This window comes from Pseudoalteromonas sp. HL-AS1, from assembly GCF_031198785.1.
In the GTDB taxonomy this organism is placed as follows: Bacteria; Pseudomonadota; Gammaproteobacteria; order Enterobacterales; family Alteromonadaceae; genus Pseudoalteromonas; species Pseudoalteromonas distincta.
In genome coordinates this window covers 634,387-749,729 of record NZ_CP133570.1, presented here as the reverse complement: position 1 = coordinate 749,729, position 115,343 = coordinate 634,387, and the positions used below count along the sequence as shown (strand labels likewise).

The window sequence follows — 115,343 nt, the reverse complement described above, 5'->3', positions numbered from 1 at the left end:
TTACGTTTTCTAAAAAAATAATTACAGTATGTATATTATTAGTATTAATTTTGGTTGTTACATTTTGGGTAGGCCGCGCTCACGATATTGAAAAAGCAACAGCTCAAGCGCAGCGTCAGGTTACTCAATTAAATAATTACATTGATACTGAACTCGCTCGTTTTTCGGCTATTCCCCAGCTACTTACTTATAATCAGTTAATGATTGAATTTGCAAACGGCGACCAAGCCCATTACAACGCTATAAATAACTACTTAGCTGATATACAACAAGCCAGTGGTGCATCAGATATATTTGTACTTAATGCCCAGGGCGCAGTTACGGCAAGTAGTAACTGGCAAGCCGATTACACATTTTTAGGCAGTAACTTTGCCTTTAGACCTTACTTTAAGCGTGCATTTGCAGGTGAAAAAGTGGCCTACTTTGCACTAGGTATGCGCTCAAAAGAGCGTGGTATTTATTTTTCGCAGGCTGTTTATCACGACAACAAAGCGGTTGGTGTTGTTGTATTAAAAGTGAATGTAAGCAAATTTGAAAACGACAGAGAGCTTTTAAATACATCTAAAGGTAGCCATTTTTATTTAGAGCTTAGTGATAATGTAATTGCGATGTCTGATATGCAAACATGGCGTTTAAATAGCTTCAGCGAGTTTGATATAACAAAGCGACGTAATATAAAGTTACGCCGCGCTTATTTAGATCATCAACCTGTATATATTAAGCAATTTCAATATAAGAGCCAGGGTATTTCGCATTTCAAAATTAATAAAAACCTTTATGTGAGTGCGACAAAACCACTGCGTTACTTTAGTGCACATATGAACGTACTTGTTGATATTACAAAAGTAAATTCAGCTCAATTAATACGCTTGTTTTGGGCATTTAGTATTTATGCTTTAGTTATGATTGTTGGTTATAGCTTACTTGCTCGTTTTGCGGGTTATAAAAAGCTCGTTTACTCTAGGCATAGTCTTGAGCAAAAAGTGATTGAGCGCACACAAGAGCTTGAGAAAACGCAAGTTGCATTAGTTCAATCAGCAAAACTTGCAACAATTGGGCAGTTAAGCGCAGGTATTAATCACGAAATAAACCAGCCCCTTAGCGCTATGAATACATACCTAGCAAGCGCCAAACGTTTACTCGCTAAGCAAAATTACACCGCACTTGGCGAAAGCATAACGGTGATTGAGGGGCTTGTAGGTCGCGTACACAAAATAGTGGGGCAGCTAAAACATTTTAGCAAACCATCACAAACTCAATTAAGGCCTTATCCGTTAGCTGGTTTATTAAATAACGCCTTGATGATTGCCAGCTCACAACTAAAGCAAGATAACGTACACGTAGAGCAGCCTAATTTAGATAGTGGGTTAATAGTGTGGGTTGATTCACTTAAATTTGAGCAAGTGTTGGTTAACTTAATAACTAACGCGAGCCAAGCTATGAATGGCGCAATAATACGTAAATTAAGTTTTAATGTTGAGTGCTTTGATAACCGAGTAAAACTCTCAATTTTAGATACAGGGCCTGGAATAGAGCAACATGCTTTTGGTAATATTTTCGAACCTTTTTATAGTACTAAAGAAAGTAACGGCTTAGGCCTTGGACTATCTATTTCAAAACAAATCATTGACTCGTTTAATGGCTCTTTAAGTGCGCACAATCGACTGCAAGGCGGGGCTGAGTTTATAATCAGTCTATCAAGCACGCAGGATAAAACAGATGATTGAAAACTCACCGTGTAAGCACATCATTGTAGTTGATGATGAAGCGATGATCAGAGATTCATTAAAACAATTACTTACTCTCGAAGGCTATACAGTTGAGTGCTTTAATGATGCAAGTACTGCTCTAACAAAGCTTAATCGACGTTTTATGGGCGTTGTACTGAGTGACATAAATATGCCTTCAATGGATGGGCTTACTTTACTTGAGCAAGTCACGGCATTTGATAGTGAACTGCCGGTTATATTTTTAACAGGGTACGCCGATGTAACTATTGCTGTTAAAGCAATGCAATTAGGCGCGTATGACTTATTTGAAAAACCAGTAAACGAAACATTGCTTGATTGCATAGCAAGAGCATGCGACAAGCGTAGCTTAGTGATTCAAAATCGTGCACTAAAACTTGCTGTACAAAAAACCTCAGCGCCGGGTGTACGTATACTGGGTGATACTCCTAAAATGCAAGATATGATGCATTTACTCAATACGGTTATTGATACCCCTGCTGATGTAATGATTGAAGGTGAAACTGGCACGGGTAAAGAGCTTGTAGCGCGTTACTTACACGATCAAAGTATTCGCTCAGCAAGTAATTTTGTGGCTATAAATTGCGGCGCGGTGCCTGAGCAGTTGATAGAAAGTGAGTTATTTGGTGCTGCAAGTGGTGCCTATACCGGAGCAACTCACACTCGTAAGGGAAAGTTTGAATTTGCACAAGGTGGTACAGTTTTTTTAGATGAAATAGAAAGTACCCCAATGTCGTTGCAGGTTAAATTATTACGCGTATTAGAGGAGCGAAAAGTAACTCCAGTAGGTGATAATAAAGCAATTGAATTAGATATACGCATTGTAGCTGCCACTAAAGTAGATTTACTTTCACTTGTTGAAAAAGGTGAATTTAGAGCAGATTTATATTATCGGCTAAGTTTGGTAAAAGTAGATATACCCCCACTTAGAGCTCGAAAAGCAGATATAGTATTACTGTTTAAGCACTTTAGCTCTATTGCAGCAACACGCTATCACAAGCCGCCAGCACCTCTTAATAGCGAAATACAACAGCGACTCTTAGCGTACGACTGGCCTGGTAATGTAAGGGAGCTTAGAAACCAAGCTGAGCGCGCGGTTTTATTAGGAGTAGAACTTGCTTTTAGTGTTAGCAAAACGCAGGCTAAAGGTGAGCTTTCTCCCGATTTAAGCTTATCTGAAAAAGTTGCTTTTTATGAGCAGTCATTAATAGAAGAGGCCCTAGAGCGTAACCATGGTAGTATTAAAAATACGATGGATACACTGCAAATCGCTCGTAAAACCCTTTACGATAAAATGAGTAAATACAATTTAAACCGTGATATGTTTATTGACTAAATTGTGTGGTTTATGTGACAACTTCGTTTTTGTGGTGTGTGGGAAACCGCACATTTATTCTCTTTTTTATACGCAATATCCATTAACCTTCTGAAATGTAATAGTATTTTACCATTGGCAGTAAAGTTGCCTTATTAGGTCTGACAACAAGTAGATTCTAATAATTAGGACACATAATGATAAAGTTTACACACTCTACTATTTTACTCACCTCAATAAGTAGCTTAGCTTTTTACTCGTACACGGCTTGTGCTACTGAATATGATGTTTATGGTAAAGCCGAAGTGCAAATTGCTAATACAGATACGGGTATTATGCGTTACGCAGAAGAAGGCACGCAGATTGAAGCGCCATTTTCGCGTATAGGTATTCAAGGGCAACACAAATTAAATGAATATTTAAACGTTGTTTTTAAATACGAAGTGCAAGTAAAAGGCTTTGAGCAAGATGACACCGAAGAGCCATTTAGTGCAAGGAATACTTATCTTGGTTTAAAAGGTCAATTTGGCGAGCTTGTAGTGGGAAGAAATGATACTCGCTTTAAATACTCTGAGGGCAAAGTTGATAACTTTAATGAAACCCAAGGTGACATAGCCCAAGTTATTGCAGGACAAGATAGACTTGGTGATACGCTAACATACACTTCTAATTATTGGCATAATACGCAATTTTCGTTTACTTATGCTCCAAAAGACGACAATAAAGATAACGAAGCTGGATTTGCAGCAACCTTTATTTATGGTGATCGTAGCTTAAAAAACACCTCATATTACTTATCATTAAGCCATGTTGATTCTCTCAATAATATTAATGCAAGCCGAATAGCAGCAGCCTATAAATTTGAACAATTACAGCTTGGTGCACTGTATCAGCATTCTGAATCAACAGATGGTATAAAATCAGGTAACGGTTATGTGTTAAGTGCAAGCTATACGCTTGATAAATGGGTACCTAAATTACAGTTTGCTAAAGATGACTCTTTACTTCGTCAAACTTCTGAGGCAACACAATGGACTACGGGCCTTGACTATGTATTTGATAAGCAAACAACTGCTTACCTTTTATACACCGACCTTAATTTAGAAGAACAAGACGACAGCAGTGTTGCGCTTGGTCTTAAATACAAATTTTAGAGGCCTGCCATGACAGATAATATACTCACGCAAAAACCAGATAAGAAAAGACATTTCCAATGGCTTTTTTTGATACTAGGCCCTGTAGTAATGCTAATGACATGTTTACTCGATCCACCAACGGGTATGTCTGTAGCGGCATTTAAAACCGCAGGTTTAGCATTTTGGATGGCATCGTGGTGGGTGAGCGAAGTAGTACCAATTCCAGCCACTGCTTTGCTCCCTTTGGTAATATCACCACTTGCTGATATAGCAGCAATTAAAAGCGTGGCTGCCCCGTATGCGCACCCGCTAATATTTTTATTTTTAGGTGGTTTTTTAATTTCTATTGCTATGGAGCGTTGGGGGTTACATAAACGTATTGCGCTAAGCACCATGTTATATGCGGGTAAAAGGCCAAGCTTGCAAATTTTAGCAATGATGCTGGTAACCGCATTTTTGTCGATGTGGATGTCAAATACCGCAACAGCTGTAATGATGTTGCCTATTGCGCTTTCAATTACCAATTTAGTAAAGCAATCAGACCCGAGTAATGAAGGTTTTGGTAAGGCTTTACTGTTATCAATCGCTTATGGTGCAAGTATTGGTGGTATTGCTACCTTAATCGGTACTCCGCCTAATGCTTTAATGGCTGCTTACTTGTCAGATAGTTACCAAATAGAAATTGGCTTTGCGCAATGGATGATTGTAGGCGTACCTCTGTCTTTAGGTATGCTAATTATTAGCTGGGTTTGGCTTACTAAATTTGCGTATAAAGTAGATGCTAATATTAAAAACGATCAAAAAATTGATACAAAAGCGGTGTTTTCAACGCAGTTAAAAAGCCTAGGTATAATGCAGCGCGCCGAAAAAGGCGTGTTATTTGTGTTTGTTTTAGCAGCACTGTGTTGGATATTTAGACCTTTATTAGGTGACATAACAGGTCTTAATATTTCAGATACTACTATTGCAATTGCAGCGGCATTGCTGTTGTTTGTAATGCCAGCGAATAAAGGCAAAGGTGAGCGTATCCTTGATTGGGAAAGCGCAGCTAAAGTGCCGTGGGGCGTTTTATTATTATTTGGTGGCGGGCTTACACTTGCATCTCAAATTAAGTCATCAGGGCTTGCTGAATTTATTGCTCACCTAATTGAAGGCGCTAGCACTATTCCACTTGTTATGAGTGTACTTGTTGTTGTGGCATTAATTACGTTTTTAACTGAGATCACAAGCAATACAGCAACTGCAGCTGGCTTTCTTCCTTTGTTAGGGCCCGTTGCAGAGTCTATAACAGGCTCACCATTGGTTTGGGTTATTCCTGCAGCTATAGCGTGTAGTTGTGCGTTTATGATGCCGGTAGCGACACCACCAAACGCTATTGTGTTTGGCTCAGGGCAAATTCAAATGCGCGACATGATAAGAGCCGGCTTTGTGCTAAACATTGTGGCTATTGTATTAATTACGCTGGTTACAATGACGATTGCAGCCCAAGTATTTGGTTTTTAAAGCTGTACTAAATTAGTTCCAACCAACCTATGTCAGAGTAGTTTTGTTTATACTTACAATTTTAAACAAAGCTACTCTTTATGCTTATATATATTACTTAAAAAGCTCTTTTTTAGATAATTAGTGTTATTGCTCGAAAAACAGAACAAGGTTATAGTCGTTAATAACTTTAAAAATTGAGTAACCTATTTTGAGCACTGAGACATCACAGGCAATGCCTTTAATTCCCCAGTTTGATGAATTGCAAAAAAGCTTTCTCGAAACGCCTTACTTGCCAATTGATAAACGTCTCGTTTTATTGAAAAAACTCCGTGTACGTATTGTTGAACTTGAGCAAGAGCTAGTAGATGCTGCTTCAAAAGACTTTGGTTACAGAACCGCTTTCGATACTTTACTTGGCGATATATTGCCTACAGTGCAAACACTCGCGCACATTATTAAAAAACTGCCAAAATGGGCAAAGCCAAGTAATCGCTCTGTGGGTTTAAGCTTATGGCCTTCAAAAGTAAGTGTTAATTATCAGCCCAAAGGTGTGGTTGGTATTATTGCACCGTGGAATTACCCGATTCAGTTAGCGTTAGTACCTGTGCTTACCGCCATAGCTGCCGGTAATAGAGTGATGCTTAAATTAAGCGAATTCACACCTCATACAAACGCCGTTATCGAAAAAATCTTTAAAGATGATCTGCAAGCTCATTGTAAAATAATACTAGGGGCGAGTGATGTTGCAGCACAGTTTTCATCACTGCCATTTGCTCATTTATTATTTACGGGTTCTACGAGCGTAGGTAAATTAGTAATGGCGTCAGCGAGTCGTAACTTAACGCCGGTAACGCTTGAGCTCGGTGGTAAATCGCCAGTTATTATTACGCAAAATGCCGATATTAAAAAAGCGGCACAAGCCTTACTGTTTGGCAAAATGGCCAACGCAGGGCAAATATGCGTTGCACCCGACTACGTATTTGTACCCAAAGAGCTTGAGCATCAGCTTATTCAGCAATTATGCGAGTTGTATAAAAAGCATTTTAAAGACGGTGTTGAAGGTAAAAACTTAACTTCTATCATTAGCGATGCGCATTATAAACGTTTGGCAACCTACTTAGAGCAAGCCCAAGAACTGGGTGCAAACATTATTAAGCCACTTGAGCAAAACCAGCAAGACGAAGAAAAGCACCGTATGGGGCTGCATTTAGTAACTCAAGTAACTGACGAAATGCAGCTTATGCAAGATGAGTTATTTGGTCCAATACTACCAATAATGAGTTATGAAAAGCTCGACAGCGCAATTGACTATATTAAAGCTCATCACCACCCATTAGCGCTTTATATTTTAGGCCAAGATAAGCACGCTCAAGAATACATTATGAAGCAAACAATCAGTGGCACTGTGGCAATAAACGACACCTTAGTGCAAGTAACTGCTGATGATGCTCCCTTTGGTGGTGTAGGGCATTCAGGAATGGGGCATTATCATGGTATAGAAGGGTTTTTAACGTTTAGCCATGCTAAAAATACGTTAGTATCGGGCTCGTTTAATCCTCGCATTGTTATGCTACTAAAACAAAGCAAACTTATTATTAAGCTTCTAAAGTGGCTTTACATAAAATAATAGGGTGCTGATTTGGTAAAGTTGAATAAGTGTTAACTTGCTAATCAAGATATATTAAAAAGGCTGAATTACATTATGTAATTCAGCCTTTTTTAGATTAGTTTAAAGCTACGGTCTTAAACTCTAAAATAAGACTTTAAAATAAGCGACCTTCGCCAGCATAGGTACCCACTTGTATTTTTGCATAAATGGCATCGGCTTTTTCTTTAGCTTCTTCAATTTCTTTAGGCAGCATTTTACGCTCATCAAGTTTACGGCTATGACTCGCTTGCATATTACCGTTGTACTCAGCGATAGTATTCCAAATATATGACTTTTCTAAATCTTTTGGCATACCTAGTCCTTCAAAATACATGAGGGCTAAATTAAATTGCGCTAAAGAGTAATTGTTTGCAGCTGCTTTTTCGTACCAGTTACGTGCCGCTTCATAGTCTCGTGTAACACCCACGCCATTAGCGTACATTACGCCCAAATTAAATTGAGCTGCAGGTAAATTCTTCTTAGCTGCTTTTTCAAATAAGGTAACTGCCATTTGATGATCAAGCTTTACGCCTTTACCTTCGTCGTATAAAACAGCTAACGCAAACATTGAATCCGGGTGGTTCTTTTTAACGCCTTGTTGATAAAGCGCAGCTGCTTTGCGGTAATCGCGTGTTACACCGTATCCACCTTCGTATAATTTGGCTAGTTCGTAAATTCCTGGCGCAAAACCTTTGTCTGCTAGGTATTGGAATTCTTTTAGGGCGACTGCAAATTCACCTTCGTTAGCTGCTCTTATGCCATCTTCTAATGTTGCATGAGCGAAAGGGCTGGCAAGTAAAACGCCAGCAAGAATGAGTGCTTTTAAATTAAACTGTGACATATTAATGTCTCCAATTAGTAATAGTTTCGATAGATTTTAGGGCCAGTACATTTTTTAGATTAAACATCCACTGCTATTTAGGCTCGCGCTTGAGGCGGTTTGCTCTTTGCTGCTCGGTTTTTTAATGAGCTTACTAAGTTACAAACTTCGCGCGGCGATTAAATAGCGCCTAGATAGAACAAATTTTAATCCTAAAAGGTCAACAGGCCATAGTTAAATGCTAATTTATTAAATTTTTGCACTATTTGCACATTATAAACGTTTAATACCCAATACATTTATGTAAAGACTAAATCGGTTACTATAAATAGATGCAAAAAAGGGTGTCTACTGTTATGTTTTACGCCAGCTTTAGTGTAAACGCAAGGCGGTACCTTATAAGATCGTGCGTATAAAATGTAAATAACAGCGCGGTGGACTTTCAAGGTAAGTAAATGAGTTTAAGAAGTGTAAGATACAGATTTTATAGAAAATTTAAAGATATAAAAAAAGCCCGTTAGGGCTTTTTTGAGTCATATTAACCGTCACTAATATGAGCAATGTAGCAAGTAAATGTGATATTTGGTGTTATTACTTGGGTCGAGTAAGTAATACCACGAAGCGGCACGTTCTTCTTTTAATGTGTCAGCATCCTTGCTGAATATCCTTCCATAGGCACTGAGGTCGGTACACTTTGTTTCTGATAATGATTATTAGTTAGATTAGTGCGCAAGTCAATATTTAAATGATAATTATTATCAAATAAGATTTTCATGATTATAAAATTTAAAATAAGGAAAGTGATGCTTAATAATCTTAAAGCTAAAAAAGTGATAAATGCATGCTTTGCTATCAGCATGGTATTTTTGTGTAGCTGTTCAGCCTCATTCACTTATAACAACTTGAGCTGGCTTTCGTCATTTTGGGTAGATGATTATATTGATTTAAATAAAACACAAAATAAGCAGCTCAAACAGATTATTAACACGACCCAAGCGTGGCATAGAAGTACGCAGTTACCCGCCTACAGACAAGACATACAAAATATAAAAGTATTGTTTAACCAAACATTGGAGGCTAAACAATTAAAAACACAGGTTGTGCTTGCAAAACAACATTGGCAGAACCTACTTGAATACGCGCACATGCCTATAGCTGAGCTTGGGGCAACCTTATCAAGTGAGCAAAGAGAAGAACTTTTAAACAATATTCAAATAAAAATTAACGACGAACGTGAAGAGTTTAACGAACAAACCCCGCTTGAGCGAAAAAGTGAGCGTTTGGAAGAGCAATTTGAATACTACGAGCAGTGGATAGGCAAACTTAATAAACAACAAAAAGCGCTGATTAAATCAACTAATGAGCAACATCAAGACTCAGGAGCGCTGTGGTTAGAGTACAAGCAAACCCGTTTGAATGCGGCCAAACAGGTATTTACAAATGCTGAAATTACAAAAAAAGAATTTATAAATCAGTTGAGTACAGTTATTAAAGAGCGCGAACTATATATGAGCGACGCACTATTGAAAACCAATGAAGCAAACTTAGATTTATATATAAATTTACTCTACGAATTAAACTCAACCTTAAATGATAAACAACGCCAAAGCGTTAATGATCAATTTGATGAGTTAATTGAGACCTTAAACGATATAATAGAAAACTAAATTGTGCGTGAATTATTAAGTTTTAAATTAGCTGTTTAGGCTGATTTGTTTTTAAACGCAAAAATGCTTTTTAAAGGGCAATATATGGTTACAGATTTGAAAAGTATCTTAAACACTTGGTATCCCAACAGGGACAACCAAGAATGGGTTTTAGCTACTTTGTACAAAATTGAAGGCTCTAGCTACAGAAAGCTAGGTGCTATGATGCTTATTTCGAGCCTAGGCGAGCGCTTAGGGATGCTTTCGGGTGGCTGTTTAGAAGCTGACATACAGCGCCATGCTAAACAAGTAATGAGTACTTTAAGCAGTAAAACCATTAGTTATGATGCCACCGATGAAGACGATTTAACATTTCAACTTGGCATTGGTTGTGGAGGTATAGTACATATTTTACTGCAGCCTATTCATAAGGCTAATGACTATTTACAGTTAGAGCTTGTATCTAAAGCACTTAATGAGAATAAACCAGGGCGATATCTTCAACAAGTAAGCCCCATTTTGCCAGCCGGTAGTGGTGTATTTACGCAAAATGATGAGTTGCATGGTTTATCAATGAACCGCAAAGCGCAATTGGTAGAATTACAAGGCGCTACGTGCTTGCAAACCTCTATTTATCCACCGCCTCACCTATTAATAGTAGGTGGTGGCGCAGATGCAGTTCCGGTTTATACATTTGCCAAACAACTTGGTTGGAGTGTAACTGTATGGGATACACGCGCGGCTAATGCAAAAAGACAATATTTTAAAAATGCAGATGCTATTTTGCGCATCACACCGAGTGAGTTAAAAGAATATTGCATAACCCATAAAGTTGATGCGGCTATTTTAATGGCTCACAGCGTTGAACTTGACGCCAGTACATTGGCTCAATTTAAAGATGTTCCGTTTAAATATATAGGGCTATTGGGTCCTAAGCACAGACGTAAACAAGTTTTAGAGCACGCAAATACGCATGTTTCACAAATTAAGTCTCCTGTTTTTGGGCCTGTCGGTTTAAATTTAGGCGGCGACTCGCCAGAGAGTATTGCACTATCGCTGATCAGCGAAATACATGCAGTGCTGTGTGATAAAGATGCCCAATCACTAAGTCATTGGGGGCAAGAGCCGTGCTAATTGCAAAAGTTGTTTTAGCCGCAGGGCAATCATCTCGCTTTAACGGCTGTAAATTAACAGCTGATATTGGCTTTGGCAAAACAATGATTGAGCATGCTGTAAATACACTGCAAGCACTTGATGACACGCCGGTGTATGTAGTTACCGGGGCATGGCATAAAGAAGTAGCGCAAGTACTGGCAGGCTATAAAAACATAGAGCTGATTGAGAACAAGCAATGGAGCCAAGGTTTAGGTCATTCAATCGCGACAGCTTCTCAAACTGTGTTTAAAAATAAGTCCTTTGATGGGATTTTATTTATGCTTGCGGATCAGGTTGAGCTAAAAGTAGCGCACTTAAGTGAGCTAGTTACTGGTTTTAAACGTAACCCATCGCGCTGGTGCGCAAACTATGGCGAGCGTTTAGGTGTACCCGCTATATTCCCAGCGGTTGATTTATCTCAGCTTGCAAGCTTAACTTCAGATAGAGGTGCGCAGCAATTACTGCGCTCCAGCAGTGAGGTCGTCAATACAATTAGTTTAAGTAGTGCGAGTGTAGACATAGATACTCAAAAGCAGCTAAGTAATTTTATAGCTAAAAATGAGTGATAAAGTAGTAATAGGGCAAAATAAGTTTTAGCTGCGCTAACGCTTTAGTGCAGTGGTTATGGTATTTAGCTGTTAATGTAGCTGATGCGGTAACTATATGTGTTATGGATTAGTAGTTACAACAATCTTAACTGTTATAACCTGCGTTTAAATTAAACAATTTAAACGCAGGTTATAAAGCTTAATCAAGGGGCAAGCTATGGTGACGTTTACAATTAATGGCAAGGTGGTTGAATCACACGCAAGTGAAGATACACCATTGTTATGGGTTATTCGCGATGAAATTGGATTAAAAGGTACGAAGTTTGGTTGCGGTATTGCAATGTGTGGTGCGTGTACGGTGCATTTAGATGGGCAAGCAACTCGCTCATGTGTTTTACCAATTGGCGCAATTGCAGGAAAAAACATTACCACAATTGAAGGACTTAATAACGAACATCCACTTCAAAAAGCATGGGTTGAAGAGCAAGTACCACAGTGCGGTTACTGTCAGTCGGGGCAAATAATGCAAGCTGCTACATTACTGGCAGCTAATCCAAGTCCTTCAGATGAAGAAATAGTAAGCCATATGAATGGTAACTACTGTCGCTGTATGGCTTATAAACGTATTAAAACTGCTATTCAACGCGCTGCAGATGAGTCACAAAGTGTAGTAAATATATTTGATCCAAATGCACAAGACGCTTAACTGGAGCCGATAATGAAAAAATTATTTCAAAAAAATAGCGAAACCGTTAATTTAAATCGTCGCTCGTTTATGATTGGCACTGCTAGCGCAGGCTTAGTCATGGCGTTTGCCCCTGCGTTATTTTCGGGTTCGCTCAGTGCAAAAGAATCAATTGCGCAACAGGCTTTTTCACCCACTATTTGGTGGACTATGAGCACCGACGGCGCCGTAGAAGTGAGTATTGCTAAAGCTGAAATGGGTCAACATATCGGTACTGCTCTTGCGCGTATTGTGGCTGATGAACTTGAATGTGATTGGGATAAAGTATCAATTACCTACGTAGATACTCATGAAAAATGGGGCTTTATGGTAACGGGTGGTTCATGGTCTGTATTTCAAAGCTTTAAGCCATTATCTCAAGCCGGCGCTGCGGGTCGAATTGCATTAATAGAAGCCGGAGCTAAAATGCTCGGCGTGCCTGCAGACAAATGTCGTGCTGAAAAGGGCTACATTATTGCAGGCGAAAAATCGGTTAGTTATGCTGACATAGTTAAAAAAGGCGAGTTTAATCGTACATTTACCAGTGATGAAGTTGCAAACCTTCCACTAAAACCTGCTAATAAACGTCATTTAACTGGGCTTAAACAAGACTTTAAAGCGCTTGATATACCAGCCAAAACAAATGGTACAGCAGTATATGGGATAGATGTAGAAGTTGAAGGCATGCTGTACGCGCGTCCAGTTATTCCACCAACTCGTTATGGCAGCACAGTAACAAACGTTGACGATAGTGCAGCAAAAGCAATTAAAGGTTACAAAGGCTATGAAATTTTAAATGACCCTAGTAACACAGTGCAAGGCTGGGTTGTTGTATTAGCTGATAGTTACCCAAGTGCCATTAAAGCAGTAGATGCTTTAAAGGTGAGTTACAAAAAGGGTGAGTCGGCAAATATATCTGAAGCTGATATTCAAAAAGAAGGTAAGCGATTATGCGAGCAACGCGACTCGGGTACTTTGTTTGTTGATGAAGGCGATATAAAGAAAACCCAAGCAGACGCTAGTGAGTCCTTAGAATCAATGTATACCACAGCGACAGCGAGCCATTATCAGCTAGAGCCATTAAACGCGGTTGCAGAGTTTAAAGACGGAAATTGGATTATTCATACAGGTAACCAATGGCAGTCACTTACGTTACCAGCGCTTGCTAAAGCACTCGATATAGAACAAAACAAAGTAATTATTCGTCCTTATTATTTAGGTGGTGGTTTTGGTCGTCGATTATTTGGTGATTGGACTGTACCTGCGGCTCTAACTGCAAAAGCAGTAGGTAAACCAGTAAAACTGGTATTTACACGGGCAGATGATAGTTTATTTGATCAGTCTCGCTCTGCATCTGCTGCAAAAATGACGGCGTCGTTTGATAAAAATGGTACCTTCACAGGAATGGAACATGCATTTGCCGCTGGTTGGCCTACTAAAGCTATGGCACCAGGGTTTTTATCACCGGGTGTTGATGGCAAAGGTAAATTTGATGCATTTTCGGCATCAGGCGCTGATCATTGGTACAGCATGAGCAGTCATCGTGCTCGCGCTATTAATAACGAAGTTGCACAAAGCACCTTTAATCCAGGTTGGTTACGCTCAGTAGGGCCAGGTTGGATTGCTTGGAGCCTTGAGTCGTTTATTGATGAAATTGCCCATAAGCAAGGTAAAGATCCAGTTCAATTTAGAATTGAAATGTTAGATGGTAAAGGCAAGCAAGCGGGTAAAGCACCTGAGAGCGTTGGCGGAGCACTGCGCTTACGTAATGTGCTTAAAACGGTGTCTGACAAAGTAGCTTCTGTAAAATTAGCGAAAGACGAAGGCATTGGTTTTTCTGTAAGCTCAGGGCAAGAACGTACCATGCCAGCATGGCTTGCAACCGCAGCGCATGTTCACGTTAACCGTGATAGTGGTAAAATAACGCTTAAAAAGCTTTATGTTGTTGTAGATGCGGGCTTAATAGTTCACCCAGATGGCGCACTGGCGCAAATTGAAGGGTCGTTACTATGGGGCAGCAGCCTTGCATTGCATGAATCAAATACGTATAAAGATGGGCAAGTATCTGCGACTAACTTTAATACTTATTTACCGCTAAGAATGCAAGATGTGCCAGATATGGACATCGAGTTTTTACAAAGCGATGAGTTTCCAGTTGGTTTAGGTGAGCCTGGCGTGATAGGAGTTGCTCCTGCTATTGGTAATGCAGTGTTTAATGCTGTAGGCGTGCGTTTACGTGACCTACCAATGAAGCCAAGCGAACTTAAAAAAGGCTTAGAAGCGTAAAACAAAAATAACTAAAGGGGTATGCTTTATGCTGCCCCTTTAAGTTATTAAATATATTTATGTAATTATTATTTATGTATCAATAGGTAGCGTTGTTTATAACAGTTTGCTTAATTAAACGATTAAGTATTATTGCAAATTGGAATTCGGTTGTTATTACGTGTTGATATTAGTTAAGGTTTATTTATGCTAATCGACCCAACAGGGCGAGAGTTTAGTTACTTACGTTTGTCTATTACGGATGTATGTAATTTTAAGTGTGTTTATTGTTTACCAGATGGTTATCAGGGCGGTTCCGACCGTGGCTTTCTCACAATTGATGAAATTAGCAATACGCTTAAAGCGTTTGCACACCATGGTATTGAAAAAGTAAGGATCACTGGCGGAGAGCCAACCCTTAGAAAAGACTTTATAGATGTTGTTCGCGCGGCAAAAGATGTTGCGGGCATAAAAAAAATTGCAATGACTACCAATGGTTTTTCTCTTCATAAGAATATTCATGACTGGGTAGATGCAGGCTTAAACGCCATTAATGTAAGCATTGATAGCTTAGATTCACGCATGTTTAACACCATTACTGGGCATGACAAATTTACCTCAGTAATGAAAGGTATTGATACTGCGCTTGAAACGGGTATTGATTCGGTAAAAATAAACAGCGTGCTGATGAAGCAATACAACGCAAAAGAGTTTGACACATTTTTAAATTGGGTTAAACACCGTCCCGTTACCATCCGCTTTATAGAATTGATGCAAACAAACGACAACAAAGCCTTTTTTGATGCTAACCATGTTTCTGGGCACGTTTTAAAAACTCAGTTATTACAAACGGGTTGGCAGCAAGTTGCGCGTACTGCATCAGCAGGTCCTGCTCAAGAGTTTGCTCATCCTGATTATCAAGGCAGAATTGGTTTAATAATGCCTTACAGTAACGACTTTTGTAGTACCTGTAATCGACTAAGGGTTACAGCAAAAGGGAATCTGCACTTGTGTTTGTTTTCTGAAGAGGGTATTTCGCTAAGAGAATATATGAACGACAGTTCGCATAGTGAATTAATGGCATTGTTATCTCGTTATATTAAAACTAAGAAGCCAACTCATCTTTTGCATCAAGGTAATACGGGCATCACCACTAATTTATCTATGTTAGGTGGTTAATTTTTAGAGCTAATTTGTAAACAAAAACATCAAACGTGTCCCTGAAATATCAATAAAAGGGTGTGTTTACATGGTTTTAGAGCAACAAAGCTTGTTAAATTGTATTTTCACGTTAAACTTACTTTTTATTTTTATTAAGTGATTAGAATGGATATCGCAGCCCTTAATAGCACTAAATCATTAAGAAAGGACGTTCTAAGAGGGATGTGCCTTTGCTTTGGTGTTTTATCGGTTGGATTTGCGGGATTTAATTTAACCGTAAATAACTTTCCATTGCTTGGCTATATCGAAATCTGTTTTTCCATTTATTGTATATTTACTTACATTACACTTATACGCCGCCCATTACAGTTTTGGCAATCCGTTGTAATGTGCGCACTTATCACATTCATCGTTATTTTGGGTACATCTTTGGCGTCGCCTCGTAACGGTGTGTATGTATGGTCGTTTGCATTACCTATTTTGTACTACCTACTATTGGGTAAACAATATGGTGTAATTTTCTCTGCAAATTTATTAGTGATCCAAGTGTTTATTTTAGGTAGTCAGTCTACTCTTGCCCCTTTTGAGACTTTTAACTTATCCCTTAATCTACTCTGTGCTTATTTAAGTATTTGGGCGATTTCTCACGTTTTTGAAGGGAGTCGTTCACACTTTTCAAGGCGACTTAAAAATTTAGCGTTACTTGACCCACTAACGGGGGCAGGCAATCGCCTTTCAATGAACCACTACTTTGAAGTAGAACTACAAGATAAATCACAGTTATATTTATTCTTACTTGATTTAGATTTTTTTAAACAAGTAAATGATGAGTATGGCCATGGTGTGGGTGACCAAGTGCTTATTGAAGTAGCAACTTTACTAAGAGTTATACTCGCTAGAGGGTATGTATTTAGAGTCGGCGGTGAGGAGTTTGCTTTATTTAGCTCTTTTGAAAATGATGAGGCCGCGCTGAAAGTCGCCGAACAAATAAGGGCACGTTTTGAAAGTACCACATTCGACATTGACGGCCTTGCAATCAATGTTACAACCAGTATTGGTGTCGCAAAATTTAAAAGTACCAATTCATTGGAAAGCTTTGTAAACCAAGCTGATAAACAGTTATACAAAGCAAAGCAATTTGGTCGCAATAAAGTGTATTGTAAATTTAAAAAAGAAAATGATTACCAGGCAGTCGTTGCGTAAGTCGTGCTACTTAGTACATTTGTTCAAAGTTAGGGATCCCGTTTTCCCAAATCGGTTTATCTTTTCCTAAATGCTCGCGTACAGCATCAAAAAATAATCGGGTTCTTACTGGTAAATCTCGATGCGGATATACGGCATACATCGCGCTAAATTCCATCAGTTTTACATCGGTCAATAAAGGCACTAACTTACCTTGTATTACTTCATCACCAATAATAAATGCAGGGGCGACAAAGTAAGTTGTACCCGACAATGTTTTCATTAACAATGACTCGGCATCATTAGCACGAAACACACTTTTTATTTTTTGCTCGCAGCGCTCACCTTTACTATCGTAATAATCAATTGCTTCTACTCGAATAGAATTACTGGCATAGCTTGCTGCTGGTAATTTCGCTAACTCTTCCATTGTTTTTGGCATACCATAAGTTTCAATAAACTGTGGCGCAGCTAAAATTAATAATCGATTACGCGCTATTTTACGTGCAATAAGTGACGAGTCTTTAGGCTCTCCTACACGAAAAGCCAAATCAAATCCTTCAGAGACTATGTCTACTAATCTATCGTCTAAACGCAGTTCAACTTCTACTTGCGGAAAGCGTTTTTGAAAATCATTAAGTACAGGTTGTAAATAACGACGACCAATAAGTGTTGATGAAGTAATTTTTAAAACGCCGCGCGGCTCTAAATGGTAGTTTTCAGCCATGCGCACGGTTTCGCCGAGCAGCTCTCTAAGCTCTGCGGCTTTTTTGATCATTTCGGCGCCTGCCGCAGTGAGCGAAAATGAACGGGTAGTACGGTTAAGTAACCTAACGCCTAACTCATCCTCTAAACGGCTAATTTGTTTAGATATAACAGAGCGATCTATGTTGCGTATTTCTGCAGCTTTAGCAAAAGAGCCTTGCTCAACTACTTCAAGTAACATTAAAAGTCGACTTGTTGTATCCATTATTACACCTTAACTAATCTATTGATGCCATTTTGGCATTAATGAATTTAAAAATCTATGGTTTTTACACACGGGTTTAATCCGTATTATGCGAGGCTAATCAACAATGGAGCGTCTTCATGAACAAACATCTAATTGCTGCTGCACTTACTGCGGCATCTTTAACACTTGCGGGTTGTGCTGATGAGAGCACAGCTCAATCAGCACCTGCACAGCAACTTCAACCAATTGATGTAGCACAGGTGCTTGTTAAGCCGGTACAGAGCTGGCACACATATACAACTCGTTTAGAGTCTCCACAAGAAGTTGCTTTAATGCCGCGTGTATCAGGAATCATCGATAGCATTGAATTTAAAGAAGGCGACGTGGTTAAGCAAGGCGATGTTTTATTTCAATTAGATGCTCGCCCATTTGCAGCGGTTGTTGCAAGCTTAAAAGCGCAAATTAAAAGTGCAGAAGCCGCACTTGAACAAGCTAAAAGTGAAGACAAACGTGCGGTACGCTTATTAGACCGTAAGGCAATCTCTACAGAGCAAGCACAAGCGCGCACTTCAACACTGCGCCAACGCGAAGCACAGCTTTCTGCACTGCAAGCACAACTTACCTCAGCAGAACTTGATTTAGAGTTTACGTCAGTAGTATCACCAATTGATGGCATTATTTCTCGCGCAAATATTACTAAAGGTAATAACGTACTTGCGGGTCAAAGCGTATTAACATCGATTGTTTCAAACCAAGCTATGTACGCTTATTTTGATGTTGATGAGCGCACATGGAATAGCTCTTTTAATGACGTTACTGCTGCGAGCCACCAAACTGTTGTAATGCAAAAAGTCGGTCAAAGTGATTTTGCATACAAAGGCTACATTAACTTTATTGATAACCAAATTAATTCATCAACGGGCACATTACGTGTACGTGCGGTATTTAATGAAGACAACAACCAATTACGCGCAGGCTCGTTTGCACGTATCAAGCTTGCAGCCAATTCTATTAGCGACGCTATTATTATCCCAGAACGTGCAATTGGTACTGACTTAAAAAATCGCTTTGTACTAACCGTTGGCGAAAACAACGTACTTGAATACAAACTAATTACTATTGGTGAACGTTACGGTGCATTACGTGCGGTTACTTCAGGCCTTAACGAAGGTGATGTAATTGCTGTAAATGGTCCTGCTCGCGTAGGTCCTGGTATGCCAATCTCTCCTCAAACAGTAACAATTGATACAAGCGGTGTGGCATTTACATTGTCAAATGACAACGCACAACTTGTGGCTAAGCAATAAGGTTTATTGATGAAATTTTCGCATTTCTTTATACAGCGCCCAATATTTGCGGCTATGCTGTCGTTGGTTATTTTAATTGCTGGTGGCATATCACTATTCCAATTACCAGTAAGTGAATACCCAGAAGTAGTTCCTCCAACAGTTGTTGTTACCGCCAACTACCCAGGTGCTAACCCTACCGTTATTGCGCAAACAGTGGCAACACCGCTGGAGCAAGAAATTAACGGTACTGAGAACATGTTATATATGTTTTCGCAAGGTACCAGTGATGGCCGTATGACACTAACGGTAACATTTGCGTTAGGTACCGATTTAGACCGTGCTCAAGTACAAGTACAAAACCGTGTAAACAGTGCACTTCCGCGTTTGCCAGAAGAAGTACAGCGTTTAGGTGTTGTGGCTGAAAAGTCATCACCCGATTTAACCATGGTAGTGCATTTGTATTCACCTGAAAAAACGCACGACACAGCTTACTTATCTAACTATGCTGATTTAAACATTAAAGATGAAATTGCGCGCTTACCAGGCGTAGGTGATATTCGCATGTTTGGTGCTGGCAAATACTCAATGCGAGTATGGCTAAACCCAGATGCACTTGCTGCACGCGAATTAACAGCAACAGATGTAGTAACAGCACTTCGTTCGCAAAACCAGCAAGTTGCTGCAGGTAGCTTAGGTGCGCAACCAATTTCAAACGACAGTCAATTTCAAATATTGTTAAACGTTAAAGGTCGTTTAAACAGTATTGAAGAATTTGAACAAGTTATTATTAAAGTAGGCGACGAAGGTCAGTTAACGCGTTTATCTGATATAGCCCGTGTTGATCTAGGTCAAGACACTTACGCACTGCGTGCAGAGCTTGATAATCAACCAGCACTTGCAATGCCAATATTCCAACGTCCAGGTTCAAACGCTATTGAGCTTTCTGATCAAGTACGCGAAACAATGGCGCGCTTATCTAAAGATTTCCCTACTGGTGTTGAATACGACATTGTGTACGACCCTACGGTATTCGTTCGCGGCTCAATTGACGCGGTAATTGCCACGTTGCTTGAAGCAATTGTACTGGTAGTTATTGTTGTTATTGTATTTTTACAAACGTGGCGAGCATCAATTATTCCGCTAATTGCTGTGCCTATTTCACTTATTGGTACATTTGCCGTAATGCAGTGGTTAGGTGTCTCAATTAATACCTTGTCGTTGTTTGGTTTAGTTTTGGCCATAGGTATTGTTGTAGATGATGCGATTGTAGTTGTTGAAAACGTAGAGCGTAATATCGAAAAAGGCTTATCGCCACTTGAAGCAACCCGCGTTGCAATGAGCGAAGTAACAGGCCCTATTATTGCCATTGCGCTAGTACTAAGTGCTGTATTTATTCCTACTGCGTTTATTACCGGTTTATCAGGTCAATTTTATAAGCAATTTGCACTTACAATTACAATTTCGACGATTATCTCAGCGTTTAACTCATTAACGTTATCGCCTGCGCTTGCTGCATTGTTATTAAAATCGCACGATGCAAAACCAGATGCCTTCACGCGTTTACTTAATAAATTGTTTGGTCGTTGGTTGTTTAAACCGTTTAACCGCGTATTTAATCGTGGTGCTAAAGGTTACGAAAAACTGGTACAAAAACTAATCCGTATGACCGTTGTTGTAATGGTGGCTTATATTGCACTTGTTGGCGGCACAATTAAGTTATTTGATACCGTACCAGGTGGCTTTATTCCACAGCAAGACAAACAGTATTTAGTGGCTATTGCGCAGTTACCTGACGCATCAAGCCTTGATCGTACTGAAGACGTACTTGCTCAAATGCAGCAAATTGCATTAGAAGTCCCAGGTGTTGCACATACTGTTGCTTTTCCTGGCTTATCAGTGAACGGTTTTACAAACAGCCCTAACAGCGGCATTGTATTTACACCACTTGAAAGCTTTGACAAACGTACCGATCCAAGCCAATCAGCGATGGCGATAGCGGCGCAGTTGAATAAACGTTTTGCTGCCATTGATGAGGCATTTGTAGCGGTATTTCCACCGCCGCCAATTCAAGGTTTGGGCACTACAGGTGGTTTTAAACTGCAAATAGAAGACAGAGCTAATAAAGGGTTTGAAGCACTATTTAATAGCCTGCAAGCCGTTATTGGTAAAGCGCAACAAGACCCTGCATTAATGGGTCTGTACTCAAGTTTCCGTATCCAAGTTCCACAAATGGATATTGATATTGACCGTGAGCAAGCGCTTATTCAAGGTATTCCACTTGATGAAGTATTTAATGCACTGCAAATTTACTTAGGCTCTGTGTACGTAAATGACTTTAATATGTTTGGCCGTACGTACCAAGTAAATGCACAGGCTGATGCTGACTACCGCTTAGACCCTGATCAAATACTTAATTTAAAAGTACGTAATCGCTCAGGTAATATGGTGCCATTAGGCTCTGTATTAACAGTAACACCAACAATTGGTCCTGACCGTGTTATGCATTACAACGGATACCCAAGTGCAGAACTAAATGGTAGCCCAGCGCCAGGTTATAGTTCTGATCAAGCACAAGTTGCTATTGAAAAAGTACTCGCAGACACACTACCAACAGGTATTGAATATGAGTGGACTGAAGTAACGTACCAACAAGTACTTGCTGGTAACACCATGGTTTATGTATTCCCGTTAGTTGTATTACTTGTATTTATGGTACTTGCAGCGCAGTACGAGAGCTTACGTTTACCACTGGCAATTATATTAATTGTACCAATGACTATTTTTTCAGCCTTGTTAGGTGTGTGGTTTGTTGGCTCTGACAACAACATATTCACCCAAATAGCGCTCATAGTTCTGGTCGCGTTGGCTTCTAAAAATGCGATATTGATGGTTGAGTTTGCAAAAGATAGACACGACTCAGGCTTATCGCACTTAGAGGCAATACTTGAGGCATGTCGTATGCGCTTGCGCCCAATATTAATGACGTCAATTGCATTTACAGCAGGTGTTGTACCGTTAGTACTTGCCACCGGTGCGGGCGCCGAAATGCGACACGCAATGGGTAACGCCGTATTCTCAGGCATGATAGGTGTAACCGTGTTTGGTCTATTATTCACGCCGGTATTTTATATGTTAGTGACTAACAAAAAAGAGAAAGCGCAGGAGAATACTCATGACTAAATTAATGCAAAAAAGACTTAAAACAAGTCTAACTGTCAGTGCGGTATTAGTCGCTGCGTTTTTAGCCGGGTGCGCGAGTAAAATAGACACCATGAGCGAGCAAAAAGCTGTTAACGAATTTGTTGCTAAAGCTAATATTGCTAGTAACGTTAGCGTTGCTGATGAAACAAACTGGTGGAAAAAGCTTAATTCTGATCAACTAAATGAGCTTGTTACTGGTGCGCTTGCAAATAACTATAATTTGCAAACAAGCCAGTTAACACTTAAAAGTGCATTAGCACGATTAGGAGAGCAAAAAGCCCAATACCTACCACAAGGTGGCGTAAATGTTGGCGCGGCTCGAAGCGATGCACCAAGCGTTTATGACCGTCAATCAAGTGCAAACGTTGCACTTGATTGGCAGCTAGATTTATTTGGTCGCATAACAGCGTTGGTTGATGCTGCAAATGCATCGGCCATGAGCCAAGCAGAGCAAGTACGCTTATTACAAATTGAAGTAGTATCGTCAGTTGTTAAAGGCTTTGTAAGTTATCAAGGCAATGTTGAAAAGCAACACATTGTTACACTTCAAATTGAAGCGCTTGAGCAAAGTATTGACGTTCTTCAAGCCCGTGTTGACGAAGGTGTTGCAAACGAGCTTGATTTAAACCGTACTATGGCGCAGCTTAGGCAGCAACAAGCACTAATGCCTGCCATTGAGTATGCAAAATACAGCGATTTATCTGCTCTTGCAGTACTAAGCGGTAAGCTAGCGCAAAATATTGCTATTGAAAACGAGCAAAGCGTGCTTGAACGTGACTTTAGCGTTGCACTAAAAAACGCTAATAATGCCATTGCCTTACGTCCTGATATTAGCCGTGCCCTGTTTGACTTTAGCCAAGCAAATAGTTTAAGTGTTGCAGCTAGCAAAGCGTTATTACCAGATATTAGCTTATCTGCATTTGCAGGGGTTGTGAGTATAGACAGCACAGGCTTAAAAAATACCGATCAGCAGTGGCAAGTAGCACCGCAGTTACAATGGTCGTTATTAAGCTACCCAGCATTATTAGCACAGCGCGACGCGCAGCAGTTTTTAAGTGAAGCCGCTTACAGCGATTATCAACAAGTGGTATTAACTGCACTAAGTGAAAGTGAACTTTCACTGCAATTGTTGGTCAATCAAGCACAGCAAAAACGCTTTGCCGATGAACGCTATGACTTTGCTAATAAAGCATTTTTACAAGCACAAGCAATGTATGAAGAAGGCCAAATTCCTTACCTTGAGTTGTTAGATGCGCGTCAGGATGTTTTAATAGCGCAAGAAAATGCTGTTGAAACAACAATTTCTTCACTGCTTGCCAAAGTAAATGCTTACCAGTCATTTAATGGCCAATGGAGTTATGCGTTAAACGACACTAATAAGTAGAGTTATATTGATGCCAAATACTGAAAATTTACATGAATACATTATCCCGCAAACGATGCGCGCTATTGTACTGCCAGAACCAAATGAAGCAATTAACTTAGCGGATGCTGAGCTGCCTGTTCCAGACTGTGCAGATAACGAGCTGCTTGTAAAAGTAGAGTACGTTGGTTTAAATCCAGTTGATGGTCAATTTGCTAAAACAGGCTTTTGTAAATGGCAGTATCCACACATTTTAGGCTTAGATGCTGTAGGTGTTGTGGTTAAAGCTAATAAAGGTGTGTTTCCAAATGTTGGCGAGCGGGTTATGTGGCATGCCAACATTGGTGAGCAAGGTGCTTTGAGCGAATACACCAAAGTACCTAACTTTGCAGTGTCGGTTGTGCCAAGCGGTTTAAATCCGGCCATTGCAGCAACACTTCCATGCGCCGGTATGGCAGCACTTATCAGCTTAGATAAAATAGGCATTAGTGAAGGCGATACTATTTTTATTGAAGGCGGAGCCGGAGCGGTAGGGCAGTTTGCTATTCAATATGCAAAACAGCGTGGTGCAGATGTATTTACCACTGCATCAAAGCGTAACCATAAATTGGTTAAGCAGCTAGGCGCTGATGTGGTTTTTGACTATAGCGATAAAAAGCTATGCGAAAAAATCCGCAGAGAACTTGGCCCGCAAGGCTTTGATGCGGTTATTGATACGATAGGTGGTGAGTGTACTCAGCGTAATATTGAGTTAATGCGTTTTTGCGGACGTATTGCCTGCTTAAATCCGCTACCTTGTTTTGATCAAGACTTAATGTATCACCGAGCGCCGAATATTAGCGTTGTATCGATTGGTGGTGCATGGCTTGCTAATAGTTTATGTGCACAACAACGCTTGAGCTTTATGGGCAACCTGTTACTTGAAGGAGCTGTTAGTGGCGACATTAAACACCCAGAAATAACGCCCGTAGATTTTAGTGCTGAGTCAGTATCGCAAGCGCTTAATAAACAACTTGCTGGTGGTTTTACCGGCAAGCAAATTGTTAAAGTTGCTAAGTGAAGCGCTTATACAATTTGATTTAAATTTAGGTAGTTTTAGTTAGATTAACTGATAATGTAGCCTCTACAAATTGAATAAAAACGTAGCCTATTTGTGCTGCGTTTTTTTATGCCCATCAAAAAATAGATACAGCGCTAGGGTCTGTTGATCTTTCAAGGTTGAATTTGCAGCAGTCTGTTTGGTATTTAGGCAAGGCAGAGCCTATGTAGTGTGGTTATTCCCCATAAATGGGCGATAACGTAGCATTAATGCCAAACAGGCGCTGCCCAAGGGGTTCTTCCTAGGGGCTATTTACTCTTTGTTGCTCGGTTTTTACTTAGCCCACTAGGTTACAAACCTCGCGCCGCGATTAAATAGCCCCTAGTTTGAACAAATTTTAATCCGCAAAGATCAACAGACCCTAGCGCTTTTGCTGTTTTATTCATCATTTTAGTCAAAATACTTTTTTTCAGCGTACAACTGTAAGCCTTTGTGTTTCAACAGTTTACGTTCAGGTAAAGAAAATAAATTGAAAAAACTGTTAATTAATTGAATAGAGTAATTGATCTAAACGATTTTTTATGACGTAATGTAGGTATTATTTAGCTGGTCGGATGAGTTCAATCATGAGTTTACGTACAAAACTAAAAAAAGTATTACCAAGTATTTCTATCACAGAACAAGAAGCGCTAGACGCGGGTGATGTATGGCTTGAAGGTTCTATCTACCAAGGTAAACCTGATTTCAGTGCACTTCGCGACGTACCTGCTGCTACATTAAGCGCAGACGAGCAAGCATTCTTAGACGGTCCAGTAAAAGAGTTATTGGGCATGATTGACGATTCAGTGATTCAAAACGGCATTCATTTACCAAATGACATCTTAGAATTTTTGAAAAAAGAGCGTTTTTTCTCGCTTATCATTCCTAAGTCGTTTGGTGGTTTAGAGTTTAGCCCTTATGCAAACTCTACCATTGTTGGCACAATTGCGACTAAAAGCTCAGCAGTTGCGGTAACCGTAATGGTTCCTAACTCGTTAGGCCCAGGTGAGTTATTACTTCACTTTGGTACGCAAGAACAACAAGCACATTACTTACCACGCCTAGCAAATGGTACAGACATTCCATGTTTTGCATTAACAAGCCCAGAAGCGGGTTCTGATGCAGGTGGTATTCCTGATGTTGGTAAAGTAACTAAAGGTATGTACAACGGCGAAGAAGTCCTTGGTTTAGAAATTACCTGGGACAAGCGCTACATTACGCTTGCACCTATTGCTACCGTACTTGGTTTAGCATTTAAAGTAGTTGACCCTGATGGTCTGCTAGGTGGTAAAGAAAACCTAGGCATTACCTGTGCACTTATTCCAAAAGAGCACCCAGGTGTAGAGCTTGGTAATCGCCACGACCCAATGGGTATTCGTTTTTACAACGGTACTACACGTGGTAACAAAGTATTTGTACCAATGGATTTTGTTATTGGTGGACAGAAAAACATCGGCCGTGGTTGGCAAATGCTGGTTAGCTGTTTAGGTGCTGGCCGTGGTATTTCATTACCTGCGCTAGGTGTTAGTACAGCACAAGTTGCATTTAAATCAGCATCTGAATACGCAGCAGTGCGTGAACAGTTTGGTTTAGCCATTGGTCAGTTTGAAGGTATTCAAGAAAAACTAGCCGACATTGCAGGTAAAACATACCTACAAGAAGCAATGCGCGTACTTACAACTGAAGGCTTAGGCATGGGTTTAAAACCATCAGTAGTAACCGCAATCGCTAAATACCATATGACAGAGCTTGGTCGCGACGTACTTGATTCAGCAATGGATATTCAAGCAGGTAAAGCGATTCAAAATGGTCCACAAAATACATTAGCAAGCGGTTATGTTGCACAGCCGATTGCCATTACGGTAGAAGGCGCGAACATTCTTACACGTAACCTAATGATCTTTGGTCAAGGTGTTATGCGTTGTCACCCATATTTACAATCTATGGTTGAGTCAATTCACAGTGAAGACAAAGGCGCAGATAAAGAATTTAACGGCATTTTGCGTAAAACAATCGGCTACAGCACAGCAAACAGCTTACGTGCTTTGCGCTTAGGTGTTTTACCATTTACAGCAAGTGCAAACTCTGATTTACCAGAAGTACGTGACTACGAAAAAGCAGTACATAAACTATCTGCAAAACTTGCAGTGTACGCAGACTTTTCGTTACTTGTACTTGGCGGTAAGTTAAAACAAGCAGAAATGCTATCGGCACGTTTAGGCGATGTAATGAGCTTCTTATATGCAGCTATGGCATCAATTAAATACTACGAGCAAAAAGTATCAAGTAGTGACCGTGAGCAAGCAGCGCCGTATTTCCATTACGCGACTCGTTTTGCACTACAAAGTGCTGAAGAAGCATTGCATAAGTTTTTAGATAACTTCCCTGCAAGCGGTACACGTAAGTTTATCCGTTTCATTACAATGAACTACTCAACTAAAATGCCAAAAATTAGCGACGATTTAATCCGCGAACTAGCTAAGCAAGCTCAGCTAGATACCGCATTTAAAGCGCAAATCACGCATTTAGTTAAACCAGTAGTGGGCGATGGCCATCATATTAATGAGCAAGCTTACAAAGCTAAAATGGCATCACTTGGCGAGCTGGCTAAAGTTAAAAAAGCATTACGTGCTAAAGTAATTAAGCCAGGTGCACGTTTTAACATTACACTTGATAACGCATTAGCGGCAAATGTAATCACGCAAGCTGAGCACGTTCAGTTAATTGATTACAACATCAAACGTGAAAAGGCGATTCGTGTAGATGAGTTCGATTTTGATATGAACATACTAGACGATAACGCACAGCCAATTAACCCGCTTAAAAGCGTAGTTAATCAGTAAGTTAAAGTAATTAAATTCAATGATGCAAAGCGCCCGCAGTATCGGCGCTTTTATTGTTGATTAAAAAATTAGTGTGGAGCCCCGTTTGTGTAAAAACAAGCGGGGCTTTTTTATGTTTTTTAAAAGTAGAAATAGATGGCGGTATTGGTCTTAAAGCGAATATGTATGCGTAGAGGATTAAAAAGAGACGCTTATAATCTTGAAAAAGGGCTAACAACCCCGTTAGCACCTTGCTGTAGTACATGGGTATAAATTTGTGTAGTTTTAACATCAGAATGGCCAAGCTGAGCTTGAACAGTTCTTATATCGGCGCCACTTTGCAGTAGATGAGTAGCAAAAGAGTGTCTCAATGTATGAGGTGTTATTATTTTTGTTAACCCTGATTTTTGGACGGCTTTTTTAATCTCTTTTCTAATACAAGAGTGATGAAAATGATGTCGCCTTATTTCACCACTTTGAGGATCTGAACTTAATATATGAGAAGGAAATAAATATTGCCACGCAAGCGATTTTGCGGCACTTGGATATTTTTTTGTTAAAGCATATGGCATCCATACGCCAGAATATTCCGTATTATTTAAATCCAGTTTTAAATAGTCATCAACGTTCAAAATTTGATTTCTCAGCATAGGAATTAGCTCTGTGGCCAGCGTAACAATGCGGTGTTTATTACCTTTTCCATTCCATACTTGAATGCATTTATAATCAAAATCAATATCTTTTACTCTTAATTGCACCGCTTCCATTACTCTTAAGCCACTTCCATACATAAGGGCTGCAATTAAATAATAGCGCTTATTTAAATGAGCCATCAACATTTTAACTTCCTCTGGGGTCATCACTACAGGGAGCTTTGCTTGTTTTTTACTACGGGCAAAATTTAAATTTAATGAGAGTTCTTTTTTTATTATGTGCTTGTATAAAAATGACAATGAATTGAGTGCGGTGGCTTGCGTACGTGGTGCAACGTTTTGCTTTAACACTAAATGTTCTAAGTAGCGTTCGACTTCATTGTCCCCCATTGAGGCGGGATGTCGTTTATTATGAAAATGGATATAAGATGCAATCCATCTTAGGTAGGTATCTACGGTGCGTAATGAATACTGACGTACCAACATATAATCGGCTATATAATTTAAAAATGGGGAACGTGTTTTCATACTATTACCAATAATGGCGCTGTTTTTATATACAGTATAGTTGTGATGCACACATATTCAAGAAAATGAGCGGCGAGCGCATTTTCTCTTTTATTGAGAGTTTGAATGCTAATAAAAATTATATATAGCAATGTGTTAAGTTATTTGGTAAAAATGATTTATAAAATACATGAGCGTATCGTTGGCAGAAATATGCGCGATGAGCGCACTATTAAATTGTTATATTTTCAGGAAAGTTTCGAGTATGCGTTTAGCTTTTATACTGTATTTCTTTTGTTTTTTCTCTCATGCAACAACTTGTATGATTTCAGAAAAACAAATGAGCGATTGGAATTTAGAATACTCAAACCTTTTTGAGGTGAATAAAAATCTAGACCAAGGCTCATACAGCATCATTGTTACGATACCAAAAGAAATCAAAAGTAAAGAATTTGATAATGTGGCTATTTTTAAAGGTAGCTTAGAAAATCCAAGTTTCTTTGCTACTTTAAAGTCTTTTGAAGATGAAGGTGATACCAAGGTTTGGTTTACAGCTAAATCGAGTGAAAATGAGATTTATTATTTAAATTTTGGCTATGGTGAGAGTTGCGGGATTTCAGTAACCTTAACAATTTCAGTGGATTGAAAATATAACAAGTCATTCAAGTAGGACAAAAAACAGTTGGTTTTTGCTCCTGCGTCGCTTATTTTAACCAACTGTTTTTTGCCTCTTAATGAAGCGTTATATTTTCAGGAAAGTTTCGAGTATGCGTTTAGCTTTTATACTGTATTTCTTTTGTTTTTTCTCTCATGCAACAACTTGTATGATTTCAGAAAAACAAATGAGCGATTGGAATTTAGAATACTCAAACCTTTTTGAGGTGAATAAAAATCTAGACCAAGGCTCATACAGCATCATTGTTACGATACCAAAAGAAATCAAAAGTAAAGAATTTGATAATGTGGCTATTTTTAAAGGTAGCTTAGAAAATCCAAGTTTCTTTGCTACTTTAAAGTCTTTTGAAGATGAAGGTGATACCAAGGTTTGGTTTACAGCTAAATCGAGTGAAAATGAGATTTATTATTTAAATTTTGGCTATGGTGAGAGTTGCGGGATTTCAGTAACCTTAACAATTTCAGTGGATTGAAAATATAACAACACGCCCTGAGGTGGACAGCAAGCGCTAAAGCTCACTTTCCACCGCAAATTTTAACAGCGGTGATCCCTTACTTTTCAATGCGGTTAAGTAAGTTGATTCATCGTAGGGCGTATGTGTTTTCCAGCACCTAAATAGGATTCGTATCCACTTAAATGCCAATGATCTGATGATGGTATTATGAGGTTTTCCTTTGGCTTCTTGCTGCCGATAATATGCTTTAGCCCAAAATGAATAACGCACAGATAATCCAGCCCATTCCACAAACGTTTGCCTTAAAAACTTAGTGCATGAGTACCGCCAGTGTATCCATTCTTTCTTGCCACTGCGTTCGGTTACTGGAGCAATGCCTGCGTATTTTTGTATGTCAGCGGCGCACTTATAGCGCTCACGATTTGACCCCATAGCGGCTAATAGTCGAGGTGCTAATTGTGGGCCTGCACCTGGTAAACTATCAAAAATAGCGCGATCTGCATGTTGCTTATAAAGTGTTTTAATTTCGTCATCAAATCGTGTTATTGCCAACATCAGCTGTTTAAGTTGCGGAACGAGGCATTCAATAAGCAATAAGTTTGGCGTGATCACCGCCATATCATCGGTGAGAATTTCAGCATCCTTTATTTCTTTTATCCGCTTTTCATTAACGAGTGGGTAGCGGGAATTATGTTGATTAAAGAAGTCGAGTAGTGTTTGTTTTCTCGCTTTTTTAGCGTGAGTAAGAGAGGGCCAACGCAGTAAAAAGTCACAGAATATTTGAGTGTCTTTTTCTTTAAACCAATCAATCACGTGGGGATAATAATTTTTTAGCGTTGTAGCTATTTTATTGGTTAAATTAACACGATCTTGTACTAATTTACGGCGATATTCGACAAGCTGCGCAAGACACCTAACGTCTTCTGAGTCAGGTCTAATAACCGTTAATTTATCCATATGAAGTTGTAAAATTTCAACTTGAATAATCGCATCAGTAGGATCATCTTTAGCCCCGCTGTGCGTAAATGCTGCACGGTATTTAGCAACACTTGATGGGTTAATCACAAATAATACAATGTGCTTAAATTTACTGAGTGCATATATAAGTGGGCCTTTTTTTAGCTCACACGCGACAGCAACAGGTCTGCCGTTGTAGCGTTGTTTTAACTCAAGCGCCCATGCATTGATTGACTTAGGTTCAGAGGAAATCACACTTAAAAGTTGTGTATTTGTGTCGCGATTTATTTCACAAATATCGTGTTTACGGTCGGCCCAATCGATCCCGATAAGGGCAGCAAAATCTGAGACGTTAAAGGCTTCCATTTTGGGCCTCCTAGAGGTAAAGTGAAAGAATAGATAGAGGCTAATAGTGTTTCTCGCAGGTCTTATAGATAGTCGGCATTACGACAATCCCTGAGTATGCGTATTGAAACAAATTACTCCTGTTGATCCGAAAGTCTTGTTACAAACATTAATTGTTTCCGCTCAAATATTCGTAATCAACAGAAGCATATTCCATGTATTAATGAGATAGGTAAATACATTAATTAATGGAACGGAGTAACTATAAGCTACCTAATTATGTATAGTGCCCCACGGCTTAACTTATTTCTTTTTCATTCCTTGTACTGCTTTAAAGCGTGGGTTGTTTTTACAAATTACAAATACACGACCTTTGCGTTTTACAATTTGACACCCCGGGCGTTGCTTCGCACTTTTTAGAGAACTTAATACTTTCATATCTTTTCCTTTTTAACAGTCGATAAATTTTTAAAACGACGGTTAAACTGCGCAACACGGCCATCTGTAGCAACAGTTTTTTGCTTGCCTGTATAAAATGGATGTGAGTCACTTGATACGTCAATAGGTACATATGGATAAGTATTACCGTCTATTTCTACTGTGCGGCTTGTTTTAATGGTTGAGCCAATAATAAAGTAAGAATCGGCAGCAGTATCGTGAAAAGCAACCACTTGGTAATCAGGATGAATATTTGGTTTCATAATACGCCTCAATAAGTGATATGTGATAATGTATCATTTTAATTTAACGTATTTATTCTCTCATTGCAAATTATTTAAATGCTCCCCAAAAGGGGCGTAATTGCTGGCTATTTGTGCAAACAAATCAAAAAATAAGCACTTGAATTAAAAATGCTGGCTATTGGCGTTTAGGCTGTTATAACTATATTTAAGAGTTAAAACGTTAACAAATACGGTTATAAAGTTATTACAGAGGTTATGTATGAGTGACGCAACACAAGAACAAGAACAAATTGACCAAGGGGTGATGGAAACCCTAAGAGAGCGCGACCACAGTACCTTGGCGCAACAAGTAAATCCGTTAACCTGCAACCACAATGATATTGTAGAGTTACTAGCAAGGTATATGGCACTTAGTGAGCAAGAAGATGATGAGCTGTTTGATACTTGGTTTGATAACCTAACTAAAGAGCAACATACTGTTTTAAAAGTATTTGAAGTTTACCGTGGACAATATGAGCACCAAAATTAAAGTGTTTATTTTTGTAAGTATGCCAAATCCAGTGGTTATTTAAATAAAACTAAATAGCCACTACTACTTTTTAACTAGAAAGTAGTAATGTTGTATCAACCACTACTCCCACCTGTTTTCATCATAATTTTTTGCGGATTTAATCTTATCTTTATTTAGGTACGACTTACTGATATTCATAAGTATTTATTGCTATTTTAAGGTAATGTCCTAGTTTTAATAGACAGACTGTTTATAATTTAAATAAGTTTATGGGTTATATACTCGAAAATATTCGCTCCCATTTCGTAATTCATAAAACACTTAAAATTAATTGAGCTTTAATGATTAAACCTGAGATCCCAAGTAACGAAGCAGAGCGATTACATGCGTTAAAAACATTAAAAATTCTAGATACGTCGCATGAAGAGCGCTTTGATCGTGTTACTCGTATTGCCAAGCGTATGTTTAATGTTTCTATTTCATTGGTTACTTTAATTGACGAAGACCGCCAATGGTTTAAATCTAGGCAGGGGCTTGATGCGCCTGAGCTTCCTCGCGAAACCTCATTTTGTGGCCATACCATAAATCAAGACGAGCTCTTAATAATCCCAGATACAGTCCAAGATAAAAGGTTTTTTGATAACCCTTTTGTTACAGGCGATCCTAAAGTACGCTTTTATGCTGGCTTTCCTTTAAAATTAAGGCAAGGGGTTATTATAGGCACTTTATGCCTTGCCGATAATAAACCTAGACACCTTAATGATGAAGAAAAAAAATTACTAAAAGATTTAGGCACGTTGGTTGAGCAAGAGATTCAATCAATTCAACTAGCCACAATTGACGAGTTAACAAGAATCTCTAACCGGCGTGGCTTTTTGAGCCTTGCTGAGCATACGCTAAATATATGTAGGCGAAACAAAGTATCAATGTCGTTTATCTTGTTTGATCTTAATAAGTTTAAACAAATTAATGATGTTTATGGACACCACGAAGGCGATTTTGTATTGAATAAATTTGCGCAAATTATGCTTAGTTCATTTTGTGATTGTGAAGTAATAGGCAGACTTGGCGGAGATGAGTTTGTAGTAATGCTAAGTGATTTAGATGAAACAAAAGCTGAGTTTGTTTTACAAAGGTTTGCGGATGCAATTGCGCATGCCAATAATACCTTAAATAGGCCTTATAAAATCGATTACAGTGTAGGGGTAACACACTTTAAATACGATACAGGTAAATCGGTTGAGGATATGATTCAAGATGCTGATGTTGCAATGTATCAGCAAAAAAAGCAGCAATCACTTTAGTTGTACTAGTGTGATTACCAAGGGATTGTGTCGGTCTAATTACCGAGCGACTTTGTCGTAAATAGCATATCAGCCAGTTGTTAAACTGGCTATGATTTATGCCTATTCTTACAACGCTTGCGACCTTGCAACTCTCAGTGCAGTGGTATTCAAATTGTTTCTTAACCACATGCTACGCACACCGCCTGCGCTAATATCAATACCGAGGGCTTCAGTCAGCTTGATGGCCACTTTCTGTTGACCAAGGTGGGGATGCTCAACGGAGAATTTTACGACTGCATCTTCGATGGCTTTATCTACACAGTTTTTATGTCTTATATCGGGAGTTTCTTGGCGTTTTAAGGCATCAGGACCGCCTTGCTTAACCAGTCTTAAGTGTCGGTGAATAGTGTCTCGTGAGACGCCACTTTGTCGTGAAGCTGCACTGATACTTCCAAGCTTTTCGATTAATGCCAACACCTCTAGTTTCTTTTGTACTGCTAAGTCTTCTGATTCAAGCTTACTTGGCTCATTTACTTCAGATACCTTGAGTTGCCGCCCTGCGAAGTGTGCGGTGAAGCCTTTCTTGCTGGTGTTTCGGATCTCAATTTTCTGATTAGCTATGGAATGTTTTAGCGGTGAATCAATCAAATAGAACTTGTTACCGTAGCTGAAGGTGTGGTCATTGCGGATCTTACGATGGTCTTTAATGACGCAGATATCATCAAGGTTGGTGTGTTTCGATAATGGTGTAAATTCAGGCGCTTGCTTTGATTTCACTTGAATTCTAGACTGCCAGAATTGTGGGATGAATACATGTTTCAGGTATGCATTAGCACTGGCTATATCTTTAATATTGTTAAGCCTTAGCTCAGGTACAAGACGGTCTTGAAATGTATCAAAGGCACGTTCAACACGGCCTTTACCTTGAGGCGAATTGGCGAAGATAATCTCAATACCCAATTCTTCACATGCACGCTGCATTTGTGAGAAGTTGCAACGCTTAGGGCCGCCGAAGATACCCGCTCTATCCACGTACAGCGTTTTAAACACGCCCTTAGTTTCGATGCAATCTCGCATGACTTTCATACAACCAGCGGTGGTTTCAGATGGGAAGAACTCTGCATGTACTTCACTGGTGGCATCATCAATCATCGCAATCAAACAATGCTTCTTATCGCCAAACCAACGATGGGGACTACCATCCATCTGCATCATTAAGCCCGGCGCTGCCATACGCTCTCTGCGTTTTCGAACATTGCTACGTCTTCGTTTGGCTCGTTTAACGTGATGAATATCATGTGCCCAACCGCGAAGGGTTTCACGCTTAATAACAATGTTCTCATTCGTAGCTAATTGTTCAGCCAAGTGCAACAGATTCAAATCGTAATATTTTTCCTGAATCAATTTTTGAACCGCTTTTTTTATTGATACCGGCGTTTTGTTGGGTGGGGCTTTGCCACTGTTACCATGCACAACAAACTGAATACCGACTTTCTGATATCTCTTCACATAGCGTTCTATTGAACGTCTAGACTTACTGAGTAACTTAGCAGCATTGGCAATTGTTATTCTGCCTTCAACCACTTTGGCAATTATATCAACGGTTAGTTGAGCTTTAGAATCCATCACAATCATCCTCAACATGCCTTCTAGTATTCAAAAACAAGAACACTAACAAACATGTAAAAAAGAGACCGACAGTTTCCCTTGGTAATTAGCAATTACGACAGAATTGCTTGGTAATTAAGATACGACAAAGTCGCTTGGTGTTAACAACTTTAGTTGTACTAGCTCAGACTTGATCTGACAGTTACCCGTTTTTTAATCGGTGACTGTCAGTCTAGATTTGAGCTAAATTTTTCTCAGCCCAGATCAATTTTCCATCTAATAAAGTTTCTAATGGCGTTCTGCCACAGCATATTTTTCCTTGATGAGTTCGGTCATTATTGTAATAAATCATCCATTCGTCCAGATCCTTTTGCAATTCCGCTAATGAGCTATATAGCTTTTTACGGAATGTAACTTGATAGAATTCATTGAGTATCGTTTTGTGGAAGCGTTCGCAGATACCATTTGTTTGCGGTGACATAGCTTTGGTTTTTGTATGATCGATATCATTAATAGCCAGATATAACTGGTAATCATGATGTTCGACTTTGCCACAATATTCAGTGCCTCTATCGGTTAGAATACGTAGCATGGGAAGCTCGTACTGTTCGAAGTACGGCAGTACTTTGTCGTTGAGTATGTCAGCCGCAGTAATTGGCGTTTTCGTGGTGTAGAGCTTAGCGAACGCTACTTTGCTGTATGTATCAACGAAGGTTTGTTGGTAGATACGCCCAACGCCTTTGAGATTACCCACGTAAAATGTATCTTGAGAGCCTAGATAACCTGGGTGAGCCGTTTCAATTTCACCACACGCTTCGTCATCATGTTTTTTCTTTTCAAGCGCAGCTACTTGAGCGTCGGTGAGAATGATACCTTCGTTAGCAACTTTATTTTCTAGTGCCTTGAGACGCTTTTTGAAGTTCTCTAGGTCATGACGTAGCCATATTGAACGAACACCGCTGCCAGAAACGAATACGCCTTGTTTTCTGAGTTCATTACTCGTTCTGTGTTGGCCATGAGCTGGATAATCGACAGCGTATTTAATGACGGCTTGTTCAGTTGCTTCATCAACTCTATTTTTTAAGTTTGGCGCTCTACGACTTTTATCAATTAACGCATCAAGTCCACCGTCTTCGACGAGTTCTTGATATCGATAAAATGTATCACGGGATACGCCCATCACTTTGCAGGCTCTTGATACGTTGCCAAGTTCTTCTGCAAGATTAAGTAAACCCGCTTTGTGTTTAATAATTGGATTGTTAGTATGTAGCATGAGAGTTACCTCTTATATGTTTTGATTTAAAGATTCGACACCTTTTATCAAAACGGGTAACTCTCACTTTTTCAAGTTGATGTGTCAGATCTTGTCTGAACTAATACACTTTAGTGATCTATTTAGTTTAATTGCTGCTTGAACTTCACTTAACTTCCTCATGCTAGTACGAATCTTATAATAGGTAGTTATTGGCTATTGCAGTCATTTTTTGCAGCGGGTGATGCTAAAGACACATTTGGTTGCCAAATCCTGTCCCATATTTTATGAAGATTGTTTAAGTTTGGTCTTTGACTTATTTTTTCAAAGTTACCAATGCTCACCTCTGAATCATTTTTTTGACCCACTACAAAATTAAACACATAGTTGCATTCCATGCCCATACGTAAATCAGAAAGTACAATACTGCTTTGCTGTTGGCGCACCGAATAAAACCCTTTAGTAAACCACTGCAAGCGTTTTATAGCCCATTCATCGCTAATATTATTTAACAATGAAGGCGTTGTTTGATAAGGCGTTAATGTAACATCGCTGGGCGCGTCAAATACTGATGCATAACCTTCGTAGTATTGTCCGTCAGACATCACAACAATACGCCACAGCAAAGTGGTTATCGGTGCAGGCGTACTAATATACGCATTTACTGGTATTTGCCTGTTGTTGAGTGCTGTTTTCACCTTGTCATCAATACTTACTTTTAAAATTAAAGCACAAAATAAATATAGACTACTTAAAACTAAGGCCGCTGAATTTATACGATAAGCCGTTGCTGCTTGTATTTTGGGTATTAGCGTACATATTACGCCAATTAATAAAGGAAGCGTGTAAGCGGGGTCAATAATAAACACACTAGAAACCGCAAAGGGGTACTCAGTAAAAGGCCAGAGTAGTTGTGTACCGTATACCGTTAGGCTGTCTAATATGGCATGTGTAGATAAACTTAAAAATACTAGCCAAAACCAGCGTACTTTATAAATTTGCATTCCCGCGTGTATTTTTAATATTAGCCATACAATGAGAGGGCTAATTAATAAATGTATTAATAACGAATGACTAAAGCTACGGTGATAAGTAAATGCTTCTACAGAGCCACCATATGGCAAAAATACATCTAAATCAGGGAGTGTGCCTAAAATTGCTCCCCATAAAACGGCTTTTCGACCTATTTTATTGCCTAATACCGCATAACCTACAGCACTGCCTAATACTATCTGCGTTAAAGAATCCATTTTGATTAATACCTTTAATTACTACTTTTATTATTTATACTTTTTGATTATTAAAAAGCGTCAAAAAATAATGTGGAATATTTGATAAGCACATCAATGCCTAAAATTTATAAACTAAGCCTAGGTTTTATAAAATCTAAAAATGCTGTAATGCGAGACGATACAGCACTATTTTTATAATACACGGCTTGTACAACCTCTCGGTTATTAGGTGAGCTAACTGCACTGGGTAACACTTCAACTAATTTACCTGTTTTTAGGTCATTGCCAATCATAAAGTGAGAAAGTAGCGCCACACCTTGGTTTGCAATACATAGTTGGCGCACTGTTTCGCCGCTGCTTGCGCTAAGCGAAAACGTAAATAAAGCGGGCTTTACTAACGGCCAATTGTTTAATTTAGGGAAGTCACTAAAACCAATTATCTTGTGATTTTGTAAGTCATCTATTTGTGTAATTGCTGCGTTGTTTTTTATATATTCTGGGCTGGCTACAATACGTAACTGGCTGCTGCCAAGTTTACGAACATGTAAATTTGAGTCTTTTAAATCACCAATACGTATGGCTAAATCGGTTTTATGTTCAAGTAAATCAATAATGCTGTCGTGTGAGGTTATATCAAGCGTTATGTGGGGGTATTGCTTGGCAAATTCGCCAATTAAAGGCGTAAGTTGGTGCAATACAAAAGGGCTTGCCGCATCTATTCGCAGCTTGCCACTTGGCGCTTGTTTTAAAAGCTTTATGGCTTCTTCACCGGTATAAAGCGTATTTAACCCTTCGCGCGCATATTTTATAAAAGTATGGCCTTCTTCGGTAAGCTCTAATCGGCGTGTTGTTCTGTTTAGCAAAGTGCATTGCAGTGTATTTTCAAGGCGTGATACAGCTCGCGACACTTTAGCCACCTGTTGATCGAGCAAATTAGCCGCCCCCGAAAAGCTTCCGCAATCTACTACCGTTATAAACGTTTCTAAATCTTCAGTTTTTGAATGAACAGCCATAAATATACCAACACCATCTTTGCATTATTAACAAAAGTATTTTGTCACTAATGCTATTTTTTGCAAACGATATTTTAGCCAAACTACATTCTTCAAATATTAATGAGGATATAACTATGCCATTGGCTTTGTGGGCGCTTACCTTAAGCGCATTTGCAATAGGAACAACTGAGTTTGTAATAGTGGGATTAGTACCCACCATTGCAAACGACTTAGGCGTAAGCCTACCTTCAGCAGGTTTGCTTGTAAGTTTATATGCGGTTGGCGTTGCCATCGGTGCGCCGGTGCTAACGGCTTTAACGGGTCGCTGGAATCGTAAAGTGGTACTAATAAGCTTAATGGGCTTATTTGTTTTAGGTAACTTACTTGCATGGCAAGCGCCAAGTTACGAAACATTAATACTTGCGCGCATTTTAACGGGGCTTGCCCACGGTGTGTTTTTTTCAATCGGATCGATGATTGCCACTAGCCTAGTAAGCAAAGACAAAGAAGCCAGTGCAATAGCCATTATGTTTACCGGGCTTACTGTAGCACTCGTAACTGGTGTGCCACTAGGTACATGGATTGGACAACACTTTGGTTGGCGTGCAACGTTTTTAGTTGTGTCGGTATTAGGTTTAATTGCATTAATCGGCAGCTCTATTTTAGTGCCAAAAAACTTAAAACAATCAATACCAGCCACGTTTAAAGAACAACTACAAGTAATCGTAAAACCGCGTTTATTACTCGTATATTTAATGACGATACTGGGCTACGGCGGCACGTTTACAGCGTTTACTTATTTAGCACCTATTTTAGAGCAACAAACAGGTTTTGCGCCTTCGGCTATTGCCTTAATAATGCTTGTTTACGGCGTATCGGTAGCGATAGGTAATATTTGGGGTGGAAAGTTGGCCGACAAACGCGGCCCAATTAGTGCCCTGAGCATTATATTCAGCGCTTTGAGTATTATTTTACTGATATTTACCTTTACGATGGAATCAAAAATTGCTGCTGTACTTACTATTTTAGTCTGGGGCGCATTTGCTTTTGGTAATGTGCCAGGCTTGCAACTTTATGTAGTAAAGCAAGCACAAAAGCACACGCCAAATGCGGTAGATGTTGCATCAGGTTTGAACATAGCCGCATTTAATATTGGTATTGCACTTGGCTCAATTATTGGCGGTAGCGTAGTAGAGAACATGACCCTGCAAGATACAGCATGGATAGGCGCCGTTATCTCTGTTTTAGCACTTGGTGTTACACGCTACAGCGGTATGCTTGATAAACGTGAAATTCAGCAAGCATAAAGTATCTTCTGTTAACCTTGAAACTAAAATTAATGACCTCATACCTGTTATGAGGTCATAGAATTTTAAGTGACAGTCTTAATAAGAAGTAAAAGGTGTATTTCGTAAAACTATAGGGCGTGTTGCTCTTTGGTTGTTGAATTTGCAGTAGTAAGTTTGGTTTTTAGGCAAGGCAGAGCCTATGTAGTGTGGTTGTTCCCCATAAATAGGCGATAACGCAGCATAAAAACCAAACATACACTGCCCGTTGGGTTCTTTCTAGGAGCGATTAACTCTTTGTTGCCTACATGGATGTAGGTAAGGGGCGTGAGCAGGACGCGGAAGCTTTGCTCGGTTTTTACTTATTCTTACATGGATGTAAGCCAGTAGGGTAACGCAGGAGCAGTTACCGAGCCCACTAGGTTACAAACCTCGCGCCGCGATTAAATCGCCCCTAGATTGAACAAATTTCAATCCACAAAGAACAACACGCCCTAGTGAAGTTTGTATTTCAAAACCGATTATTTTATAAGGATAAACCATGACAAAACGTGTAATAGAAATGCCAGAACTAGGTATGGGAACATTCCGTTTGGAGGGCGACACTGCCTATAACTCAGTAAAAATGGCGCTCGAAGTTGGGTTTCGCCATATTGATACTGCACAAATTTATGGCAACGAAGAGCAAGTAGGCCAAGCCATAAAAGATAGTAATATTCCGCGCAGTGAAATATTCTTAACTACCAAAGTGTGGAATAACAAATTAAATAAAAGCGACTTTATCCCAAGCGTTAAAAAGTCACTTGAAAAGCTACAGGTTGATTCGGTCGACTTACTGCTAATTCATTGGCCATCGCCTGCTAACGACGAGCCAATGAGTGAATACCTCACTGAATTACTAAAAGCGAAGCAGCTTGGTTTGACTAAGCACATTGGTGTATCAAACTTCACCATTGCAAACTTAAATGAAGCAATGCAAACACTCGACTCGCGTGAAATATTTACCAATCAGGTTGAGGTTCACCCATATTTAACTAATACTAGATTGCGTGCGTTTTGTGCTCAGCACGATATACACGTAACGGCGTACATGCCATTTGTAGTAGGCAAAGTACTTAAAGATCAAACCATTATCGACATTGCTAAAAAGCACGATGCAAGTCCAGCACAAGTTGTTTTAGCATGGGTTAACGCCAGCGGTATGACGACAATTCCATCATCAACTAAGCGCAAAAATTTAGAAGATAACTTTAACGACCACGTTAAATTAGATGATGAAGACATAGCCCGCATTGATGGCCTAGATTGTGGCGACCGCCAAGCAACACCAGACTTTGCGCCGCAGTGGGATTAGTAAACTTACCTCAAACGCAAAGTTAAACTAAATATTTTAAGGTGTAGATTATCTACACCTTAACTTTTAAAAAGGAATACACATGTTAACGGTTATAGCTGCACTGTCGTGCAAAAATATTGATGCAGATGTGATGCTTACAGCACTTGAAAACTTACAAAAGTCATCGCGCCAAGAAGTAGGGTGCTTACGTTATGAACTATCGGTAAAAAGTGATGATGAACATACCGATTACGTTGTTAGCGAACAGTGGGCGTCTGACGAACACTTTGAAGCGCATAAAAACGAGCCACACTTTAAAGCGTTTGGTATGCAAGTTACTGGGCTTTTAACCAATAGTAGTATCGATGTATATAAATCAATTGGTTAAATTATTTTTATAGTGCTTATTATGGTATGTATTAAAATACTTAGCTAAATTACATGTAATAAAGTAAATACTCAAATAGGTGCTGTTAACTTACATCACCTTTTTATTAAGTCCCCAATCGCTTTAATCCTAACTTTCTCCAAAATATCAATTAAATCTCGACGTTATTTAAATCAACTGATTAGCTCAGTTATACCCTAAGTAGCACGTAAAATTACTCTGCACTATTTTTACGTGCAAAACAGACTCTAATAAATAGCTTATTTAATTTATTGTTTACATTAAAGTTCTCTGGTGTAAATATAGAAACATGTAATATAAGTCATTTTGGTTTGTTATAAAAAACAAAATGGTTTTGAATAATCTGTTAGTAACGCAAGGTAATTCATGGCAATTGTACATTTCGAATCTGTACCTTTTAGGGATATATACGGTGATAAAAATGGAGTTATCGATGGAGACTTTAATGAGCAATCTCTTAGTGAACACTTAATCGAATACTGGGTTAGCTACGTGGAATGTCACCATTGCCCAAGGGGAAATACTTGTAAATTTGCCATACCTCATCATAAATGGGAGTGGAAGAAATTAGAAATACAATGTGGTGTTAAATCTGAGTTTATAAAAAATTTCGTAGCACTTACATTTGATGAGTATCTCGAAGCCGAAAATCATGTCCAAGAGAGGTTGTTATCAGCTACATTTTATCTTTCAGAATACACCATGATATCAGAGCAGCAAATCGGTTGGACTATAGATGATGAGTGGCTTAAAAATTTAGGTACATATGGTAAAGCTTTTCTCGGCAATATAGTTCACTTGAGAGAAAAGCTGACATATGCGGCACAAGATTTATCTTATATACCAAACCTATATAGTCGTAAGCCAATACTCTTGGTTGAGGGACAGTCAGAAAAAGCTTTTATAGATAAATTGCGAGAATCACACAATAGCTGGTTTACAGATCTTCGTACTGAAGTTTATGGTGGAAATGGTAACGCACATCCTAGGCGGATTCAGATGCGTCTAGATAAGTATGTAGAGGATGGTTACACCTGCTATATGCAAGGTGACAAAGATGGAAATGAAAAGGGAAGTTTTGAAAGGCTCATAAAACATAATACAGTCGAAGAGAAAAATACTTTTCTTTTCGACTTCGATTTTGAGTCAGCGATTCCAAGAAAGTTATTATTTTTAGCTCTACAGAATCTTGATTTGCTCTTAGATGTGGATATAAAAGCTTTTCTAATGCAGATTGATCATGAATCTTCAATTTGCACCCAAATTAAATCTGTCTTTGATGTCAATTTAGAACCTTATAAAGTGCAACTTGCAGATGAAATAGGCTGGATTTTTAATAATAGTGAATTTCATTGGTACCAAGATAAGGATGGTTTTATGGAGGAAACTGAACTGGGACGTTTTTTGGATTTTGTTATAAAAATGAAATAGCATTACTAATAATGCATTTAAATGAAAATATTTTATAAGCTCTTTCTTTACGCCGCATTACAACCTAAATGCTAGTCATTATTAATGTAGCGTTAGGTTATTTTTATAATATGGAGATTACGGTGACAAAGTTATTATCTTTATTTTTTTTGTTCATTTCTTTTAATCTCTTGGCTGATTTTATACATCCGATGGACTTTGATAATTCTAAAGCTCAGCAAAATAGAGTTATTGAGATTATCAAAAATCGTGTTAAATATGATTATTGTGACAGTGGGTTAGATATGTGCCAACCAATGATGCTGAGAATGATGGAAAGTGAAAACTTAAAAGCCTTTAAAAATGCATCTCAAGTAAATAATAGAGAAATAATGGATCGTGTAATTAAAGATTATTGTAGTAGTGGTCTTGATATGTGTAGCTATACAAATATTTTTATGATGTATCAAGAAAATCTTAAAGCGAGTAAAGAATCACTAAGTTGGTAAATTATCCATACATAATCTACAAGGACTAAAAGTAAAGCTCTTAGCATTTTACTCCGTCGCACTTAGACTCACATTTTAGCCACCTATTTTGGAGTGTTAGTCATTTTATCAGAGCTAAAACATAAGTTTTTTAATCATTAGTTGGTAAATTGCTAGCTGAAAAATCACAGCTAATAAAGCTTTAATAGCCTTTAGCTGTATCAATTTATATGGAGATAATAATGAAAAAATTAATCGGACTAGTAGCGTTGCTAGGCTTTGTCTCATTTGCACAAGCTAATGGTAGTTTTGTAGTGAATGCCAAATTTTATGATAATAAAAACCTAATTGGCTCGCCTACTTTAGTTGTAAATTCAAATGAAGAGGCATCAGTTTCAGTTGATAATTCGTATAGCTTTGCTCTTACAGTAGCGCCAATTGATGATTCTACTGTTAGTTTAGCAACTGACCTGAAGCTAGGTGGAAAACACATGGCTCCCTCTTTAGTTGTTGAACTAGGCAAAGAAGCAAGTATCAATATTGATGGTAAAGAGCTTTCAGTTTTAGTAAGCAAATCAAGCAGCTAACAAGTTAAAATTAGGAATATAATTAATGAAAAACTCAAGAAATGAGATAGTAAAATATGGAGTCTCTTTTGGTACAGCTCTAGCAATTGCTATTTCATGGAGTGCTAACGAGTCTGTGTTATGGGCAATTTTGCATGGTTTTTTATCTTGGTTTTATGTTATTTGGCATGTAATTACGCGATAAGTGCTTTCGCGTGTGCACTGATTGATTATGTTGATTGCGGTCAATGTGAATAGTCGAGTAATTACCATTTAAAACGATTAAGTTAAAAATATAAAAGGAATAATTAATAATGAAAGGTGCGGGTGGAAGCTCTGGTGGTATTGGGCATTTTTTTATTGGTTTGATTATGATGTGCGGTGGCTTTTATATGCTGCTAAACGCAATTTCGGTGACCTCTAATTTTGGACTAAGTTCTCGCATTTATAGTGTTAATGCTTTAGGTGGCTTTGGCGTTACAGGCGGCATGGTTATGATCCCATTTATTTTTGGTGTGGGTCTGATTTTTTACAATTCTAAAAATATTTTAGGCTGGGTGCTATCTCTAGGTTCGTTAACCGCACTCATATTTGGCGTTATATCGAGTGTGCGATTTAGTATGCGAACTATGACGTCGTTTGATTTGATTGTTATTATAATTTTAGCGTTTGGTGGCTTAGGGCTGTTTTTACGTTCGCTTAAATCTATTGATACTTAAATAATTACCACGCTTTGTTTTAAATACAATTTTAATTATAGGCATTTAACATGATGTTCTAATGCTTAAGCTAATACATTAATAATGTAATCCTTCCTATTTACTGCTTAACCAGTAACGTATTTTAAAGAGATTTATGTGAACAACTCAATACAGCTAAAACTAATTGCTACTCACTTATTAGCACAAAGAGAAGAAAATCCAGCACGTTCAAACTTTCCTAAAGAGTTAGTATGTAGTGGTCAACTAATTTTGGCCACAGTTTTAGAATCTTGGTATCTAACCTCAGATTCATTTGGTGCTAAACCTGCATTATAATGATGTGGTCTAACATTGTTGTAATATCCGTTGATATAATCACTCACACTATATTTAGCTTCTTCAAAGTTTTCATATCCAACTTTTGGCATCCACTCCGTTTTAAAGCTTCTAAAAAATCGTTCCATTGGCGCATTATCCCAACAATTTCCGCGCCGACTCATGCTTTGTGTGATTTTATAGCGCCATAAACGTTGGCGATACTTCAAGCTTGTATAGTGGCTTCCTTGGTCTGAGTGAAACATCAGTCCTGTCGGTTTTCCTCTGCTTTCATACGCGAGTTCAAGCGCTTTTAGCGTTAAGTTAGTATCTGGCGACAATGACATTGCCCAACCAACGACTTTGCGTGCAAATAAATCAACAACGACCGCTAAATAAGCCCAGCGATTACCTATCCAAAGTAGAGTAAGAGGCAGAACGTAGTCGAACTATTTTTCTGCCTCTCCTCTCCGAACCGTACGTGCACCTTTCAGCGCATACAGCTCTCCGCTTAATTGTGGCTTACAGCCATTACAACATCGCTGTAGCGAGATGTGACAGTATTTCTCATTTCATCTCTAAGATAAGGGTTTGATTCAGGTAATCGCCAACGGAAGGGCAACTTAGGACTGCTCACCAGTCGATATAGTGAAGCGCTACATAAATTACCTCGATTGCTTTTACCAAATAATACCCAAGTCTTGGCCTGATTTGGCGTCGGTCGTTTTATCCACTTCATCATTAATGACTTAACGGAGCAACGATATTTCCGCGCTAGCCATTTTGCTAATTTCCAGAAAACTATACGATCAATTTTACTGTAAACTTTAGCGGTATAATCAGTATGACGATAAAATTGCGCCCAGCCTTTAAGCTTGCGGCTGAGTTGTTCAACTTTGTCTATCTTGCTACAACTGTGATCACTGGATAAAGCTTGGCTCAAGGAATGAGAAAATGCTTTAGCCTTACCATGTGGAATACCAGACACCACACGCATATTCCCTTTAGGACCACGTTTCCTTATGATCCTATGACCAAGGAAGATAAATCCATCATTCACATGCGTAATATGGGTTTTCTCCATGTTAAGTGTGAGTTTAAGTTTACCTTCAAGAAAATTTCGACACTGATCACGAATGGCTTCTGCTTGTTGTTTGTTACCTTTGACAATCACAAGAAAGTCATCGGCATAACGACAATAAGCAACCCCAGGTTTCCATTGTCTATTTTCCTCTAGTGCAATGGTACGCTTATCTTGGATTGTACGATTCCAGTACCAGCGATCTTTACGTGCTTTCTTGCTCAAGTAGCATTTATCCAAATACTGATCAAATTCGTTGAGCATGATATTTGACAATAATGGAGAAATGACACCACCTTGTGGTACGCCTTCGCTTGTTGCACAGAATAGATTACGTTCAATATGTCCTGCTTTGATGAACCGCCAGAGCAATTCATTAAATCGTCGACAATTGATACGCTTACGCACACATGTCATCAGTAATTGATGGTGGACTGTATCAAAATAACTTGATAAATCCCCTTCAATTACCCAGCGCCCACGTGGTTCACTTGAGCCTGTCATTTGTAACTTAACAGTTCTAATGGCGTGATGGACACTGCGTTCAGGTCTAAAACCATAGGATAGTGAATGAAAATCATTTTCCCATATCGGCTCCATTGCCATGAGCATGGCACGTTGCACTATTCTGTCTCTTAAGGTGGGTATGCCTAAAGGGCGTTGCTTTCCATTCGCTTTAGGAATATAAATTCGTCTGGCAGGCATTGGTTGATAATTACCCGAGAGTAAATCATTTCTGATCCCATCTAAGTAATCAGTCAGCTTATCCTGTAAGTGAATTTTAGTTATTCCATCAACGCCAGGTGTTTTGGCACCTTTTGAAGAAAGCGTTACTTCAGCCGCTTGGCAAAGCCATTGTGGGTGACTGATAAGGCGCAGTAATCGATTAACGCGACGCGCTTTATCTGTTGCTGTCCATGTTGCTAATTTACGTTGCAGTTCGCTGATTATCACAGGTCTTCACCTCATTAAGGTCAGGTAATTTGCTTGCGCAAATCAATTAAACTGCGCCCCTTCGCCATGTAATGGGCTTTCCCCATCTCAGACTACTACGAACGCTCCGCCAGCTTGTTTGTCATCGGGGTCGTGCTCCCTTAGCATTCAAACAAACCTTCCCCGGTTTACCTATCTGAACTCGAACATATTGGGGTGGATGCCGATCGCAGTCTTTAACCTTATCGTGCTGTAAGGTGATAATACTTAAACGCTGAATTGTGATTTAGCGTTTATCCATTGATAAATACCTACGTGTGATTTATCAAGTCGGCAATAATACTCATACATTTAGTATTATTGCAGCATCATATTGCCTGTTAATTCGTGTAGGCAATGGCGACGTTTCAGCCCATAGATGCGGGTTAATCGGTTCATGTACTTCATCCGTCCAATACTTAGTCTAGAAGAGCATCTTGGCGTAACGAATTCGCCTCACTCCCCGTTGTCAGCGAGTTCCATCACCTTATCAGCATACGATAAGTCACTGCCGCTCAGACTCAACTATCTGCACAACCAGATAGTGCCATAAACAATTTGGCTCCTACCGTATTGCTCATGTATTTCAGATAGACTCGTGGTTCATTAAAGCATTCCTTGCTAGTGCTGAACTCCGGGCACACTATACGTCACATCACCGCACCACACCGTATCCGGCTCAACAACATCAAACTGCCTATCTAGAAAATTCGGGATTTCAAGGTGCTCATTACCACCGCGTTTATATTGATGTTGTGGTACTTGGCAGCTCTCTAGTTTTAGTTTAACCATCAGCTTAGCGGCGCGATAACGGCTTAATTCAAAACCGTTATTCGTTGCAATTGCTGCGATTGTCCGTGCCCCAGCCGAACCGCCACTCATTGCATGTATAACTTTAACTTCCGCTTCTAACCTTACTTGCTCTGGTGTCGATGTTGTATCCCGTATGGCCCAATATTTATAGCTGCTGCGATGCACATTGAATACGCTACACAACACGCTGATTGGGTAACGCTCTCGTTGATTTAATTTCTCAATTAACGAGAATTGCTCAGGGAGTCGGACATCAAGAGACCGGTAGCCTTTTTTAATATATCCTTTTCTAATTCAATGCGTTGGATTTGCTTTTTAAGTTCGCGGATTTCAATTTGTTCAGGCGTCATTGGTGAAGCCAATGGGGACTGGCCATTCCGTTCTTGCTTTAATTGAGTTACCCACTTACTTACAGTTGATTTACCAACCCCCATAGCTTTAGCTGCATCTTCTTGCGTATAGCCTTGATCAATTACAAGCTGAGCTGTTTCTAATTTGATTGCAGTAGAATACGTTGCCCGTTTTAATTTCGTCATTTTTTTCACCCAAATTTGTATGCTTATTAGCATAACATTTCTTTCTTAATGGGTGGCCAAATTAACTATGCCACTACAATACTAGACTCGACTGACGATGCAATAGAAGTACAAAAGTTGATGATTTACTTAAATGATCAAACGGTATATGGCTGGAAGTGTATGCTGCCTTTAGATAATGGCTCAATTATATTAGCGCCTCTTTTACATGCACCTATAAAACAAGCTGAAAATTGCCCACTGTATATAACAAACAATAAAGCGCTTATTGAACCAGAAATTGCATTTATTTTGCAAAGCGATTTACCAAGTAATAAAACCTATACAAATAAAGACGTAGATACTGCATTTGCCAGCGCCCATTTAGCACTTGAGCTTATTCAAAAAAGGTTTGATGAAGACACTCCAAGCACTCACATTGAAAAGCTGGCCGATGGCCTATCTAATCAAGGCGTGTATTTAGGCCCGCAAATAGATAAAGCCAAAGCGTATAACGCAAGTACTGTAAATATCAACGTTAAGCAAACTGAGCTGGAGTTAAACTTGGTAGGTGTGCACCCTGCAGAACTTGCGCAGCTTCCACTTTATTGGGCGGTTAATTACTTATCAGCAAAGGGAATTAACTTAAAAGCAGGGCAAGTGTTTATAACAGGTTCTTACTGTGGCGTGGTTGAGCTTAATACTAATGAGCAAACATGTATTACATATGAAGATTTAAATACATTTAATGTGACATTTTTATCCCATTAAGCGTAATACTCATTTTAACGGTCATAATAAAACAACCGTAAGCGTCTAGCGAACCACACCTAGCATCGATGTTCTGATTATCTAAAAATACCTGCTCAATGATAAATTCGGAGCAGGTGATGAAAACTTACAGAACAAGCGCACAGTGGCAGCAGCTTTTGCTGAAACGCAGTACGTTTAGTGGTACTAATATTGAATTCTGCCAACACCATAATGTCGCTATTACGACTTATTATAAACAACGTGCTTTACTGGCAAAAGACCAGCCTAATTCCACCTTGCCAGTGCACACGCAGTGCCTTACATCATCACGTTTTGTCCAGGTAAAACAAACTACTGAAGTCTGCGCGCAAACTCGTCAAAATACGCTGCAGTTTGATACGCTAACCGGCCAACTCACGTTTCCTATCGATTTAGCGACGGCCGATATCGTTGCCATTATTAAAGGGCTAACGGTATGAGGATGTTCGTTGATGTACCCACCGTCTATTTATGTGCCGATGCCGTTGATTTTCGAAAATCAATTAATGGTCTGGCGGCGTTGGTGGAAGCAGAGCTTGAACTACCCGTGCTCAGTGGTGCGCTATTTGTGTTTTGTAATAAAGGCCGTGACAAACTCAAACTGCTTTACTGGGATAACACCGGTTTTGCACTGTGGTATAAGCGATTAGATAAGCATAAGTTCAAATGGCCCAAACTCATGTCACCCACCATGACCTTAAGCGAGCAGCAATTACACTGGTTATTATCGGGTTATGATGTGATTGGACACAGTAAAATTGATGTCGCAGGTAAGCAAATGCTTTAATATTTGCGATCGATTGATGATCATCAAAGTGAGTTCAGTTAGCACTGCAAAGCCTTTGATGATGCCTTAAAATAGGCGTCATGAAAAATGAACTCGCCCTTAAACAGCGCATTGCTGAACTTGAAAAACTGTTAGCGCAGAAGGATGCCCAGATTGCGGCATTGGAAGAGCGCTGGAGCTTGGCCCAACAAAAACAATTCGGCAAAAGTGCTGAAGGCTTTGCCGGGCAAGGCGAGTTATTCAATGAAGTGGAAGAAATTGTTGAGGAAGTTGAGGCAGAGCAACAATCCATTAGCTATACCCGTAAAAAGCCGGTGCGTAAGCCACTGCCAAAAGACTTACCTCGTGAGCAGGTTATTCACGACATCATCGACAAAACCTGTGATTGCTGTGGCGGTGAGCTACATAAAATGGGTGAAGATAAGTCAGAAAAGCTTGAGTTCATACCCGCTAAAATCAAAGTGATTGAGCATATTAGGCCTAAATACGCCTGCCGTCACTGTGATAAATCCTTAACTCAGACACAGATTAAACAAGCCTCAATGCCTGCCATGCCCATCAACAAAGGCATTGCAACCAGCAGTTTGCTCAGTCAGCTTATCACCAGTAAATACCAATACGGGTTACCGCTGTATCGCCAGGAAGCGATGTTTAAGCAATACGGTATTGAACTCAGTCGACAGACCATGAGCAGCTGGATAGACAAATCAGCCACACTCTTCGCGCCATTAGTTGAACGGCTTAAAGCCGAGTTGTTAAGGCAACCCACGCTGTTTGCCGATGAAACGCCATTAAAGGTGGTGAAATCGGACAAAGTAAACAGTTACATGTGGGTGTATTGCTCGGGTCGAGATTCACCAGACCCGAATAATCCCATCCCTAATATCGTACTTTACGACTTCCACAATAGTCGCGCGGCCGCCTGCGTGGTCAATTATCTTGATGGATATCAAGGGTACTTGCACGTGGATGGCTATCAAGCCTATGCCAGAACAGAGGCAACCTTAATTGGCTGCTGGGCGCATGCTCGTCGTAAATTTATCGACGCGAAAAAGCTACAAGGTAAAAACAAAACCGGCAAAGCGGATGTGGTATTGAGCCTTATCCAAAAACTGTACGGCGTTGAGTCACGCATCAAAGATAAAAGTGTGGATGACAAATATACGGCAAGACAAGAGGTTAGCCTGCCTATTCTTAGCAAGCTAAAAATATGGCTTGAGCAGGATCAGCCAAATTTAGTGGGGAACAGCAAACTGATAGAGGCAGCTAATTACCTGGCAAATCAATGGCACAAGCTCATACGCTATGTTGATGATGGCCGACTTAGTATCGATAATAATAGAGCAGAACGCGCGGTAAAACCGTTTGTGATAGGCCGAAAGAATTGGTTATTTAGCCAAACGGCTAACGGTGCCCATGCTAGTGCCACCCTTTACAGCATTGTGGAAACCGCCAAGATAAATGGTCTAATCCCATTTAATTACATCTGTGCTTGCCTTGATGAACTGTGCCAGCCTGAGCCCGATATCGACAGCTTGTTACCCTGGAATTTTAAAACATAGGTGTAGTTCGCTAGACGCTCACAAACAACCCACTAATTAGCGGGTTGTTTTTATTTGGCTAAATTTTAATTATTTGATTTTAGAGAGTAGTGCGGGATTTATTACGAGATTTCGTACGCCGTGGGCATGATCTTCATTAAAGGCGTTACTTTCACACCATTTACCAACACTGTTTATATCAACCTTTGCCACTTTTGGTTTAACTGACCATGTTACTTGAAAAGGAGAGCCTGCTTCGTTGTAACTCGGGCCAGTAGTTGAACCGCTATAAACAACCGGTTTACCCGTATTTGTAGGTGTAGCAATAGCTTGATAGTAACCATTAACAGATGACACGGCGCTTATTTGAGCAAAATCAAGTGCGTTAGCATCGTTTACTAATACATATACTTGAGCTTCAACACGTAGTTGCGGATTTTTAATCGAATCACTTAAACAACTCCCCAAGGTAGGGCCAGGTTTTACAATTGCTGACGTATGAACGTTATGCACCTCAATGGTATCGCCAACTAATAGCACGCCGTGATCGCTTGGACAAATTTCAATTTTTGCTGGTTTACTTTCACCTTTAGTTAAAGAGCCTGAATATAAGTAGCCACTTTGAAAACCTTTTCCATTACCATTTCCTGCATATTTGCTAAATTCGCCACCGGCATGTTCAGCATTTTTATGAAAGTGTATATTGCATAAGTTCATATTTGATGAAGTTGGGGCATGAGAGAAAACTGCCGTGTTTTCGCCTTTATAATTATCAATATTGCGTGGAGATTGTGGCCCAAAACCTTTATTAGCGGTGTTTTTAGCAAGCGCTGCACGCTGTATTTTTATTATGTCGTCATTTACTATTTCGTGGTTAGCTTTAGCTAGTGTATTAAAAGATAGGATAGTGATTACAGCAGAAATTACACTTATTTGTGTTTTGATTGTCATTGACTCAGTGCCTTTAAATTATATTTTGCGTAACAATTAAGTTAACAGATCTTGTTTTTCGTCAAATAATCCTAAAATAATTAAACTAATGCAAAACTATTTAATAGATAAATCGTATTTTAAAATAAGTGCATCTATATAGCGGGTGCGTAATGTATGTTGTTTTTCATGATCGGCGCCATGCCCTAACGCTTTGTTTAAAAGCTTCATGGCGGGGTGTAGTAGCGCTCTTTCTTCTTGGTTTAAACTCGCTTTACTGCGCAGTTCTGTAATGTCGTCAACTAATAGCCTGCCAATGTCTACCGAGACTATTTCGTCTATTAATCCATTTTGAGTAAGTACGCCATATTTACTGCATAAAAACTGTTGCCAAACTTGCTGTAAGTGCTCGTCTATTTCACAGCCAAATAGCTCTTCGCTAAACATAAATCCTTGCTGAGCGAGTTTAGTTAGGCTTGCAGTATATTGCTGCGCAAAATAATTAAAAGCATGGCTTGATGATTCTATTTTTTGTTTTAAAAGACCTTGCCCCCAATTAACGCAGCCGCGCGGATAATAGTCGTCATATTCTTCGCATTCATACAAACCCGAATATGAGCTGCAGCTAAGTTGACTTTTAATACAGTAACTTGGTTTGGGGAACACACTTCGCTCTTGCCAAGCTAAAAGTGTATCTGCATCTATGTTTAATGCTTGGCACAGTTCATCGGTGTTATAAAAATGAGTTGCTAAGTAGTCAGATAAACGCATAAAGCCTCTGGTATCGTTAAAATAAAATACTGTTTATATATACAGTTGTTCATTTTGTATTACCAAACTCAATAACACAAGCGATTTTATAATTAAATGTGCGCTTATACCTCCAAAAATACCGGCAAGTATGTTACAAATAGCGCAAGTTTTATAAATAATGAATTTTTATGCGCACCCTAAACCAAATTAAACAAGCAAGCCTTATTACAGCTATTAAAACGCCATACTTAGCAAACGGTGAAATTGATCTCGCAAAGTACGATGAACTCGTTGAAATACAAATTGCAGCGGGCGTTGATGGCATTGTAGTTGGTGGCACAACAGGCGAAGGCCAGTTAATGAACTGGGAAGAGCATTTAATGCTTATAGCGCACAGTGCAAACAAGTATGGTGACAAACTGGTTATTGTTGGTAATACCGGTAGTAACAACACCCGTGAAGCGATTAAAGCAACTAAATATGGCTTTGCCAGCGGTATGGATGCAGCACTGCAAATTAACCCATATTACGGACGTACGTCAATCGCGGGTGTTAAAGAGCACTTTAAACGCGTACTTGATATTGGACCTGCCTTTATTTACAACGTAGCCGGTCGCACAGGCCAAGACCTAACACCTGATATTATTGAACCATTAGCACAGCACTCGAACCTAATTGGTATTAAAGAATGTGGCGGCAATGAGCGTATTGCACAGTATGAGCAGCAAGGCATTGCGTGTTGGTCTGGTAACGACGATGAATCACACGACGCTCGTCATGTACACAAAGCTCACGGTGTTATTTCGGTTACTTCTAACCTTATTCCTGGGTTATTTCGCCAATTAATGGATACTAAAAATGATGAGTTAAATACGTCATTACAACCATTAATGAGCTGGTTGTTCTGTGAGCCAAACCCTATTGCTATTAACACTGCGATGATGATGACAGGTGCAGTAAATCCAGTATTTAGATTACCGTATTTACCGCTTAGTGATGAACAACAAGCTCAAGGCGAAGTTTTAATTAATGAGTTAAATAACAACGATGTTGTTGGCGGTAAAGCTAAGTGCATAAAGCAGGACGATATAGCTCTACTTTCTTAGCAATATGAGCAAGCGCTGAACAGGGTGTTAGTTCAGTGCTTTTTATTAATGATTATTTACTTCTATTGCTAAAATCGGTAAAATTCCCTCCCTTATATCTTATAAAATATGCAGAGCTGTGGAATTTGTTGTTGAAGAACTCGCTATATGGATAAAGCCCGAACAGCGACAAATAAAAGAGAGTAATTGGTTTGATTCCTCCGTATTAAATCTTAGTTGGGTGCCTGCTATGCAGCGACGCCGAATGACTTCCTTTATTAAAATGGCACTCTTTAGTGCTCATCAAGTAAGCACACAAGGTAACTATGTTAACTTACCGAGTGTCTTTTCTTCTCGCCACGGCGATTTTCACAAAACGGCTAACTTACTTGTTGATGTAGTAAATGATCAGCCATTGTCGCCCACTGGTTTTGGGTTAAGTGTGCATAATGCCGCATCGGGGCTTTTCGGGATAATACAGGGTAATACAAGTGCTACAAATGCTATTGCTGCAGGAGCCGAAAGCTTTATTTATGCACTCGTAGATGGCTTTGTAAGACTTGCTGATAACGATCAGCCACACATGTTAATAGTTCATACCGATGAGACTCTCCCCGATATTTACGCTCAGTATGCCGATGAACAGCAAATAGCACACTCTATTGGCTTAATAATAAGAGCGCCGCAAAAAGGCGAACCTCATTTTAGTTTAAATAAAGTATTTAATACGGGCATGGAAAAAAGCGACTTACCAATGAGTATCCAATGCGCTAAAGCTTTGTATGAGCGAAGCAATACATTAATTGTTCATAACACGCTTGAGCACGATTGGCAGCTTACGTACCATGCTTAAAAATGCACAAAGACTATGTGGATTGATTTGGCGGATTATTGCGACTGCATTTTGCTTTTCAGTTTTTGGAATTGGTGGTTTAGTATTAGCCTTTATTGTTTTTCCTGCTCAGCGCCTATTCCAAAGTGACTCAGTTAAACAAAAGCTTAAGGCTCGAAAAACAGTACATTACAGCTTCAAATGGTTTGTTAGTTTAATGCATGTAACGGGCGTTATTCGATTTCATGTCAACGATAAAGCAAAAATTGCAGGCTTAAAAGGGCAATTGATATTAGCAAACCATCCTTCTTTAATTGATGTTGTTGTTTTAATTTCGGTAGTAAAAAATGCAGATTGCGTAGTAAAAGCACATTTATTTAAAAACCCTTTTATGCGTGGCGTTATTAAAAGCACCGGCTACATAAGTAATGAGAACCCACAGGAGCTATTACGAGAGTGTGAGCGCAGTTTGCAAAAGGGTAATAACTTAATTGTATTTCCAGAAGGGACACGGACAGAGCCTAACAAAGCATTAAAGTTTAAACGAGGCGCTGCAAATATTGCAATTAGGTGTCATGCGCCCATTACTACTTTTTTAATTAAAATGAAGCCAAACACTTTAACCAAAGGCGCACCTTGGTATAAGGTCGCGCCATATCAGGCGCATTTTACAATGGGGCTTGCGAGCCAGCAGTTTAATTGTGCAGCGTACCACAGCGATATGCCTGCGATGCAATCACGCCAATTGACTAAAGATTTACAACATTATTTTACACAAGAGCTAAAAAATATATGAGCGAATTAAAAGAACAAATAAAACAACTGATTATCTCAAGCCTTGACCTTGAAGACATGACCACTGCTGATATTCAAGATGATGACGCTTTATTTGTAGATGGCCTAGGGCTAGATAGCATAGATGCATTAGAACTTGGCCTTGCGATAAAGAAGCAATTTGATGTGAAAATTGATGCAAACTCTGAGCAAACTAAAGCGCACTTTGCCTCAGTTAATTCTTTAGCAAAATTTATTGAACAAGCACGTTCTTAATATATAAAAGTAGGAAGAAAGATGAAAACCGCTGCTGAAATTTATGATGTATTACACGGCATTTTAGAAAACGAATTTGAAATAGACCCAGAAGATATTAGCTTAGAGGCTAACCTGTACCAAGATCTTGATTTAGACAGTATTGATGCAGTTGACTTAGTTGTAAAATTAAGAGAAATCACAGGTAAAAAAATTGAGCCTGATGCCTTTAAGCTTGTGCGCACAGTGCAAGACATAGTCACCGAAATAGAAAAGTTAGTTAACTAATACTATGTTAAAAGCAGTTTTAACAACGTTAATTATGATTTGCTTGGCTTGCTACCCTATTATTGTGTACGTAGGCCTTACGCGTTTTAATAGTCAGATTATTACAGTATTACTGCTATTTTTACTCGGGCTTAGACTTTGGTTAAGCAGAACCTTGTTTGATAAAATGCCGTGGTTAAAGCCCGCTACATTTTTAGCAGCCATTACTATTTTGATTTCCAAGGTAATGGATAGCGACTTAGGGCTGCGTTTGTATCCCGTAATCATTAATTTAGTTATGTTAGTTGTGTTTGCGTATTCTTTGTATAAAGGGCCTTCTATTATTGAAACCTTTGCGCGAATTACTGAGCCCTCACTTGATGAAAGCGGTGTAATTTATACAAAAAAAGTAACGCTAGTGTGGTGTGTGTTTTTTGTATTAAACGGTGGTATTGCCCTGTACACCAGTATTTTCAGTAGCCTAGAAACTTGGGCTTTTTATAATGGTTTTATTGCTTACTTAGGCATGGGCGCATTGTTTGCGATAGAGTGGCTAGTCAGACAAAAAGTAAAAAGGAATGCCGGTGTTTAATTCTTTTCAAAGTAATGCGTTAAGAGCATGTTTTAATCATAACGACAATAATATTTTAGAGTATCAGTTTGTTAGTGATATAAACCAAGTTTTAGCAAAGCTATCAACGTTAAATACTAAATCATCGGTTGTTTTATACACCACAGACACCTATGAATTTGCCGTGTACCTATTTGCTTTAGCATTACACGGTAACGCAGTGATTTTGCCGTCGAATGGGCAACCTGCAACGTTAAACTCCTTACTTAAACAAACGCCTTTTTTTATTGGTGAATCTGAATTAGTAGCCGATGTAGAGGCTGATTTTTTAGATGTAGGTACGTTAGACAATCAACCTCATTTCGTATCTCTTGAAATAATTAAATGGCCTGAAGAAGGTACAATTGTTTTTTACACGTCGGGCTCGTCGGGTAAAGCAAAGCCAATTGTAAAAACGTGGCAGGTAATAAATAAAGAATTAAGTACATTAATTAATAGCTACGCACTGATTGATAATCCTATTTTTATAGCGAGTGTTTCGCATCAGCATATATACGGCTTATTGTTTAGATTATTGTGGCCATTACGCGCAGAAAAGGTTGTAAATACAGAACTATTGCATTACCCAGAACATATAGCTACAAAGCTCAAGTTATTTAAAAAAGTAGTGTTTGTTTCAAGCCCAGCGCAGTTAAAACGGTTATGTATTGATAATGTTTTAGTGGATGATAAGTCTCATTTACAATGGATTTTTTCATCAGGCGGACCGCTATTAAACGAAGATGCTGTATCGTTGTTTACGCAATTAAATAAACCAGTTACACAAGTTTTTGGTAGTACCGAAACAGGTGGTATTGCATATCGACAAGTTACTTCACTTGAAAAGGTTAGCCTTTGGCAGCCATTTTCGGGTATTAAAGTACGGGCTTTGGACGATCAGCGTTTAATTTTAAACTCACCGCTCGTTCGCGACAAGAATTACCCTTTAGATGATAGAGGCGAAGTACTTAAAAATGGTCAATTTAGATTATTAGGCCGATTCGATCGAATTATAAAATTAGAAGAAAAACGATTAAGTTTAGATGAGCTAGAACAACATTTGTGTACTAGTGAGTGGGTAAGTGAAGCTAAAGTAATCGCCTTGCCTGGTGAGCGATTAATTGTAGGCGCTATTGTTGTGCTTACGCATAAAGGGCAGATGTTTTTTAATGGTGACGGTAAGTTAGCTACAAATGATTTATTAAAAGCGCATGCATTAGCGCGCTTTGAGCGAATTTGTATCCCTAAAAAGTGGCGTTTTGTAGAGCAATTACCATACAACTCACAGGCAAAGTTAAATTTAAAAGCATTGGAGAGTCTTTTTGCAAAAGTTGACTAAAACACAGCCTGATTTACTGTCTTGTGAAAAAGCAGAGCAAAAGTATAAATTAAGCTTACTAGTTCCTCATGATTTAGATTATTTCAAAGGACATTTTACGGATGGCCCAATACTCGCAGGTGTTGTGCAATTAGACTGGGCTGTGGCTGCAATTTGTAAATATTATAATGTTCAGCAACCTGTTAAAAATGTTGAAGTATTAAAATTTCAGGTAGTGATTACCCCAGGTATAACAATCGAATTATTGCTTGAGCAAAAAGCAGAGAATAAATATACCTTTTCGTATAATTCAAATAAAGGACAGCATGCATCTGGTCGTGTTGTTTTTGAAAGCCTAATAAATGAATAACTTTTGTATTGTTATCCCAAATTATAATCACATTACGGTTATTGATGATGTACTGAGCCAATTATCGTCATTTAATCTTCCTATTATTATGGTTGATGACGCAAGCAACGCCGAAGCTAAAAGTGTGTTCAGTAAGCTTGATGCAAAATACACGCAGTTGAGTGTAGTTACCCACGACGATAATCAAGGTAAAGGCGGCGCGGTACAAACAGGCTTAAAGCAAGCATATAAGCTAGGTTTTTCGCATGCGATACAGGTTGATGCTGATGGTCAGCATGACTTATCTGATATTAAAAAACTAATAGCGCTTTCAAACGCTCAGCCTAAAGCGCTTATAAGCTGTTGCCCAATATATGACGATTCAGTGCCTAAACACCGTTATTTAGCACGTTATTTAACGCATGTTTGGGTATGGATTGAAACGTTAAGTTTTACAATTGTAGATTCGATGTGTGGCTTTAGAGTATATCCGCTTGAGCAAAGTACAAAGCTAATTGATGAGGTATCGCTTGGAAAACGCATGGATTTTGACCCCGAAATTTTAGTGCGTTTATATTGGCGCAATGTGCCTTTTGTATTTTTACCTAGCCAAGTAATTTACCCCGAAAATGGGCTTTCTCATTTTCAGCCTTTACACGATAACGTGCGTATTTCTTGGTTACACACTCGCTTGTTTTTTGGAATGTTGATTCGCTCTCCTGTGTTAATTTGGCATAAATTAAAGAGGCGTTATGGCCGCTAAACACTGGTCTAAAATGCAAGAGCGCGGTAATTTCTTAGGTATTCAAATACTGTTATTTGCTCATAAATTACTGGGTAGAAAAGGGCTGTGGATTGTTTTGTTTCCTGTGGTTTTTTATCTTTTTTTAACAGGAAAAGTAGCGCGTGTAGCATCTAAAGCGTTTTTAGCGCAGGTTAATGTTTACCAAGGCTGCAAACAACCTGTTACGTTTAAAATGCAATTAACGCACTTTTGCAGTTTTGCAGATAGCGCATTAGATAAAATTGATGCTTGGCTTGGGCGAATAACCCAACGTGATATTAAATACACGAATGAGCATTTATTTGCTGAGCTAGATGAGCAAAACCAAGGGGCTATTTTTATAGGTTCCCACTTGGGTAATTTAGAGGTGTGCAGGGCACTTAGCCAGCACCGCAGCAGTAAAAAAATAAATGTACTGGTGTTTACCCATCACGCTGTTGAATTTAATAAAATGCTTAAAAAGATTAACCCAGATGTGTCGGTTAATTTAATACAAGTGACTGATATGGGGCCTGACTTAGCTATTTTACTAAAAGAAAAAGTAGAGCAGGGAGAAATAATCGTTATTGTTGGTGACAGAACAAGCACAACAACGGCTTCTCGGTCGGTACAGGTACCTTTTTTAGGCAAAAATGCCCCATTTTCACAGGGGCCTTTTATATTAGCCGCACTGCTTGATTGCCCTGTTTACTTTTTGTTTTGTTTAAAAGATAAAAAAAGCAAAAAGTATCAAGTGATATTTGAACATTACAGCCAATCATTAAAAATGCCTCGACGAGAGCGACAGCAGGCGCTAACACTTATTATTACTGACTATGCACAGCGTTTGAGTTATTACGCAGCTTTATATCCTTATCAGTGGTTTAATTTTTACGATTTTTGGAAAAGTGATCAGCAGGTAGTGCGCGATCAATCAATGGAGAACAAGTGTGACTGAACAAAATATACAGCTTTTTGGCAATCAGCGATTATCAATTGAAGATATTGTTCGAGTTGCCTTTAATGAAACACAAGTGCAATTAAATAGCTGTGAGACTTTTAGCGTTAAAATTAATAGCGCTTTGCATTTCTTAGACACACTTTTAAAAGAAGATGGCGTAATTTACGGCGTTACTACTGGTTACGGTGATTCTGTAACGGTGGCTGTACCCCTTGATTTAGTTGATGAATTACCTCTGCATTTAACTCGCTTTCACGGCTGTGGACTCGGGGATGTATTTAATAAAGTGCAAGGGCGTGCAATTTTAGCGACCCGCTTAACATCACTTTCACAGGGCTACTCTGGTATTAGCTGGGAAATGCTGCACCTACTTAAAGATTACTTAAATAACGATATAGTGCCTGTGATCCCACAAGAAGGGTCAGTAGGTGCCAGTGGCGATTTAACACCGTTATCTTACGTTGCAGGTGCGATGGTAGGCGAGCGTGATGTGTTTTACAAAGACCAAGTACGTAACAGTGCAGAAGTTATGAAAGAAGTTGGCTTAGAGCCACTCACTCTAAGGCCAAAAGAAGGTCTTGCCGTTATGAATGGCACAGCGGTAATGACTGCATTAGCATGTTTAGCGTTTGATAGGGCTAATTACTTAGCTAAACTGGCGAGCCGTATTACTGCATTATCAAGTTTAGCGCTTAAAGGAAATAGCCATCATTTTGATGAGATATTATTTTCAGTTAAGCCACATCCTGGGCAGCAAAAAATTGCACGTTGGATAAGAGAAGATTTAAACCATCACGATCACCCTCGTAATGCAGACAGACTTCAAGATAGGTATTCAATCCGTTGTGCACCCCATGTTATTGGTGTGCTGCAAGACAGTCTGCCGTTTTTTAGGCATATGATAGAAAATGAGCTTAACTCAGCAAACGATAACCCGATTATTGACGGTCAAGGTGAGCATGTATTACACGGTGGGCATTTTTACGGAGGCCACATTGCAATGGCAATGGATAGCATGAAAACAGCCGTTGCAAACCTTGCTGATTTAGCAGACAGACAAATCGCTTCTTTGGTTGATACTAAGTACAACAATGGCCTACCTTCAAACTTGTCTGATAGTGCACCAGAGCGCCGTTATATTAATCATGGTTTTAAAGCGGTTCAAATTGGCTGTAGTGCTTACACTGCAGAGGCATTAAAGCTAACCATGCCGGCCAGCGTTTTTTCTCGCTCTACGGAGTGTCATAATCAAGATAAAGTGAGTATGGGAACTATTGCATCACGCGATTGCTTACGTATTTTACAGCTAACAGAACAAGTGTTAGCAAGTACGTTATTAGCCAGTATTCAAGGTGTTAGATTACGTATTAAGCAAGGCGATCTTGAGTTTTCGACTTTAACGCAAGATATGCAAAACATGTATACCGATATAACAAATTACTTTGAAAACCTCACTGAGGATAGATCAATGGAAGCCGTGCTAAGGCAAACAATAGGGTATATTCAAACTAAACGTTGGGCGTTGTATGAATAGTAAAGGTGCATTATTAACGCATGTGGTAGAAATTGAAATTCCATTTCATGACTGCGACCCGATGAATGTTGTATGGCATGGTAATTACCCACGTTATTTAGAAGTAGCGCGCTGCGAGTTACTGCGGTTATTTGATTATGATTACCCGCAAATGCATGAATCGGGCTACGCGTGGCCAATCGTTGATATGCAAATAAAGTATGTTGCCTCAGCAGTATTTACTCAAAAAATTAAAGTAGCGGCTTATTTAAAAGAATACGAGAATAGACTACGGATTGATTACGTAATCACTGACTCGCTAACTAATAAGCGCCTTACTAAAGCCTCAACCACGCAAGTTGCGGTTGAGGTTAGCTCCAAAGAAATGCAATTTGAATCACCCGCAATTTTATTTAATAAGTTAAAAGCGGTTTTGAAATAAATTTTTATTTTATAGGCGATTAAATGAATTTTTTAAAATGTTTTACATTGAGCATAGCCATTAGCTTTTTGCTGTTTTGCTCTGTAGTAAATGCAGCAGCTATTAAAGGTGAGTTTAAGCAATATAAGCAATTTAATGGATTTGCTAAGCCTTTTATTTCGTCAGGTGTTTTTTCGTTAATTGACGAAAAACTAATTTGGCAAGTGAAAATGCCTGTTGAGAATATGCTCATAATAGAAAACGGCAAAGTGCTTGCACAAAATGCCAATGGTGAGTTAATACCACAACCCGGTAGCGAGCAATTTGTAGGATTACTGAGTGACTTACTTAGCGTAAATATGAGTGCGCTGGAAACACGTTTTGACATTGCTAAAATGCAAGACAGTTGCACACAGTTAATACCAAAAGAAGCTATGCTAAAGCAATTATTTAGTGATTTTATTTTATGTGAAACTGCTAAGCAAGTGAGCAGTATTACACTAAATGAGCACTCAAGAAATAACACAAAAATTGAGTTTACTTATTCCAAATAAAATTATGTTTTTAAATAATGCAGTGGTTAATTAAGGGAATAGTGCGGTGACAAAACGAATTACCGTTATTGTAGGGTGGTTTAGCAGTTTAATTTTACTTTTTGCTGCAGCTTTTTGGCTGTCTAAACCAACGTTTAGCGCCGATATGTTTAGCTTATTACCAAAGTCCCACTCCCAAATTGCACATGCGGAAGATGTTTTTTTTCAGCAAAATGCTAACCGTATTATGTTCTCGTTTGCAGGAAATAATAAAAATAAAGCATTTGATGATTTCCAAAAATGGCTCGACGATAATGCAATTAAAAGCACATTTAACTTTCCGTCCGTTAACGATTTAGCGCAAACATTCTCACCTTTCAAACATGCGTTATTAAGTGATACTTATAAGCAAACATTAAGCAAAAAAACAACGTTTGAACATTATTACCTTGAGCAATTAAATCAGTTAGGCAACCCATTTGTAAGTGCTACCTTAAGCAAAGATACAAGTTTGAGCTTAGCGGCATTTATAGAAGATAACTTAAAACAAAGCCAATTGTTTACGCTTGAACAAGGTCGTTTAACTCGACGTTTAAAAGGCGTTGAATACCGTGTCATTTTGGCAAACTTAGCGCCTGAAAATTTAGGGGTTAATAAATCAATTGATTTAGCAGGCTCGATAATTAAACAGATCAATTTACTTAATGAAACCTACCCTGATTTAAGCATTACTTACTCTGGTGTGCTATTTCATACGGCTGAAAATGCTAAACAAGCTAAATACGAGATGAGCTTGTTTGGTGGCATTAGCTTATTAGCCCTTATTGCGATGGTATTTTGGGTATTTAGGCGTTTAAACAGTATTTTATTAGCAAGCTTTACCGTACTGAGCGCACTTATTGGTGGCGCTATCGCTATGGTGTTGCTGTTTAATACTATTCATTTATTAACGCTTGTTTTTGCAGTCACCTTGATTGGTATTGCCATTGATTATGCATTTCATGGTATGACTGACTTAGCCAAAAAAGAGCATGAAAAAGGCTACAGCAAAGGGACTCAATCTGCGCTTTTACTGTCTCTTATTACGACTACGCTGGGTTATTGCTGCTTACTAGGTGCGCCACTAACGTTATTATCTCAAGTTGGCGTGTTTGTTATTGCGGGTTTAGTGAGTGCTTGGCTATTTACAGTTTTAGTTTTGCCATTGTGGCAATCTACACTCACGTTATCGCCTTCGAGTCTATTGATGAGTCAAAAGCTCATTAAGGTTTTTTTATACTGCAATAGTTTAAAAAAGCCAATACTCATTACGTTATCAGCCCTTATAAGTGCGTTATTTTTAATAAAACCTATTAGCTTTAATGATGATGTAAAGCTATTAAATGCAAGCTCCGAGCATTTAATGCTAAACGAAAAAAAGCATTTGTTATTACTTGGACAATGGGATAGCGAAATTGTTTTTATGTTTGCAGATAGCGAAGAAGCGCTTTTACAAAAGCAAGAAGAATTTTTAAAACGCTTAACCCAACTAAACCCTAATTTTAAACATAATAGCATTAGTCATTGGTTGCCTAGTTTACAAAAGCAGAGGGATAACCAAGCTTTGTTTGAACAGGCTAAAAACAAAGGGACTTTGGATATTACAGAGCGCGTTACTGGGCAAGCATTAACAAGTAAAAAAGCACCATTATTAACTTATGAAACACTTGTCACGAGTACATTTAAACCATTACTGCTTTCTCAAATGATTGTTGAGCCAGAACAATCGATAACGTGGATGTCTATTTCGGGTATTTCATCTGATCAACTAATTAATGAGGTTGAAAAAAATAATGGAATTTACCTTTATAATAAACCTAAACAAATTAGTACTTTATTAAGTGATTACCGTGAATATTTACTATTAAGCCTAGTGCTTGCGGGTTTTATTAGTTGGCTGCTTTTTAGTTGGCGATTTTCGATTAAGATAGCGCTGCTGCAGGTGACCATTCTATCTGTTGTGGTGTTGAGCATGCTTTGGGTATGTAATGCGATTCAAGGTAGCTTGTCGTTATTTAATTTACTCGGTGCGTTACTTGTTATTGCCTTAGCAATTGATTACCTCGTTTTTTATCAAATAAATAAGTTAGAGCCCAAAAATGTGTTAGCGATTAGCTTATCGGCTGCGTCATCAATGTGGGTATTTGGCATGTTGAGTGCTTCTGATACACCCGCTATTTTTAGCTTTGGGCTGAGTGTAATGGTAGGGATTTTAGCTATTTACTTTTTATCACCGCTGAGTGTTTTAAAGCCTCAAAAGGAACAATAATTTGAATAACCTTGAGCAGTACGATGTTGTTGTTATTGGCGCTGGGCCTTCTGGTGCATTGGCTAGTAGTCTTTTAGTTCAAAAGGGATGGCGGGTACTGGTACTTGAACAGCAGGCGTTTCCACGTTTTTCAATTGGTGAAAGCTTACTGCCGCAATGTATGGCGTACTTAGAAGACGCGGGCTTAATCGATACACTACATAACAATGCAGCGGCTTTAGGTTTTCAGTTTAAAGATGGCGCTGCTTTTCATCGGGCAGGGCAAAATACAACTATAAACTTCACTGAAAAATTTACTAAAGGCCCAGGCACTACGTATCAAGTGAAAAGAGCCGACTTTGACAAATTATTAGCAGACAAAGCACAAGGACAAGGCGTAGAAATCAGATATAAGCACACGGTGGTTGACTACTGTGATGAGCCAAATGGTTCATCATTAGTGGTACACAATGAGCAGCAGCAAGCTTACCGCGTTAATGCCCGATTTGTATTGGACGCAAGTGGCTTTGGGCGTGTATTACCAAAATTGTTAGATTTAGAGCTTCCTTCTAACTTTCCTGTTCGAAGCGCTTATTTTAGTCACTTTAAAGACAATATTAGTGATACAAGCTTCGATCGAAATAAAATTTTGATTACCGTACACCCTCAATATTCAGACGTGTGGTATTGGCTTATTCCCTTTAGTGATGGTACTGCGAGTATTGGGGTTGTGGCGCAGTCAGAGCGTTTTAATGATGATGAATCTAGCGATTTACTAAATCAATTTATAGAGCAAGACCCTTATTTAAAAACACTGTTAGCACAGCGTGAGTTATTAACTCCAGCAAAAAATATAAAAGGCTACTCGGCAAATGTGAGTAAGTTATATGGTAAGCACTTTGCTTTATTGGGTAATGCGGGGGAGTTTTTAGACCCGGTATTTTCATCAGGTGTAACAATCGCACTCAAATCTGCAAATTTAATTGCCCCACTTGTTGATCGCTATTTAAAAAACGAAGTCGTCGATTTTGACGCTCACTACGCACAGCCATTACAAGCTGGAGTCGATTGTTTTAGAACATTTGTAACAGGGTGGTACGATACGCGTTTTCAGGATGTGATATTTTACTCTGAACAAAATACCCAAGTACGAGAAATGATCAGTGCTATTTTAGCGGGTTACGCATGGGATACGAATAACCCATTTGTTGCACAAAGTGAACGCCTTTTAAATGTGTTGGCTCAGTTATGTCAAAATTAATTAAGTATGCGGTGTGTAGTGTATTTATATTTGCTGTATTGAGCGCATGTACGAGTTTTACAGCATCTAAAAATAAAGTGTATCTATCACCTAATATTCAATTAAATATTAATAGTGTACCAGCACAAATGTTTAATAAGTCTTGGCAGCAAGTTTTGTATATTACGAATCAGCAAAACACACACACTGTATTTGCCCAATTAGCTATAAATGACAAAGGTGCAATTAAGTTATTGTTAATGACAGTGCAAGGCTTTCCGATTATGGAGCTTGAAAAACCTTTAAATGGCCCAGTAAAAACACGAAATATGCTGGCGGTAGAAGGGATAGACCCTCATTATATTTTGGCGGATATTGCATTAGTACATTGGCCAGTAGCATTTTTACAAAAGCAGTTAGAGGGTGCTTTAATAGAGCAGGTTGGCTCTAATCGGGAGGTATTTAACGATGATGGTACATTTATCACCATTGACTATAGTGATGAGTCGACAACGTTGAACAATATTTTACATCAGTATCAAATAACATTTAAAAAGGTAGAACAGTGACATATTGGCTGAATGATTTAGGCATTGTGAGTGCGATGGGCATAGGCCAAGATGCAACCATAACAAGCTTAAATAAATATAACCCTGCAACTCCTTTATTAACTTTAAATAAAAATTTAAGTGCTGAGAAAACACCGCTGTATGTCGGGCAAGTTCAGTCTATTGATTTATCAAATAATAAACGTATCAATACATTTATTGATTTAGCTTTAGAGCAGATTAAGCACACCTTAGATAAACTTTCGCATATTGATAAGTCGCGTATAGCAATTGTAATGGGTACTAGTACATCAGGTATTCATGATGGCGAAAGAGCGCGTAAAAGCTATGAAAGTACAAAACTCTGGCCCGGTGACTTTAGTTACAGTGATCAAGAGCTAGCAACACCCGCTCATTACATTGCACATAAAATAGGGGCGCTAGGCCCTTGTTACAGTATTTCTACTGCATGCACGTCGAGCGCTAAAGCGTTAATTAGCGCTCGAGCTTTGCTAAATGCTGATTTAGCCGATGTGGTAATTTGTGGTGGTGCAGATAGTTTGTGCCAATTAACAATTAATGGCTTTGATTCGCTCGCTTCTTTAAGCTCGGGTTTATGCCAGCCTTTTTCTAGCACCAGAGACGGCATTAATATTGGTGAAGGGGCCGCTTTATTTGTAATGACTAAAAATACGCCAATAACAAATAACGGCGTTATGTTACTAGGCAGTGGCGAAAGCTCAGATGCGCATCATATGTCAGCCCCCGATCCTAATGGGATGGGCGCCCAAGCCTCAATGGAAAAAGCACTAAAAAGTGCAAAGTTATCCTGTGGTGATATTGATTATATTAACGCTCACGGTACGGCTACTGTAAAAAATGACGAAATGGAAGCACTTGCAATTAATCGCGTGTTTGGCAACAATACCCCGCTTAGCTCAAGTAAGCATTTAACAGGGCATACTCTTGGTGCTGCAGGCGCCATTGAAGCCGGTATATGTTGGTTATTATTAAAAGACAGCGGTCAACATATGCTGCCGTATAACGTGATTAAAGAAGGCAGTGATTTGGCTGATATAAAAATAATAAAACAAGCGTTTAAGCCCGCTCTTAAATATTGCTTATCTAATTCTTTTGCGTTTGGCGGTAATAATGCCAGCTTAATATTGGGAGTTAACGTTGACTAATTACCCTATAGAGCTAGTAGTCCCGCATGATGCGCCTATGATTTTAATAGATAGCCTTTTAACACACAGCGAAGATGAAGCTCAATGCGGCGTTACTATAACTGAGCAAAGCCCTTTTTTTAGTCCTGCAATTAATGGCGTACCTAGCTATATTGGTGTTGAGTACATGGCGCAGTCTATTGCCGCTTACGCTGGTGCGTTAGCGAATGATGAAAATAAACCTGTAAAAATTGGTTTTTTAATTGGCACGCGAAAATATCAAACTTATCAACCGTGTTTTAAAAACGGCAGTAAGCTGACTATTGAAGTGAAAAAACTATATCAAGAAGAGTCAGGTTTAAGTGTATTTGAATGTCAAATACTCGCGTGTGAAACTCTACTTTGCCAAGCAAAAATTAATGTATTTCAGCCTGAAAATCCGTTGGAATTTATAAGAGAAAATCAATGACAAAAAGAATTTTAGTTACAGGTTCAAGCCGTGGTATTGGTAAAGCTATTGCGTTAAAACTTGCTGAGCAAGGGTTTGATATTGCTGTGCATTGCAGAGCCGGTGTTGAGCAAGCTCAAGTAACATGCGATGAGATTAATGCATTAGGTAGAGCTACCAGTTTATTACAATTTGATGTATGCGACAGAGAGCAAGCCAAAGCACAAATAATAGAAGATATAGCTAAGCATGGCGCTTATTATGGCGTGGTGTGTAATGCAGGTATTACTAACGATATGGCATTTCCTGCTATGCAAGGGGAAGACTGGGATTGTGTAATACGTACAGGCCTTGATGGGTTTTATAATGTAGTACACCCAACTGTAATGCCTATGGTACAAAGCCGTAAAGGTGGGCGAATAATTACAATTTCATCGGTATCAGGTATTGCAGGTAACCGAGGGCAAGTAAATTATAGTGCAGCAAAAGCTGGTATTATTGGAGCTACTAAAGCACTTGCATTAGAATTGGCAAAACGCAAAATCACAGTTAATTGTGTGGCACCTGGTTTAATAGAAACCGCGATGACTGATGAATTACCTATTGATGAAATGATGAAAATGATCCCCCTTAAACGCATGGGGAGCGTTAAAGAAGTTGCGGGAACAGTTGCTTTTTTAATGTCTGATGATGCAGCTTACATAACACGCCAAGTGATTTCGGTTAATGGTGGTATGGTTTGATTAAACGCGTTGTTGTAACAGGGATGTCGGTGGTCACTGCATTGGGCGATGATTGGTCTGAATTCAAACAAGCCTTAATTAAAGGCGAAAATGCGGTTGTTACTATGCCAGAGTGGGATATAGCTAACGAACTCAATACCCGTTTAGCCGCGCCAGTTAAACACTTTGAGCGACCAAGTCATTACAAACGAAAACAAATCCGTTCAATGGGGCGAGTATCACTTATGTCAACTCGTGCTACTGAATGCGCACTTGAACAAGCCAAACTACTAGAGCACGACAGTCTAACAGATGGCTCTACGGGCATAGCGTATGGCTCATCTACGGGCTCTACTGAGCCACTACTCGCCTTTGCAAATATGATGGAAACGGGGTCGATGTCAGGTGTAACAGCCACGAGTTATATTAAAATGATGGCGCATACTGCCCCTGTAAATGTTGGTGTGTTTTTTGGTTTAAAAGGGCGTGTTATAACAACAAGCTCTGCTTGTACATCGGGATCTCAGGGAATAGGCTTCGCCTATGAAGCGATTAAGTTTGGCCGACAAAAAATAATGGTGGCTGGTGGAGCGGAGGAATTATGCATCACAGAGGCTGCAGTATTTGATACGCTTTATGCAACATCTACAAAAAATGACACACCAAAACAAACACCTCGTCCCTTTGATGTAAATCGTGATGGCTTAGTGATAGGCGAAGGCGCGGGTACACTTATTTTAGAAGAATACGAACATGCAAAAGCGCGCGGAGCAACAATATTAGCTGAGGTGGTTGGTTTTGGTTGTAATTCTGATGGACAGCACGTTACTCAACCAACATCAAAAACAATGCAACTAGCGATAGAAATGGCACTACAAGATGCCAATTTAGAACCAGAAAAAATTGGTTACGTTAATGCTCATGGTACATCAACAGATAAAGGTGATATTGCCGAGTCTCACGCAACGTTTAAAGCATTGGGTAGTAAACCTATTAGCTCGTTAAAAAGTTATTTGGGGCATACATTAGGTGCTTGTGGGGCAATAGAGGCATGGGCAAGCATTAATATGATGGCTGATAATTGGTTTGCACCAACAATTAATCTAGATAACGTTGATGACGAATGTGCTCAGCTTGATTACATAAGGCATCAAGGACGTGAGATTAATACCGATTATGTGATGAGTAATAACTTTGCGTTTGGTGGTATTAACACCTCTTTAATATTTAAACGCTATAAAGTAGATTAAACACGTTAAAAGATAAGTTATGACTAACTGTTGACTCGTTTTTGCTGTATAATTTGCGACCCTTGATAATGTGGCCGTAGGTTATACAGCATGAATTTTAAATCTTTTAGTTTCGCTCCTGAAATCATCCAGGCGTTGGACGAACTTAACTATCACACTCTTACGCCCATTCAGCGCGCAGCAATCCCTGCTGTTCGTAAAGGTAAAGACGTTTTAGCCAGTGCACAAACTGGTACCGGCAAAACTGCCGCGTTTGCTTTACCTATCATCCAAAAATTGGTTGAGTCTGAACTCAGCACAACGAATGCACCTCATGCGTTAGTACTTGCTCCAACGCGTGAACTTGCAGAGCAAATTGCAAATAATTTTAGAGATTTTGCAAAGCATACATCACTTAAAGTCGTTAGTTTATTCGGTGGTGTTAGTACCGCCGGCCAAGCAAACGCTTTAAAAGAAGGTGTGGATATTGTTGTTGCAACACCAGGTCGTTTATTTGATCATATTCGTTTAGGTAACTTAAGCCTTGCAAGTGTTAAGCACCTTGTTCTTGATGAAGCCGACCGTATGCTTGATATGGGCTTTATTGAAGATATGCAAAACGTGATTAAAAGCTGTGCAGAAGAGCGCCAGATTTTACTTTTCTCAGCTACTTTCCCTGCAGCAATTAAACAATTTGCATCTAAAGTATTAAAACAAGCTGAAATAGTGCGTGTTGATCAAACTAACAGTACAGCAAGTACTGTTGAGCATGTTGTTTACCCTGTTGAAGAACGTCGTAAGCAAGAACTACTTTCTGAATTGATTGGTAAGAAAAACTGGCAACAAGTGCTTGTCTTCGTAAACATGAAAGAAACAGCTGACGAGCTTGTTAAAGAGCTTAACCTTGATGGTATTCCGGCAGGCGTTTGCCACGGTGACAAATCTCAAGGTAACCGTCGTCGTGCTTTACGTGAATTTAAAGAAGGCAAAGTACGTGTATTAGTAGCTACAGAAGTGGCTGCTCGCGGTATTGATATTGATGGTTTACCTCGTGTAATTAATATTGATTTACCATGGCTTGCAGAAGATTACGTTCACCGTATTGGCCGTACAGGTCGTGCTGGTCGCCAAGGTCAAGCAATCTCATTTGTTAGCCGCGAAGAAGAAAACACTTTGTTTGAAATTGAAACGTTAATCGGTCAAAAAATCAAACGTGTATATTTAGAAGGTTACGAAGTGAGTAACCGTGAAGTACTAATTGATAAAATTGGTAAAAAACCAGCGCATTTACGCCGTACACGTTCTAACAAGTTATCAGGACAAGCAACCGGTGAAGCGAGAGCAGTAAATCGCTCACGTATTTCAAGCGTTCGTAAAAGCTTAAAAGGCGAAAAACTGTCACTTAAAAAGTCATAGTTAACGCCGTTTAGTTTAAAAAACCTGAGTTTACTCAGGTTTTTTTGTGCCTGGTGATAACACCTCATCAATAATATTTGCGTATAAATAAGCCGCTTGCTCGCCCTCTTTATTTGCTATTATGGACAAACCAACCGGTAAACCACTTACTTTTCCGACAGGCAGAGTTATGTGCGTTGTGCCTGCAATAGCAGATAACGAACTACTACTGCCATTAAAATTATCACCATTAACTAAGTCTGTTTTCCAGGCGGGTGATACTGTAGGCGCTATAACAATATCAAGCTTGTTGTTTTTATATACATTAACAATGGCTGTCGTTGCTAAAGTGCGATAGCGTTCTTTAGTCTCTTGGTATTTTTGTTTGTTTGTTAAATCAATAGCCTGCGATTGAACTAGTATATCTTGCTCAAAGTGGGGCATTTCTGTATTTTTATTTTGAATATTAAAATTAATAAGTGCTTTTAGGCTTTTAACAGCTACTTGTGCGGGAGTGCTTGCGAGGTAGTGATTAATTTCGGCTTTAAAGTCGTAAAGTAAAATATAGTATTCATCAACAAATAGCGTATCTAAGTTATCAGTAATATCTACATTAATAACAGTGTGCCCAGCCTGTTTTAATGCTTGTAACTGCTTGGCATAAAGGCGCTGCGTTTCAATTGTAAATTTATCGCTAGGTAGCGCACCGATAATAAGTGACGATTTTGATTTTAGATTACCTTCTTTTAATTCAAACCCTGTAGTTGTTGCATCAAGGGAGTCCTCACCTTGCAAAACTGATAAAACCAGCAGTGCATCTTTAAGTGAATGCGCCATCGGCCCTACTGAATCTTGGCTACTTGAAAGAGGTATAACGCCTGAGCGTGATACTTGGCCCATACTCGGTTTTATTGCATAAACTCCATTTACTGAGGCAGGGCACGTAATTGAACCGTCTGTTTCAGTCCCTAATGCTATGGGCGCAAAGTTAAGTGCGACTGCCACAGCAGAGCCTGCACTAGAACCACATGGATTACGTGTTACATCGTGCGCATTATGTGTTTCTCCGCCTACGGCACTCCAGCCTGACGATGAATAGGATGAACGAAAATTTGCCCATTCACTTAAATTAGCTTTGCCTAAAATTATAGCGCCCGCATTACGTAGTTGTTTAACAACAAAAGCATCATTATCAGTAACGTTATTTTTAAGTGCTAAAGAGCCAGCCGTTGTGGGAAGTGTGCCCTTCGTTTCTATATTATCTTTAAGAAGTACAGGTATTCCGTGTAATGGACCTGCCCAAGTGCCTTTGGCGGCAAGTTCATCTAACGTTTTAGCTTGAGCAATAGCTGTAGGCTCTAAACTAATAACTGCATTGTATTGTGGGTTAAGTTTATTAATTCGGTCTATATAATTTTGGGTGAGTTGCTGTGCATTAATAGAATTATTTTTATATGCACTGTGGATTTCATCGATGGTTTTTAGCTCTTGTGCTTTAGCGTTAAAAATTGCTAATACACTAAGCAACGAAAAGGTAAATGTTTTGATCATTGTTGAGGTGCTTGAGGTGTTATTATTTTCTATATATTTAGCACAAAAAAACCTCACAAAGTGAGGCTTTTCGATAAACAGCTTAAAAAAGAGGTTTAAGCGTTTTCTAACATAGACAGTGCGACTGCTTCAGCTGCTTTAATTCCATCAATACCCGCTGATAAAATACCGCCAGCGTAACCTGCACCTTCACCTGCAGGGTAAAGCCCTTTGGTGTTAATACTTTGGAATGTTTTATCGCGCTTAATACTAATAGGCGACGAAGTACGCGTTTCAACACCGGTTAATAAGCCGTCGTTAGTTGAAAAACCACGAATTTGTTTATTAAACGCAGGTATCGCTTCGCGAAGAGCATCAATTGCAAATTGTGGTAACACTTTACTCAAATCAGTTAACTTAATACCAGGTGTGTAAGAGGGTTGTACTTCACCTAAGTCTGCAGATGATTTACCTTTTAAGAAATCTCCAATTAACTGTGCTGGTGCATCGTAGTTGCTACCACCAAGCTCATACGCTTGCTCTTCAAGTTTGCGTTGTAAGTCTATTCCAGCAAGTGGATTACCAGGGAAGTCTTGCTCTGGTGATATACCTACCACAATAGCGCTGTTAGCGTTGCGCTCACTTCGTGAATATTGGCTCATACCATTGGTAACAACGCGACCTTCTTCAGAGGTTGCAGCGACTACTGTGCCACCTGGGCACATACAAAAGCTGTAAACTGTACGGCCATTGTCACAGTGATGAACAAGTTTATAATCGGCAGAGCCTAAAATTGGGTTTCCTGCATTTGTGCCAAAACGACATTCATCGATCATTGATTGTTTATGTTCGATTCTAAAACCGACTGAGAATGGCTTTGCTTCAACATAAATCCCTTTTTTGTGGATCATATCAAACGTGTCACGTGCGCTATGGCCAACGGCTAATACAACATGTCGAGTGTTTAGTTGCTCGCCATTTGAAAGCGTTAAACCTGTTACTTGCCCGTCGTCTAAATGAATATCGTCAACACGTGTGCTAAAGCGAATTTCGCCGCCAAGTTCTATTATACGAGCGCGCATTTTTTCAATCATGGTGACAAGTTTAAACGTACCAATGTGTGGCTTACTTACGTATAAAATTTCATCGGGTGCGCCTGCTTCTACAAATTCAGTAATGACTTTTCGGCCATAATGCTTTGGATCTTTTACTTGGCTGTATAACTTACCGTCTGAGAATGTACCTGCGCCACCTTCACCAAATTGTACATTTGATTCTGTATTAAGTGTGCGTTTACGCCAAAAGCCAAACGTGTCTTTTGTACGTTCACGTACTTCTTTACCGCGCTCTAATATAATGGGTTTAAAGCCCATTTGAGCAAGTAATAAGCCCGCAAATAAACCACAAGGACCAAAACCAATCACGACAGGGCGCTCTTTGATATTATTGTTAGCTTGGGCTACAAATTTATAACTTGTGTCTGGTGCTACTTTTACATGTTGGTCTTTTTCAAATGCTGCGAGTAGCTCGGCTTCGTTATCAACTTCTATATCGAGTGTATAAATAAGTAAAATAGCTGATTTTTTACGTGCATCATAACCACGTTTAAACACATTAAAACTGTGCAATTGTTCAGGTTGGATTTTGAGTTTATTTACAATTGCTTGACCAATTGCATCTTCGTCATGATCAAGTGGCAGCTTTATTTCGGTTAAACGTATCATTTATATCTCTTTTAGGTGTCATAGCGGGGTATTATTACCGCTCACAATAAGGGGATGCAGGGCACAACGAGTGTGCAAACATTAGGCGCGCATTTTACGTTAAAATAGCCTGATATGGCACTTATTTATTGTATTTTTGGAGTGGATGGGTATGATCCACAACTGTTGTTCAAAATCTTAGGTATTAAAATAGTATGGCGTTTGTTGTCACCGAAAATTGTATAAAATGTAAGTACACCGATTGCGTATCAGTGTGCCCAGCAGATGCATTTTTTGAAGGCCCTAATTTTTTAGCAATTAGCCCGATTGATTGTATCGATTGTGGTTTATGTGTCCCTGAGTGTTCAGCTGATGCGATATACCAAGAAGATGAACTACCAGAGTCTCAAAAAGAGTTTACTGAATTAAATGCTGAACTTGCACTGGTCTGGCCGCGCATTACAGAGGTTAAACCTGCTCCAGAGGACGCTGATGTATGGAATGGCATAGACGATAAGCTTAAACTACTCGAAACGTAATGTATAACAATTAGTTACTCCTTTATCATTAAATAGTTAATTTTTCATTTCAAAGTATTAACAAATGTACCTGGATAAATTACAATCCTCAGCTTAAGTTGCTCCTTATGAGTAATTACAGTCTAAATGGATGTTTATGCAGTACTTTATAACTATAATAAAAAAGTTTACCTTCCTATTTTTAAGTTTTGCTTTATTACTTTCAAGCCTTGATGTAGCGGCTAAAAAACAGCAAGTATCCTTATCCCGTATTGATTCAAATATCACCGTTGATGGTGTTATGGATGAGGCGCACTGGCAAAATGCAACACGTGTATCTTTACTCTACCAAGATGAGCCTAACGAAAAAGGCACTCCTCCTGTAAAAACTGATGCCTTTATTTACGAAGATGGCACTAACTTATATGTTGGTTTTATTGCTGAGGATCCTAACCCTGAGCAAATTCGTGCATCACTTCGTGACCGCGATACGCTATGGGAAGACGACGTAGTTATTCTTGTTATTGATACATTTAATGATGAACGCAGTGGTTATGAATTCCATGTGAACCCGCTGGGCGCGCAAGGCGATATACGAATGACCGACACCGATGGGTGGAGTTCTGATACCTCATGGAATGCTATTTGGGATAGCGCAGGACAAATTAACGACAAAGGTTATGTTGTTGAAATGCGTATTCCTTTTAAAGCACTGCGTTTTCCTGAAAATAAAAATGAGCTAACGTGGGGTTTTTCTGTAATGAGAAACTACCAACGTGATGTGCTATATCAGCTATCAAATATGGGGTTTGATAGAAATGTGAAATGCAGCCTTTGCCAGTTTGATAAGTTAGTGGGTTTTAGCGATATTGAATCAAGTAAAAATATCCAATTAACACCTACATTAACCACACTGCGTAACGATAATAAATCTGCGTTGCCAGGTGATTGGGATAAGGGTGATATAGATACTGAAGTGGGTTTAGATTTACGCTGGGGTTTAACAAAAGATGCTGTTTTAAACGCGACAATTAATCCTGATTTTTCGCAAGTAGAAACTGACTCTTTAGAGCTTGATGTAAATACAACCTTCTCAATTTATTACGCTGAAAAACGTCCTTTCTTTTTAGATGGTGCTTCTTACTTTAAAAGTAGCTTATTTGAGCTTTTATATACACGTACAATTGCAGAGCCTACTTTAGGTGCAAAGCTGACGGGTAAAACGGGCGATCATAGTTATGCGCTAATGCTAGCTGATGACGACAATAGTAATATTTTACTGCCAACGAATCAGGGCTCTGGCTTTGCAAGCTTAAACGAAAAAACGAATGCAGCCGCAGGGCGTTATCAATATGACTTAGGTCAGCAAGGTACTATTGGTATTTCAAGCACGCACAGAGAGAGTGATGACTATCACAACACTGTATTATCAGTGGATGGTAGCTACTGGTTTAATCAATCGGATACTCTTTTGTATCAAGTATCATCTGCTGATACTCGTAACTCTGAATTTTTAATTCAAAATTATAATCTATCCGAAACTCAATCAGATGAAGCTTATGCTCTAGAATTTACCCGCGATAAACGTGATTACAAATTATTTGCATCTTATGAAAATATTGGGCAGGACTACCGCACTGATTTAGGTTATCAAGCTAAAGTCGATTATGAAAAAGTAGGCTTTGGTGGCGGACAAACATGGTACAGAGATGAGTCTGATTTACTTACCTCATGGTCATACGAAGCTGACTGGGATAAAACGTGGGCGCAAAATGGCGATTTACTTGAAGAAGAATACGAAGGCTTTTTGAGTTTTAAAGGCCAAAAACAATCTATTTTTGAAATTGGTTTAGTACACCGTTATGAAAATTATAATGACAATTTTTATAATCAAAATATTGGTTTTATTTATACGGGCTTTAAACCCACTAAAGATTTAAAGTTATCATTATATGTTGAATACGCTAGCCGCATTGATTATGCAAATGAGCAATTAGGCGATGCGTTTGACACCCAAACCCAAATGGTGTGGGACATTAACGACCATTGGCAGCTCGATGTAAAACATAACTACAGCCAATTAGATAACCCACAAGGGGAGCGTGTATTTACAGCTAACTTAGTTGATTTTAGGCTTCATTATAAATTTAGTATGCGTTCAATTCTTAAGCTTATTTTACAATTTGAAGATATTGATAGAGACGAAAATGCCTACTTTTATCAAGTTAGCCAAATTAACAAAGACTATGGTAGTCAGCTTGTTTACTCATATAAAATTAATGCGCAAACACTGTTTTATTTGGGTTACTCAGATAGAGGTTACCAAGATGATTCACTTAAAAATATTGAGCGGGATCAACGTACCTTATTTACAAAAGTTAGCTATGCATGGCAGCTTTAAATATTAAAAAAAAAGGAATAAATATGAAAACTTTAAAAATAACAGTTGCAGCAGCAATGGTTGCTACCTTGGCGGGTTGTGCGGCCAAGCAAGACATTACTCGCTTTGAAACAAACAAACCTAAAACAGTGTGTATTGCTGAACATAAGGCTGTTAAAGAGGGTGTTATTGATGCGATGAAAAAAGGTTTTGCAAAGCATGAGGTAGAAACTCGAGTTATTTCAGCTAATTACGTATTGAAACACCAAGACTATCAGACTGAATTATCTGATTCAGATACTACTGGTTGTAATGCCGTGGCTTACTATGTAGCAAATTGGCGTTGGGATTTAGCACTATATATGGCATACGCAAATATATGGGTAAAAGATGTTGAAACAAATGAAAAAATAGCACAAGCATCTTATCGCACGGGTGGTGGGTTGGATAAATTTATAAATGCGGAAGAAAAAATTATAGAGCTTATTGACGGTATGTATTAAATTTTAAACAATTAAAACGTTTTTGTTTATTTTTATTAATCCCACCTATACTATATGTAGATATAGTTAGTTAATCCATTATCGTTACAATTTTTTGTTATTCTAATGGCTTAGGATTATATCAATGCTTGCGTAGTACTAAATGCAAGCGATATAATCCGCTTTTGGCAATAGGTTTGATAGGAGAAGTAAAATAGATGGATTTTTTTTATGAGTAAACTTAAGCCGCTCGGTTTTATTTTCCTAATCATAATTCTATTTTGTTTCTGTATAAATATAGAGTTAACCAATCAGATTAACCGTATAAATCTATTTCACACCAATATTGATATACGAAGTTTCGAGATCACGAATACCTCCCTTGATATGGCTCCTTGGTATAATCCCATTTTAAATGGCCATTATATAATTGAGCAGCCAACAGCTGATTTTTTACTTATCAAAACCACTGATACCCAATTTGTAGCCGCTGATTCTAATAAGTTAATCATGATGACGCTCTCATCACCCATGAACTTTTTATTTTTATGTATATTGATATTTGGCTCAGGTATTTACTTACGTAGAGAACGTAGAAAACGTCATTATAAAAATCAAATAGCGGAGCTCAATCACCAAGCCAATAGCTTACTTACTGCATTTAATTTACAAGTTAAACCGGCAGAGAACCCATTAGGTGTAAGCAGCTTAAGCCAATCTATAAATAGCTTAAATTCACACGTAGTTAATTATGTAAAACAAACTCAAACAAGTATTTGTCAAGACAAACTGACGCTGTTAATTGACCGCCATGCATATATTGAACACATAGACAGACAAATAAATCATGCTAATCAGGAAGATCTCAAGTGTGCGCTTCTATTTATCGACTTGGATGGCTTTAAACAAGTAAATGATTCGTTTGGCCACAGTTTTGGTGATGAAATATTAGTTCAAGTGGCCAGTCGACTTGCAAATGTTTTACGTCACCATAAGTTAAGTAATATTAATAGCGCTAATCAATTAGAGCAAAACTTATCAAGATTAGGTGGAGATGAATTCTCCATATTTATAGAATTACTTGATGATAGCGACAGAGTTGTTGAAATTGCAAAACACGTGCTAAGTGAGCTTGAAAAAGACTTTGTGCTTGGCAATAAAATAGTAAAAATTAGTGCCAGTATTGGTATTGCAGCTTACCCAGAAAGCGCGTCAACCCCACAAGCACTTTTACAATTAGCTGATGTTGCTATGTACAGAGCTAAGAGTGATGGTAAAGGAATATTTAAAGTTTACTCGCCAGAAATGGGTAACAAAATGCGCCGCTACCATTATTTACTCGAAGAATTGCGTTTAGCGCTCGCGTGTAAAGATTTTTACTTATTTTTTCAACCAATTGTAGATGTTGAAGATTGTATGATTGATTATTTTGAAGCGCTTACACGCTGGGACCACCCTGTTGAGGGTATGATCCCACCTTCAGAATTTATTCCAATAGCAGAAGAGTCGAATTTAATTTTAGAGCTTGGCGATTGGATTATGCTTGAATCGTGTCGGCAAATGGCTGCATGGCATAATGCAGGTATGCGCAAAGTAAAAATATCTGTTAACGTTTCGGGCATTCAGTTAAAGCACCGTGATATTTATGATTGGATAATGAAGAAGCTAAAAAAAACCGGCTTACCGGCGACGTCTTTAATGCTAGAAATTACCGAATCAACATTTATTCAAGCCAGTCCTAGAATAATCAAAGAGCTAAGTAGATTAAGAGAAGAAGGCATCACTATTGCAATTGATGACTTTGGTACAGGTTTTAGCTCGTTGAGTACATTAGCGGATTTACCAATTGATGTTATTAAAATTGATCGCTCGTTTATAGCTCAAGCCAATAAAAGCCAAAAATATAACGATATATTAAATACAATTAGTGAGCTTGGGCAAAAGCTGGGCCTTAAAATTGTAGCTGAAGGCGTTGAAGAAATAGGGCAGTTTGAGCTTGTTAAAAAAATGGGTGTGAGTTCAGTTCAGGGTTATTTAGTGAGCCGTCCTGAGTCATCAGTTAATGTAGGCAATAAAGTATTACGTAATAACACCAGCAATCTTTCTGCATCGGGTACAAGTGCGTGGGATATTGTTAGTTAGTTAGTTAGTTAGTTATTTTACAAATAAAAATGCCACTCTAAATAGAGTGGCATTTTTTGTTTAATCAGTAAATGTATTAAAGATCAAATGTGCGTGAAACAGCAAGTACAATACGCTCATCAGCATAATCGTAATCTAAGCTAGTGTTTTCAGCAGCCACTTCAATACCAAAACCTTCGTAGCTTGTTTGATAAGCTAGGCGGTAGTGCTTGTACGATTTTTTCTGGTTTGTATCCCAAGCCCACTTTTCACCATCAAGTGAGTTTGAAATATCAAAACTTGCACGTAGTGCGTGATTTGGAGCTAGTTCATAAGTGTGAGCAACCATTGAAATTACATGACCCGCACCTGTTCCAAAGTAATCCCAGCTATACCAAAAGTTAAGCTCAGTTTGGCCGTATTCACTTGCATAACCAAACTTAGTGTAAGCTTCAGCGTAGTTACCGTCACTGTTATTACCTTGATAAGTGTAATAAGCGATACCATAATCAACGCTAAATTGCTCATCAAGTTGTACATATTTACCTAAGTAAGCATCAAGCTCAAAATCAGTGTCGTCACCAAAATCTACGTTTGAAGCCCAAACACCAGCGTAAACACCACTATCAAAGGCATAATCTAAGCTGCCTTGAATTGCAGGGTCGCTATCGGTCTGTGTTACACCATTAAAAGTGTAGTCAGACGCTGCAGTGATTGTTGTTGACCAATTAGCTGCTGCTGTTGTTGATAAAAGTGCAAATGGTAGTGCTACTACAAGTTGTTTTAGTTTGTTATTCATTATTAATCCCTAGTGTACTGTGTCTATTTTTGTGTAGTCAATTGCGTTTGCTTTTGGTGAGCTATCTATATTCGTTACTGTTTTAAATTTACTGTAACCAATAAATGCTGCACAGATAAAGAACAAGCCGATAACTAATGCGCCTACCCACTGAATTTGTAAAAATTCTAATTTAAACAATAGTGTAAGTAATGATAGAGCAACAACATTTCCGATTATGTATTTCATTTTGCCAAAACGCTTTACGGTAAAGTTTAGGTTATCTGTATATAAACGCACTAACGAATCAAGTGAGTTAATTACAAATACAATACCTACAAATACCATAGCGAAGTTTTTAATACCTTGAGTTGGGATGCCCGCTTCATGGTAGTGATAAAGTACGCTAAACCAAATCGCAATAGGAATAGAAGGGAAAATCAACATTGCACCTAATACTTGGTATGTTTTAAGTCCACCAACAAAGCGTGATGTAAATTGACCAATCATTATGCTCCAAGCAAACCACCAGAATAAGTAAAACTCATGGTAATCATTAAGCGGTAAAACAAATTCATTAATGTTTGCAAAGTAAGTACCAATAGAACCTAAGTTATCTGTAAATGCTGACATTTGACTATCACCTATCACAAATGCGCCAGTCCACATAAAGGCGATTAAAGCTAAGAATAACCACGTAGTAGAAATACTTAAAATACGTACATATTTAATATCAGTACTTGAGTACACAGCAAAACAGATAGCAGCAAACACAATTAAGTAAAATTCAGAAACTATACTTGTTCCATCACCTAGTTCGGGTAAATACCACGGTAGGTTTGTAAGCAGCAAATAAGCGGTAAATGCACATGTACCAATAATTACAACGTTATTGATAAATTTAACCCAAGGAATTTCGAAAAATTTCACTTTAGGTTCTATTACACAGAAATAAAAGCACGTAAGAAAGTAAAATCCCCAGATCAAAAATCCCCAGTAGCCAAACTCAATAGCCAGTGGATTTGCAAACGCGTATTCTGGGCTTGCTTTTATGTCTGCATAACCTGCAAACTCAGTTAAAGGAAACATAATAAGGCCAACATCAAGGCCTGAAGTAAATAGTATTGCTATAAAGGTAAAGGTTCGAACTGGTGTTACACCTACTACGCGAACATTACCCCATTTAATTAAAATAGTGATAATAGCAAGTAAGGTAAAAATGATGCCTGCATTAAGCCAAATAGTCATTGTTACCCTCCAGTAATGAATAAAAATAATTCATAAGCACTCCGTATTTTATTGTTTTATTCTCGCATTAACACAACGTAACCTATTTACATCGTGTGCCACTGCAAGGCACGCATTGGTTTAGCCCGACGAGACTAAACCTAAGCATGTGGCTAAAGTTAGATCTCCGTACTACGTTGTGTTTCTTGCCAGTTTGTTGTTATGGCAACATTCACATCCGATTTCTGTAATGGTTCTTTACCTAAAATTATGTCAGCTGCTTTTTCGGCAACCATAATAGTAGGCGCATTCAAGTTTCCGTTAGGAACTGTTGGGAATATAGATGAGTCAACAACACGTAGTCCTTCAATACCATGTACTTGCGTATTTGAATTAACAACGGCCATATCATCTTCACCCATTTTGCATGAGCAAGAAGGGTGGTAGGCACTTTCTACGGCTTGGCGTACAAAGGCATCTATTTCTTCATCTGTTTGAATATGTTTACCTGGTTGAATTTCTTCATCGCGGTATTCATCAAAGGCACTTTGTTCGATTATGTCGCGTGTTAAGCGAACGCACGCTCTAAAGCCTTCAATATCGTCTTGGTGTTCAAGGTAATTAAATAAAATGGTTGGTGGTTGCTCAGGGTTCGCAGAAGCAATAGTGACACTACCGCGACTTTTTGGTTTGTTATGACCCACATGTACCTGAAAACCATGACCTGCAAATGCACTTCTACCATCGTAACGCATAGCCGCTGGTAAAAAGTGATATTGAATATCTGGCCATTCAACACCTGGTTTTGAGCGAATAAACGCACACGATTCAAAATGATTCGTTGCACCTAAACCCGAACGCGTTAATAACCAGCGCGCACCAATCAACCCTTTTGAAACAATGCCTAGTTTGCCGTTAAGCGTGATAGGTTGCTTACACTTGTATTGAAAGTAAAACTCAAGATGATCTTGTAAGTTTTGACCTACACCTGGTAGATGATGCTGTACTTCAACGCCTGCTTTTTCAAGCGCTTGAGTATCACCAATACCAGAGAGTTGTAAAATATGTGGAGAGCCGATAGGGCCTGCACTTAATATAACGTCTTTTGCAGCATGTGCAGTTTTAACGTCGCCATTTACTTTGTATTCAATGCCTGTGGCTTTTTTACCATCTAAAATCACGCGCTGTGCTAGTGCACCTGTAATAATCGTTAAATTACTACGCGATTTAACAGGGTCTAAATACTCACGCGAAGCAGAGCTGCGCACGCCGTCTTTTACGGTCATGTGCATTGGGCCAAAACCCTCTTGCTGCGATGCATTATAATCATCTGTAGACGCGTAACCGGCTTGTACACCTGCTTTGATAAAGGTGCGGTAAAGCGGGTTTTTCATTTCGTTGCCGTTATTAACGCCAAGCGGGCCTTTGCCACCACGGTAAGTATTTTCACCAAGATAAAAGCTTTCTGCTTTTTGAAAATACGGTAAACACGATTGGTAATCCCAGCCGTTTGCACCGTGTTGCTGCCATTCGTCAAAATCTTTTGCGTGGCCACGTACGTATACCATGCCGTTGATAGATGACGAGCCGCCTAATACTTTGCCTCGAGGACAATGCATTTCACGGTTATCTAAATGAGGCTCAGGCTGCGTATGAAACTGCCATGCGTATTTGTCACTATTCATAGGAATAGATAACGCGGTTGGCATTTTTATAAAAATACTTTTATCACTACCGCCAGTTTCAAGCAGTAACACGCGGTTACTTGAATCTTCAGATAAGCGGTTTGCTAAAACACAGCCCGCCGAACCCGCGCCAACAATAATATAGTCGTAATGATTACTCATAGTAAGGCGCCTTAAAATGGGCTTTCTATGTCGGCCATACCAACATAAATAGACTTAGTTTGCGTGTATTGATCAAGAGTTTGTATACCATTTTCACGGCCAATGCCCGATTGTTTATAACCGCCAACTGGCATTTCAGCAGGTGAGTTACCGTATGCATTAATCCAACAAATACCAGCTTGTAACTTATGAATAACGCGGTGCGCACGTTTAATATCGCTAGTAAATACGCCTGCGGCCAAGCCTAGGTGGGTTGCGTTAGCGCGTGCAATAACATCGTCTTCGTCGTCAAAAACAAGCACGCTCATTACAGGGCCAAATATTTCTTCTTTAACGATTGTCATATCGTCGTTGCAATCAATGAACACAGTCGGTGCTACAAAATAGCCATTAGGTGCAGATTCAGGTGAAAGTGTTGTACCACCAGTTAATAGCGTTGCACCTTCTTCGATGCCTTTATTAACGTAGCTCATCACTAGTTCTTGGTGCTTTTTAGAGATAAGTGCGCCAAAGTTTGTATTTAAATCTTGTGGGTCGCCAGCAATAATGTTTTTCTCAGTGCGCGCTTTAAGCTCATCAATAAACTGCTGATATACATTTTTATGAACGTAAATACGTGTACAGTTAGTACAAATTTCGCCTTGCGTATAAAAGTTACCTAACATAGCAGCGCTAACCGCTTGCTCTATGTTAGCATCATCAAATACTAATAGTGGAGATTTACCACCAAGTTCCATCGTGACATCTTTTAACGTACCGGCAGCACTCGCTACTACTTTTTTACCTGTGCCTACTTCACCCGTAAACGATACTTTATCAATATCGCTATGCTGCGTTAGCCACTGGCCTACATCGCCCGCGCCTTGAACAACATTAAACACACCTGCAGGTACGCCAGCTTCAACAAATACTTCTGCAAGTTTAATTGCGCCAAGTGGTGTTTCTTCAGATGGTTTAAATATAAATGCATTACCAGCTGCAAGGGCAGGGCCCGACTTCCAACATGCAATTTGTAGTGGGTAGTTCCATGCACCAATACCCGCACAAATACCTAATGGCTCTTTACGTGTGTAGTAAAAGTCATCACCAACCATTTGTTGTTGGCCTACTTGTGCTGGCGCAAGGCCTGCAAAGTATTCAATTACATCAGCGCCGGTTTCAATATCAACACAATTTGCTTCTTGCATTGGTTTACCGGTGTCGAGTACTTCTACAAGTGCCAGCTCATCATTGCGCTCGCGTAAAATAGCCACTGCTTTTAATAAAATACGACTACGTTCAATAGGTGTCATTGCTGACCACTGTGCAAAACCTTGCTTTGCACTGGCAATGGCTGCGTTTTGAATAAATTCGTCGGCAATTTCTACTGCGTAAATAACCTCACCCGTTGCTGGGTTTGTTACATCAAATGTTTTGCCGCTCTGGTTTGCAAGAAAATGGCCGTTAATAAAATTTTGATAGACAGGTGTAGTCACGCTAGGCTCCATATTGCTTGATAAGTGAAAGTACATAGCTTTTTGCTAACTTTTCACTGTGTTTAAACTGATTATTGTCTGATTTACTCAGTACTGCTCTTAACCATAGGCCATCGATCATTGCGGCGCTAAGTTCTGCAGCTTGATTTGCTTGCTCAATAGGCATTAATTGCTTAAAAGAAAATGCTAAATTACTTTGCAAGCGTTTACTGTTTACGTTTTGTAGTCTGTGTAATTCTTCATCATGCATCGATTGCGCCCAAAAACTTAACCACGTTCGGGTTGTATCATTACGCTGTTGTACAAGCGCAAAGTTGGCTTCGATAATAAACATTAAGCGCTCAATGGCAGTGGTTTGATGATTTACTTTACTTATTAAGCCTTGCTTTAAGCTTGTTAGTAAGTACCTAACCGTGGCTTCAATTAACCCCTGCTTACCATTAAAATAATGACTAATGATGCCTGACGATAAACCTGCATTTTTACTAATGCTGTTTATTGTTGTGCCTTGTAGTCCCTTAGTAGCAACTGACTCTATAGTTGCGTCAATTAGCTGCTGACGTCTGACAGGTTCCATTCCGACTTTAGGCATAATTTTTATTAATTGAACGTTCAATAAACATAAGCTTAAGGTAATAGCTCTAACAATTCAAGGCTGAAGTAAATACCTAGATGCCAAAATGTAGATTAATCATTAATAAAAGAGCAGTTAATAGGACAAAGAAGATGTGGTTTTTATTTGTTTAATTTCATTTAAAACAGTGGCTTGAGAATTTGAATTTTAAATTTAATAATAGTAATGATTTGTTTACAGCAATAAATGAATAAAATGTCAAAAAACCATTAGAACAATAATAGTTAGAGTACTAATAGTATTATTTTGATACAAAAGTGCACTAAACCTGCAATTGCTTAGTGCTCTAATAAATTTATATGGAGAGTAAACTTTGTGGTTTTATCGTTTTAAAGCGCTTGGTATTGAAAGGTCAGGCATTATTAATAACGCCTTTAAAAAGTAGGGGGTAACGTCTTAGTCTATTGCCAATGTAGTCATCAGCTAAAATTTGCTGGCAAATGAAATCAATATCTTTGCTTGCTTCAAAAACCCAATCAAAGCGCTCTATAGCCAGTAAAAAACCACGCTTTAAATGAGTTTGAGAACGGTATTGTTCTAGGTTGTCTTGAATAATAGAGACTTTACTTGGATTAGCTTTAAGCTCTTCTACTACTTGATTAATAAAAGTAGTATTGAGCTTACTGGTCGGGCGGTGTCTTAGTTTTCGTGGGTGCATTAGCTCTCGTTTGCAATGTTATATAATTTTTTCAAAAAGTCGTCTTTATGCTTTTCATGTTCGTAGTCAAGGTGGTAAGTATTATGAAAACCAAAGCGCAGTTCTACACCGCTACCTTGTAGATATACGGTGTAACCGTCTACGTCTGAATATGCAGTAACTCCCTGATAATGTTTGCCTTCATCAGTCATTTCACCTTTTTGAATTATGCGTTCATATACGGCTAAAATCTGTTTATTGTCGATTTCGTTTTTCATGTTTTATACCTTTTATTAAAAAGCTAATACGATATAGATATGAGGGTCGATCATCTTAAAAACAATAGCTAAAAAAATGTGATATTGCTTTGTAATTTGGCCTTTTTAAATTATGCTCAAAATTCATTTATTGTTGAGCTTACACCATGATAGACAAGGCGTTACTACTAAAAACTCGTGAGTTATCGGATCAATTAATTGCATTGCAAACGCCTATTAGGATACTCGATGCTATTAATTGGGATAAACAAACTAAAGAGGAGTTTTTTAGACAAAAATGTCAAAAAAATCCACTGATCGATCGTGCATACTATCAACAGCGCGATCTTGGTTTTGTACCTAGCGAGTTACGCCAAGCGTTTTCTACTTTGCACCGTAACATTATTAACCAATTGGGGCAGTTAAATCCCATAGCTCAATACATGGGAAAAATGTGCACAGAGTATAAAACAGTATTAAGTATGCTTGAGTATCGTGGCACACCAGAGTTTCATGACTTATCGGTGGAGTTATTTGGTCACCCTAAAGATTTATTTCATGCCGGTGAGCCCTCACTTTCTGAGCTAGCTAATATGCTAGATAAACCGCTGCAAAATTTACTTATAGCCGACATACTGCCTGACGACCCTAAAAATATTGATGCTGTTGATGCAGTGCGTATTTTGTCTGAGCAAGTAACCGCTAGTATGGCAGGTATAAATGTAGAGGTAATGCTTAGCGATGGTATTGTTAGTGATGCAGCCGCAGGTGCTAATAATATAAAGCTTAATCAAGATGTTAAGTTTTCTCAGCGTGAACTTGATATTTTAGAAGTTCACGAAGGGTGGATACACGTAGGTACCACTCAAAATGGTTTAGCTCAGCCTTATTTAACGTGTTTGAGTAAAGGTACGCCAAGCTCCACTATTACCCAAGAAGGTTTAGCGGTACTAACCGAAATTATTACTTTAAAATCAACCCCAAGGCGTTTATCTAAATTAGTGAATCGTATTCAAGCCGTTACAAAGGTAATAGATGGCGCTGAGTTTGTAGACATTTACCGTGATTACGTAGCGCAAGGTTTATCAAAAGATGACAGCTACACACTTGCGCAGCGTGTATTTAGAGGCAGTACGCCAACAGGCTTGCCTTTTACAAAAGATATTGCCTACATTAAAGGCTTTGTACTGGTTTATAACTTAATACGCGTTGCAATACAGCTTGGTCGAATAGATAGACTTCCTTTATTACTGGTAGGTAAAATATCGATAGATGATTTTAGATTAATATCGCAGCTTCATGATTTAGGCGTAATAGAGAGCCCACAATTTGTGCCACCACACTTTAAAGACTTACGCGGTTTGGCAACTTGGTTGAGCTTCGGACGTTTTATTGGTGACTTGTCGTTTGAAAAGTTAGAAAACGATTATAAACCGTTATTTTTATAATCAATCAATATAACTTACCAACATAAAAAAAGCCCGTAACGGGCTTTTAAATTAAAGTACTTTAAATGTAATTATCGCGCGTTAGTGCTTTCAAATATTTTGTCAGCTGAGGCTGCAACAAAACCAGTATAAAGCTCGCCGTCTGCTTTAGGGTAACGAATAGCAAACTCATAAAAGCAGCTAGGAATGCTCATATCACCGTCACTAAAGGTAACAGAGTATTCATCAGCAAGTGTTGACGATTGCTCTAGTAACACCTCTGGTGAGCCTTTAACTTCGCCGCCTGACGTATTAAGCGAAAAGCCGGCGTCTTTTAGGGCTTGGTTAACATCATGAATGTTATCAAACTTAGCAAGCATATTAATATTTACGGTAAAGTGATTGGCACGGTAACCCCACGCCGACATCCACGCTGCATATTCGCTTTCAGCTAGCAGTTGTTTGTAAGTATCGGTGCTTACTTGCCAATGCGTGCCTGAATATAAAAAGTTGTCTGCTGTAACTGCACTTTCGTCAATTTGACTTACCATATCTGTCACGATGGCTTGTAACTCTGGCGAGCATTTTTCTACTAATAGTTCAGAGATAAATACTTTTGGCTGATTAGGATCGCTATGCTCATAGTGTTTTGCGTAAAGTTTTTTAGCTTCAAAGTGGTACTCACCACATTCTTTGTAACCAATTGCTAAAAAGTGAGCGGCGAGCTTTTCAAGACTCACTTTTTCTATATTAAATGTACGCAGCGCAATATGATCGTTAATGATGTCATCTTTTTGCGTTGAACCTAAAAGGTCATGAATTTTATCTGCCGATGGAGTTACGTTTAAATAGTTTTCCCAAAGGTTCTCAAATAATGTATTTACATCAGTATGCATGTTAAGTCCTTAAATCTAAAATTTGGTTTTATTGCTTATTCAATTACTAAGCCCGGCGCTAGGGTTTGCGGTAAGCTCACTTTATCTGACTCCACAGATGCTACAGGGTATGCGCAATAATCGGCGGCGTAATATGCACTTGCTCTGTGATTTCCACTGGCGCCAATGCCGCCAAATGGAGCTGCACTAGAGGCACCTGTAATAGGGCGGTTCCAGTTAACAATACCGGCACGAATGCGCTTTAAAAAGTGAGTGTAGTCATCTTCACTGTCGCTAAGTAAACCTGCAGATAAACCAAAGCTTGTGTTGTTAGCTTCAATGATTGCGCTGTCAAAGTCGGTGTAACGATACACTTTAATTAGCGGTCCAAAATGCTCTTCATCTGGCATGTCGGTAATGCTTGTTACATCAATAATGCCCGGGCTTACAAAACCTGTGGCTGGTTTTAATTGCTTAAGTTCAACAAGGATTTGCGCGCCTTTTGACACTAATTCACTTTGCGCAGCAACCATACCCAGTGCTGCTTTTTCGCTTATCATTGCACCCATAAAAGGCTGCTCTGTAGCAAAGCTGTCGTCTACAACTATTTTTTTAGTTGCGCTTATTAGCTTTTCTAAAATAGCATCGCCATTGAGCGACTTTTCAATAAATAAGCGACGTGCACACGTACAACGTTGACCTGAGGTAATAAAGCCTGATTGAATAATATCGTGTACAGCGGCGCTTATATCGCTCACATCTTTTACAATAAGAGGATTATTGCCGCCCATTTCAAGTGCTAAAATTTTGCCAGGGTGTCCTGCAAACTGTTTATGTAATAAGTGACCTGTGTTTGAACTACCGGTAAAAAACAAGCCATCTATATCTTTATGAGATGCAAGTGCTTTACCTGTTTCAATTTCACCTTGCACAAGGTTGATAACACCCGCTGGCAAACCTGCTTTTAACCAAAGTGAGAGGGTAAATTCTGCAACGTGCGGCGTCAATTCTGATGGCTTAAATACAACAGTATTACCGGCTAAAATTGCAGGAACAATATGCCCGTTTGGTAAATGCCCCGGAAAGTTATACGGGCCAAAAATAGCCACAACGCCATGCGGTTTGTGTCTAATAAATGCTTTAGCACCGGGCATTGGGTTTTCGGTTGTACCAGTACGCTCATGGTACGCTTTTACAGATATAGCTACTTTGCCTGTCATTGCGCCCACTTCGGTGCGGGTTTCCCATAATGGCTTACCCGTTTCGCGTGCAATAATAGTAGCAAATTCTTCGCTGTGTTCTTTTAATTGTGCTGCGAAGTTTTCTAAAATGGCGATACGCTCTTCAAGCGGTTTGTCTGCCCATTGTAATTGCGCAGCTCTGGCTGCTTTTATAGCAGAACCTACTTGAACAGCGTTTGCGCCATTACCTTGCCATACTACATCGCCATTACTTGGATTGATTGACTCAAATGCTGGACCAAGTCCCACATGCCACTGATTATTAATTAGGTGTGTATTCATAAATTATTTACAGGCGGAAAAATCGCGCTGCATCTCCTTGGCTTAAATTAAGCGCCTTAGCTACATCTTGGCTAATGACGAGGGTATGTTTTGCATGATTGTAATGTGCGTCTTTGGTAAATGTTGCTCTAAAGCCACTTACGCCTTGATTACATACAGCCAGCGTATCAGAGCTATTTTGTGATATGTGATCAAGCTCACCAATAGTAATAGGGCAAACTTGAGAGTCGCGAATGCTGCGAATATTACCAAGCTTTGCTTCAACTGTTGGGCCTGCATCAAATAAGTCAACGTAGCCTCTGTGCTCAAAACCTTCTTTTTCTAATAATTTTAGCGCAGGTTTTGTTTTTTCATGCACATGCCCAATAACTGCTTGGGCCTTTTTGCTAAGCAAGTTCACATAAATAGGGTATTTAGGCATTAACTCGCTAATAAATACCTTATCGCCTAAGCCAACTAAGTGATCCGCTTCTGGAAATTCGATACTAAAAAAATGCTCTTGCAGCCATTGCCAAAAAGGAGAATGACCGTCTTCGTCGCTAACACCGCGCATTTCTGCGATAACAGTATCGGCAAAACGCTCGCTGTGCTGAGCCATAAACAAAAAGCGTGAACGAGATAAAAATCGACCCGTTAGGCCTTTACGGCTATTTTCGCGCAAAAATAATGTACATATTTCTGAGCAACCAGTGTAGTCGTTACACATGCTTAAAATATCAACGGTGTTATATACATTTAAAGTAGGCGAGTGGTGTACTGTTTTACCCAAATGATAATGATATAAAGGCACCGATAAACCTACCGCGGCTTCTATAGCGGTTGTGCCAATAACGTCACCTGTTTCACTGTCTTCTAAAACAAATAAATAGCTTTCATCAAGTGGCTGGTTAATGTTTTTGGCAAAGCTTTTTTCAGCACGATCAATTTTTTCTTTAAGCTGTGTATCGTCCACAGGTAAAGAGGTAAACCCATGACCGGATTCAATCGCTATTTGTTTAAGCGCGTCAAAATCATTGGCAGTAATAGGACGTAATACTTGCATTTATTGCTTGCTCCAATAGCACGCCAGTAGGCGTGCTAATTTAAACTATATTAACCGTTTACTACGTCGCTAACGGCTTTTTCAAAGCGCGCTAAGCCTTCTTTAATATCTTCAAACGGAATAATTAAAGACGGTGTAAAACGAATTACATTCATACCCGCTACAAGATTCATCAAACCATTATTAGCACTGGCTACTAAAAAGTCGCGTGCGCGGCCTTCAAATTTGTCATTTAGTACTGCGCCAATTAATAAGCCTTTACCACGTACTTCGCTAAATACGTTGTATTTTTCGTTAATTGCGTTTAATCCGTCACGGAATAATTGCTCGCGCTTTTTAACACCGTTTAGTACGTCTGGTGTATTTACTGTATCAAATGCCGCTTCGGCCACAGCACAAGCAAGTGCGTTTCCGCCATAAGTAGAACCGTGAGTACCAATTTTTAAATGCTCAGCAATAGGTGTACGAGTGATCATAGCGCCAATAGGAAAACCACCACCCAATGCTTTTGCCGTTGTTAAAATGTCAGGAACAACCCCTAAACCTTCATAAGCGTATAAATCGCCTGTGCGACCAACACCTGTTTGTACTTCATCAAAAATAAGTAACGCATTATGTTTAGTACAAAGTTCACGTACTTTTTTAGCAAATTCATCTGTTGGTGAAATAATACCGCCTTCACCTTGTAATGGTTCCATCATAACAGCACATGTTTTATCGCTGATCAGCGCTTCAAATGCCGCTATATCGTTAAAATCACAATGTACTATGTCAGCTGGTTTTGGACCAAAGCCATCTGAATAAGCCGCTTGCCCGCCCACAGTTACTGTAAAGAATGTGCGACCATGGAAACCTTTATTAAATGCAATAATTTGCGTTTTTTCAGCGCTATATACGTCCAATGCATAACGACGAGCTAATTTAAGCGCGGCTTCGTTTGCTTCTGCGCCTGAGTTTGCAAAGTAAACTTTATCAGCAAATGTTGCTTCAACCATTTTTTGAGCTAAACGAAGTGCTGGCTCATTGGTCATAACATTTGATAAATGCCAAATTTTTTCGCCTTGCTCTTTTAATGCTTTAACTAATGCAGGATGACAGTGACCCAAACAGTTAACGGCAATACCACCGGCAAAATCAATGAACTCATTGTTATTTTGATCCCAAACGCGTGAACCTTCACCACGAACTGGGATAATTGCTGATGGGTTATAGTTTGGTACCATTACGTCGTTAAATAAGTCTCTTGTTACTTGCATTTTTACACCTAAATTTAATGGGCTTAGATAAAAGATTAGTTGCTAACTCAAAGAAGAATATAGCCTTTATTCTTCAGCAAACACGTTATTATTTCTGTTAGGTGCCATTATCGAAGGTTGGCAGTGAAAATTGCAGTGCTATTTTGTGAAAAATGATTAAAATAAAAGTCAAAATAACGAAGAAAATTACCATTATGATAACTCCACAAGATGAAAAGCTACTTTCTGTACTAAAAACAAATGCAAGAGCGAGTATTTCTGATCTTGCACGAATGCTTGACTTGTCTCGTTCAACAGTACAGAGCCGAATGCTCAAATTAGAAGAAACCGGTGTGATTAAAGGTTACAGCGTTGATTACGGTGACGACTACCTTAGTAAAATGGTATCAGCTCATGTGTCTATAAAAGTAAGACAAAAATTAACAACTAAAACAAACATTGAGCTTAAGCAAATTGATGCTATTTCACAGCTATATGCCATAAGTGGTGAGTTTGATTTAATTGCTGTGGTACAGGCTCAAAATTTAGAACAGCTTAGTCATTTGTTGGACGATATAGGAAATCTTGATGGGGTGGAGCGCACAACATCTTCTGTTATTTTAGAAACTAAATTTAAGCGCTAGAGCTAAGGGATCCCCAAAAATAATTATTAAATTTCAATCACATCACTCACATCCATATTTTTCCAATCGAGTTGCACTACCACCTGTACGAAATAGGCTAGCCCTTCCAAGTAATCTCGCCGCCGCAGCTTAATGGACTGTTTTTTGAAGTATCGCAACCCAACAAATGCCCATGACACTACTCGCCTGTTTTTGCTTGAGTTAGCTTGAAAAGCCCCTGTCTTTCCTGCTTTGTCTATCACAGCACCCAGCATCATTGAGAACCAATGAGCCAATGTTGCGAGCAGTAAAAGTATGTCTAATCGATAGAGTTTGTTCGTTCTGTGCAGATCTGAGCCTAAGCCGAACCTAACACTTTTTTGGTCTCGAAACCCTGCCTCTATCTGCATTCTCATTCCATATAGCTTGAGCACCTTTTCGAGAAAGTGGTGTCTTTTTGGAAGAGAAGAAACGAGTAGCCAAGGCTCCTTATAACCGCGTTTTTTATCTCTTTTTAATAACTTATGTCCCTTGCCAACCTACACTGCATGAGTTTGATATTTTGCACTTTTGGTCAGCTCGGTCGCGCCAAGATACTGGCTCTTACGCTGATTGTTCTTGAATAGTGACTGGCATGGAATAAACTCATCGCTGTCCTGCGTTTTCAAATGTGCCGTACCACGAACCCGACTAATATAATGCCAGCCATTGTTCCGCACGGCTTTGAGCCAGGGGACTTTAAAGCCCGCATCCGTCACAATCACGGGGCGGCAATCACTCGGCAAGATCAGTTTGAGCATCTTTAAAAACCGTTTTTGCACTTTTGGGCAATGATATTGAAAGCTGAATGCACTTTCCTGATACAGGGTTAAAGAGCGACCTTCACTGACAATGCTGGCACGCAGAATACAGTATTTGGTTTGTGTATCAGCATGGCTCCAATCGACCAAAATGACGGGATGCTTTTCAGTGACCACAAAACGGCTTAAGCGAACATAAACCGATATCGATTCACGCAAAAGCTCATTGTTACTGAGTAGTCGGTCAATACGTTTAATATCATGTTTTTCAGTTGTTTTTGAATCCAAATTGCGGCCGATAGACGTCAAGGTGCATTGCTGACAGTGCAAAAGAGATTTAACGGCAGCGACTAGAGTATTAAATCTGGCTTTATGAATAGAGTTAGGGGTGACAGCGCGGAGCATATTGTGCAAAATAGTAGACGCATTCATGGTGTTTAGTTCTGTTGTTTTTAAGCGATTCATAAGATCACAAAACACCATGAATGTTCCCTCACTACCCACATTTTTTAATACTGTTAGTTCATTGATATGTAAAGGCTAATTCTGGGGATACTTTAGGTTACATATGATGCATCAACACATCATTTTCAAGTACAGCTAAGTTTTCCTGTTTTAGATGATAATAATAGTCATATTGGAGTGTTGATTTTAGGTGTTGATGTAGAAAAAGCACTCCATTCGTCAAACGAAAAGAGTAACTAACTCGATACCTTTCATAAGTTAGCTAAGCTTTAGAACTTTAGCTTAGCTAACATTATATTATGGATGTATTTTTTCTGAGGTCGGCTTTTTTCTTATAATTTCTTTTTTGGCTTCATCAAGCTTTATAAAATAAGCATTACCGCCAATACCTTTAAACTCTTCATCTGTAAATACAATAGTATTGTCATCAAAAAAAGTGATAGCTTCTTTTTGAGTCACTATTCCTAAGTCAATTTTTGATACATCGCCAGAAAAAAACTTATCACCCTCAAAATTTTCGAATAACCAAATACTGGTTGAATCAAGTAATATCAGCTTTTTACGATCAGGGCTTAAAGCAGCCGATGTTATCCAGCATAGCTTTTCTAAAGTGGTACATGTTTTAAATGAGTCTATTAACTCTGCTTTAAAATTAGCGGCATGATCGCCCACTTTATAAACCTTAGTAATACCATCAAATGGTTCTGTGCGGTTTTTAGTAAATAAATATAAGTGACGTCCTAGAGCTACAAATGCCTCTAAATCAAAATTACGGTTATTAGGCTTTATAGGAGTGCCATCCATTTCGGGGTAGGTAAACTTAATTATTTCTGCTTGAGTCGTATCTGTTTTTATATCTATCGGGTTTTCTATTTTATAAATAGTGAGCCATCTACGATCGTTTTTGTTATTACCAAAATCGCCTAAAAAGAAGTGCCCAAATTTGTTTTGGGTCATGTCTTCCCAATCAATGTTTTTAGCGTTTTCAACTAAAATTTCTTTAGCAATAGAACCGTCTTTATTGAGTCTATATAGCTTTGGTTCATTGCCTCCGTCGTTAATAGCCCATAAACGTTGCTGTTTATCAAATTCTATTCCTGATATTTCTTTTAATTTAGGATCAACTGAGATTTCTTTTTTACTGTATAGGGTATAAATTGAGGTACCAATAAATGCAGCTACAACTAAAAAAATGATGGTGGTAGTTATTAAAATGGTTTTTTTCAACATGAAATTAATGATATTTCAGAGTATTAGAATGATGTGTATTATCCATGATGAAGTAATATAAAAAAAGTAATTTAGGATTTTAAATTTTCTTCGGATATTTGCAGCTATAAATATTTATATATTGAACTAATGAGGTTTTTAATAGTTTGTTGGTTTGAATATTGCTCTGTATGTTAAGTATCATTTAAAGCGTATTGTATATAAGGTTAATGCACCTTTTTGGTGTAATTGAAATATTATTTGCACTGTAATAAAGCGTAAATAAAGTTTTGTTTAACTAATAACACGTTTAATGATTTTTAGATGGTTACCACATCGCCTTTTTGTTTAGTTGTATGGCCTGTGGCAAAGATTAAGTACCCTTTTTGGTTTAGTTGGAGCCTGCTATGTTGAATAAACGTTTTTTTAAAACAAAAGATGAAGCTGAAGTTACTTTTGAATTTTCTCATCCAGAGGCAGAAGAAGTTTGCTTATTAGGTGAATTTAATGATTGGCAACCAGTGCCAATGAAGCTTTATAAAAAACAAGGTGTGTTTAAATTTAAGCAACGCTTACCTATCGATCAACAATTTCACTTTCGTTATCTGATTAATGGAGACATTTGGGATAACGACCATCAAGCTGACGGTTATATCGGCAATACTTTTGGCACAGAAAACAGCATAGTAAATACTCAACGCACTAATTAAGGCGATTCAATGGATGCTCTTTCGCAGTTGTTTTACCTGCATGGTATTGGCTTTGAATTCACTAAGTATACAGGTGAACAGGTGTTTTTTAGCGAAGAAACGCGTAAACGTGCTTTGCAATGTTGTGGTGTTGATACAAATAATGAAGCAGGAATAGCTCAACTAACTTATGATTTAGATGCATCGCTTTGGCTGGATTTAGTACCTAGTGTGAGTTTAGTTGAGCAAAGTACATGTTTGTTAAAGCTTCGTATAGATGAACGTCAGCAATATTTAGCCGCTAATATTGATGTCCCTTCACTTGGAATGCACATAGCATTTGATAATCTTTATAACTTGGCCGTCACTGGTGAATATTACTTGCATGGCGTTCGCTATATTGAGCTGGCACTACCCATTGATAATATGCCAATTGGCTATCATGACGCTAATGTTCAGGTAGGTGAGCAACACGCTATTACACAAATTTGGTGCGTGCCTGAGCAAGTCTATCAAGTGGAAGACACAAAGCGCACGGGATTATCTATTCAGCTTTACACATTAAAAAATAGAGCGAATTTGGGTATTGGCGACTTTGACGATTTATTAGCGCTTACAAAACTATGCAGCTCCCAAAACATGGATTACATATTACTTAATCCACTGCATTTGCTATTCGCTGATATGCCAGAGCGAGCCAGTCCTTATAGCCCTAATAGTCGCGCTTTATTAAATCCTCTTTATATTTCCATCGTACTAAGCGAAGACGCAATAAATAACGAAAACCTTGACGCCATTATGCAGCAAGATGATGTCGCTGCACTTATTAAAAGTAATGATCAGTTTATAGATTATGAAAATGTAAGTCGTATAAAGTATACGTTATTTGAAGCGCTTTATAATCAGTTTGAATTAACGGCAAATGATGAGCGTCGCCAAGCGTTTACTGATTTTTGTAATACTCATTCTACTACGTTAAATACCCTCGAATCAGATAACCTAACATTTGCTTATTACCTGCAATGGCAAGCGCATATGCAACTGGCACTGTGTCAAAAAAGTTGCGCAGAGAGAGGCATGGCTATTGGCTTAATAAACGACTTAGCTGTTGGTTGTGCTGGCGATGGGGCTGAATTTAAAAATCAACAATCGTTGTTTAGCCAAGGTGCAAGTGTAGGCGCTCCACCCGATCCATGGGCTGAAGCAGGTCAAAATTGGGGCCTCCCATCCCTCAATCCCCAAAGCCTTAGTAATAATCACTACCAATTTTATCGCTCGCTCATTCGCGCAAACATGCAAAACGTAGGTGGGCTTCGAATTGACCACGTAATGGCTATTAGGCGCCTATGGTGGTGCTTTGAAAGCAATGGCGAACAAGACGGCTGTTATGTTTATTATCCGTTTGAGCATTTACTTGCCATTTTAAAAATTGAATCGCATATTAATCAGAGTATTGTTATTGGTGAAGATTTAGGCATCGTACCGCCAGAGGTTAGGGAAGCTTTGGCATCTAGCGGTATTTTTTCCAACAGCTTATTTTATTTTGAGAAACAACACAGTGGAGAGTTTTTATCGGTAGATGAGCTAGCAACACATTGTTTGTTAATGATAGCCAATCACGATGTCCCTCCATTTACAGGCTGGTGGCAACATGATGATTTAGATATTAAGCAACAATATAAGCTTATAGCTTGCAATGAATACGAGCAACTAAAGCAACAGCGAATAGAAGAGCAACAAAGGTTACTACGTTTTATTAATCACCATGGCAATACAACTGAGCTTTTATTACATAGTGAAGCAGTGACTGTTTATAGCGCACTTGCATTGTGTTTAGCAGGCTCTCAATCGCGTTTATTTGCAATACAAATAGATGACTTAGATGAGCAGAAGTATCCGGTCAATATCCCCGGAACAGATAAAGAATATCCTAATTGGCGACGTGTATTAACGCATACCAGTGAAGAAATTTTTACCAAAAATGCCTCACTTTTAGCTGCTATCGATTCAATAAGGAAAGGTTAAATGAGCAGTACAACTAATGAAAATAGTTACGATGCACAAGTACACGCATTAAATACAGGGCGATTTAAAGACCCATTTAGCTTCTTAGGGGCACATAAAACGGATGCTGAGGTTGAAGTTCGTTTTTATCTACCTTGTGCAATAAGCGTAAGTGTTACATTAAATAATAAAACTATTAAGGCGCAGCGCTACCAGCAAAGTGACTTATTTATAGCCAAAGTTGATGCTTTGCCCACTGCGCCATATGAATGCATTGCTCAGTACACAGATAGCAGCGTTACCTTTTATGATGAATACAGCTTTGAAAGCACACTTGATGCAGAGGCAATGTATTTATTTAACGAAGGCAGCCTTGAACATGCTTACTCGCATTTTGGTGCACATTTTAGTACTCAACAAAACGTAGACGGTGTGCGTTTTTGTGTATGGGCGCCTAATGCGGCAAGTGTCTCTATTATTGGTGAGTTTAACTTTTGGCAAGCGAATCGCCACTTTATGCGCTTTCATCCTGCAAGTGGTGTATGGGAGTTATTTGTACCAGGCCTTAAAGCTGACATGTGCTACAAATTTGCAATTACCGCGCAAAGTGGAGAGGTGCTCGAAAAAGCCGACCCCTATGCATTTAAAATGCAACAAGCACCTGGCACTGCAAGTGTACTGCAGTATAAACCAGAACCTATAAAGCTTGGCGAGCAGGCACTTCAAAACAGACAAAAGCGTAACCATATTGATGCACCAATTAGTATTTACGAAGTGCACTTAGGCTCATGGCAACGCGCCGAAAACAACCGTTATTTAAGTTACACAGAGCTTGCCGACAAACTCGTTAGCTACGCTCTTGAAATGAATTTTACTCACCTGCAACTTATGCCAATAAGTGAATACCCGTTTGATGGTTCGTGGGGGTATCAGCCTGTTGGATTATTTGCACCTACCAGCCGCTTTGGCGACTACAACAGCTTTAAATACTTTGTAGAGCAGTGCCACAAAGCTAATTTAGGTATTTTGCTTGATTGGGTACCAGGGCATTTTCCCAGCGATCCGCATGGCTTACATCGATTTGATGGCACCCATTTATATGAGCATGCTGATAAGCGCCAAGGGTTTCATCCTGATTGGAATACCTACATTTATAACTACGACCGTCCTGAAGTTAAAAGCTTTTTAATATCAAATGCTATGTATTGGCTACATCAATTTGGTTTAGATGGCCTGCGTGTAGATGCCGTAGCTTCTATGTTGTATTTAGATTACAGCCGAAAAGAAGGCGAGTGGGTTGCTAATTGTTACGGCGGACGTGAAAACTTAGGTGCAATTGAGTGCCTAAAACAAGTCAATATGCGCAGCTATAAAAACAACCCAGGCATTATGATGGTGGCTGAGGAGTCAACAGCATGGCCGGGTGTCACCCAAAGTGTTGAGCACAACGGTTTAGGCTTTGGTTATAAGTGGAACATGGGTTGGATGAACGATAGTTTGCATTACATGCAGCACGACCCACTTTATCGTCAGCATCATCATCACGAAATGACTTTTTCGATGGTATACGCGTTTAGCGAAAACTATATATTGCCATTAAGCCACGATGAAGTAGTACACGGTAAAGGATCGTTAATTGAAAAAATGCCAGGCGATGATTGGCAAAAATTTGCAAATTTACGCGCTTATTACGCATTTATGTGGGCACACCCGGGTAAAAAACTCTTATTTATGGGCGGTGAAATTGCACAGCGAAAAGAGTGGGGGCACGATCATTCTATCGATTGGCATTTACTTGAGCACCAAAGCCATAATGGTATAAAGCAAACGGTAAAAACACTAAATACGGTTTATAAAAACCAACCTGCGTTGTATGAGCTAGATTCGAGCGCGGCTGGTTTTACCTGGATAGATAACAATAACAATCAGCAGAGCATTTTGAGCTTTGTTCGCTATGCTAAAAACGCAAAAAACTTTGTGGTTGTTATTGCTAATTTTACCCCCGCGTCCTATGAAAACTACGTTATTGGCGTACCGAGTAAAGGGCGTTACAAGGTCATTTTAAATACAGATGATACTCAGTTTTTTGGCTCTGGCGTTGAGGTAACTAAAGATTCATCGCAGATAGTTCAGGCAATAAACGAATCAAATCATGGTTTTAAACACAGTATTTCAATTGCCATTGGTGGCTTAACTACTATTTATTTACAAAAGGTTGATGATGAGTAACCGATTTGATGTAGCACCCGGTAATGTAGAACCACTTGGCTCTAGTGTTATTGATAATGGGGTCAACTTCGCGCTTTATGCGCCTGGGGCAAGCCAAGCTTATGTATGCCTGTTTGATAAAAGTGGCCATTCAGAAATACTAAAAATGGCGATGAACATCAACGAAGGGGGTATTTGGAGTATTCATATTTCGCCATTAAACGCCGGTGCGCTTTATGGTTTTAGAGTTGAGGGTGAATATAACCCTAAAAATGGTCAACTGTTTAACGAAAATAAGCTGCTGATAGACCCATATGCAAAAGACTTGTTTGGCGAGTTTACTTGGAGTGAACGCCACTACGGGCAAATGCCAATCGGTACTAAAAGCACTGTAAATAATGCGATTGATATACCTAAATCAAAAGTAGCGGCTCCTACGTTGTATACGCATAAAAAGCCTAACCACCGTTGGTCAAACACGGTTATTTATGAGTGCCATGTGAAAGGTACAACGTGTCGTCATCCTAAAATACCTAAACCTCTACAAGGAAAGTTTTTAGGGTTAAGCCACCCAAGCTTTATTGAACACTTACAAAGCTTTGGTGTTACAGCCGTTGAACTTTTGCCTGTTCATTCTTTTATTAGTGAGCAATTTTTAACAGGGAAAGGTTTGCAAAACTACTGGGGTTACAACACGCTTAACTTTTTTACGCCCCATAAAGACTATTTGGTAAACGACGATATAAACGAGTTTAAGCAAATGGTGCAAGAGTTCCATGCTGCAGACATAGAAGTCATACTAGATGTTGTTTACAACCATACAGCTGAAGCAGGGGCGGATGGCCCTATACTATCGCTTAGAGGCTTTGATAACTTAGCCTATTACCGCACAGTAGATGGCCAGCCTGACGTATATATAAACGATACCGGCTGTGGTAATACCATAAATATTGACCACCCTAAAACACTGCAACTTGTACTTGATAGCCTTCGTTATTGGGTTGAAGTAATGGGAGTTGATGGTTTTAGGTTTGATTTAGCGACCATTTTAGGCCGCTCAAAAGCAGGCTTTAGCTCCGCACATACTTTTTTACAAGTAGTTGCCCAAGACCCTGTGCTTAACAAAGTTAAGTTAATAAGTGAGCCTTGGGATATAGGCCCAGGTGGTTATCAGCTTGGTGCATTTCCGCCGCCATGGCGAGAATGGAACGATCAATACCGCGATGTAATTAGACGTTTTTGGCAAAGTGAAACAGGCATTATTGCAAGCGTTGCAAAACGTTTGCATGGATCGTTTGATATTTTTGAGCACAGCCAACGTGGGCCGCTCAATAGTATCAATTTTATAACGAGTCATGATGGTTTTACCCTTGCTGATTTAGTGAGTTATGAGCATAAACATAACGAAGCTAACGGCGAGCAAAATCGAGATGGGCACAGTGCAAATCATTCGTTTAACTGTGGGGTAGAAGGTTTTACCAGCGACTCTAAAATAAACGCACTGCGCTTGCAGCAACAAAAGAACTTTTTACTTACTTTAATTCTCTCAAAAGGTGTTCCCATGATTGCCGCTGGCAGCGAAATGGCGCACTCGCAAGGGGGGAATAACAATGCTTATTGCCAAAATAATCGCACTAGTTGGCTTGCCTGGAAAGATTCTCAACTTAATCATTCGCTAACACGATTTATTGATGATGCATTAAAAATTAGACGTGCGCACAGTGCGTTTAAACACAGTGTATTTTTAGATGATATAGACGAGCGTTTTACCGTTAAGTGGTTTACCGAACAAGGTAAAACCATGACTGATGCTCACTGGCATGAAGATACCAGGCAGTTTTTAATGTACAGCTTACTTGATAAGCAAAACAATCATGCATTGCTGATTGTATTTAATGCCAGTGAAAAAACAATTTTTTGTCAAATGCCCCCATCGCCAATTAATGCGCCGTGGCAAATGATTCTATCAAGTGTACATAATGCATCTGTGAGCAGTAATGAAGATGCGATGGTTGAAATTTCAGCACAAAGTAGTTGGGTTTTTAGTGCCAATTTAGAGGATGTTAGTCATGGTTAAACAAAGTGATCAAGTGTGTGTAGTAAAGGGCTGGCAAGAAGGTCCCGTTATTGATGAAAGTACGCTTAAAGATGACTTAACACGGCATTTTTATTATACCCTCGGCCGAGATAAGGTGGGTGAATCGCAGCATTATTTGTATCACGCATTAGCGCTTACTATTCGCGACAGACTTGTGGCCCGCTGCAGAGAAACGAATCAACAAATTAAGCAAGAGAAACGCCGCAAAACGGCTTACCTTTCTCTTGAGTTTTTGATGGGGCGTGCGCTAGGTAATGCTGTTTTAAATCTAGATTTAGATGAACAAGTAAGCTCAGCACTACAAGAGTACTGCACAACAATAGAAACAATTGAAGACGCCGAGCACGACGCTGGCTTAGGAAATGGCGGGCTAGGGCGCCTTGCAGCTTGCTTTTTAGATAGCTGTGCTAGTTTAGCGTTGCCTGTTATTGGCTATGGCCTACGATACGAATACGGCATGTTTAATCAATCGATTAAAGATGGTAACCAAATTGAGCAACCAGATAACTGGCTACGTGAAGGACATCCATGGGAGCTAAGCGCACCAGAGCATGCAAAACGTGTGAAGTTTGGTGGCTATGTGCAAAGTTACACAGATAAATTTGGCAGAGAGCACCGTCAATGGATGGGCTCACAAGATGTATTAGCTGTACCGTACGATGTACCTGTCCCTGGTTATAAAAACAATATCGTAAATACACTACGTCTGTGGAAATCAGAGGCAACAGATGAATTTAATTTAACCGAATTTAATGCGGGCAGTTATTCAGAAGCCGTCGCACAAAAAAATCTAGCCGAACAGATCACTATGGTGCTGTATCCAAATGACAGCAGCGAAAATGGTAAGGAGCTTAGGTTACGCCAACAATACTTTTTATCATCGGCGAGTATTCAAGACGTAGTAGACCAATGGGTTTCCCAACATGGCGAGAGCTTTAGTGACTTTGCTGATTTTCATGTTTTTCAGTTAAACGACACGCATCCAAGTATTGCTGTTGCAGAGCTAATGCGTATTTTAATTGATGATTACGAATTAGATTGGAACGATGCTTGGCAAATCACAACTAAAACAATGGCCTATACAAATCATACGCTACTTCCTGAAGCGCTTGAAAAATGGTCTGTTTCGTTGTTTTCAAAATTATTGCCACGCATTTTAGACATAGTTTACGAGATAAATGCACGCTTTTTAGCACAAGTGGCACAGCAGTGGCCGGGAGATGTTGAAAAGCAACGTGCATTGTCACTGATTGAAGAGGGTGATGAGCCGCAAATTCGTATGGCTTATTTAGCTATTGTAGGTAGTTACTCTGTAAATGGCGTAGCAGCACTTCATACTGAACTGCTAAAAGCGGGATTATTTAAAGAATTTTATGCACTGTGGCCAGATAAGTTTAATAACAAAACAAATGGTGTAACGCCTCGTCGATGGCTTGCGCATTGTAATCCAGTATTAAGTGAATTAATTGGTGAAAAAATTGGCCATGATTGGGTTAAAAACTTCTCAAAAATTAGTGACCTACGTCGTTTTTATGACGACAAGGCATTTCATGAGCAGTGGCAAAATGCTAAACGTGAAAACAAACAGCGTTTAGTTGATTTAGTTAAGGCGCGCTGCGATATCGATTTTGATGTATCAATGATGTTTGACGTACAAGTAAAACGTATCCACGAATACAAACGTCAGCTATTAAACATACTTCATGTGATTCATTTATATGACCGTATTCGCCGTGGGGATACCCAAGGACTTGTTCCTCGTTGTGTTCTATTAGGTGGTAAAGCAGCGCCAGGTTATTACATGGCTAAAAAAATTATTAAGCTTATTAATAACGTGGCAGAGGTTATAAATAAAGACCCTAAAGCTGCGCCATATTTACGCGTCGCATTTTTGCCTAATTACAACGTAACCGCAATGGAAGTTATTTGTCCTGCAACCGATCTCTCAGAGCAAGTATCTACCGCAGGCAAAGAAGCGTCTGGTACTGGCAACATGAAATTTATGATGAATGGTGCATTGACAATAGGCACGCTGGATGGCGCAAACATTGAAATTAGAGATGCTGTTGGCGCTGATAACTTCTTTTTGTTTGGCGCACAAGCGCACGAAATTGACGATATTAAATCACGTTATAATCCAGAGCATTTAATATCGCAAAATAGCGATTTAAAGAATGTGATGCAATTACTCGAGAGCGGGCATTTTAATTTATTTGAGCCATGCTTATTTGACGACATAACAAATGCAATTAAGAGCCCGCACGATCCATGGCTTGTTGCTCACGATTTTGAAAGTTATGTAGCAGCTCAAAAAGAAGTTGATAAAGCTTACGCAGATCAGACCTACTGGACACAAATGAGTATTTTAAATACAGCAGCCAGTGGTATGTTTTCAAGTGACAGAACCATAAGCCAATACAGTGAAGATATTTGGCATTTAGAACCCCTCAATATTAGTGAAACAGACTTAACGACAACTAAAAGCCATGCCACTAACAGCCTAGACTAAATGGAGAGAGTATTATGCCTAATTATGCAAATCGCTACATAAGTAGCCTAACCAGAGAAACTTACGCGTTAATACTGGCAGGCGGTCGCGGTTCTCGCCTGCATGAGTTAACCGATTGGCGAGCAAAGCCAGCAGTTTACTTTGGTGGTAAACATCGAATTATCGATTTTCCACTATCAAACTGCATTAACTCGGGTGTGAGACGTGTTGGTATTGCTACACAATATAAATCACATTCATTAATACGCCATGTAAACCGCGCATGGGGGCACTTTAAAAAAGAGCTAGGAGAGTCGGTTGAAATACTACCTGCATCTCAGCGTCAAGGTGATGATTGGTATTGTGGAACCGCAGATGCTGTTTTTCAAAACATAGATATTATTCGTCACGAGCTTCCTAAATATGTGATGATTTTGTCTGGAGATCATGTGTACCGTATGGACTATGGTGCTTTATTGGCTGAACATGTGCAAAAAGGCGCAGATATGACAGTGTGTTGTATTGAAGTCCCAGTAGAGGAAGCCGCAGACACGTTTGGTGTAATGACCGTTGATGAAGAAAATAGAGTGTGTCGTTTTGATGAAAAACCAGCAATGCCGAGCTCCGTACCCGGCAAGCCAGGTACATGTTTAGCATCAATGGGGAACTACATCTTTAATACTGAATTTTTGTTTGAGCAACTTAAAAAAGATTCTGAAAATGAAGGCTCTGGACGCGATTTTGGTCATGATATTATTCCAGCGATTATAGAAGAGCATAATGTGTTTGCTTTCCCATTTAGAGATCCAAACCAAGAAGGGCAACCTTATTGGCGCGATGTAGGTACGCTTGATTCGTTCTGGGAAGCTAATATGGAATTGGTAATGCCAGAACCACAACTTGATTTATACGATCCAACGTGGCCAATATGGACTTATCAAGAGCAACTACCACCTGCTAAGTTTATTTTTGATGACGAGGATAGACGTGGTATGGCTTTAGACTCAACAGTCTCGGGTGGGTGTATTATTTCGGGCTCTGCGGTTAGAAAATCCCTGTTGTTTTCTAACGTTCACGTTCGCTCATTTTGTACCATTGAGCAGTCGGTTATTTTACCCGGTGCTGTTATAAACCGAGGTTGTAAAATTAAACGCGCAATAATAGATAGAAGCTGTGAAATACCTGCAGGTCTTGAAATCGGTTTTGACAAAAAAACAGATGAAGAAAACGGCTTTAGGGTATCTAAAAAAGGTATCGTTCTTGTTACACGTGATATGCTCACTGAGCTTGCAAAAAAGTTAGAACGCCAAGCGCGAGAAAATAAAAAGCTAGCGTAACAACAAGTTAGATAAGCACGACAACATAGCTTGCTCATTTGTGAGCAAGCTCACACAGGTTTAAAGGAAATAATAAATTAATGCATGTATTAATGGTTGCAGCAGAAAATGACGCGTTACCAGGCGCAAAAGTAGGCGGTGTGGCAGATGTAGTACGCGATGCACCTAAGGCTCTCGCAAAGCAAGGTATAACGGTTGATGTTGTTATTCCTGATTACGGGTTTGAGCCGCTTGAGCGTATTTATGTAGGTGAAGTAACTGTTGCATTTAATGCTCAACCCCATGTATTAACCATTTTTAAAGTACAACAAGCCGAAAATAATGTAAGCCAAATTGTTATTAGCCACCCGTTATTTAGTGAATCAGGCAGTGTATATTGTAATGATGCACCGGGGAGGCCTTTTGCAACTGATGCGACTAAATTTGCTCTATTTAACGCAGCCGTCTGCGAAGCGTTATTACAAGGTGTATTAAAGCGCCCTGCAGCGCTGCATTTACATGATTGGCACAGTGCCTGCGTTGCAGTTTTACTTAAGTTTGAGCCACGTTATAGCTCACTTAATACCTTACCTATTGCCTTCACAGTGCATAATATTGCACTGCAAGGTATAAGACCTTTCAAACATGATGATTCAAGCTTAGAGGCGTGGTTTCCATCACTTAGTTATAATGGCCAGCAATTATGCGACCCGCGTTACCCTCATTGTTTTAATCCTATGCGCAGTGCAATAAATCTATGCGATAAAATACATGTTGTATCGCCAACTTATAGCCAAGAGGTTCTCGAACCTAGTAATTACGAACATGGTTTTTTTGGTGGCGAAGGGCTTGAGCAAGATCTGCAAAATGCAGCAGGCCAAGGCAAGCTTGTTGGTATTTTAAATGGCTGCGAATATCCAATCAATGCACTTGAAGGAGCAACTCTCGCCGATTTTTATAGCCAAGCTGAGAGTACTTTGTTTGGTTGGATGGCAAATAGCGAGCAGTTACAAAGTGGCTACTATATTGCCCACCAACGATTACAGCAATTTAAAGCAACGGTTAATAATGGTCCATTAGTCACAAGCGTTGGCCGACTTACCGAACAAAAAGTGTTGTTATTGTGCCAGCAGGTTAATGGGGTTTTAGCTATTGATAAAGTGTGCCAATTAATTAATGAACATAACGGCAGACTTATTATTCTCGGCTCGGGTGACAAAGAGCTCGAAAGCATATTTACCAAAGCAATGGCGCGTAATTCCAATCTTTTATTTTTGAAGGGATATGGGCAAGGTGTTGGCGATTTAATGTATCAATTAGGTGACTTATTTTTAATGCCAAGCTCGTTTGAACCGTGTGGTATTAGCCAAATGCTAGCAATGCGAGCGGGGCAACCGTGTTTAGTACACAGTGTTGGCGGATTAAAAGATACTGTTAAACACCACGAAAATGGTTTTAGCTTTAATGGAGACACGTTGGCAACGCAAACGCGTAATTTAATTAGCTGTTTAGACGAAACTCTCTTAATTAAAAAGCAAAATCCTAAAAGATGGCATAAAATTAAGCACAGCGCAGAGCAAATGCGTTTTTCGTGGCCACAAGTGGCAACTGATTATATAACAACCTTATACCGGTAAAACGTTTGTGTACTTTAAAGTTTAGTGACAAATCTACCTGCTTAGGGTTTAATTACTTAGTATTATATAAAAGCTAAGAAGTAGGTAATGTGTCTGTATTTGTTGCAAGGCAAGCAATATTCAATCGAAGTAAAAAAGTAGTAGCCTATGAGCTACTTTTTCGTGATAGTCCAAAAAATTATTTTCCAGATATTGCAGAAGGTCAAGCAACAGCAAGGCTTATTATGGAAAATCAATTAAATTTAGGTACACGCCATATTACATCAGGCAAAAAAGCGCTTATTAATATAGGACCAGAATCACTAAAACTCGATTTATGTGCTTTCTTACCATGCCAAGACGTTGTGATTGAGCTGCTCGAAACCATAGAACCTACCGACGATAACTATGAGCTATGCCGAGGTTTATTTCATAGTAACTACAAACTCGCGCTCGATGATTTTGTATATAAACCACAATGGGATCGTTTTTTAAAGCTTGTGAAGCTCATTAAATTTGATATTGCAATTACACCTCTTAGCGAAATACAGCCCATAGTTACTAAGTTACAAGCGCATAAACAAATAAAAATACTAGCCGAAAAAATAGAAACACAAGAAGACTATGAGCTTGCCTTTGATATGGGTTTTGATTATTTTCAAGGCTATTTTTTTGCAAAGCCTACCATGATCAAGCAAAACGACATTGATTATAATTATGGTTTAGTCGTCGCTATTTACGCAGAAATAATGAAGCAAAGCCCTGACATTAAAACCATCGCAAGCCTGTTTGAGCTAGATGCTGCACTCGCATATAAGTTACTAAGATTAATAAACAGCGGTGTGTTTCCTATACAAAGCCAAATATCGTCATTAAAGCAAGCGCTTGTGTATTTAGGACACGAACGCCTGAAAAAGTTTGTGAGCCTTATTGTTACTGCTCATACAGCGGGTAAAAAACCTGCAGAGCTAATGCAAGTGTGTATTGTACGCGCTCGCTTTTGTGAGCTGGTGGCAAAGAAGGTTAATAAGAGTCAGTCAGGCGAAGCATTTTTAATAGGATTATTCTCGTTACTGGATGCAATCCTTGATCAACCAATGAGCTTGCTTGTTGAAAAGCTACCTTTCCCTGATGAAATAAAAACGGCATTATTAGGGGACAAAAACACACTTTATTATATTTTAAACGTTGTTAAAGCATATGAAACAGGAAGCTGGTGGGCACTTGAACAAGCTGTACTTTTGCTAAATATTGACAGTGCTATACTACCTCCACTTTACCAGCAGTCAGTCGATTGGGCTGACAGTTATAAGAATAATATTTAACGGATAATAGCTTTAATGCGCAATTATAATATGGACTTTATTCGCGGCGTTGCCGTGCTTGGCCTAGTTTACATGAATGGTTACGCCTTCGGCATTTTTGAATATGGGTATTCCTACTTAACTAATCCTCCTGTTAGCGACTCAATTATTCACACCCTTAGCAGCGTGTTTGTAGACGGGCGTTTTAGAACGCTGTTTAGTTTGCTTTTTGGTGCTGGGCTTTATATTCAGTGGCAACGTTACAAGTCTGAAGTGCAGATAAAAAGCAGGCTCTATTGGTTAATCCTCTTTGGTTTAGCGCATGGTTTTTTACTTTGGGCTGGTGATATTTTATTTGTTTACGGTGTATCTGGCTGGTTTGTTATTAAATATTTAGAAAGTGATAGCAACGTACTTTTAAAAAGAGGGTTTGCATTTACCTTGTTGTCGGGTGTAGTTACCTTACTTGTTATATCTAGCGTACCCGATGAAATAATTTACCGCGATACAGCACAGTTTATTGAATTATATAACCCACACTATATTGATTACTTTATTAGTAACCTTGCTATGAACACGTTAATGCTTGTTATGGTGCCAATAATGACAATGTGGATGTGCGTGGGCCTTATGCTCATTGGCATTTATTTATATAAACAAGATGTTTTTAGTAAAGGCTTAACGACTCAGCAATTAATAGTTTGCGGTGCAATGACCCTTGTTTTTTGTGGGATCAGGCTTTATGCATCACAGCTTAATGGCAGCTTAGGATATGGGGTGCAAGAATTTGTAAATATTTTTGCGGCGCTAGGTATGGCTACGCTGTATATTCATTTAATTGTTAAATTTTGCAATAACAGCGCACATGTTGGCACGCTTATTCAACAAGCGGGGCGCTTAGCATTTACTTTATATATTAGCCAAACACTCATACAATTATTGTTATATAAAGTGCTATTTACGCACTGGGTGCTCAATTTTGATCGTATTGATTACTGGTTAGTTGCAACGGCATTAGTTGCACTGCAGCTCATATTTACCTTTATATACAGCCGCTATTTTAACCAAGGCCCGCTTGAATTTGTATGGCGTAAATTAACTAAAGCAAAAATTAATGCTTAAACACCTATAAATTCTAAATTAGGGGCGAAAAAATAGTGTGGGTGGTTTACACTACTCGCCTTAAAAATTACTACGCTATAAGTGCCATGACCGAATTAAAACGTTTAAATAAATTTATTAGTGAAACAGGATTTTGTTCACGCCGCGAAGCCGATAAATATATTGAGCAAGGTCGTGTCAGCGTTAATGGCTACTCGCCTGAAATGGGCGTAAAAGTTGCTGCTACCGATGTTGTATTGGTTGATGGCAAGCCACTTAAAGCCACACCAAAGCGCGTTTATATCGCTTACAATAAACCAGTTGGTATTACGTGTACTACCGAAAGTAAAATTCAAAGTAATATTATTCGCGCGGTAAATTATCCTACGCGTATATTTCCAATAGGGCGTTTAGATAGACCTTCTGAAGGGCTTATATTTTTAACTAACGAAGGCGACATCGTTAATAAAATTTTGCGTGCGGGTAATAACCACGAAAAAGAATATGTTGTTACGGTTGATAAACCGCTTAATCGTCAGTTTGTTACAAAAATGGCCAATGGCGTGCCTATTTTAGATACCGTGACTAAAAAGTGTAAAGTGACACAAACTGCCCCTAAAGAATTTAAAATAGTACTTACACAAGGTTTAAACCGCCAAATACGCCGTATGTGTGAATATTTAGGTTACGAAGTGGTGACGTTAAAGCGCACTCGTATAATGAACGTAACACTAAAAGGTTTAAAGGTAGGGCAGTGGCGTCATTTGTCAGATACTGAAATGGCGCAAATAAACGACTCGATTTCTGACTCAGGTAAAACTCAAGAACATTCGCTTGATGCTAATAAACAATCAGAAAATAATATGCCGTCGGTTCCTAAAAAGCGTGATTTTCAGGGTGAAAATCCTCGCCGTTTTAATAAAGGCGAGCAAAGTGGAGAGCGAAATTCAAGTCGCAACTCTGAACGCAGTAATGCTAATGGCGAGCGCAAAAATGAGCGCAGTAAAGCACCTTATCAAAAGCGTTCTACCACGTATGTTGGTAAGCCGAAAAGCATTAAAGAGAACAAGTCGTCACAGTCAAAACCTAGCTCGGGGCGTACCCTTAGCTTAAAAAAATAATCTGCAGCTAAGTGGTATTCTACTACCACTGTATTTCTTGTACTATATTACCAAATGGGCTTGTAACGCCCACTAAATTTATATTGTTATTTTGCAAAGTCACCAATTTATTCTTATCTAAATACCATCTAAAAGTGTATTTTCTGTAGTTCTGTAAACTAAGCACAGTTAGCGTTGCACAACTGTACTCATAATCAGTTGGGCAACTACCTACTTCAAGTAATTGATGCTCTTGCTGCCATATATTATTGCTGTGTTTATTGGCCCATAATTTCACAGAAATACAAACTGACGTCCATAACCATAAGTAAATTAAAATAGGCAAAAACAGTGGTATAAATGCGCTGCGGAACTTCCCATGCTCAGCAATATAATTTTTAACTGTATGTTTAAATTCAAAGTTATTATTGTATTTATTATATAGGTGCCTTAATAAAACAATCGACAACACTATCGCCGTTATTGGAAATAACGTAAATGTTAAGGTGTTATATATACCGTTGGGAATAAATGCGGGGTCGGCTTGTTCATCCCATGCAAGTAAAACCAGCGGAGGTGCTGTTACTAAGAGTAATAAGGCGCTGTTGAAGAGTTGCTTAAAGGTCAAAGGGTATTCACTTATAAAATGTTGCTTGTATAAAGCCCAAATTAGCGCTTAATGTTTCGCTATTAAATGCTAAAGCCAATATAAAATAAGAGTATACCTAAATAAACTGCAATCGCCGATAACGAGTTTTTAGAGCGCAGGCGATTAACAAGGTCGCGTGTGCCATCGAACATACCGGAAATAACCAGTAGTATGCCTCCTGTAAAACGGTAGTTGTTTAAGTTCACGTTACCATTCTCGTCAGTTATAAAGCGTAAATAACCAAAAAGTATAAAAACGCTGCCCGCTATTAGTATCGCGGTTTTAAAATTTTCCAAGGCTTTTCCATAATATTGAGTTAGATACTAAAATGGCACTAAGTTGAGTCATGATAATTTTACTATATTTCGAATTTAAATTTTGCCTAAATCCATTAAATGGCCTCATTATGTCGCTATATTAGGCGTATATACGCTAAAGCCTGATTTATATTGTGCATTATCAAGTACACTTAGTTATATGAAGGGTAAGCTGTTAAGATGCGCCGTCTTAATAATGTAGAAAGGTTATAGAAGTAACATGTCAAAATTTTTCTTTATGGGTAAGCCCGATATAATGGGTAAAAATAACAGTAATGGATTTGCACCAAAACGTACTGCAAAGCCAGGCACAGAGTCACACCCGCTCACGTTAATTGTAAACTCAGTTGCACGACAATCAGAAATAGAAGCAATACTAGAAGAGCATTCGCTGTTTGCTTCAATTGAAGTTAAAGCTGAAGTACCAGAAGATATTCGCGAACTAGACTTTGCGCTTAGCAAGTCAAAACCACAAGTATTTGATAAATTACCAGAGCGCAACGCACCTTGTGTATGTGGTAGCGGCAAAAAATATAAGAAGTGTTGCGGTTAGTTTCTTAACAACTAAATATGTAGCCTTTCTTTTTTCATCGGTATTAAATAAAAATGCCACTGACCTTGAGCCAGTGGCATTTTTTAATGTTAACCGATTATATGCTTAACTACTTACGCGGTTCGTAATCAATTCTAAATATAACCGTGTAAAGTACCGGTACCACAATTAGCGTTAGTATGGTGGCAAAGCCTAAACCAAACATTATAGTTACCGCCATTGACTGGAAGAACACGTCAAATAACAGTGGGATCATACCTAAAATAGTGGTTATTGCTGCCATTGCTACAGGGCGCACACGGCTAACACCAGACTCAAACACAGCTTGATAAGGCGATTTACCATCGCGAAGCTCAAGGTTAATTTGATCGACCAACACAATGCCGTTTTTGATTAACATGCCGCTTAAGCTTAATAAGCCAAGCAATGCCATAAAGCTAAACGGCGCATTCATTATCAACATACCCGCACTTACACCAATAATGGCAAGTGGCACTGTAGCCCAAATAACTAAAGGTTGTTTAAGTGAGTTGAATAACAGTACGGTTACCGCAAACATAGCTAAATAGCCTAATGGCAATGAGCCAAAAATAGCCGATTGCGCATCAGATGACGATTCATATTCGCCGCCCCATTCTAATTTATAACCACGCGGTAGCTCTATTGCTTCTACAGGCCCTCGTATGCGGGCAAATAATTTAGCAGCGGTTTCGTCACCTAAAACGTTTTGATCGGCCATTACCGTTATTGTACGTTTACGGTCGCGGCGCATAATTAGGCTGTCTTCCCATTCAACCACAAATTCGTCAACCACTTGCGTTACTGGCACAAACACACCAAGTACTGGGCTATAAATTTGTAAATCGTGAACGCTTTCTACATTTAAACGTTCATTAGCAGGAGAGCGGGCAATAATAGGTAACAGTTGCGTACCATCTCTGTATACGCCTACTTGTTTACCAGAGAGGCTAGTAAGCAGCACATCATCAAGGTCAGATTTACTA

Annotated in this window: 101 protein-coding genes and 3 pseudogenes (2 of these 104 only partly in view); 71 read left to right on the top strand and 33 right to left on the bottom strand. The window is 39.0% G+C overall.

Going from position 1 to position 115,343, the window contains the following annotated elements; translation table 11 throughout:
• From RB214_RS20215 to RB214_RS20195, 5 genes are all read left to right on the top strand, one after another.
• Positions 1–1,727: the 3' portion of an ATP-binding protein gene (locus RB214_RS20215; protein ID WP_039488491.1), read on the top strand. It extends 4 nt beyond the left edge of the window; only the last 1,727 of its 1,731 coding nucleotides appear in the window; the start codon falls outside the window, past its left edge; its stop codon occupies positions 1,725–1,727.
• Positions 1,720–3,084, top strand: a complete 1,365-nt coding sequence (locus RB214_RS20210) for a sigma-54 dependent transcriptional regulator (protein ID WP_294122600.1) — start codon at positions 1,720–1,722, stop codon at positions 3,082–3,084. Before RB214_RS20215 ends, RB214_RS20210 begins: the two co-directional genes overlap by 8 nt.
• A 176-nt stretch (positions 3,085–3,260) precedes the next feature.
• Positions 3,261–4,217 (top strand): porin, encoded by a 957-nt coding sequence (locus tag RB214_RS20205; RefSeq protein WP_002959079.1) that lies wholly within the window; start codon positions 3,261–3,263, stop codon positions 4,215–4,217.
• A gap of 9 nt (positions 4,218–4,226) precedes the next feature.
• Positions 4,227–5,702, top strand: a complete 1,476-nt coding sequence (locus RB214_RS20200) for an SLC13 family permease (protein WP_294122595.1) — start codon at positions 4,227–4,229, stop codon at positions 5,700–5,702.
• 214 nt (positions 5,703–5,916) lie between these two features.
• A complete protein-coding gene (locus RB214_RS20195; protein ID WP_375144353.1) occupies positions 5,917–7,311 on the top strand; it encodes a coniferyl aldehyde dehydrogenase in 1,395 nt (464 codons plus the stop codon).
• Positions 7,312–7,447: 136 nt separating this feature from the next.
• On the opposite strand, the gene RB214_RS20190 is transcribed toward RB214_RS20195, so the two are convergent.
• Complete coding sequence (locus tag RB214_RS20190; protein WP_294122589.1) at positions 7,448–8,173, bottom strand: tetratricopeptide repeat protein; 726 nt, start codon at positions 8,171–8,173, stop codon at positions 7,448–7,450.
• Positions 8,174–8,955: 782 nt separating this feature from the next.
• Here RB214_RS20190 and RB214_RS20185 point away from each other — a divergent pair.
• The 7 genes from RB214_RS20185 to RB214_RS20155 all read left to right on the top strand — a co-directional run bounded on the left by RB214_RS20185 (position 8,956) and on the right by RB214_RS20155 (position 16,854).
• Entirely contained in the window at positions 8,956–9,819 is an 864-nt protein-coding gene (locus RB214_RS20185) for a DUF6279 family lipoprotein (RefSeq protein WP_294122587.1), read from the top strand.
• Between the two features lie 84 nt (positions 9,820–9,903).
• Positions 9,904–10,932, top strand: a complete 1,029-nt coding sequence (locus RB214_RS20180; protein ID WP_138490401.1) for an XdhC family protein — start codon at positions 9,904–9,906, stop codon at positions 10,930–10,932.
• Positions 10,926–11,519, top strand: a complete 594-nt coding sequence (locus tag RB214_RS20175) for a nucleotidyltransferase family protein (RefSeq protein ID WP_294122583.1) — start codon at positions 10,926–10,928, stop codon at positions 11,517–11,519. The genes RB214_RS20180 and RB214_RS20175 overlap by 7 nt, the downstream gene beginning before the upstream one ends.
• 199 nt (positions 11,520–11,718) lie before the next feature.
• Positions 11,719–12,207: a (2Fe-2S)-binding protein gene (locus RB214_RS20170; RefSeq protein ID WP_007582016.1), complete on the top strand. Its 489-nt coding sequence runs from the start codon at positions 11,719–11,721 to the stop codon at positions 12,205–12,207.
• A gap of 12 nt (positions 12,208–12,219) precedes the next feature.
• Positions 12,220–14,511, top strand: coding sequence for a xanthine dehydrogenase family protein molybdopterin-binding subunit (locus tag RB214_RS20165; protein WP_294122579.1), 2,292 nt, complete (start codon positions 12,220–12,222; stop codon positions 14,509–14,511).
• A gap of 186 nt (positions 14,512–14,697) precedes the next feature.
• Complete coding sequence (moaA, locus tag RB214_RS20160; protein ID WP_294122578.1) at positions 14,698–15,669, top strand: GTP 3',8-cyclase MoaA; 972 nt, start codon at positions 14,698–14,700, stop codon at positions 15,667–15,669.
• A 147-nt stretch (positions 15,670–15,816) separates the two neighbouring features.
• Positions 15,817–16,854 (top strand): GGDEF domain-containing protein, encoded by a 1,038-nt coding sequence (locus RB214_RS20155; RefSeq protein ID WP_309169237.1) that lies wholly within the window; start codon positions 15,817–15,819, stop codon positions 16,852–16,854.
• A 10-nt stretch (positions 16,855–16,864) separates the two neighbouring features.
• Here the strand turns inward: RB214_RS20155 and RB214_RS20150 are convergent, their stop codons facing one another.
• On the bottom strand, positions 16,865–17,803 hold the full coding sequence (locus RB214_RS20150; protein ID WP_309169236.1) for a LysR family transcriptional regulator: 939 nt from the start codon (positions 17,801–17,803) through the stop codon (positions 16,865–16,867).
• A 119-nt stretch (positions 17,804–17,922) separates the two neighbouring features.
• Between RB214_RS20150 and RB214_RS20145 the strand changes: the two genes are divergently transcribed.
• From RB214_RS20145 to RB214_RS20125, 5 genes are all read left to right on the top strand, one after another.
• Positions 17,923–19,092, top strand: coding sequence for an efflux RND transporter periplasmic adaptor subunit (locus RB214_RS20145; protein ID WP_002958689.1), 1,170 nt, complete (start codon positions 17,923–17,925; stop codon positions 19,090–19,092).
• Between the two features lie 9 nt (positions 19,093–19,101).
• Positions 19,102–22,254 carry an efflux RND transporter permease subunit gene (locus tag RB214_RS20140; protein ID WP_002958688.1) on the top strand — a complete coding sequence of 1,051 codons (3,153 nt, stop codon included), beginning with the start codon at positions 19,102–19,104 and terminating at the stop codon, positions 22,252–22,254.
• Positions 22,247–23,659, top strand: coding sequence for a TolC family protein (locus tag RB214_RS20135; protein ID WP_309169235.1), 1,413 nt, complete (start codon positions 22,247–22,249; stop codon positions 23,657–23,659). Before RB214_RS20140 ends, RB214_RS20135 begins: the two co-directional genes overlap by 8 nt.
• A 10-nt stretch (positions 23,660–23,669) precedes the next feature.
• On the top strand, positions 23,670–24,698 hold the full coding sequence (locus RB214_RS20130; protein ID WP_309169234.1) for a zinc-binding dehydrogenase: 1,029 nt from the start codon (positions 23,670–23,672) through the stop codon (positions 24,696–24,698).
• A 605-nt stretch (positions 24,699–25,303) separates the two neighbouring features.
• A complete protein-coding gene (locus RB214_RS20125; protein WP_294119038.1) occupies positions 25,304–27,559 on the top strand; it encodes an acyl-CoA dehydrogenase in 2,256 nt (751 codons plus the stop codon).
• 191 nt (positions 27,560–27,750) lie between these two features.
• On the opposite strand, the gene RB214_RS20120 is transcribed toward RB214_RS20125, so the two are convergent.
• Complete coding sequence (locus RB214_RS20120; protein ID WP_182737534.1) at positions 27,751–28,719, bottom strand: integron integrase; 969 nt, start codon at positions 28,717–28,719, stop codon at positions 27,751–27,753.
• A gap of 301 nt (positions 28,720–29,020) precedes the next feature.
• Here RB214_RS20120 and RB214_RS20115 point away from each other — a divergent pair, with 301 nt between their 5' ends.
• Together RB214_RS20115 and RB214_RS20110 are read left to right on the top strand one after the other, a co-directional pair.
• Positions 29,021–29,344 carry a hypothetical protein gene (locus tag RB214_RS20115; RefSeq protein WP_309169233.1) on the top strand — a complete coding sequence of 108 codons (324 nt, stop codon included), beginning with the start codon at positions 29,021–29,023 and terminating at the stop codon, positions 29,342–29,344.
• Between the two features lie 178 nt (positions 29,345–29,522).
• Positions 29,523–29,846 carry a hypothetical protein gene (locus tag RB214_RS20110; protein WP_309169233.1) on the top strand — a complete coding sequence of 108 codons (324 nt, stop codon included), beginning with the start codon at positions 29,523–29,525 and terminating at the stop codon, positions 29,844–29,846.
• Positions 29,847–29,882: 36 nt separating this feature from the next.
• Here the strand turns inward: RB214_RS20110 and RB214_RS20105 are convergent, their stop codons facing one another.
• From RB214_RS20105 to RB214_RS20095, 3 genes are all read right to left on the bottom strand, one after another.
• Positions 29,883–31,151, bottom strand: coding sequence for an IS110 family transposase (locus RB214_RS20105; RefSeq protein WP_002963310.1), 1,269 nt, complete (start codon positions 31,149–31,151; stop codon positions 29,883–29,885).
• 282 nt (positions 31,152–31,433) lie between these two features.
• Positions 31,434–31,568 (bottom strand): type B 50S ribosomal protein L36, encoded by a 135-nt coding sequence (ykgO, locus tag RB214_RS20100; protein WP_002958669.1) that lies wholly within the window; start codon positions 31,566–31,568, stop codon positions 31,434–31,436.
• Entirely contained in the window at positions 31,565–31,831 is a 267-nt protein-coding gene (locus tag RB214_RS20095; RefSeq protein ID WP_002958668.1) for a type B 50S ribosomal protein L31, read from the bottom strand. The genes ykgO and RB214_RS20095 overlap by 4 nt, the downstream gene beginning before the upstream one ends.
• Positions 31,832–32,072: 241 nt before the next feature.
• Between RB214_RS20095 and RB214_RS20090 the strand changes: the two genes are divergently transcribed.
• The gene (locus RB214_RS20090; protein WP_002958667.1) at positions 32,073–32,342 is read left to right on the top strand and encodes a hypothetical protein; all 270 of its coding nucleotides are present in this window, start codon (positions 32,073–32,075) and stop codon (positions 32,340–32,342) included.
• A gap of 323 nt (positions 32,343–32,665) precedes the next feature.
• Positions 32,666–33,628: a sensor domain-containing diguanylate cyclase gene (locus RB214_RS20085; RefSeq protein ID WP_294116928.1), complete on the top strand. Its 963-nt coding sequence runs from the start codon at positions 32,666–32,668 to the stop codon at positions 33,626–33,628.
• A 108-nt stretch (positions 33,629–33,736) separates the two neighbouring features.
• Here the strand turns inward: RB214_RS20085 and RB214_RS20080 are convergent, their stop codons facing one another.
• The 4 genes from RB214_RS20080 to RB214_RS20065 form a co-directional block, all read right to left on the bottom strand.
• The gene (locus tag RB214_RS20080; RefSeq protein WP_008467871.1) at positions 33,737–35,245 is read right to left on the bottom strand and encodes an ISNCY family transposase; all 1,509 of its coding nucleotides are present in this window, start codon (positions 35,243–35,245) and stop codon (positions 33,737–33,739) included.
• 205 nt (positions 35,246–35,450) lie between these two features.
• A complete protein-coding gene (locus RB214_RS20075) occupies positions 35,451–36,491 on the bottom strand; it encodes an IS481 family transposase (RefSeq protein ID WP_138488686.1) in 1,041 nt (346 codons plus the stop codon).
• Positions 36,492–36,679: 188 nt separating this feature from the next.
• Positions 36,680–37,720, bottom strand: coding sequence for a metal-dependent hydrolase (locus tag RB214_RS20070; protein ID WP_294116926.1), 1,041 nt, complete (start codon positions 37,718–37,720; stop codon positions 36,680–36,682).
• A 107-nt stretch (positions 37,721–37,827) separates the two neighbouring features.
• Complete coding sequence (locus RB214_RS20065; RefSeq protein WP_039487554.1) at positions 37,828–38,715, bottom strand: LysR family transcriptional regulator; 888 nt, start codon at positions 38,713–38,715, stop codon at positions 37,828–37,830.
• A 116-nt stretch (positions 38,716–38,831) separates the two neighbouring features.
• On the opposite strand from RB214_RS20065, the gene RB214_RS20060 reads away from it, so the two are divergent.
• The 8 genes from RB214_RS20060 (at position 38,832) to RB214_RS20025 (ending at position 44,911) form a co-directional block, all read left to right on the top strand.
• A complete protein-coding gene (locus RB214_RS20060; RefSeq protein ID WP_024593033.1) occupies positions 38,832–40,004 on the top strand; it encodes an MFS transporter in 1,173 nt (390 codons plus the stop codon).
• Between the two features lie 520 nt (positions 40,005–40,524).
• Positions 40,525–41,337 carry a 2,5-didehydrogluconate reductase DkgB gene (dkgB, locus tag RB214_RS20055; protein WP_294116536.1) on the top strand — a complete coding sequence of 271 codons (813 nt, stop codon included), beginning with the start codon at positions 40,525–40,527 and terminating at the stop codon, positions 41,335–41,337.
• A gap of 82 nt (positions 41,338–41,419) precedes the next feature.
• Positions 41,420–41,707 (top strand): putative quinol monooxygenase, encoded by a 288-nt coding sequence (locus RB214_RS20050; RefSeq protein ID WP_007378673.1) that lies wholly within the window; start codon positions 41,420–41,422, stop codon positions 41,705–41,707.
• A 387-nt stretch (positions 41,708–42,094) separates the two neighbouring features.
• Positions 42,095–43,159 carry a hypothetical protein gene (locus RB214_RS20045; protein ID WP_294116526.1) on the top strand — a complete coding sequence of 355 codons (1,065 nt, stop codon included), beginning with the start codon at positions 42,095–42,097 and terminating at the stop codon, positions 43,157–43,159.
• Between the two features lie 122 nt (positions 43,160–43,281).
• Positions 43,282–43,647 (top strand): hypothetical protein, encoded by a 366-nt coding sequence (locus tag RB214_RS20040; RefSeq protein ID WP_294116525.1) that lies wholly within the window; start codon positions 43,282–43,284, stop codon positions 43,645–43,647.
• A gap of 221 nt (positions 43,648–43,868) precedes the next feature.
• Entirely contained in the window at positions 43,869–44,213 is a 345-nt protein-coding gene (locus RB214_RS20035; RefSeq protein ID WP_294116524.1) for a hypothetical protein, read from the top strand.
• Positions 44,214–44,238: 25 nt separating this feature from the next.
• Positions 44,239–44,397, top strand: a complete 159-nt coding sequence (locus RB214_RS20030; RefSeq protein ID WP_010553058.1) for a hypothetical protein — start codon at positions 44,239–44,241, stop codon at positions 44,395–44,397.
• A gap of 109 nt (positions 44,398–44,506) precedes the next feature.
• On the top strand, positions 44,507–44,911 hold the full coding sequence (locus tag RB214_RS20025) for a hypothetical protein (RefSeq protein ID WP_002958658.1): 405 nt from the start codon (positions 44,507–44,509) through the stop codon (positions 44,909–44,911).
• 242 nt (positions 44,912–45,153) lie between these two features.
• On the opposite strand, the pseudogene RB214_RS20020 reads toward RB214_RS20025, so the two are convergent.
• The 3 genes and pseudogenes from RB214_RS20020 to RB214_RS20010 form a co-directional block, all read right to left on the bottom strand.
• Positions 45,154–45,639, bottom strand: a pseudogene (locus RB214_RS20020) (IS3 family transposase); the annotation flags it as partial.
• A gap of 80 nt (positions 45,640–45,719) precedes the next feature.
• Positions 45,720–47,243, bottom strand: a complete 1,524-nt coding sequence (gene ltrA / locus RB214_RS20015; protein ID WP_008109360.1) for a group II intron reverse transcriptase/maturase — start codon at positions 47,241–47,243, stop codon at positions 45,720–45,722.
• Between the two features lie 663 nt (positions 47,244–47,906).
• A pseudogene (locus tag RB214_RS20010) lies at positions 47,907–48,610 on the bottom strand (transposase); the annotation flags it as partial.
• Positions 48,611–48,658: 48 nt separating this feature from the next.
• Here RB214_RS20010 and RB214_RS20005 point away from each other — a divergent pair.
• The 4 genes from RB214_RS20005 to RB214_RS19990 all read left to right on the top strand — a co-directional run bounded on the left by RB214_RS20005 (position 48,659) and on the right by RB214_RS19990 (position 51,730).
• Positions 48,659–49,360, top strand: a complete 702-nt coding sequence (locus RB214_RS20005; protein ID WP_294116514.1) for a 2-keto-4-pentenoate hydratase — start codon at positions 48,659–48,661, stop codon at positions 49,358–49,360.
• 119 nt (positions 49,361–49,479) lie between these two features.
• Positions 49,480–49,821 carry a hypothetical protein gene (locus RB214_RS20000; RefSeq protein WP_008467385.1) on the top strand — a complete coding sequence of 114 codons (342 nt, stop codon included), beginning with the start codon at positions 49,480–49,482 and terminating at the stop codon, positions 49,819–49,821.
• Positions 49,818–50,168 (top strand): IS66 family insertion sequence element accessory protein TnpB, encoded by a 351-nt coding sequence (gene tnpB / locus RB214_RS19995; RefSeq protein WP_010554756.1) that lies wholly within the window; start codon positions 49,818–49,820, stop codon positions 50,166–50,168. Before RB214_RS20000 ends, tnpB begins: the two co-directional genes overlap by 4 nt.
• Positions 50,169–50,248: 80 nt before the next feature.
• Complete coding sequence (locus RB214_RS19990; RefSeq protein ID WP_309169230.1) at positions 50,249–51,730, top strand: IS66 family transposase; 1,482 nt, start codon at positions 50,249–50,251, stop codon at positions 51,728–51,730.
• Between the two features lie 69 nt (positions 51,731–51,799).
• On the opposite strand, the gene RB214_RS19985 is transcribed toward RB214_RS19990, so the two are convergent.
• Positions 51,800–52,660, bottom strand: coding sequence for a delta-class carbonic anhydrase (locus RB214_RS19985; protein ID WP_294116512.1), 861 nt, complete (start codon positions 52,658–52,660; stop codon positions 51,800–51,802).
• 96 nt (positions 52,661–52,756) lie between these two features.
• Positions 52,757–53,410 carry a DUF6058 family natural product biosynthesis protein gene (locus RB214_RS19980; RefSeq protein ID WP_149603645.1) on the bottom strand — a complete coding sequence of 218 codons (654 nt, stop codon included), beginning with the start codon at positions 53,408–53,410 and terminating at the stop codon, positions 52,757–52,759.
• 170 nt (positions 53,411–53,580) lie between these two features.
• Here RB214_RS19980 and dapA point away from each other — a divergent pair, with 170 nt between their 5' ends.
• The 21 genes from dapA (at position 53,581) to RB214_RS19875 (ending at position 72,129) form a co-directional block, all read left to right on the top strand.
• Positions 53,581–54,498, top strand: a complete 918-nt coding sequence (gene dapA, locus RB214_RS19975; RefSeq protein ID WP_294116502.1) for a 4-hydroxy-tetrahydrodipicolinate synthase — start codon at positions 53,581–53,583, stop codon at positions 54,496–54,498.
• A 118-nt stretch (positions 54,499–54,616) separates the two neighbouring features.
• Positions 54,617–55,330 carry a beta-ketoacyl synthase chain length factor gene (locus RB214_RS19970; protein WP_294116500.1) on the top strand — a complete coding sequence of 238 codons (714 nt, stop codon included), beginning with the start codon at positions 54,617–54,619 and terminating at the stop codon, positions 55,328–55,330.
• A complete protein-coding gene (locus RB214_RS19965) occupies positions 55,323–56,105 on the top strand; it encodes a lysophospholipid acyltransferase family protein (RefSeq protein WP_309169469.1) in 783 nt (260 codons plus the stop codon). Before RB214_RS19970 ends, RB214_RS19965 begins: the two co-directional genes overlap by 8 nt.
• Positions 56,102–56,359 carry a phosphopantetheine-binding protein gene (locus RB214_RS19960; RefSeq protein WP_002958649.1) on the top strand — a complete coding sequence of 86 codons (258 nt, stop codon included), beginning with the start codon at positions 56,102–56,104 and terminating at the stop codon, positions 56,357–56,359. Before RB214_RS19965 ends, RB214_RS19960 begins: the two co-directional genes overlap by 4 nt.
• A gap of 21 nt (positions 56,360–56,380) precedes the next feature.
• Positions 56,381–56,626 carry an acyl carrier protein gene (locus RB214_RS19955; RefSeq protein WP_002958648.1) on the top strand — a complete coding sequence of 82 codons (246 nt, stop codon included), beginning with the start codon at positions 56,381–56,383 and terminating at the stop codon, positions 56,624–56,626.
• Between the two features lie 4 nt (positions 56,627–56,630).
• The gene (locus RB214_RS19950; RefSeq protein ID WP_294116494.1) at positions 56,631–57,197 is read left to right on the top strand and encodes a hypothetical protein; all 567 of its coding nucleotides are present in this window, start codon (positions 56,631–56,633) and stop codon (positions 57,195–57,197) included.
• Positions 57,190–58,554 carry an AMP-binding protein gene (locus RB214_RS19945; RefSeq protein WP_294116492.1) on the top strand — a complete coding sequence of 455 codons (1,365 nt, stop codon included), beginning with the start codon at positions 57,190–57,192 and terminating at the stop codon, positions 58,552–58,554. Before RB214_RS19950 ends, RB214_RS19945 begins: the two co-directional genes overlap by 8 nt.
• Positions 58,538–58,903 carry a thioester dehydrase gene (locus tag RB214_RS19940; protein WP_052695903.1) on the top strand — a complete coding sequence of 122 codons (366 nt, stop codon included), beginning with the start codon at positions 58,538–58,540 and terminating at the stop codon, positions 58,901–58,903. The genes RB214_RS19945 and RB214_RS19940 overlap by 17 nt, the downstream gene beginning before the upstream one ends.
• The gene (locus tag RB214_RS19935) at positions 58,896–59,645 is read left to right on the top strand and encodes a glycosyltransferase family 2 protein (protein WP_182671188.1); all 750 of its coding nucleotides are present in this window, start codon (positions 58,896–58,898) and stop codon (positions 59,643–59,645) included. The genes RB214_RS19940 and RB214_RS19935 overlap by 8 nt, the downstream gene beginning before the upstream one ends.
• A complete protein-coding gene (locus tag RB214_RS19930; RefSeq protein WP_101216995.1) occupies positions 59,635–60,603 on the top strand; it encodes an acyltransferase in 969 nt (322 codons plus the stop codon). Before RB214_RS19935 ends, RB214_RS19930 begins: the two co-directional genes overlap by 11 nt.
• Complete coding sequence (locus RB214_RS19925) at positions 60,596–62,140, top strand: aromatic amino acid ammonia-lyase (protein ID WP_309169229.1); 1,545 nt, start codon at positions 60,596–60,598, stop codon at positions 62,138–62,140. Before RB214_RS19930 ends, RB214_RS19925 begins: the two co-directional genes overlap by 8 nt.
• Positions 62,133–62,561, top strand: coding sequence for a thioesterase family protein (locus RB214_RS19920; protein ID WP_002958638.1), 429 nt, complete (start codon positions 62,133–62,135; stop codon positions 62,559–62,561). The genes RB214_RS19925 and RB214_RS19920 overlap by 8 nt, the downstream gene beginning before the upstream one ends.
• Positions 62,562–62,584: 23 nt before the next feature.
• A complete protein-coding gene (locus tag RB214_RS19915; protein WP_294116477.1) occupies positions 62,585–63,094 on the top strand; it encodes an outer membrane lipoprotein carrier protein LolA in 510 nt (169 codons plus the stop codon).
• Between the two features lie 46 nt (positions 63,095–63,140).
• Positions 63,141–65,381 carry an MMPL family transporter gene (locus RB214_RS19910; protein WP_002958636.1) on the top strand — a complete coding sequence of 747 codons (2,241 nt, stop codon included), beginning with the start codon at positions 63,141–63,143 and terminating at the stop codon, positions 65,379–65,381.
• Position 65,382: 1 nt separating this feature from the next.
• The gene (locus RB214_RS19905; RefSeq protein ID WP_294116472.1) at positions 65,383–66,621 is read left to right on the top strand and encodes an NAD(P)/FAD-dependent oxidoreductase; all 1,239 of its coding nucleotides are present in this window, start codon (positions 65,383–65,385) and stop codon (positions 66,619–66,621) included.
• Complete coding sequence (locus RB214_RS19900) at positions 66,609–67,169, top strand: DUF3261 domain-containing protein (RefSeq protein ID WP_002958634.1); 561 nt, start codon at positions 66,609–66,611, stop codon at positions 67,167–67,169. Before RB214_RS19905 ends, RB214_RS19900 begins: the two co-directional genes overlap by 13 nt.
• The gene (locus RB214_RS19895) at positions 67,166–68,335 is read left to right on the top strand and encodes a beta-ketoacyl-ACP synthase (protein WP_033020655.1); all 1,170 of its coding nucleotides are present in this window, start codon (positions 67,166–67,168) and stop codon (positions 68,333–68,335) included. The genes RB214_RS19900 and RB214_RS19895 overlap by 4 nt, the downstream gene beginning before the upstream one ends.
• Positions 68,328–68,783: a hotdog family protein gene (locus RB214_RS19890; protein WP_197121474.1), complete on the top strand. Its 456-nt coding sequence runs from the start codon at positions 68,328–68,330 to the stop codon at positions 68,781–68,783. Before RB214_RS19895 ends, RB214_RS19890 begins: the two co-directional genes overlap by 8 nt.
• Entirely contained in the window at positions 68,780–69,505 is a 726-nt protein-coding gene (fabG, locus tag RB214_RS19885) for a 3-oxoacyl-ACP reductase FabG (protein ID WP_294116463.1), read from the top strand. The genes RB214_RS19890 and fabG overlap by 4 nt, the downstream gene beginning before the upstream one ends.
• Positions 69,505–70,734: a beta-ketoacyl-ACP synthase gene (locus tag RB214_RS19880; protein WP_033020671.1), complete on the top strand. Its 1,230-nt coding sequence runs from the start codon at positions 69,505–69,507 to the stop codon at positions 70,732–70,734. Before fabG ends, RB214_RS19880 begins: the two co-directional genes overlap by 1 nt.
• Positions 70,735–70,824: 90 nt before the next feature.
• Positions 70,825–72,129, top strand: coding sequence for a DEAD/DEAH box helicase (locus RB214_RS19875; protein ID WP_002958629.1), 1,305 nt, complete (start codon positions 70,825–70,827; stop codon positions 72,127–72,129).
• Positions 72,130–72,159: 30 nt separating this feature from the next.
• Here the strand turns inward: RB214_RS19875 and RB214_RS19870 are convergent, their stop codons facing one another.
• Complete coding sequence (locus tag RB214_RS19870) at positions 72,160–73,659, bottom strand: amidase family protein (protein ID WP_002958628.1); 1,500 nt, start codon at positions 73,657–73,659, stop codon at positions 72,160–72,162.
• Between the two features lie 95 nt (positions 73,660–73,754).
• Complete coding sequence (locus tag RB214_RS19865; RefSeq protein ID WP_002958627.1) at positions 73,755–75,362, bottom strand: NAD(P)/FAD-dependent oxidoreductase; 1,608 nt, start codon at positions 75,360–75,362, stop codon at positions 73,755–73,757.
• A gap of 194 nt (positions 75,363–75,556) precedes the next feature.
• On the opposite strand from RB214_RS19865, the gene fdxA reads away from it, so the two are divergent.
• From fdxA to RB214_RS19845, 4 genes are all read left to right on the top strand, one after another.
• Complete coding sequence (fdxA, locus tag RB214_RS19860) at positions 75,557–75,880, top strand: ferredoxin FdxA (protein ID WP_002958626.1); 324 nt, start codon at positions 75,557–75,559, stop codon at positions 75,878–75,880.
• Between the two features lie 136 nt (positions 75,881–76,016).
• Positions 76,017–78,260: a carbohydrate binding family 9 domain-containing protein gene (locus tag RB214_RS19855; RefSeq protein WP_002958625.1), complete on the top strand. Its 2,244-nt coding sequence runs from the start codon at positions 76,017–76,019 to the stop codon at positions 78,258–78,260.
• On the top strand, positions 78,248–78,742 hold the full coding sequence (locus tag RB214_RS19850) for an Sbal_3080 family lipoprotein (protein WP_223231588.1): 495 nt from the start codon (positions 78,248–78,250) through the stop codon (positions 78,740–78,742). Before RB214_RS19855 ends, RB214_RS19850 begins: the two co-directional genes overlap by 13 nt.
• 366 nt (positions 78,743–79,108) lie before the next feature.
• A complete protein-coding gene (locus RB214_RS19845; protein ID WP_002958623.1) occupies positions 79,109–80,863 on the top strand; it encodes a bifunctional diguanylate cyclase/phosphodiesterase in 1,755 nt (584 codons plus the stop codon).
• A gap of 76 nt (positions 80,864–80,939) precedes the next feature.
• Here the strand turns inward: RB214_RS19845 and RB214_RS19840 are convergent, their stop codons facing one another.
• The 7 genes from RB214_RS19840 to RB214_RS19810 all read right to left on the bottom strand — a co-directional run bounded on the left by RB214_RS19840 (position 80,940) and on the right by RB214_RS19810 (position 87,718).
• Positions 80,940–81,641, bottom strand: coding sequence for a TorF family putative porin (locus RB214_RS19840; RefSeq protein ID WP_294116441.1), 702 nt, complete (start codon positions 81,639–81,641; stop codon positions 80,940–80,942).
• 9 nt (positions 81,642–81,650) lie between these two features.
• Positions 81,651–82,868: a BCCT family transporter gene (locus RB214_RS19835; RefSeq protein WP_188162324.1), complete on the bottom strand. Its 1,218-nt coding sequence runs from the start codon at positions 82,866–82,868 to the stop codon at positions 81,651–81,653.
• A 158-nt stretch (positions 82,869–83,026) separates the two neighbouring features.
• The gene (gene betA / locus RB214_RS19830) at positions 83,027–84,694 is read right to left on the bottom strand and encodes a choline dehydrogenase (RefSeq protein WP_002958620.1); all 1,668 of its coding nucleotides are present in this window, start codon (positions 84,692–84,694) and stop codon (positions 83,027–83,029) included.
• A gap of 11 nt (positions 84,695–84,705) precedes the next feature.
• Entirely contained in the window at positions 84,706–86,169 is a 1,464-nt protein-coding gene (gene betB, locus RB214_RS19825; protein WP_002958619.1) for a betaine-aldehyde dehydrogenase, read from the bottom strand.
• A 1-nt stretch (position 86,170) separates the two neighbouring features.
• Complete coding sequence (gene betI / locus RB214_RS19820) at positions 86,171–86,746, bottom strand: transcriptional regulator BetI (RefSeq protein WP_002958618.1); 576 nt, start codon at positions 86,744–86,746, stop codon at positions 86,171–86,173.
• A 409-nt stretch (positions 86,747–87,155) separates the two neighbouring features.
• On the bottom strand, positions 87,156–87,461 hold the full coding sequence (locus RB214_RS19815; RefSeq protein ID WP_002958617.1) for a hypothetical protein: 306 nt from the start codon (positions 87,459–87,461) through the stop codon (positions 87,156–87,158).
• Complete coding sequence (locus RB214_RS19810; protein ID WP_002958616.1) at positions 87,461–87,718, bottom strand: DUF3081 domain-containing protein; 258 nt, start codon at positions 87,716–87,718, stop codon at positions 87,461–87,463. Before RB214_RS19810 ends, RB214_RS19815 begins: the two co-directional genes overlap by 1 nt.
• A 146-nt stretch (positions 87,719–87,864) precedes the next feature.
• Here RB214_RS19810 and RB214_RS19805 point away from each other — a divergent pair, with 146 nt between their 5' ends.
• Positions 87,865–89,145 carry a flavohemoglobin expression-modulating QEGLA motif protein gene (locus tag RB214_RS19805; RefSeq protein ID WP_002958615.1) on the top strand — a complete coding sequence of 427 codons (1,281 nt, stop codon included), beginning with the start codon at positions 87,865–87,867 and terminating at the stop codon, positions 89,143–89,145.
• Between the two features lie 71 nt (positions 89,146–89,216).
• Here RB214_RS19805 and RB214_RS19800 read toward each other — a convergent pair whose 3' ends face one another.
• The 4 genes from RB214_RS19800 to RB214_RS19785 are packed head-to-tail and all read right to left on the bottom strand — an operon-like array spanning position 89,217 to position 93,820.
• Positions 89,217–90,020: a DUF1338 domain-containing protein gene (locus tag RB214_RS19800; RefSeq protein WP_309169225.1), complete on the bottom strand. Its 804-nt coding sequence runs from the start codon at positions 90,018–90,020 to the stop codon at positions 89,217–89,219.
• Positions 90,021–90,055: 35 nt separating this feature from the next.
• Positions 90,056–91,522 carry a succinylglutamate-semialdehyde dehydrogenase gene (gene astD, locus RB214_RS19795; RefSeq protein ID WP_309169224.1) on the bottom strand — a complete coding sequence of 489 codons (1,467 nt, stop codon included), beginning with the start codon at positions 91,520–91,522 and terminating at the stop codon, positions 90,056–90,058.
• Between the two features lie 7 nt (positions 91,523–91,529).
• Positions 91,530–92,564 (bottom strand): arginine N-succinyltransferase, encoded by a 1,035-nt coding sequence (gene astA / locus RB214_RS19790; protein ID WP_309169223.1) that lies wholly within the window; start codon positions 92,562–92,564, stop codon positions 91,530–91,532.
• Positions 92,565–92,614: 50 nt separating this feature from the next.
• A complete protein-coding gene (locus RB214_RS19785; protein ID WP_002958610.1) occupies positions 92,615–93,820 on the bottom strand; it encodes an aspartate aminotransferase family protein in 1,206 nt (401 codons plus the stop codon).
• 194 nt (positions 93,821–94,014) lie between these two features.
• Between RB214_RS19785 and RB214_RS19780 the strand changes: the two genes are divergently transcribed.
• Positions 94,015–94,443: an Lrp/AsnC family transcriptional regulator gene (locus RB214_RS19780; protein ID WP_002958609.1), complete on the top strand. Its 429-nt coding sequence runs from the start codon at positions 94,015–94,017 to the stop codon at positions 94,441–94,443.
• Between the two features lie 26 nt (positions 94,444–94,469).
• Here RB214_RS19780 and RB214_RS19775 read toward each other — a convergent pair.
• Positions 94,470–95,687: pseudogene (locus RB214_RS19775) on the bottom strand (IS4 family transposase).
• 297 nt (positions 95,688–95,984) lie between these two features.
• Positions 95,985–96,917: a hypothetical protein gene (locus tag RB214_RS19770; protein WP_309169222.1), complete on the bottom strand. Its 933-nt coding sequence runs from the start codon at positions 96,915–96,917 to the stop codon at positions 95,985–95,987.
• A gap of 386 nt (positions 96,918–97,303) precedes the next feature.
• Between RB214_RS19770 and RB214_RS19765 the strand changes: the two genes are divergently transcribed.
• The 10 genes from RB214_RS19765 (at position 97,304) to rluF (ending at position 112,841) form a co-directional block, all read left to right on the top strand.
• Positions 97,304–97,606, top strand: coding sequence for an isoamylase early set domain-containing protein (locus RB214_RS19765; RefSeq protein ID WP_002958606.1), 303 nt, complete (start codon positions 97,304–97,306; stop codon positions 97,604–97,606).
• 9 nt (positions 97,607–97,615) lie between these two features.
• Entirely contained in the window at positions 97,616–99,610 is a 1,995-nt protein-coding gene (gene malQ, locus RB214_RS19760) for a 4-alpha-glucanotransferase (RefSeq protein WP_309169221.1), read from the top strand.
• On the top strand, positions 99,611–101,818 hold the full coding sequence (glgB, locus tag RB214_RS19755; RefSeq protein ID WP_039487610.1) for a 1,4-alpha-glucan branching protein GlgB: 2,208 nt from the start codon (positions 99,611–99,613) through the stop codon (positions 101,816–101,818).
• Positions 101,811–103,874, top strand: coding sequence for a glycogen debranching protein GlgX (glgX, locus tag RB214_RS19750; protein WP_182193805.1), 2,064 nt, complete (start codon positions 101,811–101,813; stop codon positions 103,872–103,874). The genes glgB and glgX overlap by 8 nt, the downstream gene beginning before the upstream one ends.
• On the top strand, positions 103,867–106,404 hold the full coding sequence (locus RB214_RS19745; RefSeq protein WP_309169220.1) for a glycogen/starch/alpha-glucan phosphorylase: 2,538 nt from the start codon (positions 103,867–103,869) through the stop codon (positions 106,402–106,404). Before glgX ends, RB214_RS19745 begins: the two co-directional genes overlap by 8 nt.
• A 14-nt stretch (positions 106,405–106,418) precedes the next feature.
• Positions 106,419–107,720 (top strand): glucose-1-phosphate adenylyltransferase, encoded by a 1,302-nt coding sequence (gene glgC, locus RB214_RS19740; protein ID WP_002958601.1) that lies wholly within the window; start codon positions 106,419–106,421, stop codon positions 107,718–107,720.
• Between the two features lie 80 nt (positions 107,721–107,800).
• On the top strand, positions 107,801–109,336 hold the full coding sequence (locus RB214_RS19735) for a glycogen/starch synthase (RefSeq protein WP_309169219.1): 1,536 nt from the start codon (positions 107,801–107,803) through the stop codon (positions 109,334–109,336).
• Between the two features lie 89 nt (positions 109,337–109,425).
• Entirely contained in the window at positions 109,426–110,640 is a 1,215-nt protein-coding gene (locus tag RB214_RS19730; RefSeq protein WP_309169218.1) for an HDOD domain-containing protein, read from the top strand.
• A gap of 30 nt (positions 110,641–110,670) precedes the next feature.
• Complete coding sequence (locus RB214_RS19725; protein WP_309169468.1) at positions 110,671–111,741, top strand: DUF418 domain-containing protein; 1,071 nt, start codon at positions 110,671–110,673, stop codon at positions 111,739–111,741.
• 86 nt (positions 111,742–111,827) lie between these two features.
• Positions 111,828–112,841, top strand: coding sequence for a 23S rRNA pseudouridine(2604) synthase RluF (rluF, locus tag RB214_RS19720; RefSeq protein ID WP_309169216.1), 1,014 nt, complete (start codon positions 111,828–111,830; stop codon positions 112,839–112,841).
• A gap of 22 nt (positions 112,842–112,863) precedes the next feature.
• Here the strand turns inward: rluF and RB214_RS19715 are convergent, their stop codons facing one another.
• Positions 112,864–113,448 (bottom strand): hypothetical protein, encoded by a 585-nt coding sequence (locus RB214_RS19715; protein ID WP_309169215.1) that lies wholly within the window; start codon positions 113,446–113,448, stop codon positions 112,864–112,866.
• Positions 113,449–113,510: 62 nt separating this feature from the next.
• The gene (locus RB214_RS19710) at positions 113,511–113,765 is read right to left on the bottom strand and encodes a hypothetical protein (RefSeq protein WP_002958595.1); all 255 of its coding nucleotides are present in this window, start codon (positions 113,763–113,765) and stop codon (positions 113,511–113,513) included.
• Positions 113,766–114,006: 241 nt separating this feature from the next.
• On the opposite strand from RB214_RS19710, the gene RB214_RS19705 reads away from it, so the two are divergent.
• Entirely contained in the window at positions 114,007–114,339 is a 333-nt protein-coding gene (locus RB214_RS19705) for a PBPRA1643 family SWIM/SEC-C metal-binding motif protein (protein ID WP_002958594.1), read from the top strand.
• Positions 114,340–114,448: 109 nt separating this feature from the next.
• Here RB214_RS19705 and RB214_RS19700 read toward each other — a convergent pair whose 3' ends face one another.
• Positions 114,449–115,343, bottom strand: the final stretch of a protein-coding gene (locus tag RB214_RS19700) for an efflux RND transporter permease subunit (protein ID WP_309169214.1). The gene runs 2,186 nt beyond the window's last position; the window shows 895 of its 3,081 coding nt (coding positions 2,187–3,081); its start codon lies off the right edge, out of view; its stop codon occupies positions 114,449–114,451.

Excerpts from the sequence above, each read along its gene's own strand:
- RB214_RS19815 (WP_002958617.1), bottom strand. The coding sequence starts at position 87,461 with ATGCACCCACGAAAACTAAGACACCGCCCGACCAGTAAGCTCAATACT.
- RB214_RS19785 (WP_002958610.1), bottom strand. The coding sequence starts at position 93,820 with ATGCAAGTAACAAGAGACTTATTTAACGACGTAATGGTACCAAACTAT.
- RB214_RS19855 (WP_002958625.1), top strand. The coding sequence starts at position 76,017 with ATGCAGTACTTTATAACTATAATAAAAAAGTTTACCTTCCTATTTTTA.
- RB214_RS19915 (WP_294116477.1), top strand. The coding sequence starts at position 62,585 with ATGAATTTTTTAAAATGTTTTACATTGAGCATAGCCATTAGCTTTTTG.
- RB214_RS20205 (WP_002959079.1), top strand. The coding sequence starts at position 3,261 with ATGATAAAGTTTACACACTCTACTATTTTACTCACCTCAATAAGTAGC.
- RB214_RS20095 (WP_002958668.1), bottom strand. The coding sequence starts at position 31,831 with ATGAAACCAAATATTCATCCTGATTACCAAGTGGTTGCTTTTCACGAT.
- betI (WP_002958618.1), bottom strand. The coding sequence starts at position 86,746 with ATGGAACCTGTCAGACGTCAGCAGCTAATTGACGCAACTATAGAGTCA.
- tnpB (WP_010554756.1), top strand. The coding sequence starts at position 49,818 with ATGAGGATGTTCGTTGATGTACCCACCGTCTATTTATGTGCCGATGCC.
- RB214_RS20200 (WP_294122595.1), top strand. The coding sequence starts at position 4,227 with ATGACAGATAATATACTCACGCAAAAACCAGATAAGAAAAGACATTTC.
- RB214_RS20005 (WP_294116514.1), top strand. The coding sequence starts at position 48,659 with ATGGGTGGCCAAATTAACTATGCCACTACAATACTAGACTCGACTGAC.
- RB214_RS20130 (WP_309169234.1), top strand. The coding sequence starts at position 23,670 with ATGCCAAATACTGAAAATTTACATGAATACATTATCCCGCAAACGATG.
- RB214_RS19705 (WP_002958594.1), top strand. The coding sequence starts at position 114,007 with ATGTCAAAATTTTTCTTTATGGGTAAGCCCGATATAATGGGTAAAAAT.
- RB214_RS20185 (WP_294122587.1), top strand. The coding sequence starts at position 8,956 with ATGCTTAATAATCTTAAAGCTAAAAAAGTGATAAATGCATGCTTTGCT.
- RB214_RS19965 (WP_309169469.1), top strand. The coding sequence starts at position 55,323 with ATGCTTAAAAATGCACAAAGACTATGTGGATTGATTTGGCGGATTATT.
- RB214_RS19955 (WP_002958648.1), top strand. The coding sequence starts at position 56,381 with ATGAAAACCGCTGCTGAAATTTATGATGTATTACACGGCATTTTAGAA.
- RB214_RS19930 (WP_101216995.1), top strand. The coding sequence starts at position 59,635 with ATGGCCGCTAAACACTGGTCTAAAATGCAAGAGCGCGGTAATTTCTTA.
- RB214_RS20060 (WP_024593033.1), top strand. The coding sequence starts at position 38,832 with ATGCCATTGGCTTTGTGGGCGCTTACCTTAAGCGCATTTGCAATAGGA.
- glgB (WP_039487610.1), top strand. The coding sequence starts at position 99,611 with ATGAGCAGTACAACTAATGAAAATAGTTACGATGCACAAGTACACGCA.
- RB214_RS20045 (WP_294116526.1), top strand. The coding sequence starts at position 42,095 with ATGGCAATTGTACATTTCGAATCTGTACCTTTTAGGGATATATACGGT.
- ykgO (WP_002958669.1), bottom strand. The coding sequence starts at position 31,568 with ATGAAAGTATTAAGTTCTCTAAAAAGTGCGAAGCAACGCCCGGGGTGT.
- astD (WP_309169224.1), bottom strand. The coding sequence starts at position 91,522 with ATGAATACACACCTAATTAATAATCAGTGGCATGTGGGACTTGGTCCA.
- RB214_RS20080 (WP_008467871.1), bottom strand. The coding sequence starts at position 35,245 with ATGATTGTGATGGATTCTAAAGCTCAACTAACCGTTGATATAATTGCC.
- RB214_RS20210 (WP_294122600.1), top strand. The coding sequence starts at position 1,720 with ATGATTGAAAACTCACCGTGTAAGCACATCATTGTAGTTGATGATGAA.
- RB214_RS19865 (WP_002958627.1), bottom strand. The coding sequence starts at position 75,362 with ATGATACGTTTAACCGAAATAAAGCTGCCACTTGATCATGACGAAGAT.
- RB214_RS20125 (WP_294119038.1), top strand. The coding sequence starts at position 25,304 with ATGAGTTTACGTACAAAACTAAAAAAAGTATTACCAAGTATTTCTATC.
- RB214_RS19840 (WP_294116441.1), bottom strand. The coding sequence starts at position 81,641 with ATGAATAACAAACTAAAACAACTTGTAGTAGCACTACCATTTGCACTT.
- RB214_RS19780 (WP_002958609.1), top strand. The coding sequence starts at position 94,015 with ATGATAACTCCACAAGATGAAAAGCTACTTTCTGTACTAAAAACAAAT.
- rluF (WP_309169216.1), top strand. The coding sequence starts at position 111,828 with ATGACCGAATTAAAACGTTTAAATAAATTTATTAGTGAAACAGGATTT.
- RB214_RS20110 (WP_309169233.1), top strand. The coding sequence starts at position 29,523 with ATGATTTCAGAAAAACAAATGAGCGATTGGAATTTAGAATACTCAAAC.
- malQ (WP_309169221.1), top strand. The coding sequence starts at position 97,616 with ATGGATGCTCTTTCGCAGTTGTTTTACCTGCATGGTATTGGCTTTGAA.
- RB214_RS20120 (WP_182737534.1), bottom strand. The coding sequence starts at position 28,719 with ATGAAAACACGTTCCCCATTTTTAAATTATATAGCCGATTATATGTTG.
- RB214_RS19810 (WP_002958616.1), bottom strand. The coding sequence starts at position 87,718 with ATGAAAAACGAAATCGACAATAAACAGATTTTAGCCGTATATGAACGC.
- RB214_RS19870 (WP_002958628.1), bottom strand. The coding sequence starts at position 73,659 with ATGATCAAAACATTTACCTTTTCGTTGCTTAGTGTATTAGCAATTTTT.
- astA (WP_309169223.1), bottom strand. The coding sequence starts at position 92,564 with ATGCAAGTATTACGTCCTATTACTGCCAATGATTTTGACGCGCTTAAA.
- RB214_RS19835 (WP_188162324.1), bottom strand. The coding sequence starts at position 82,868 with ATGACTATTTGGCTTAATGCAGGCATCATTTTTACCTTACTTGCTATT.
- RB214_RS20105 (WP_002963310.1), bottom strand. The coding sequence starts at position 31,151 with ATGGAAGCCTTTAACGTCTCAGATTTTGCTGCCCTTATCGGGATCGAT.
- RB214_RS19980 (WP_149603645.1), bottom strand. The coding sequence starts at position 53,410 with ATGCGTTTATCTGACTACTTAGCAACTCATTTTTATAACACCGATGAA.
- RB214_RS20140 (WP_002958688.1), top strand. The coding sequence starts at position 19,102 with ATGAAATTTTCGCATTTCTTTATACAGCGCCCAATATTTGCGGCTATG.
- RB214_RS20000 (WP_008467385.1), top strand. The coding sequence starts at position 49,480 with ATGAAAACTTACAGAACAAGCGCACAGTGGCAGCAGCTTTTGCTGAAA.
- RB214_RS20090 (WP_002958667.1), top strand. The coding sequence starts at position 32,073 with ATGAGTGACGCAACACAAGAACAAGAACAAATTGACCAAGGGGTGATG.
- RB214_RS20190 (WP_294122589.1), bottom strand. The coding sequence starts at position 8,173 with ATGTCACAGTTTAATTTAAAAGCACTCATTCTTGCTGGCGTTTTACTT.
- RB214_RS19765 (WP_002958606.1), top strand. The coding sequence starts at position 97,304 with ATGTTGAATAAACGTTTTTTTAAAACAAAAGATGAAGCTGAAGTTACT.
- fabG (WP_294116463.1), top strand. The coding sequence starts at position 68,780 with ATGACAAAAAGAATTTTAGTTACAGGTTCAAGCCGTGGTATTGGTAAA.
- RB214_RS19805 (WP_002958615.1), top strand. The coding sequence starts at position 87,865 with ATGATAGACAAGGCGTTACTACTAAAAACTCGTGAGTTATCGGATCAA.
- RB214_RS19935 (WP_182671188.1), top strand. The coding sequence starts at position 58,896 with ATGAATAACTTTTGTATTGTTATCCCAAATTATAATCACATTACGGTT.
- RB214_RS19960 (WP_002958649.1), top strand. The coding sequence starts at position 56,102 with ATGAGCGAATTAAAAGAACAAATAAAACAACTGATTATCTCAAGCCTT.
- RB214_RS20070 (WP_294116926.1), bottom strand. The coding sequence starts at position 37,720 with ATGGATTCTTTAACGCAGATAGTATTAGGCAGTGCTGTAGGTTATGCG.
- RB214_RS20065 (WP_039487554.1), bottom strand. The coding sequence starts at position 38,715 with ATGGCTGTTCATTCAAAAACTGAAGATTTAGAAACGTTTATAACGGTA.
- RB214_RS19850 (WP_223231588.1), top strand. The coding sequence starts at position 78,248 with ATGGCAGCTTTAAATATTAAAAAAAAAGGAATAAATATGAAAACTTTA.
- RB214_RS20075 (WP_138488686.1), bottom strand. The coding sequence starts at position 36,491 with ATGCTACATACTAACAATCCAATTATTAAACACAAAGCGGGTTTACTT.
- RB214_RS20145 (WP_002958689.1), top strand. The coding sequence starts at position 17,923 with ATGAACAAACATCTAATTGCTGCTGCACTTACTGCGGCATCTTTAACA.
- RB214_RS20165 (WP_294122579.1), top strand. The coding sequence starts at position 12,220 with ATGAAAAAATTATTTCAAAAAAATAGCGAAACCGTTAATTTAAATCGT.
- RB214_RS19845 (WP_002958623.1), top strand. The coding sequence starts at position 79,109 with ATGGCTCCTTGGTATAATCCCATTTTAAATGGCCATTATATAATTGAG.
- RB214_RS19990 (WP_309169230.1), top strand. The coding sequence starts at position 50,249 with ATGAAAAATGAACTCGCCCTTAAACAGCGCATTGCTGAACTTGAAAAA.
- RB214_RS20170 (WP_007582016.1), top strand. The coding sequence starts at position 11,719 with ATGGTGACGTTTACAATTAATGGCAAGGTGGTTGAATCACACGCAAGT.
- RB214_RS20050 (WP_007378673.1), top strand. The coding sequence starts at position 41,420 with ATGTTAACGGTTATAGCTGCACTGTCGTGCAAAAATATTGATGCAGAT.
- RB214_RS19725 (WP_309169468.1), top strand. The coding sequence starts at position 110,671 with ATGGACTTTATTCGCGGCGTTGCCGTGCTTGGCCTAGTTTACATGAAT.
- moaA (WP_294122578.1), top strand. The coding sequence starts at position 14,698 with ATGCTAATCGACCCAACAGGGCGAGAGTTTAGTTACTTACGTTTGTCT.
- RB214_RS19875 (WP_002958629.1), top strand. The coding sequence starts at position 70,825 with ATGAATTTTAAATCTTTTAGTTTCGCTCCTGAAATCATCCAGGCGTTG.
- RB214_RS20035 (WP_294116524.1), top strand. The coding sequence starts at position 43,869 with ATGAAAAAATTAATCGGACTAGTAGCGTTGCTAGGCTTTGTCTCATTT.
- RB214_RS19800 (WP_309169225.1), bottom strand. The coding sequence starts at position 90,020 with ATGCATACTGATGTAAATACATTATTTGAGAACCTTTGGGAAAACTAT.
- betA (WP_002958620.1), bottom strand. The coding sequence starts at position 84,694 with ATGAGTAATCATTACGACTATATTATTGTTGGCGCGGGTTCGGCGGGC.
- RB214_RS20085 (WP_294116928.1), top strand. The coding sequence starts at position 32,666 with ATGATTAAACCTGAGATCCCAAGTAACGAAGCAGAGCGATTACATGCG.
- fdxA (WP_002958626.1), top strand. The coding sequence starts at position 75,557 with ATGGCGTTTGTTGTCACCGAAAATTGTATAAAATGTAAGTACACCGAT.
- RB214_RS20150 (WP_309169236.1), bottom strand. The coding sequence starts at position 17,803 with ATGGATACAACAAGTCGACTTTTAATGTTACTTGAAGTAGTTGAGCAA.
- RB214_RS20180 (WP_138490401.1), top strand. The coding sequence starts at position 9,904 with ATGGTTACAGATTTGAAAAGTATCTTAAACACTTGGTATCCCAACAGG.
- RB214_RS19950 (WP_294116494.1), top strand. The coding sequence starts at position 56,631 with ATGTTAAAAGCAGTTTTAACAACGTTAATTATGATTTGCTTGGCTTGC.
- RB214_RS20155 (WP_309169237.1), top strand. The coding sequence starts at position 15,817 with ATGGATATCGCAGCCCTTAATAGCACTAAATCATTAAGAAAGGACGTT.
- RB214_RS19745 (WP_309169220.1), top strand. The coding sequence starts at position 103,867 with ATGGTTAAACAAAGTGATCAAGTGTGTGTAGTAAAGGGCTGGCAAGAA.
- RB214_RS19920 (WP_002958638.1), top strand. The coding sequence starts at position 62,133 with ATGAATAGTAAAGGTGCATTATTAACGCATGTGGTAGAAATTGAAATT.
- RB214_RS20135 (WP_309169235.1), top strand. The coding sequence starts at position 22,247 with ATGACTAAATTAATGCAAAAAAGACTTAAAACAAGTCTAACTGTCAGT.
- RB214_RS20030 (WP_010553058.1), top strand. The coding sequence starts at position 44,239 with ATGAAAAACTCAAGAAATGAGATAGTAAAATATGGAGTCTCTTTTGGT.
- RB214_RS20115 (WP_309169233.1), top strand. The coding sequence starts at position 29,021 with ATGATTTCAGAAAAACAAATGAGCGATTGGAATTTAGAATACTCAAAC.
- RB214_RS19735 (WP_309169219.1), top strand. The coding sequence starts at position 107,801 with ATGCATGTATTAATGGTTGCAGCAGAAAATGACGCGTTACCAGGCGCA.
- RB214_RS19900 (WP_002958634.1), top strand. The coding sequence starts at position 66,609 with ATGTCAAAATTAATTAAGTATGCGGTGTGTAGTGTATTTATATTTGCT.
- RB214_RS20195 (WP_375144353.1), top strand. The coding sequence starts at position 5,917 with ATGCCTTTAATTCCCCAGTTTGATGAATTGCAAAAAAGCTTTCTCGAA.
- dkgB (WP_294116536.1), top strand. The coding sequence starts at position 40,525 with ATGACAAAACGTGTAATAGAAATGCCAGAACTAGGTATGGGAACATTC.
- glgX (WP_182193805.1), top strand. The coding sequence starts at position 101,811 with ATGAGTAACCGATTTGATGTAGCACCCGGTAATGTAGAACCACTTGGC.
- RB214_RS19770 (WP_309169222.1), bottom strand. The coding sequence starts at position 96,917 with ATGTTGAAAAAAACCATTTTAATAACTACCACCATCATTTTTTTAGTT.
- RB214_RS20025 (WP_002958658.1), top strand. The coding sequence starts at position 44,507 with ATGAAAGGTGCGGGTGGAAGCTCTGGTGGTATTGGGCATTTTTTTATT.
- RB214_RS19985 (WP_294116512.1), bottom strand. The coding sequence starts at position 52,660 with ATGACAATCAAAACACAAATAAGTGTAATTTCTGCTGTAATCACTATC.
- dapA (WP_294116502.1), top strand. The coding sequence starts at position 53,581 with ATGCGCACCCTAAACCAAATTAAACAAGCAAGCCTTATTACAGCTATT.
- glgC (WP_002958601.1), top strand. The coding sequence starts at position 106,419 with ATGCCTAATTATGCAAATCGCTACATAAGTAGCCTAACCAGAGAAACT.